This is a genomic window from Agrococcus casei LMG 22410, from assembly GCF_900163565.1.
GTDB lineage: Bacteria > Actinomycetota > Actinomycetes > Actinomycetales > Microbacteriaceae > Agrococcus > Agrococcus casei.
This window is the reverse complement of the sequence record NZ_FUHU01000044.1, coordinates 56,762-168,588: the sequence shown is the minus strand read 5'-3', so window position 1 is coordinate 168,588 and position 111,827 is coordinate 56,762. Positions and strand designations below refer to the sequence as shown.

At 65.7% G+C, this 111,827-nt stretch carries 112 protein-coding genes, 3 tRNA genes, 1 other RNA gene and 2 pseudogenes (2 of these 118 running past the window's edge); 76 read left to right on the top strand and 42 right to left on the bottom strand.

Annotation, left to right across the window (positions count from 1 at the left end; all coding sequences use genetic code 11):
• A protein-coding gene (locus CZ674_RS12015; RefSeq protein ID WP_086992763.1) for an NADP-dependent oxidoreductase crosses the window boundary here: on the bottom strand, positions 1 to 936 show its 5' portion. Its footprint begins 15 nt before the window's first position; 936 of the gene's 951 nt are visible here — the first part of the coding sequence; its start codon is at positions 934 to 936; its stop codon lies off the left edge, out of view.
• A 103-nt stretch (positions 937 to 1,039) separates the two neighbouring features.
• Between CZ674_RS12015 and CZ674_RS12010 the strand changes: the two genes are divergently transcribed.
• Complete coding sequence (locus CZ674_RS12010) at positions 1,040 to 1,765, top strand: DUF998 domain-containing protein (protein ID WP_159456985.1); 726 nt, start codon at positions 1,040 to 1,042, stop codon at positions 1,763 to 1,765.
• On the opposite strand, the gene CZ674_RS12005 is transcribed toward CZ674_RS12010, so the two are convergent.
• Together CZ674_RS12005 and CZ674_RS12000 are read right to left on the bottom strand one after the other, a co-directional pair.
• Positions 1,680 to 2,429: an alpha/beta hydrolase gene (locus CZ674_RS12005; protein ID WP_086992761.1), complete on the bottom strand. Its 750-nt coding sequence runs from the start codon at positions 2,427 to 2,429 to the stop codon at positions 1,680 to 1,682. The genes CZ674_RS12010 and CZ674_RS12005 overlap by 86 nt on opposite strands.
• Before the next feature lie 2 nt (positions 2,430 to 2,431).
• Positions 2,432 to 3,064: a YqaJ viral recombinase family protein gene (locus CZ674_RS12000; protein ID WP_200810103.1), complete on the bottom strand. Its 633-nt coding sequence runs from the start codon at positions 3,062 to 3,064 to the stop codon at positions 2,432 to 2,434.
• A gap of 94 nt (positions 3,065 to 3,158) precedes the next feature.
• Here CZ674_RS12000 and CZ674_RS11995 point away from each other — a divergent pair, with 94 nt between their 5' ends.
• The 5 genes from CZ674_RS11995 (at position 3,159) to rplL (ending at position 7,607) form a co-directional block, all read left to right on the top strand.
• Complete coding sequence (locus CZ674_RS11995; RefSeq protein ID WP_086992759.1) at positions 3,159 to 3,902, top strand: response regulator transcription factor; 744 nt, start codon at positions 3,159 to 3,161, stop codon at positions 3,900 to 3,902.
• A 26-nt stretch (positions 3,903 to 3,928) separates the two neighbouring features.
• Positions 3,929 to 5,383, top strand: a complete 1,455-nt coding sequence (locus CZ674_RS11990) for a sensor histidine kinase (protein WP_143244739.1) — start codon at positions 3,929 to 3,931, stop codon at positions 5,381 to 5,383.
• Between the two features lie 139 nt (positions 5,384 to 5,522).
• Positions 5,523 to 6,389, top strand: a complete 867-nt coding sequence (locus CZ674_RS11985; protein WP_086992757.1) for an LPXTG cell wall anchor domain-containing protein — start codon at positions 5,523 to 5,525, stop codon at positions 6,387 to 6,389.
• A 277-nt stretch (positions 6,390 to 6,666) separates the two neighbouring features.
• Positions 6,667 to 7,185 carry a 50S ribosomal protein L10 gene (gene rplJ / locus CZ674_RS11980; RefSeq protein WP_086992756.1) on the top strand — a complete coding sequence of 173 codons (519 nt, stop codon included), beginning with the start codon at positions 6,667 to 6,669 and terminating at the stop codon, positions 7,183 to 7,185.
• A 32-nt stretch (positions 7,186 to 7,217) separates the two neighbouring features.
• On the top strand, positions 7,218 to 7,607 hold the full coding sequence (rplL, locus tag CZ674_RS11975) for a 50S ribosomal protein L7/L12 (protein WP_086992755.1): 390 nt from the start codon (positions 7,218 to 7,220) through the stop codon (positions 7,605 to 7,607).
• 51 nt (positions 7,608 to 7,658) lie between these two features.
• Here the strand turns inward: rplL and CZ674_RS11970 are convergent, their stop codons facing one another.
• Complete coding sequence (locus CZ674_RS11970) at positions 7,659 to 8,093, bottom strand: hypothetical protein (RefSeq protein ID WP_086992754.1); 435 nt, start codon at positions 8,091 to 8,093, stop codon at positions 7,659 to 7,661.
• A gap of 63 nt (positions 8,094 to 8,156) precedes the next feature.
• Here CZ674_RS11970 and CZ674_RS11965 point away from each other — a divergent pair, with 63 nt between their 5' ends.
• On the top strand, positions 8,157 to 8,681 hold the full coding sequence (locus CZ674_RS11965) for a DinB family protein (RefSeq protein ID WP_086992753.1): 525 nt from the start codon (positions 8,157 to 8,159) through the stop codon (positions 8,679 to 8,681).
• Positions 8,681 to 9,403, top strand: a complete 723-nt coding sequence (locus CZ674_RS11960; RefSeq protein WP_086992752.1) for an MBL fold metallo-hydrolase — start codon at positions 8,681 to 8,683, stop codon at positions 9,401 to 9,403. The genes CZ674_RS11965 and CZ674_RS11960 overlap by 1 nt, the downstream gene beginning before the upstream one ends.
• Here CZ674_RS11960 and CZ674_RS11955 read toward each other — a convergent pair.
• Positions 9,400 to 9,822 carry a hypothetical protein gene (locus CZ674_RS11955; protein WP_086992751.1) on the bottom strand — a complete coding sequence of 141 codons (423 nt, stop codon included), beginning with the start codon at positions 9,820 to 9,822 and terminating at the stop codon, positions 9,400 to 9,402. The two genes, CZ674_RS11960 and CZ674_RS11955, sit on opposite strands and share 4 nt — an antisense overlap.
• A gap of 66 nt (positions 9,823 to 9,888) precedes the next feature.
• Between CZ674_RS11955 and CZ674_RS11950 the strand changes: the two genes are divergently transcribed.
• The 3 genes from CZ674_RS11950 (at position 9,889) to CZ674_RS14435 (ending at position 13,682) form a co-directional block, all read left to right on the top strand.
• A complete protein-coding gene (locus CZ674_RS11950; protein ID WP_086992750.1) occupies positions 9,889 to 10,986 on the top strand; it encodes an ABC transporter permease in 1,098 nt (365 codons plus the stop codon).
• 102 nt (positions 10,987 to 11,088) lie between these two features.
• Positions 11,089 to 12,945, top strand: coding sequence for an ABC transporter ATP-binding protein (locus tag CZ674_RS11945; protein WP_086992749.1), 1,857 nt, complete (start codon positions 11,089 to 11,091; stop codon positions 12,943 to 12,945).
• An 80-nt stretch (positions 12,946 to 13,025) separates the two neighbouring features.
• Positions 13,026 to 13,682 carry an aldose epimerase family protein gene (locus CZ674_RS14435; RefSeq protein WP_143244738.1) on the top strand — a complete coding sequence of 219 codons (657 nt, stop codon included), beginning with the start codon at positions 13,026 to 13,028 and terminating at the stop codon, positions 13,680 to 13,682.
• Here CZ674_RS14435 and CZ674_RS11935 read toward each other — a convergent pair.
• The gene (locus tag CZ674_RS11935; protein WP_200810102.1) at positions 13,679 to 14,623 is read right to left on the bottom strand and encodes an ROK family protein; all 945 of its coding nucleotides are present in this window, start codon (positions 14,621 to 14,623) and stop codon (positions 13,679 to 13,681) included. The two genes, CZ674_RS14435 and CZ674_RS11935, sit on opposite strands and share 4 nt — an antisense overlap.
• 74 nt (positions 14,624 to 14,697) lie before the next feature.
• On the opposite strand from CZ674_RS11935, the gene CZ674_RS11930 reads away from it, so the two are divergent.
• The 4 genes from CZ674_RS11930 (at position 14,698) to CZ674_RS11915 (ending at position 19,945) form a co-directional block, all read left to right on the top strand.
• On the top strand, positions 14,698 to 15,930 hold the full coding sequence (locus CZ674_RS11930) for an ROK family transcriptional regulator (protein WP_159456984.1): 1,233 nt from the start codon (positions 14,698 to 14,700) through the stop codon (positions 15,928 to 15,930).
• Between the two features lie 63 nt (positions 15,931 to 15,993).
• On the top strand, positions 15,994 to 17,511 hold the full coding sequence (gene mmsA / locus CZ674_RS11925; RefSeq protein WP_086992798.1) for a multiple monosaccharide ABC transporter ATP-binding protein: 1,518 nt from the start codon (positions 15,994 to 15,996) through the stop codon (positions 17,509 to 17,511).
• The gene (gene mmsB / locus CZ674_RS11920) at positions 17,508 to 18,818 is read left to right on the top strand and encodes a multiple monosaccharide ABC transporter permease (protein WP_086992747.1); all 1,311 of its coding nucleotides are present in this window, start codon (positions 17,508 to 17,510) and stop codon (positions 18,816 to 18,818) included. Before mmsA ends, mmsB begins: the two co-directional genes overlap by 4 nt.
• 17 nt (positions 18,819 to 18,835) lie before the next feature.
• Positions 18,836 to 19,945 (top strand): substrate-binding domain-containing protein, encoded by a 1,110-nt coding sequence (locus tag CZ674_RS11915; RefSeq protein WP_086992746.1) that lies wholly within the window; start codon positions 18,836 to 18,838, stop codon positions 19,943 to 19,945.
• Between the two features lie 41 nt (positions 19,946 to 19,986).
• On the opposite strand, the gene CZ674_RS11910 is transcribed toward CZ674_RS11915, so the two are convergent.
• The 3 genes from CZ674_RS11910 to CZ674_RS11900 all read right to left on the bottom strand — a co-directional run bounded on the left by CZ674_RS11910 (position 19,987) and on the right by CZ674_RS11900 (position 22,730).
• Positions 19,987 to 20,619 carry an endonuclease domain-containing protein gene (locus CZ674_RS11910; protein ID WP_159456983.1) on the bottom strand — a complete coding sequence of 211 codons (633 nt, stop codon included), beginning with the start codon at positions 20,617 to 20,619 and terminating at the stop codon, positions 19,987 to 19,989.
• A 379-nt stretch (positions 20,620 to 20,998) separates the two neighbouring features.
• A complete protein-coding gene (locus tag CZ674_RS11905) occupies positions 20,999 to 21,376 on the bottom strand; it encodes an MGMT family protein (protein WP_086992744.1) in 378 nt (125 codons plus the stop codon).
• The gene (locus CZ674_RS11900; protein ID WP_086992743.1) at positions 21,357 to 22,730 is read right to left on the bottom strand and encodes an MFS transporter; all 1,374 of its coding nucleotides are present in this window, start codon (positions 22,728 to 22,730) and stop codon (positions 21,357 to 21,359) included. Before CZ674_RS11900 ends, CZ674_RS11905 begins: the two co-directional genes overlap by 20 nt.
• 81 nt (positions 22,731 to 22,811) lie before the next feature.
• On the opposite strand from CZ674_RS11900, the gene CZ674_RS11895 reads away from it, so the two are divergent.
• From CZ674_RS11895 to CZ674_RS11880, 4 genes are all read left to right on the top strand, one after another.
• Positions 22,812 to 23,267, top strand: coding sequence for an SRPBCC family protein (locus tag CZ674_RS11895; RefSeq protein ID WP_086992742.1), 456 nt, complete (start codon positions 22,812 to 22,814; stop codon positions 23,265 to 23,267).
• An 81-nt stretch (positions 23,268 to 23,348) separates the two neighbouring features.
• Positions 23,349 to 24,548, top strand: coding sequence for an amidohydrolase (locus CZ674_RS11890; RefSeq protein ID WP_086992741.1), 1,200 nt, complete (start codon positions 23,349 to 23,351; stop codon positions 24,546 to 24,548).
• Positions 24,541 to 25,779 (top strand): multidrug effflux MFS transporter, encoded by a 1,239-nt coding sequence (locus tag CZ674_RS11885; RefSeq protein ID WP_234988571.1) that lies wholly within the window; start codon positions 24,541 to 24,543, stop codon positions 25,777 to 25,779. Before CZ674_RS11890 ends, CZ674_RS11885 begins: the two co-directional genes overlap by 8 nt.
• 17 nt (positions 25,780 to 25,796) lie before the next feature.
• Complete coding sequence (locus tag CZ674_RS11880; RefSeq protein WP_086992739.1) at positions 25,797 to 27,542, top strand: helicase HerA-like domain-containing protein; 1,746 nt, start codon at positions 25,797 to 25,799, stop codon at positions 27,540 to 27,542.
• On the opposite strand, the gene CZ674_RS11875 is transcribed toward CZ674_RS11880, so the two are convergent.
• The 3 genes from CZ674_RS11875 to CZ674_RS11865 form a co-directional block, all read right to left on the bottom strand.
• The gene (locus CZ674_RS11875; RefSeq protein ID WP_086992738.1) at positions 27,499 to 28,839 is read right to left on the bottom strand and encodes an acyltransferase family protein; all 1,341 of its coding nucleotides are present in this window, start codon (positions 28,837 to 28,839) and stop codon (positions 27,499 to 27,501) included. The two genes, CZ674_RS11880 and CZ674_RS11875, sit on opposite strands and share 44 nt — an antisense overlap.
• A gap of 465 nt (positions 28,840 to 29,304) precedes the next feature.
• Positions 29,305 to 30,378, bottom strand: coding sequence for a DUF222 domain-containing protein (locus CZ674_RS11870; protein ID WP_143244736.1), 1,074 nt, complete (start codon positions 30,376 to 30,378; stop codon positions 29,305 to 29,307).
• A 286-nt stretch (positions 30,379 to 30,664) separates the two neighbouring features.
• Entirely contained in the window at positions 30,665 to 31,351 is a 687-nt protein-coding gene (locus tag CZ674_RS11865) for a response regulator (RefSeq protein ID WP_086992736.1), read from the bottom strand.
• A gap of 234 nt (positions 31,352 to 31,585) precedes the next feature.
• On the opposite strand from CZ674_RS11865, the gene CZ674_RS11860 reads away from it, so the two are divergent.
• Both CZ674_RS11860 and CZ674_RS11855 read left to right on the top strand, forming a co-directional pair.
• Positions 31,586 to 33,550: a sensor histidine kinase gene (locus CZ674_RS11860; RefSeq protein ID WP_086992735.1), complete on the top strand. Its 1,965-nt coding sequence runs from the start codon at positions 31,586 to 31,588 to the stop codon at positions 33,548 to 33,550.
• 81 nt (positions 33,551 to 33,631) lie between these two features.
• The gene (locus CZ674_RS11855; protein WP_086992734.1) at positions 33,632 to 34,957 is read left to right on the top strand and encodes a heparan-alpha-glucosaminide N-acetyltransferase domain-containing protein; all 1,326 of its coding nucleotides are present in this window, start codon (positions 33,632 to 33,634) and stop codon (positions 34,955 to 34,957) included.
• A 13-nt stretch (positions 34,958 to 34,970) separates the two neighbouring features.
• On the opposite strand, the gene CZ674_RS11850 is transcribed toward CZ674_RS11855, so the two are convergent.
• Positions 34,971 to 35,327 (bottom strand): hypothetical protein, encoded by a 357-nt coding sequence (locus CZ674_RS11850; protein WP_086992733.1) that lies wholly within the window; start codon positions 35,325 to 35,327, stop codon positions 34,971 to 34,973.
• Between the two features lie 189 nt (positions 35,328 to 35,516).
• A tRNA-Ser gene (locus CZ674_RS11845) sits at positions 35,517 to 35,601 on the bottom strand.
• Positions 35,602 to 35,699: 98 nt separating this feature from the next.
• Between CZ674_RS11845 and pta the strand changes: the two genes are divergently transcribed.
• On the top strand, positions 35,700 to 37,784 hold the full coding sequence (gene pta, locus CZ674_RS11840; protein ID WP_086992732.1) for a phosphate acetyltransferase: 2,085 nt from the start codon (positions 35,700 to 35,702) through the stop codon (positions 37,782 to 37,784).
• Positions 37,781 to 38,983 (top strand): acetate/propionate family kinase, encoded by a 1,203-nt coding sequence (locus CZ674_RS11835; protein ID WP_086992731.1) that lies wholly within the window; start codon positions 37,781 to 37,783, stop codon positions 38,981 to 38,983. The genes pta and CZ674_RS11835 overlap by 4 nt, the downstream gene beginning before the upstream one ends.
• Here the strand turns inward: CZ674_RS11835 and CZ674_RS11830 are convergent.
• The 6 genes from CZ674_RS11830 to CZ674_RS14430 form a co-directional block, all read right to left on the bottom strand.
• The gene (locus CZ674_RS11830; RefSeq protein ID WP_086992730.1) at positions 38,980 to 39,393 is read right to left on the bottom strand and encodes a DUF3151 domain-containing protein; all 414 of its coding nucleotides are present in this window, start codon (positions 39,391 to 39,393) and stop codon (positions 38,980 to 38,982) included. The genes CZ674_RS11835 and CZ674_RS11830 overlap by 4 nt on opposite strands.
• A gap of 48 nt (positions 39,394 to 39,441) precedes the next feature.
• Positions 39,442 to 39,538: signal recognition particle sRNA small type (ffs, locus tag CZ674_RS11825), an RNA gene on the bottom strand.
• Between the two features lie 616 nt (positions 39,539 to 40,154).
• The gene (locus tag CZ674_RS11820; protein ID WP_086992729.1) at positions 40,155 to 40,787 is read right to left on the bottom strand and encodes an LPXTG cell wall anchor domain-containing protein; all 633 of its coding nucleotides are present in this window, start codon (positions 40,785 to 40,787) and stop codon (positions 40,155 to 40,157) included.
• Positions 40,784 to 41,332 (bottom strand): signal peptidase I, encoded by a 549-nt coding sequence (locus CZ674_RS11815; RefSeq protein ID WP_086992728.1) that lies wholly within the window; start codon positions 41,330 to 41,332, stop codon positions 40,784 to 40,786. Before CZ674_RS11815 ends, CZ674_RS11820 begins: the two co-directional genes overlap by 4 nt.
• Positions 41,333 to 41,361: 29 nt before the next feature.
• Positions 41,362 to 41,949 (bottom strand): SipW-dependent-type signal peptide-containing protein, encoded by a 588-nt coding sequence (locus tag CZ674_RS11810; protein WP_234988570.1) that lies wholly within the window; start codon positions 41,947 to 41,949, stop codon positions 41,362 to 41,364.
• Positions 41,950 to 42,357: 408 nt separating this feature from the next.
• Positions 42,358 to 42,606 (bottom strand): SipW-dependent-type signal peptide-containing protein, encoded by a 249-nt coding sequence (locus tag CZ674_RS14430; RefSeq protein WP_234988569.1) that lies wholly within the window; start codon positions 42,604 to 42,606, stop codon positions 42,358 to 42,360.
• A gap of 242 nt (positions 42,607 to 42,848) precedes the next feature.
• On the opposite strand from CZ674_RS14430, the gene CZ674_RS11800 reads away from it, so the two are divergent.
• The 6 genes and pseudogenes from CZ674_RS11800 (at position 42,849) to CZ674_RS11775 (ending at position 50,356) form a co-directional block, all read left to right on the top strand.
• Positions 42,849 to 45,023, top strand: a complete 2,175-nt coding sequence (locus CZ674_RS11800) for a DNA polymerase III subunit gamma and tau (RefSeq protein ID WP_086992726.1) — start codon at positions 42,849 to 42,851, stop codon at positions 45,021 to 45,023.
• Entirely contained in the window at positions 45,023 to 45,634 is a 612-nt protein-coding gene (gene recR, locus CZ674_RS11795) for a recombination mediator RecR (RefSeq protein WP_086992725.1), read from the top strand. The genes CZ674_RS11800 and recR overlap by 1 nt, the downstream gene beginning before the upstream one ends.
• 26 nt (positions 45,635 to 45,660) lie before the next feature.
• Positions 45,661 to 46,932 carry an aspartate kinase gene (locus CZ674_RS11790; protein WP_086992724.1) on the top strand — a complete coding sequence of 424 codons (1,272 nt, stop codon included), beginning with the start codon at positions 45,661 to 45,663 and terminating at the stop codon, positions 46,930 to 46,932.
• Positions 46,929 to 47,975: an aspartate-semialdehyde dehydrogenase gene (locus tag CZ674_RS11785; RefSeq protein ID WP_086992723.1), complete on the top strand. Its 1,047-nt coding sequence runs from the start codon at positions 46,929 to 46,931 to the stop codon at positions 47,973 to 47,975. Before CZ674_RS11790 ends, CZ674_RS11785 begins: the two co-directional genes overlap by 4 nt.
• A 21-nt stretch (positions 47,976 to 47,996) precedes the next feature.
• Positions 47,997 to 49,478, top strand: a pseudogene (locus tag CZ674_RS11780) (malate:quinone oxidoreductase); the annotation flags it as partial.
• A 260-nt stretch (positions 49,479 to 49,738) separates the two neighbouring features.
• Complete coding sequence (locus CZ674_RS11775; protein ID WP_086992721.1) at positions 49,739 to 50,356, top strand: thymidine kinase; 618 nt, start codon at positions 49,739 to 49,741, stop codon at positions 50,354 to 50,356.
• On the opposite strand, the gene CZ674_RS11770 is transcribed toward CZ674_RS11775, so the two are convergent.
• The 7 genes from CZ674_RS11770 to CZ674_RS11740 form a co-directional block, all read right to left on the bottom strand.
• The gene (locus tag CZ674_RS11770; protein ID WP_327078627.1) at positions 50,357 to 51,289 is read right to left on the bottom strand and encodes an EamA family transporter; all 933 of its coding nucleotides are present in this window, start codon (positions 51,287 to 51,289) and stop codon (positions 50,357 to 50,359) included.
• The gene (locus CZ674_RS11765) at positions 51,282 to 51,902 is read right to left on the bottom strand and encodes a helix-turn-helix domain-containing protein (RefSeq protein ID WP_086992719.1); all 621 of its coding nucleotides are present in this window, start codon (positions 51,900 to 51,902) and stop codon (positions 51,282 to 51,284) included. Before CZ674_RS11765 ends, CZ674_RS11770 begins: the two co-directional genes overlap by 8 nt.
• Positions 51,903 to 51,949: 47 nt before the next feature.
• Positions 51,950 to 52,026: transfer RNA gene (locus CZ674_RS11760), tRNA-Pro, on the bottom strand.
• Positions 52,027 to 52,135: 109 nt separating this feature from the next.
• Positions 52,136 to 52,849, bottom strand: a complete 714-nt coding sequence (locus tag CZ674_RS11755) for a type 1 glutamine amidotransferase (protein WP_086992718.1) — start codon at positions 52,847 to 52,849, stop codon at positions 52,136 to 52,138.
• Positions 52,846 to 54,111 (bottom strand): MurT ligase domain-containing protein, encoded by a 1,266-nt coding sequence (locus tag CZ674_RS11750; RefSeq protein ID WP_086992717.1) that lies wholly within the window; start codon positions 54,109 to 54,111, stop codon positions 52,846 to 52,848. The genes CZ674_RS11755 and CZ674_RS11750 overlap by 4 nt, the downstream gene beginning before the upstream one ends.
• Before the next feature lie 9 nt (positions 54,112 to 54,120).
• Positions 54,121 to 55,044, bottom strand: a complete 924-nt coding sequence (locus CZ674_RS11745; protein ID WP_086992716.1) for a metallophosphoesterase — start codon at positions 55,042 to 55,044, stop codon at positions 54,121 to 54,123.
• 3 nt (positions 55,045 to 55,047) lie between these two features.
• A complete protein-coding gene (locus CZ674_RS11740) occupies positions 55,048 to 57,597 on the bottom strand; it encodes a transglycosylase domain-containing protein (protein WP_086992715.1) in 2,550 nt (849 codons plus the stop codon).
• Between the two features lie 43 nt (positions 57,598 to 57,640).
• Between CZ674_RS11740 and CZ674_RS14280 the strand changes: the two genes are divergently transcribed.
• Both CZ674_RS14280 and CZ674_RS11735 read left to right on the top strand, forming a co-directional pair.
• Positions 57,641 to 57,793, top strand: coding sequence for a hypothetical protein (locus tag CZ674_RS14280; RefSeq protein ID WP_200810101.1), 153 nt, complete (start codon positions 57,641 to 57,643; stop codon positions 57,791 to 57,793).
• Positions 57,790 to 58,248, top strand: coding sequence for a RidA family protein (locus CZ674_RS11735; protein ID WP_086992714.1), 459 nt, complete (start codon positions 57,790 to 57,792; stop codon positions 58,246 to 58,248). Before CZ674_RS14280 ends, CZ674_RS11735 begins: the two co-directional genes overlap by 4 nt.
• A gap of 225 nt (positions 58,249 to 58,473) precedes the next feature.
• Here CZ674_RS11735 and acs read toward each other — a convergent pair whose 3' ends face one another.
• Positions 58,474 to 60,417 (bottom strand): acetate--CoA ligase, encoded by a 1,944-nt coding sequence (gene acs / locus CZ674_RS11730; protein WP_086992713.1) that lies wholly within the window; start codon positions 60,415 to 60,417, stop codon positions 58,474 to 58,476.
• A gap of 319 nt (positions 60,418 to 60,736) precedes the next feature.
• On the opposite strand from acs, the gene CZ674_RS11725 reads away from it, so the two are divergent.
• Positions 60,737 to 61,741, top strand: a complete 1,005-nt coding sequence (locus CZ674_RS11725; protein ID WP_234988568.1) for a TadA family conjugal transfer-associated ATPase — start codon at positions 60,737 to 60,739, stop codon at positions 61,739 to 61,741.
• Entirely contained in the window at positions 61,701 to 62,552 is an 852-nt protein-coding gene (locus CZ674_RS11720) for a hypothetical protein (RefSeq protein WP_086992711.1), read from the top strand. The genes CZ674_RS11725 and CZ674_RS11720 overlap by 41 nt, the downstream gene beginning before the upstream one ends.
• Here the strand turns inward: CZ674_RS11720 and CZ674_RS11715 are convergent.
• A complete protein-coding gene (locus CZ674_RS11715) occupies positions 62,520 to 63,845 on the bottom strand; it encodes a hypothetical protein (protein WP_086992710.1) in 1,326 nt (441 codons plus the stop codon). The genes CZ674_RS11720 and CZ674_RS11715 overlap by 33 nt on opposite strands.
• A 157-nt stretch (positions 63,846 to 64,002) precedes the next feature.
• Here CZ674_RS11715 and CZ674_RS11710 point away from each other — a divergent pair, with 157 nt between their 5' ends.
• The 8 genes from CZ674_RS11710 (at position 64,003) to CZ674_RS11675 (ending at position 71,245) form a co-directional block, all read left to right on the top strand.
• Positions 64,003 to 64,167, top strand: a complete 165-nt coding sequence (locus CZ674_RS11710; protein ID WP_086992709.1) for a DUF4244 domain-containing protein — start codon at positions 64,003 to 64,005, stop codon at positions 64,165 to 64,167.
• 1 nt (position 64,168) lies between these two features.
• Positions 64,169 to 64,468 (top strand): hypothetical protein, encoded by a 300-nt coding sequence (locus CZ674_RS11705; protein ID WP_086992708.1) that lies wholly within the window; start codon positions 64,169 to 64,171, stop codon positions 64,466 to 64,468.
• A gap of 4 nt (positions 64,469 to 64,472) precedes the next feature.
• On the top strand, positions 64,473 to 64,829 hold the full coding sequence (locus CZ674_RS11700) for an Rv3654c family TadE-like protein (RefSeq protein ID WP_159456982.1): 357 nt from the start codon (positions 64,473 to 64,475) through the stop codon (positions 64,827 to 64,829).
• A gap of 60 nt (positions 64,830 to 64,889) precedes the next feature.
• Positions 64,890 to 67,646 carry a type I DNA topoisomerase gene (gene topA / locus CZ674_RS11695; protein ID WP_086992706.1) on the top strand — a complete coding sequence of 919 codons (2,757 nt, stop codon included), beginning with the start codon at positions 64,890 to 64,892 and terminating at the stop codon, positions 67,644 to 67,646.
• 4 nt (positions 67,647 to 67,650) lie between these two features.
• On the top strand, positions 67,651 to 68,274 hold the full coding sequence (gene tmk / locus CZ674_RS11690; protein ID WP_086992705.1) for a dTMP kinase: 624 nt from the start codon (positions 67,651 to 67,653) through the stop codon (positions 68,272 to 68,274).
• Complete coding sequence (locus CZ674_RS11685) at positions 68,271 to 69,428, top strand: DNA polymerase III subunit delta' (RefSeq protein WP_086992704.1); 1,158 nt, start codon at positions 68,271 to 68,273, stop codon at positions 69,426 to 69,428. Before tmk ends, CZ674_RS11685 begins: the two co-directional genes overlap by 4 nt.
• A 70-nt stretch (positions 69,429 to 69,498) precedes the next feature.
• A complete protein-coding gene (locus CZ674_RS11680) occupies positions 69,499 to 71,109 on the top strand; it encodes an alpha/beta hydrolase (protein WP_143244735.1) in 1,611 nt (536 codons plus the stop codon).
• A gap of 63 nt (positions 71,110 to 71,172) precedes the next feature.
• Positions 71,173 to 71,245 (top strand) — tRNA-Thr (locus tag CZ674_RS11675).
• Positions 71,246 to 71,300: 55 nt separating this feature from the next.
• Here the strand turns inward: CZ674_RS11675 and CZ674_RS14425 are convergent.
• A pseudogene (locus tag CZ674_RS14425) lies at positions 71,301 to 71,498 on the bottom strand (helix-turn-helix transcriptional regulator); the annotation flags it as partial.
• Positions 71,499 to 71,587: 89 nt separating this feature from the next.
• Between CZ674_RS14425 and CZ674_RS11665 the strand changes: the two are divergent.
• From CZ674_RS11665 to CZ674_RS11560, 22 genes are all read left to right on the top strand, one after another.
• Positions 71,588 to 71,770 carry a helix-turn-helix domain-containing protein gene (locus CZ674_RS11665; RefSeq protein ID WP_086992702.1) on the top strand — a complete coding sequence of 61 codons (183 nt, stop codon included), beginning with the start codon at positions 71,588 to 71,590 and terminating at the stop codon, positions 71,768 to 71,770.
• Entirely contained in the window at positions 71,767 to 72,381 is a 615-nt protein-coding gene (locus CZ674_RS11660) for a helix-turn-helix domain-containing protein (RefSeq protein ID WP_086992701.1), read from the top strand. Before CZ674_RS11665 ends, CZ674_RS11660 begins: the two co-directional genes overlap by 4 nt.
• Positions 72,378 to 72,641, top strand: a complete 264-nt coding sequence (locus CZ674_RS11655) for a hypothetical protein (protein WP_086992700.1) — start codon at positions 72,378 to 72,380, stop codon at positions 72,639 to 72,641. Before CZ674_RS11660 ends, CZ674_RS11655 begins: the two co-directional genes overlap by 4 nt.
• A 113-nt stretch (positions 72,642 to 72,754) precedes the next feature.
• Positions 72,755 to 72,973: a hypothetical protein gene (locus CZ674_RS11650; protein WP_159456981.1), complete on the top strand. Its 219-nt coding sequence runs from the start codon at positions 72,755 to 72,757 to the stop codon at positions 72,971 to 72,973.
• Between the two features lie 103 nt (positions 72,974 to 73,076).
• Positions 73,077 to 73,274 (top strand): hypothetical protein, encoded by a 198-nt coding sequence (locus tag CZ674_RS11645; protein ID WP_086992698.1) that lies wholly within the window; start codon positions 73,077 to 73,079, stop codon positions 73,272 to 73,274.
• 5 nt (positions 73,275 to 73,279) lie between these two features.
• A complete protein-coding gene (locus CZ674_RS11640; RefSeq protein WP_086992697.1) occupies positions 73,280 to 73,648 on the top strand; it encodes an HNH endonuclease in 369 nt (122 codons plus the stop codon).
• Positions 73,645 to 73,923 (top strand): hypothetical protein, encoded by a 279-nt coding sequence (locus CZ674_RS11635; protein ID WP_143244733.1) that lies wholly within the window; start codon positions 73,645 to 73,647, stop codon positions 73,921 to 73,923. Before CZ674_RS11640 ends, CZ674_RS11635 begins: the two co-directional genes overlap by 4 nt.
• On the top strand, positions 73,913 to 75,385 hold the full coding sequence (locus CZ674_RS11630; protein ID WP_159456980.1) for a terminase large subunit domain-containing protein: 1,473 nt from the start codon (positions 73,913 to 73,915) through the stop codon (positions 75,383 to 75,385). Before CZ674_RS11635 ends, CZ674_RS11630 begins: the two co-directional genes overlap by 11 nt.
• Positions 75,386 to 75,410: 25 nt before the next feature.
• Entirely contained in the window at positions 75,411 to 76,592 is a 1,182-nt protein-coding gene (locus CZ674_RS11625; protein ID WP_086992694.1) for a phage portal protein, read from the top strand.
• Positions 76,593 to 76,594: 2 nt separating this feature from the next.
• On the top strand, positions 76,595 to 78,145 hold the full coding sequence (locus CZ674_RS11620; protein ID WP_086992693.1) for an HK97 family phage prohead protease: 1,551 nt from the start codon (positions 76,595 to 76,597) through the stop codon (positions 78,143 to 78,145).
• Between the two features lie 2 nt (positions 78,146 to 78,147).
• A complete protein-coding gene (locus CZ674_RS11615; protein ID WP_086992692.1) occupies positions 78,148 to 78,462 on the top strand; it encodes a hypothetical protein in 315 nt (104 codons plus the stop codon).
• Positions 78,459 to 78,833, top strand: coding sequence for a hypothetical protein (locus CZ674_RS11610; protein WP_086992691.1), 375 nt, complete (start codon positions 78,459 to 78,461; stop codon positions 78,831 to 78,833). Before CZ674_RS11615 ends, CZ674_RS11610 begins: the two co-directional genes overlap by 4 nt.
• 11 nt (positions 78,834 to 78,844) lie before the next feature.
• Positions 78,845 to 79,357, top strand: a complete 513-nt coding sequence (locus CZ674_RS11605; protein WP_086992690.1) for a hypothetical protein — start codon at positions 78,845 to 78,847, stop codon at positions 79,355 to 79,357.
• Positions 79,358 to 79,359: 2 nt separating this feature from the next.
• Positions 79,360 to 79,770 (top strand): HK97 gp10 family phage protein, encoded by a 411-nt coding sequence (locus CZ674_RS11600; RefSeq protein ID WP_086992689.1) that lies wholly within the window; start codon positions 79,360 to 79,362, stop codon positions 79,768 to 79,770.
• 12 nt (positions 79,771 to 79,782) lie between these two features.
• Complete coding sequence (locus CZ674_RS11595) at positions 79,783 to 80,082, top strand: hypothetical protein (protein ID WP_086992688.1); 300 nt, start codon at positions 79,783 to 79,785, stop codon at positions 80,080 to 80,082.
• Positions 80,083 to 80,215: 133 nt separating this feature from the next.
• The gene (locus CZ674_RS11590; RefSeq protein ID WP_086992687.1) at positions 80,216 to 82,654 is read left to right on the top strand and encodes a phage tail protein; all 2,439 of its coding nucleotides are present in this window, start codon (positions 80,216 to 80,218) and stop codon (positions 82,652 to 82,654) included.
• Entirely contained in the window at positions 82,651 to 84,294 is a 1,644-nt protein-coding gene (locus CZ674_RS11585; protein ID WP_086992686.1) for a hypothetical protein, read from the top strand. Before CZ674_RS11590 ends, CZ674_RS11585 begins: the two co-directional genes overlap by 4 nt.
• The gene (locus tag CZ674_RS11580; RefSeq protein WP_086992685.1) at positions 84,291 to 85,013 is read left to right on the top strand and encodes a pyocin knob domain-containing protein; all 723 of its coding nucleotides are present in this window, start codon (positions 84,291 to 84,293) and stop codon (positions 85,011 to 85,013) included. Before CZ674_RS11585 ends, CZ674_RS11580 begins: the two co-directional genes overlap by 4 nt.
• Before the next feature lie 12 nt (positions 85,014 to 85,025).
• The gene (locus CZ674_RS11575; RefSeq protein ID WP_086992684.1) at positions 85,026 to 85,208 is read left to right on the top strand and encodes a hypothetical protein; all 183 of its coding nucleotides are present in this window, start codon (positions 85,026 to 85,028) and stop codon (positions 85,206 to 85,208) included.
• A gap of 12 nt (positions 85,209 to 85,220) precedes the next feature.
• Entirely contained in the window at positions 85,221 to 86,240 is a 1,020-nt protein-coding gene (locus CZ674_RS11570; protein ID WP_086992683.1) for an N-acetylmuramoyl-L-alanine amidase, read from the top strand.
• Positions 86,241 to 86,308: 68 nt separating this feature from the next.
• The gene (locus CZ674_RS11565; RefSeq protein ID WP_086992682.1) at positions 86,309 to 86,659 is read left to right on the top strand and encodes a hypothetical protein; all 351 of its coding nucleotides are present in this window, start codon (positions 86,309 to 86,311) and stop codon (positions 86,657 to 86,659) included.
• 9 nt (positions 86,660 to 86,668) lie between these two features.
• Positions 86,669 to 87,271: a hypothetical protein gene (locus CZ674_RS11560; RefSeq protein WP_143244732.1), complete on the top strand. Its 603-nt coding sequence runs from the start codon at positions 86,669 to 86,671 to the stop codon at positions 87,269 to 87,271.
• On the opposite strand, the gene CZ674_RS11555 is transcribed toward CZ674_RS11560, so the two are convergent.
• Positions 87,268 to 88,077 (bottom strand): tyrosine-type recombinase/integrase, encoded by an 810-nt coding sequence (locus CZ674_RS11555; RefSeq protein ID WP_159456979.1) that lies wholly within the window; start codon positions 88,075 to 88,077, stop codon positions 87,268 to 87,270. The two genes, CZ674_RS11560 and CZ674_RS11555, sit on opposite strands and share 4 nt — an antisense overlap.
• A gap of 235 nt (positions 88,078 to 88,312) precedes the next feature.
• Here CZ674_RS11555 and CZ674_RS11550 point away from each other — a divergent pair, with 235 nt between their 5' ends.
• From CZ674_RS11550 to CZ674_RS11525, 6 genes are all read left to right on the top strand, one after another.
• Positions 88,313 to 88,882 (top strand): isochorismatase family protein, encoded by a 570-nt coding sequence (locus CZ674_RS11550; RefSeq protein WP_086992679.1) that lies wholly within the window; start codon positions 88,313 to 88,315, stop codon positions 88,880 to 88,882.
• Positions 88,883 to 88,963: 81 nt separating this feature from the next.
• The gene (locus CZ674_RS11545; protein WP_086992678.1) at positions 88,964 to 89,623 is read left to right on the top strand and encodes a GntR family transcriptional regulator; all 660 of its coding nucleotides are present in this window, start codon (positions 88,964 to 88,966) and stop codon (positions 89,621 to 89,623) included.
• Positions 89,620 to 90,531, top strand: a complete 912-nt coding sequence (locus CZ674_RS11540; protein ID WP_086992677.1) for an NAD(P)-dependent oxidoreductase — start codon at positions 89,620 to 89,622, stop codon at positions 90,529 to 90,531. The genes CZ674_RS11545 and CZ674_RS11540 overlap by 4 nt, the downstream gene beginning before the upstream one ends.
• Positions 90,528 to 90,956 carry a carboxymuconolactone decarboxylase family protein gene (locus CZ674_RS11535; protein ID WP_086992676.1) on the top strand — a complete coding sequence of 143 codons (429 nt, stop codon included), beginning with the start codon at positions 90,528 to 90,530 and terminating at the stop codon, positions 90,954 to 90,956. Before CZ674_RS11540 ends, CZ674_RS11535 begins: the two co-directional genes overlap by 4 nt.
• A 44-nt stretch (positions 90,957 to 91,000) precedes the next feature.
• Positions 91,001 to 91,795 (top strand): N-acyl homoserine lactonase family protein, encoded by a 795-nt coding sequence (locus tag CZ674_RS11530; RefSeq protein ID WP_159456978.1) that lies wholly within the window; start codon positions 91,001 to 91,003, stop codon positions 91,793 to 91,795.
• Entirely contained in the window at positions 91,792 to 93,018 is a 1,227-nt protein-coding gene (locus CZ674_RS11525; protein WP_086992674.1) for an alpha/beta fold hydrolase, read from the top strand. Before CZ674_RS11530 ends, CZ674_RS11525 begins: the two co-directional genes overlap by 4 nt.
• On the opposite strand, the gene CZ674_RS11520 is transcribed toward CZ674_RS11525, so the two are convergent.
• Entirely contained in the window at positions 92,986 to 93,903 is a 918-nt protein-coding gene (locus CZ674_RS11520) for an NADP-dependent oxidoreductase (RefSeq protein WP_086992673.1), read from the bottom strand. The genes CZ674_RS11525 and CZ674_RS11520 overlap by 33 nt on opposite strands.
• 125 nt (positions 93,904 to 94,028) lie before the next feature.
• On the opposite strand from CZ674_RS11520, the gene CZ674_RS11515 reads away from it, so the two are divergent.
• Positions 94,029 to 95,504, top strand: coding sequence for an NAD-dependent succinate-semialdehyde dehydrogenase (locus CZ674_RS11515; RefSeq protein WP_086992672.1), 1,476 nt, complete (start codon positions 94,029 to 94,031; stop codon positions 95,502 to 95,504).
• A 142-nt stretch (positions 95,505 to 95,646) separates the two neighbouring features.
• Here CZ674_RS11515 and nagA read toward each other — a convergent pair whose 3' ends face one another.
• The 3 genes from nagA to CZ674_RS11500 are packed head-to-tail and all read right to left on the bottom strand — an operon-like array spanning position 95,647 to position 98,720.
• The gene (gene nagA, locus CZ674_RS11510; RefSeq protein WP_200810100.1) at positions 95,647 to 96,810 is read right to left on the bottom strand and encodes an N-acetylglucosamine-6-phosphate deacetylase; all 1,164 of its coding nucleotides are present in this window, start codon (positions 96,808 to 96,810) and stop codon (positions 95,647 to 95,649) included.
• Position 96,811: 1 nt separating this feature from the next.
• A complete protein-coding gene (gene nagB / locus CZ674_RS11505; RefSeq protein ID WP_086992670.1) occupies positions 96,812 to 97,549 on the bottom strand; it encodes a glucosamine-6-phosphate deaminase in 738 nt (245 codons plus the stop codon).
• Positions 97,550 to 97,577: 28 nt separating this feature from the next.
• On the bottom strand, positions 97,578 to 98,720 hold the full coding sequence (locus CZ674_RS11500) for an ROK family transcriptional regulator (protein WP_159456977.1): 1,143 nt from the start codon (positions 98,718 to 98,720) through the stop codon (positions 97,578 to 97,580).
• A 153-nt stretch (positions 98,721 to 98,873) separates the two neighbouring features.
• On the opposite strand from CZ674_RS11500, the gene nagE reads away from it, so the two are divergent.
• Positions 98,874 to 100,778: an N-acetylglucosamine-specific PTS transporter subunit IIBC gene (nagE, locus tag CZ674_RS11495; protein WP_086992668.1), complete on the top strand. Its 1,905-nt coding sequence runs from the start codon at positions 98,874 to 98,876 to the stop codon at positions 100,776 to 100,778.
• Positions 100,779 to 100,837: 59 nt separating this feature from the next.
• Here nagE and CZ674_RS11490 read toward each other — a convergent pair whose 3' ends face one another.
• Positions 100,838 to 102,652 (bottom strand): ABC transporter ATP-binding protein, encoded by a 1,815-nt coding sequence (locus CZ674_RS11490; RefSeq protein WP_234988567.1) that lies wholly within the window; start codon positions 102,650 to 102,652, stop codon positions 100,838 to 100,840.
• Positions 102,653 to 102,766: 114 nt separating this feature from the next.
• Here CZ674_RS11490 and nhaA point away from each other — a divergent pair, with 114 nt between their 5' ends.
• Positions 102,767 to 104,092, top strand: coding sequence for a Na+/H+ antiporter NhaA (gene nhaA, locus CZ674_RS11485; RefSeq protein ID WP_086992666.1), 1,326 nt, complete (start codon positions 102,767 to 102,769; stop codon positions 104,090 to 104,092).
• Between the two features lie 20 nt (positions 104,093 to 104,112).
• Here the strand turns inward: nhaA and CZ674_RS14535 are convergent, their stop codons facing one another.
• The 3 genes from CZ674_RS14535 to CZ674_RS11475 all read right to left on the bottom strand — a co-directional run bounded on the left by CZ674_RS14535 (position 104,113) and on the right by CZ674_RS11475 (position 107,152).
• Entirely contained in the window at positions 104,113 to 104,235 is a 123-nt protein-coding gene (locus CZ674_RS14535; protein ID WP_268802404.1) for a hypothetical protein, read from the bottom strand.
• Positions 104,236 to 104,411: 176 nt separating this feature from the next.
• Positions 104,412 to 105,740, bottom strand: coding sequence for an MFS transporter (locus CZ674_RS11480; protein WP_086992665.1), 1,329 nt, complete (start codon positions 105,738 to 105,740; stop codon positions 104,412 to 104,414).
• 164 nt (positions 105,741 to 105,904) lie between these two features.
• Positions 105,905 to 107,152, bottom strand: coding sequence for an MFS transporter (locus CZ674_RS11475; protein ID WP_086992664.1), 1,248 nt, complete (start codon positions 107,150 to 107,152; stop codon positions 105,905 to 105,907).
• Positions 107,153 to 107,197: 45 nt separating this feature from the next.
• On the opposite strand from CZ674_RS11475, the gene CZ674_RS11470 reads away from it, so the two are divergent.
• The 4 genes from CZ674_RS11470 to CZ674_RS11455 are packed head-to-tail and all read left to right on the top strand — an operon-like array spanning position 107,198 to position 110,193.
• Positions 107,198 to 108,124 (top strand): ABC transporter ATP-binding protein, encoded by a 927-nt coding sequence (locus tag CZ674_RS11470; protein ID WP_086992663.1) that lies wholly within the window; start codon positions 107,198 to 107,200, stop codon positions 108,122 to 108,124.
• A 6-nt stretch (positions 108,125 to 108,130) separates the two neighbouring features.
• Entirely contained in the window at positions 108,131 to 108,937 is an 807-nt protein-coding gene (locus CZ674_RS11465; protein WP_086992662.1) for an ABC transporter permease, read from the top strand.
• Positions 108,934 to 109,740: an ABC transporter permease gene (locus CZ674_RS11460; protein WP_086992661.1), complete on the top strand. Its 807-nt coding sequence runs from the start codon at positions 108,934 to 108,936 to the stop codon at positions 109,738 to 109,740. Before CZ674_RS11465 ends, CZ674_RS11460 begins: the two co-directional genes overlap by 4 nt.
• 9 nt (positions 109,741 to 109,749) lie before the next feature.
• Positions 109,750 to 110,193, top strand: a complete 444-nt coding sequence (locus tag CZ674_RS11455; RefSeq protein ID WP_086992660.1) for a hypothetical protein — start codon at positions 109,750 to 109,752, stop codon at positions 110,191 to 110,193.
• A gap of 10 nt (positions 110,194 to 110,203) precedes the next feature.
• On the opposite strand, the gene CZ674_RS11450 is transcribed toward CZ674_RS11455, so the two are convergent.
• The 3 genes in view from CZ674_RS11450 to ribA are tightly spaced (at most 40 nt apart) and all read right to left on the bottom strand, a layout consistent with a single transcriptional unit that may run on beyond the window.
• Positions 110,204 to 110,944, bottom strand: a complete 741-nt coding sequence (locus tag CZ674_RS11450) for a hypothetical protein (RefSeq protein WP_086992659.1) — start codon at positions 110,942 to 110,944, stop codon at positions 110,204 to 110,206.
• Positions 110,945 to 110,984: 40 nt separating this feature from the next.
• Complete coding sequence (gene ribH, locus CZ674_RS11445; RefSeq protein WP_086992658.1) at positions 110,985 to 111,467, bottom strand: 6,7-dimethyl-8-ribityllumazine synthase; 483 nt, start codon at positions 111,465 to 111,467, stop codon at positions 110,985 to 110,987.
• A protein-coding gene (gene ribA, locus CZ674_RS11440) for a GTP cyclohydrolase II (protein ID WP_086992657.1) crosses the window boundary here: on the bottom strand, positions 111,467 to 111,827 show its 3' end. It continues 926 nt past the right edge of the window; the window shows 361 of its 1,287 coding nt (coding positions 927–1,287); its start codon lies off the right edge, out of view; the stop codon is at positions 111,467 to 111,469. The genes ribH and ribA overlap by 1 nt, the downstream gene beginning before the upstream one ends.

The following is a 111,827-nucleotide window of genomic DNA, read 5'->3' as shown; positions in this document are numbered from 1 at the left end:
CACGATCTTGCCGCGGGTGTGGCCCTCGGCCTGCTGCTGCAGCGCCTCGTTCACCTGGTCGAGCGGAAACACCGAGTCGAGATTGACCTTGACGTCGCCCGATTCGAGCAGGCGGGCGATGATCGCGAGGTTCTGGCCGTCGGGCTCGACCTTGATGTGCGAGTAGCGCACGCCAGCGGCCTCGGACGCCTCAGCGTATTCGGGCCACGAGCCTGTGGGGATGTTGAGGTACAGGCCGTCGCTCTTCAGCACGTTCAGTGAGCGCGAGCCGGTGTCGTCTTTGACATTGCCGATCAGATCGACGACGACGTCGACCTTGCCCAGCACCTCTTCGAAGCGCTGCTTGCGGTAGTCGACCACCTCGTCTGCACCGATCTCGCGCAGGTAGTCGAGACTGCTCTCAGAGCCCGTTGCGATGACGTGCGCGCCGAAGTAGCGGGCGAACTGCACCGCGAAGTGGCCGACGCCGCCGGCACCCGCGTGCACGAGGATGCGCTGGCCGGTGCGTGCGCGGGCAACGCGGACCACGGCGTCCCAGGCGGTGAGGCCGGCGCACGGAACCGCGGCCGCCTCGGCGAACGACAGCGATTCGGGCTTCTTGGCCATCTGCAGCGTCGACGCCGCGACCTTCTCGGCGTAGGAGCCCCACGCGAGCGCAGGTGACGCGAAGCCGAAGACCTCGTCGCCCGGCTGGAACTCGGACAGCTCGTACGGCGACTTGAGCACGGTGCCGGCGAAGTCGTTGCCCGGCACCCACGGGAATCGCTGGATGCCGGCGGCGACGCCCTTGCCCGCGATGGTCTTCCAGTCGATGGGGTTGATGCCCGCAGCATGCACCTGCACGAGCGCGTCGCTCATGAGCTGCAGCGGGTCACGCACCTCGGTCACCTGCGGTGTGGCATCGGGCCCGACGGATTCCAGTGTTACTGCACGCATGCCCTCCAATGTAGTCGCGACGGCCGACACGGGGGCGAGTATTGCAGATTGCGTCAGGATTTGCGCCGACAGCGGAAGCGCTCGGATTCGGTACTCTCGACAGGTGCAGATCAGCAGGATGGTGTTCGAGCGTGTGCTCGCCCTCACAGTCGCGCTCCTCGTCGTCATGGGCGCATCGATCATGGTCATGCAGCGCATCTACCACGACCGCTGGTACTACGTCTCGGAGTTCGGCGCCGCAGGGCTCGAGACAGAAGAGGACTTCAAGGTCGGGTTCACGATGCTCGCCTGCGGCATCCTGCTGGCCGCGTGGCCGCTGCGCACGGTGACTCGCACGAGCAGCGGGCGGCGGCTCTTCGTGATGCCCTGGATGACGGTCGGGCTCGCCGGGGTCTGCTTCTTCGTCGCGAGCCAGGTCAACTGCACCGAGTCATGCCCGAGCCTCGCCAACCCCGAGGCGACCACGCGCGACCTCGTGCACGTGTGGTTCGCGATCGCGGGCTTCGTCTTCGGCTGCCTCACGATGTTGCTCATGGCAGCCGCTCGCAAGGGGCGTCTGCGTCACGTGACGATCGTGGCCGCCATCGCCATCGGCGTGATCTCGGGCACGGGCGGCCTCCTGTCGCTGGCAGGCAGCACGAGCGAGCTCGGCGCCATTCTCGAGCACGTCGCAACGGGCATCGGTCTCGTGTGGCTGCTCTGGGCAGTGTTCAGCGAAGTCGGCCGCTCGCAGAGGAACTTCCTCAGCGAACTCCAACGAGATACTCGTCGAGCTGATGGCGAATCCACGCATCAGCCCCGTGAGGATCCCGCCCTCGATCAGGCGTGACGCGCTGGGCGGCTCCCAGCAGGTCGCTCCACTGGGCGGCGACACTGAGCGGATGCACGGGGTCGGTCGGGTCTGCGATCACCATCGATGGCAGGTCGAGGGTGTCGAACTCGTGCGCCTCGAACGCGGGATGCATCGGAATATCTGCGAGGCGCATCCGCCGATCTCGTGCTCCCGGCGCGGTGATCTGCCGCTCGACTTCGGTCGCGGCCGCTCGTGATGCAGACCTGATGTCGTTGTAGATGCCGGTCGTGACGAGCTTTGCCATCACCTGGTCGATGCCGGTGCCGTACGTCGTCGTGCCCAGCAGGTCGGCCAGCACCGGGTAGATCGTGAGGTGCTCCGGCAGCGTCTGGTGCGTGAACGACGGGCGGATGGCGACGAAGCGATCCATGCGGAAGACGCCCGACAGGGCGATGCGCAGGCCGACCGCGGCGCCGAGGCCGAGGCCGATGACGGTCAGCGGTGCCCCGGATGCATGCTGCGGCATTCCCTGGGCCACCTGCTGAGCGAGCCGGTAGACCGACAGGGCTTCGGCATCCGCCGGCACTGCGTTCATGCCGTGTGCGGGCAGATCGGGAGCCCACACGTCGGGCAGCTGCGGCAGCATCGATGCGAGCTGACTCGAGTCGCCGCCGAGGTCGTGCAGCACCAGCACGGTCATGATCAGTAGCCCGTCGAAGGCTGGCTCATGGCTTCGAGCAGGAGGTTGGCGCGCTTCACGAGCACGTCGATCTCGGCGTCGTTGCGGTCGATCCAGACGTACTGGGGCTCGCCCAGCGGCACGAAGTCGCGGTGCTGCTCCCAGACGAAGAGCGTGCGCTCGGCGCCGAGCACGTACTGCTGCCACCAGATCTGGCGCATGTAGTTGGCGGGAGGGCGACGGAAGGGCTTCGACGTGGTCTTGATCTCGCAGAGGATCGTGCCCTCGTCGTTGACGCCGTCGGGAGTCGCCAGGTGGCGGCGCTCCTGCTCGGCGTGGAAGAGGGCGTCGCTCGAAGTGACGCCGAATCGCTGGGCGACCCACGAGGCGATGAAGGGCTCGCGCTCGCGCCCGTGGTCGGTGTAGCGGTTGCCGCTGAATCCGCTGCCGCCGGTGCGCTTCTCCCAGGCGAGCGACTGCATCGCCTTGGGCGACGTCAGCCTGGCTGCGTCGGTGGCGGTGACGCCGGTCGCGCGCATCTTGAGCCAGGTGACGCGATCGGACGAGCGGGCGATGATGCGGGCGATGTGCGCCGCCTCGGCCGTCTCTGCAACCGTCTCGACATCCGAGAAGAGGTCGAGCTGGGGGTTGTGCATGGGCTCCATTCTGCCAGCAGCAGCGGCCGGAATGCCCCAGGCTCTCATGGATGTCGCATAGCAACTGCACAGCTATGGTTGGTTTCATAGCACCATGACCGAATCTGCACAGGATCACCTTCGCGCGCAGCCGCGGCTGACACGCCCCGACGGCTCGCCCATCCGCGTCGTCGTCGTCGACGATGAGCAGACGCTTGCCGACCTCATCTCGATGGGGCTCAAGTACGAGGGCTGGGATGTGCGCACGGCGGCCAACGGCCAGACGGCGCTGCAGGCGGTGCGCGAGTTCAGGCCCGATGCGGTCGTGCTCGACATCATGCTTCCCGACTTCGACGGCCTGCAGGTGCTGCAGCGTCTGCGGTCGGCCGGGTTCGACATGCCTGTGCTGTTCCTGACGGCCAAGGACTCGCTCGAAGACCGCGTCGCAGGCCTCACCGCAGGCGGCGACGACTACGTGACCAAGCCCTTCGGCATAGAAGAGGTCGTGGCGCGGCTTCGCGGCCTGATCCGCCGCAACGCAGCCACTGCCGAGGAGTCGAGCGTGCTGTGGGTCGGCGACCTCATGCTCGACGAAGACAGCTACGAAGTGCAGCGAGGAGGCACTTCCGTTGATCTGACGGCCACCGAGTTCGAGCTGCTGCGCTATCTGATGCGCAACCCCCGTCGAGTGCTGTCGAAGGCCCAGATCCTCGACCGTGTCTGGTCGTACGACTTCGGCGGGCGCGCATCCGTCGTCGAGCTCTACATCTCGTATCTGCGCAAGAAGATCGACACACTCGGCGAGCCGATGATCCACACCGTGCGCGGTGTCGGGTACCAGATCCGCCCAGCGTCATGAGTGTGGGGGCGGCTGCGAGGCGATCGGTGGCGACATCGCGCTTCGCCACGTGGTCGCTGCGAAAGCGGCTGCTGTTCGTGACGATCGCGCTCTTCACGCTGCTCACGCTCATCGTCTCGATCGCCAGCGTCGCTGTCATGCGACAGGTGATGCTGCAGCGGCTCGACGACTCGCTGGCCGACTTCGGCGCCCGCGTGCAGGGACAGGCGCTCGACGCCCTCTACACGCAGTCGCCCAACATCGCACCCGATCCGCGCGGCGGCCCTGGCGCCATCGCGGTGCTGCAGTACGAGGGGCAGACGCAGTTCGCCTACTACGTGACCGGCGACAACACCGCTGAAGAGCTCAGTGCGATGCAGGTCGCGCGCATCACCGGTGGAGCGGGTGCGCCGTGGCAGTCGCACACCGTCTCGATGGACCTGCGCGGCGACTACCGCGTGCTCGAAGTGCCGCTGGCCGACGAGATCCCAGAGATGCGGCTGTTCGTGGCGTTGCCGATGTCTGAGATGAACCAGACCATGCTGGCCATGACCATGGTCATCGTCACGAGTGCGATCGCGGGGGCAACGCTGCTGGTCGCGCTCGCCGACGTCACGATCCGAAGGGCGATGCGGCCGCTGACGAGCGTCGTGGCCGCGACCGAGCGCATCTCGCAGCTGCCACTCGATTCGGGCGACGTGCACCTGACCACGCGCGTCAGCATCAGTGATCCCGCAACCGAGGTGGGGCGAGTCGGCGAAAGCGTCAACCGCATGCTCAACCACCTCGAGACCTCGCTTGAAGCGCGTGCGGCGAGCGAGAACCGCATGCGGCAGTTCGTTGCGGATGCGTCGCACGAGCTGCGAACACCGCTTGCTGCGGTGCGCGGCTATGCCGAGATCACCCGGCTGCACGAGCGCGACATGAGCGACGACGCGCAGCTGTCGCTGCAGCGCATCGAGTCGGCGGCGAACCGCATGGCCGCTCTCGTCAATGACTTGCTGCTGCTGGCACGGCTCGATGAGGGCCGCGAGGTCACGCTCACCGAGGTCGACCTGTCGAAGCTCGTCGTCGAATCCGTTGCCGACGCCCAAGCGGCCGGCCCGACGCACCCCGTCTCGCTCGAGCTCTCTGACGCGCCCGTGACGGTGCATGGCGACCTGTCGCGCCTGCAGCAGGTGTTCGGCAACCTGCTCGCCAATGCGCGGGTGCACACCCCCGATGGCACACGGATCGAGGTCAGTGTCGAGACTGAAGGGGAGGATGCGGTGGTCGTCGTCGCCGACAACGGCCCGGGGATCGGCGAGGAGCTGCAGAATCGCCTCTTCGGCAGATTCGTTCGCGGCGACGCGTCGCGCTCGCGAGCTGCTGGCTCTTCTGGGCTCGGGCTTGCCATCGTGAAGGCCCTCGTCGAGGCGCACGGCGGCACGATCACTGCCGCGAACCGCGATGACGGCAGCGGAGCCAGGTTCACCGTTCGCCTGCCGATGACTGCCGAGTAGCGCTCTCCACAGCCACGCACTCTGCACAGCCGCGCATCCGCTCTGGAGTGCGACCCCTGCTGCCCGCGATGCTTGCCGCGTTCAACACAAAGCAAGACGCAGGCAGGGCCGCGTCGCGAATCAGGTGAGGAGATCGCCGATGCGATCGAAATTGGTGAAGAAGGCTGTGGCGGTCGCTGTCGCAGCGGTGGCTGCCGTCGCAGGTGTCGGTGCACTGACTGGGGGAGCGCCGTATGTCGAGCCGCCGAAGAGCGACGGCGACTACGTGCTCGCGCTCTGGAAGGGCGATGAGTCGCAGCGTCTGCCCATGTTTCCGCAGACGCTGATCGCGTCGATCAAGACCGACGATGCGTCGCTTGACCAGCTCGATGACGAGGCGATCGAGTGCGGCATCTACCAGCTCGACCTCTACAACAACAGCGCGAAGACGCGAGACCTGCTGGCCGGCACGGTCATGCACGGACCCGGTCGCCCGCATGCCGACTATGCCTCAGTCGACGAGCACAGTCGGGTGTTCACCGTGAAGGAGTGCCCAGAGCAGCTGGTCGAGACGGGGGATCCGGCGTTTCCGACCTTCGTCGACGACTGCGGCGTGACCGGTGATGCGATCGTGCTGCCTGAGGTCGAGCATGTTGAGTACACGGTGACGGATGCGCGGGTGCACGGCGTCGGGCAGGTTGCGGTCGAGGCTGCGGCGGCAGATGGCTATGTGCTGCCCGAGGGCGTCGAAGTGCGGTGGACGTTCTCGTTCACCGACCAGCCGTGCGAAACGGTGCCTGCTGTGGAGGAGCCTGTTGTTGAGGAGCCTGTTGTTGAGGAACCGGTCGTTGAGGAGCCTGCTGACTCTGCAGAGCCCGCTGAGCCGGTTGTCGAGGCGGCTGCCGAGCCCGAGACGCTGCCCGACACCGGGTTCGATGTTGCCGGCGTCGGTGTGATCGGCGGAGTCGTGATGCTGACGGGTCTGGCACTCGTGTTCGCACGCAGACGGATGGGCTGGGGCGCCTGACGGGTGCGGCTTGCGGTGCGGAGGGGTCCCGAGTGGGCTCCTCCGCATTTGCGTGTCAGCACGGCGAAAGCGGGCGCTTGCGCATCGGGTCGCGCATCCCCTAGAGTAGGCAGGTACCAAAGACCGCTGGTTGCGATCGTGCTTGCACGATTGTCGAAGGATCACGAAGTGTGACAGCCCGCGCAGGTGAGATTCAAGTCAGCTCTGGCGTGCATCCTCCTGCACGGGCCAGAGCTTTTTTCGTGAGCCGGGTTCCAGCACTGAAGCAAGGAGCACCATGGCGAACAAGCAAGAAGCAGTCGCCGAGCTCGCGGACCTGTTCGCGAACTCCAATGCAGTGCTGCTGACCGAGTACCGCGGACTCTCTGTAGGCGAGCTCAAGCAGCTGCGCCGTTCCATCAGCGAGCACGCGACGTACGCTGTGGTGAAGAACACGCTCTCCAAGATTGCGGCAAACCAGGCAGGCATCTCTGCCTTCGACGAAGACCTCGTCGGCCCGTCGGCAATCGCATTCGTGCACGGTGACCCTGTCGCCGTCGCGAAGGAGCTGCGCAACTTCGCCAAGGCGAACCCTCTCCTGGTCGTGAAGAACGGTTACTTTGACGGTAACCCGATCTCCGCAGAAGAGGTCAACAAGCTCGCCGAGCTCGAGTCCCGTGACGTCATGCTGGCAAAGCTGGCTGGCGCCTTCAAGGCCTCGCTGTTCGGAGCAGCATACCTGTTCAACGCACCCGTCGCTCAGGCAGCTCGCGCTGTCGACGCGCTGCGTGCAAAGAAGGAGTCCGAGGCCGCCTAGGCACTCGGCTAGTTACCCATTAGGAGATAAAGATGGCAAAGCTGTCGACCGAAGAGCTGCTTGCAGCATTCGAGGAACTCACCCTCATCGAGCTGAACGATTTCGTGAAGGCTTTCGAGGAGAAGTTCGAAGTTACCGCTGCTGCACCCGTCGCTGTTGCAGGTGCTGCACCCGCTGCTGGCGCTGAGGCTGAGGCTGCTGAAGAGCAGACCGAGTTCGACGTCATTCTCGAGTCGGCTGGCTCGGCGAAGATCCAGGTCATCAAGGCTGTTCGCGCGATTGACTCGTCGCTCGGCCTCGGCGACGCAAAGGCACTCGTCGACGCTGCTCCCAAGGCAGTGCTCGAGGGCGCCAACAAGGAAGACGCCGACAAGGCGAAGGAAGCACTTGAAGAGGCTGGCGCAACCGTCACCGTCAAGTAGTCACTTCTGCTTGTGAGAAAGGGAGTCGCTTCGGCGGCTCCCTTTCTGCATCTACACCTCTACTGTGATGGGCGCGTACTCTGGAATGTCGCCGCAGTCCTCACCCTCCTTGATGGGGTGATACGTGATGTCGGCCTCGAACGTTCCGAGGTCGATCTTCTCGCCATCAACGATCGCGACGAGCCTGAATTCTTCGGGCATCCAGCGAATGACCGAGAACGACCAGGTGCTCCCCTCGCCCTGTTTGAACGTATAGAGGTCACCGACCTCAGACGCGGCCGGGATCTCTTCGTCGGTCGAGCACGCGATCTCGTCGCAGATGCCGATCGCCTCGACGTGCTTGTCGGTCTCGACCGTGACAGCGACGATGACGTCAAAGTCGACGAGCGGGCACGTCGGTTCAGACGTGCCGGATGCACATCCGGTCAGTGCGACAAGGGTGGATGCGGTGGCGAGCGTCAAGAACGGAGCACGTCGGGAGAGCATGGTGCGAGCGTATCCATGACATCTGATCGATGGCCGCCAGCCGCCTGCATCTAGGCTGAATGCATGAGCGAAGCAGCCCAGGTGACCACGCCAGATTCCGCGGAGCATTTTGCCCAGGAGCCCGTGGGACAGCTGGTGACATTCATCGAACAGCACCGCGCGATGATCGCCTCGGCGCTCGACGGGCTCACTGAGGACGAGGCGCGCCTGAAGCTCGTTCCGTCGAAGACCACGCTGCTCGGGCTCGCGAAGCACGCTGTTTTCGTTGAGCGCGTCTGGTTCGAGGAGGCCTTTGATGGTCTTCCGCGCTCTGAATCAGGTCTCGTGGCCGGGCCCGATGAGTCGTTCGATCTGGCTCCCGAAGACTCCATCGACTCGATACGCGCGGAGTTCGAAGCTGCTGTTGCTCGGTCGAGAGCACGGTGCAGGGGGATGGGCGCGGACGACGTCGTGACGGGCAACCGGCGAGGACCGCTGCCGCTTCGCTGGATCCTCATGCATGTGCTTCGCGAGCATGCCCAGCACTGCGGTCACATCGATGTCCTGCGCGAGATCATCATCGCCAGACGCACGGCCGGAGCAGCCTGATGCTTGAGCGAGCAGCAGAAGGCGTCGACCGCTGGGTCATGCCCGAAGCGGCGATGAACGCGTACGTCATCGCGTCGGCAGGGGAGGCGCTGGTGGTCGACCCTGGCACGCTGCCGTCTCGCGCATCCGCGCTTCGTGAGGCGATCGAAGCTCGTGGTGACCGCGTCGTCGGCGTCGTGGTGACGCACGCGCACTGGGATCACTTCTTGGCGATGGAGACGTTCTCGGATGTTCCGTCGTTCGCGCATCCGGCTGCGATCGAGCACATTCACGCCCACCCCGACGAGCACAGGGCGGCTGCGGTGGCGAGTCTGCATGAGGGCACGGAGCAGGGCACGGAGGTTGAACTGTGGCGGATGCAGGTGCCGGCGCCCAGCGTGCCGATCGAGCGGGAGCACGCGCTGCTGGTCGGAGACCTGCGGGTGACCCTTGAGCCACTCGACGCCGCGCACACGGCAGGCGATCTGCTGGTGCACGTCGACCCCGTCGACGTCACGATCACCGGTGACGTTGTCGAAGTGGGCGCGGATCCACAGTGGGATGCGGAGTCCGATCTGCGCGGCTGGCTGTCAGTGCTCACGCACCTGCGAGTGCACGGTCGAACCACGCTGCTGCCCGGCCACGGCGACCCGGCTGACGGGGCACGGCTCGAACATCACCGGCGGCTGTTCGATGCGCAGCTTGCCAGCTCGGAGCTGCCGGAGGGTGACGCCGCCGACTAGAACTCCATCTCCACGGTCGCGGTTGCCGGGCCACCGCATCCGGGTGCGACTTCGTCGGTGACGCTCCAGTCGGGTTCGATCGGATACTCGTTGGCGACCGTGCCGTCGGATGCGAGGCCGCGAAGCAGCACGGCGGCCGGAGTCCACATGCCCATGTCGAACTGCCAGGTGCCGTTGCCGAGATCGGTCGCCTGCACGCCAGCCAGTGGGGAGTCGCCGAGATCCTCGTCGCTCATGCAGTGACCCCGGAAGCAGAGCTCGAGCGCAGTGATTCGGTCCTGCTTGTCGGTGAGTTCGACGGTGAGGGTGTCGTTCCAGCCGATGGCGGGGCAGTTCGCGCCTTGGCAGGCAGTCATGCCCAAGACTGCAACCAGTGCGAACGCGCCCGCGAATGCGGTTCTGCTCAGCCGTGACCTCATGTGGGCGATTCTATCGATGCCCTACAGTCGCGGAGCGAGCGTTGATGCTGTTGCATCGTAGACAGGGTGACTGCAGTGTGGGCTCTTGGGCGATCACTGCTGATCGATGCGTGGCGCAAACTGTGGCGGCCGGTTGTGCCGACACTTGTGCTCGCCGGTGTTGTCGCGGCCGCCGCGATCGCGATCTTTGCGACGACAGGGCTCGCGATGGCGAGCCAACAGCGCACGCTCGACCTCATGAACTCCCCAGAAGGGCGCCTCATCACGATTGTCGATTCGCAAGGCGGCGCCGACATGGATGCTCGCAGCGTCGAGCAGCTCGCAACCCTGACCGGGGTGGAATGGGTGCTGGCGGCCGGGCCCGCGAAAACCGTGCATGCTGGCGGATTCGACGGCGGCGAAGGCGTGACGGCACGTCACGTGTTCGGTGATGTCTCACAAGTCGCCGAGGGTCTCGACGGTCGGCTGTTGGCACCGGGTCAGGCTGTGGCCTCGGCCGACGTCATTGAGCGGCTGGGGCTAGTCGACGGTGTGGGCTTCGTCACCGGCGGACTGGATGCCGACATCGTAGAGAGCGTGCACGTCGCTGACCCGCTCGGATCGTGGAATGACGAAGTCCTGATCGCAGCCGACACAGGTCAGGTGCTGACGATCTTCGTCAGCGTCACCAGCTTGCAGCAGCTCGAACAGGTGCAGGCGGCGACACGAGGGCTGCTGATTGCCGAACGGCCGCACGAGGCGACGATCACGACCAACGAAGCGCTCGTCGGACTTTCCTCCGATGTGTCCGACGAGCTGGCCGCATCATCTCGGCAGACGGTGTCGGCGCTGCTGGCGATCGTTGCACTGCTGGTGGCGGCAGTGCAGTTCGGCAGGGTGTCCGCGACCGCGAAAGACATCGGCCGCCGGCGCGCGCTCGGCGCAACCAGATCGTTGATCGTCTCGAGCGTGCTGGTGTCGGCTGCCGCAGCTGCGGTCATCGGTGCTGTTGTCGGCACGCTCATCGGATGCGGCATCACCTTGGCCCTGACCGGCAGCGTGCCTCGGGCGGGGTTCATTCTGAGCATCCCGGTGCTCCTGATGATTGCCGCGTTGCGCGGCGGCGCATTGCCAGCCATCCGCGCATCCCGCCTCGATCCCGTCGCGATTCTGCGGGTCCCCTAAGCCCGATTTGGGGTCGAAAAAGTCTGGCAAAGTACTGTACTTTGCCAGACTTTTTCGACCTAAAAATTGGGGAGGGGCGGGGTCGACTAGTGTTGGGCACAGATGAGCATGGGGATGGGCGGTCGCGGCGGCAGGGTCGGCGCACGCGACGAAGCGGTACAGCGAGCCGCGAATCAGAGCGCCCCGAAAGTGGCGAACCTCGGCGGACGCATAGCCGAGCTGTTCAGGCCTCACCGCGGCAAGGTCATCGTCATCATCGTGCTGGTGCTGGCTGTCGCGACGATCCAGGTGTTTCCGCCGCTGCTGATCCAGCGAGTGTTCGACGAGGCGCTGTTCCCCGCATCCGGCGTCGTGAACATGCCGCTCTTGCTGCAACTGCTCGCCATCATGGTGACCCTGTGGGTGGTCTCGGCCGGCATCGGGGTTGCGCAGTCGCTGCTCACCGCCCGCGTCGGCAACTCGGTCATGGGCGAGCTTCGTACGAAGCTCTTTGACCACCTGCAGCGCATGGAGCTCGCGTTCTTCACCCGCACGAAAACGGGTGTGATTCAGTCGAGGCTGCAGAACGACGTCGGCGGTGTGGCGGGCGTGCTGCAGAACACGGTCTCGAGCGTAGTCGGCAACACCGTCACCGTGATCGCGAGCCTCATCACCATGATCGTGCTGTCGTGGCAGCTGACGCTCGTGGCGATTGTGCTGATGCCGATCCTGGTGATCGCGCAGCGCAGGGTCGGTCAGATCAGGGCACGCATTGCCACGCAGACGCAGGAATCGCTGAGCGACATGACCGCGATCACGCAGGAGGCGCTCAGCGTCTCGGGCATTCTGCTGGCCAAGGCCTTCGGGCGCCAGGGCGACGAGTCGAAGCGCTACGCCGACGAGAACGACCGCCAGGTCGGGCTGCAGGTGCGCCTCGCCATGAGCGGCCAGATCTTCTTCGCGATCGTCAACGTGATCATCTCGATCCTGCCCGCCATCATCTACCTGGTCGCCGGCTTCATCATCACGGGTGGCAACGCGATCGTCACTGCGGGAACCCTGGTGGCGTTCACCACGGTGCAGGCAAGACTGCTCATGCCGATGATGGGCCTGCTTCGTGTCGCGCTCGACCTGCAGACCTCGGGTGCGCTGTTCGCCCGCATCTTCGAGTACCTCGACCTCAAGCCGGCCATCGAGCCGCCGGCAGACCCCAAGCCTGTCGACGAGCGACGGATGGGCGAAGTCCGGTTCGACAGCGTCACCTTCCGTTACCCAGACGCGACACCAGATGAGCGATCGACGCTTGCCGGTGTCTCGTTCACCGTCTCACCGGGCACCTTCGCGGCATTCGTCGGGCCCTCGGGAGCCGGCAAGACGACGATCGGCTACCTCGTGCCGAGGCTCTACGACGTCACCGACGGAGCGGTGCGCTTCGCAGGCGTCGACGTGCGAGACGTCGACCCCGAGACGCTGACCGACAACATCGGCATCGTGAGCCAGGAGCCATACCTCTTCCACGCCTCTATCGCCGAGAACCTCCGCTACGCGAAGCCTGATGCGACCGAAGACGACCTCGTGCGGGCATGCCGCGATGCGAACATCCTCGAGACGATCGACCGGTTTCCCGACCGTTTCGAGACAGTCGTGGGGGAGCGCGGCTACCGCTTGTCGGGCGGAGACAAGCAGCGCATCGCGATCGCACGCGTGCTGCTGAAAGACCCCGCTGTGCTCGTGCTCGACGAGGCGACAAGCGCACTCGACACGGTCTCTGAACGGGTCGTGCAGCAGGCGCTGGACGCCGCATCCCGCGGACGCACCGTGATCGCAATCGCCCACAGGCTCTCGACGGTGCAGCATGCCGACGAGATCCACGTTGTCGATGCCGGCCGCATCGTCGAGAGCGGCACGCACGATGAGCTGCTTGCGGCCCAGGGCGCCTACTTCGAGCTGTCGCAGGCGCAGCGCCAGTTCGATCGCTGAAGAATCGATCACTGGCGAATCGATCACTGACGAACAGATTCGCATTGCCGAACGAACGGTATCGCGCATAGGGTTGCGGCATGGCCACGACAGATCTCGGACCTGACCGACGCGAGCGCATCGTGCAGGAAGTGCGCGATCGCGGCACCGTGCGCGTTCGAGACCTGGCAGACAAGCTCGAAGTCTCACTCATGACCGTGCGGCGCGATATCGAGCTGCTCGCGGGCGAGGGTGTGCTCGAGCGCATCCACGGCGGCGCACGACTCCGCGGCGGCCGTGTCGCCCTCGAACCCTCGCCGAAGGAGAAGGGGCTGCTCAACCCGGGCGAGAAGCGGGCGATCGCGAAGCTCGCGGCCGAGCGGGTCATGCTGGCCGACGGCGACCGGCTGCTGCCCGGTGACACGGTCGCCGTCGAACATGACCCAGCGCGGTTCGACTTTCGCGCCGGCAGGCCGATCGGCAGTGCCGAAATCGACCACGCGTTCGAGACAGCTGGAGCCGGCAGCGTGCTGCTGACAGACCCAGCCGGTGTCGGTGTTCGGATGGATTGGGATGCACGCTCAGCCTGGGTGCAGGTGCACACGGCAGACAGACCCGAGCCGGAGCTGCACAGGGCAGGCCTCGCGGTCGAGCCCATGACCTGCGCGCCCGATGCGTTCAACTCGGGCAGCGGGCTCGTGCGGCTCGAGCCAGGGGAGACGCACACCGCGTGGTGCGCGATCTCGGCTGTCGGCTAGAGGCTGAGCAGGTCGGCTCGCAGCACCTGGGCGGCGGCTCCGACGAGCGGTGCGTCCTTGCCGAGGCCAGCGCGCACGACGCGCAGCTCGCGGCCGTAGGCATTGACGCTGTGCTCTCGGGCGATGCGCTCGACCTGCGACGGGTAGTCGTCGGTCACGTACGAGAACCCTCCGCCCATGACGGCGAGCTCGGTGTTCAGCAGATTGGCGACGCTGGCCAGTCCGCGCCCCAGCGCAGAGGCTGAGCGTGCGACCGCTTCGAGCGCAAGGGCATCGCCCGCCCGCACTGCCGCGCTGAGCTCTTCGCCCGACGTGCCCGACCATCCGTGGGCCCGTGCCCACTCGACCGTGTACTTGCCGGATGCCTGCCCCTCGGCTGTCGCGCCGAAGACGTCGCCGTTCACAGGCGTGTCGACCACAAGCTGCCCCAGGTGCCCCGCATTGCCCGAGGCCCCGGCGATCACCCGGCCGTCGGCCACGATGCCGCCGCCGATGCCGGTCGAGACGACGAAGGCGATTGCGTTCTGCACGCCTGCCGCTGCCCCGAGCCAGAACTCGGCCAGGGCGATGCAGGTGCCGTCGAGCCTGAGCCGAACATCGTCGAGGCCGGTCGCCTGCTGCACGCGGCGCACGATCTCGAAGTCGCGCACGGCCGGCAGGTTGATGGGGCTGATGGTGCCCTCTGGCAGGTTGACGGGGCCGGCGGCGCCGATGCCGATGCTCGAGATGCCTGCCGCCAGCGGATGCTCGCGAACCTTGCGCACGGTCGTGAGCAGCGCGTCGGCGAACGCTTCAGCAGAGGCTGCGGCGGCTGCGCCGGTCGTCACGCGGATGCGCGTCTCGGCCAGCACTGCGCCGCCTGCGGTCACGACGGCGGCCTCGATCTTCGTGCCGCCGACGTCGACGGCGATGACGCTGGGCAGCGACGTTGCTGAGGTCATCTTGGCCTTCCTGAATGAGCCGGTCTTGCGTTCACGTCTTGACAGCAAGGACCGATACCGACAACTATAGCGACATGCAACGAGGCCACCGACGTCCGGGATCCACCGCAGCGCTGCGCGTCAGCAACGAGCGCGCGATTCTGCGCGACCTGCTGTCGAACGGACCGGCCACGCAGTCAGAGCTCGCACGGCGCACTCGGCTCTCGAACGGCAGCGTCTCGTCGATCGTCAAGGCCCTGCGCGGTCGCGGCATGCTCGAGACCAGCTCGACCGTCGCGTCGGGGCGCAGGGCGACGCTCGTGACCCCTCGCACGGCCAGTCGCACGGTGGCTGTCGGCATCGACCTCGGCCGCAGCCACATCGGCATCGCGGTGCTGAAGCCGGGGCGCGAGCTGCTGCTCGAGAAGCGCGTCGCGATGACGCCTGAGACTCCTGCGGAGCAGGCATTGGCGGATGTGCGGCAGCTGCTGCACGCGAGCCTCGGCGAGCTGGAGCGCACCACGGACGACATCGCCGGCATTGTGTTCGGCGTGCCAGGCCCCGTCGACCGGGAGCGAGGCGTCGTGGTCGACGGCACGATCCTGCCCGAGTGGGTCGGTCGGTCAGCAGATGACGTGTCGACGGCTCTCGGCATTCGGGTCGAGCTCGCGAACGACGCGGATGTCGGTGCGCTCGCCGAGCGCGCGTGGGGCTCTGGCAGCGAGATCGACGACTTCCTGTTCGTGAAGATCGGCACCGGAATCGGTGCCGGCATCGTCGCCGACGGCCACCTCTACACCGGCGGATTCGGCATCGCCGGCGAGATCGGCCACTCGACGGTCGACCCCACGGGTGCCCTGTGCCGGTGCGGAAACCGCGGCTGCCTCGAGACGGTTGCCGCGACTCCGGTCATTCTGCAATACCTGAGCGAGGCCTTCGGACGCTCGGTCTCGCGATCTGAACTGGGTGAGCTCGCGAGCACCAGGCACCGCGCCACCATGCGCGTCGTGCAGGATGCTGGCCAGGCGCTCGGGCAGTCGATCGCGTCTGCCGTGAACATCCTCGGATCGAAGCTCGTGATCATCGGCGGGCCGCTCAGCGAGACGGGCGACGTGCTGCTCGACCCGGTGCGTGAGGGCTTCGCGCGCTTCGCGATTCCCTCAGTGGCTGAACGCACTCGCGTCGAGCTCTCGCGGCTCGGCGAGGCCGGAAGCGCACGCGGAGCGGCCTCGCTCGCCTTCGACCGCGCGGACGAGTCTGCGTATCTGATCGACGACGCAGATAACATCTTGCTTTCAGATGTTGACAACAACTCTTCGGCATCGTAAGTTTCTACATCAACAGCTCACAAGGTGGTGAAAGTGGCACACGAAGACGCGAACCTGCTCGAAATGGTGAATATCACCAAGGAGTTCCCAGGTGTCAAAGCGCTCGACTCGGTCAACCTCGCGGTTCGACGCGGTGAGATCCATGCGATCTGCGGCGAGAACGGCGCGGGCAAGTCCACGCTGATGAAGGTGCTCTCGGGCGTCTATCCGGCGGGAACGTACACGGGCGACATCCGCTACGACGGAAGCGTGCGCCGGTTCAGCGGCATCAACGCCAGCGAAGAGGCCGGCATCGCGATCATCCACCAGGAGCTCGCGCTGATTCCCGAGCTCTCGATCACCGAGAACATCTTCCTCGGCAACGAGATCACGTCGATGGGCCGCATCGACTGGGACGAAGCACGTCGCCGCACCAATGAGCTGCTCCAGCGCGTGCAGCTGCGCGAAGACCCCGACACTCCGATCAAGTACCTCGGCGTCGGCAAGCAGCAGCTGGTCGAGATTGCCAAGGCCCTCGAGAAGGACGTCAAGCTGCTCATCCTCGATGAGCCGACGGCTGCGCTCAACGAGCACGACTCGCAGCAGCTGCTGCGCCTGATCACCGACCTCAAGGCCGAGGGCATGACGTCGATCATGATCTCGCACAAGCTCGCCGAGATCGAGCAGATCTCTGACAGCATCACGATCATCCGCGACGGCAAGTCGATCGAGACGCTCAGCGTCGACGGCACGGTCGACGAGGACCGCATCATTCGCGGCATGGTCGGCCGCACGCTCGGCAACAGATTCCCCGAGAAGTCGTCGAGGATCGGCGACGTCATGTTCGAGGTGCGCGACTGGACGGTGCAGCACCCGCTCGACACGACCAGGCTCGTTGCGAAGAACTCCAGCTTCAGGGTTCGCGCCGGTGAGGTCGTCGGTTTCGCGGGCCTCATGGGCGCCGGACGCACCGAGCTTGCGATGAGCATCTTCGGCCAGTCGTACGGCGTGAAGGTCTCGGGAGAGGCGTTCATGCACGGCGAGCCTGCGAAGATCCGCACGGTCAAGGATGCGATCAAGGCGGGCATCGCCTACGTGAGCGAAGACCGCAAGTCGCTGGGGCTCAACCTGCTCGACACGATCAAGCGATCGATCGTCGCTGCGAAGCTCGGACGCATCTCGAAGGGCAGCGTCGTCGACGACCTCGACGAGGCGCGCTACGCCGAGGAATACCGAAAAGACCTGCGCATCAAGTCGCCCACGGTCGAGGCCGGCGTCGACACGCTGTCTGGCGGCAACCAGCAGAAGGTCGTGCTCGCCAAGTGGATGTTCACGCAGCCTGAGCTGCTGATCCTCGACGAGCCCACGCGCGGCATCGATGTCGGCGCCAAGGCTGAGATCTACCAGATCATCCGCAGGCTGGCAGACGAGGGCAAGGCCATCGTGCTCATCTCGTCAGAGCTGCCCGAACTGATCGGCATGGCCGATCGCATCTACACGATTTTCGAAGGCGAGATCACCGGCGAGCTCGATGCCGCACGGGTTGATCAGGAGACCGTCATGCGCCACATGGCGCCGACACAGAAGGGACACGCGGCATGACCGCTGACAACACCAAAGAGCGCCGCGGGTTCCGTGCAAGCGACATCTGGCTGATCTTCGGCCGCCGGGGTTCCCTGAAGCAGCTGAGCATCCTCGGCGCGCTCGTGATCATCATCATGATCTTCCAGATCTGGACGAACGGCACCACGCTCTCCTCGGGCAACGTGATCAACCTCGTGCAGGCGTATTCGTTCATCCTGATCCTCTCGGTGGGCATGGTGATGGTGATCATCACCGGCCACATCGACCTCTCGGTGGGGTCGGTGGCCGCATTCGTCGGCATCGTAGTGGCCACTTCGATGCGCGACTGGGGCCTGCCGTGGTGGGCGGGCATCCTGCTCGGCATCGCGCTCGGCGCCGCAATCGGAGCCTTCCAAGGATTTTGGGTCGCCTACGTGGGGATTCCCGCATTCATCGTGACCCTTGCGGGCATGATGATCTGGCGCGGTGCTCAGCAGTGGGTCGGCCAGGCGCAGACCGTCGCTGTTCCCGACGGCTTCCGCCAGGCGCTCTACGGCTACCTGCCTGAAGTCGGCCCCGCGACTCCCTACAACAACCTCACGCTGCTGCTCGGCCTCATCGTCGTGCTCGCGATCATCTTCTTCCAGGTGCGCTCGCGTGCCAAGCGCAAGAGCTCGGGCGCCATGCTCGAGCCCGTCTGGGTAGTCGTCGCACGCACCGGCCTGCTCTCGGCAGTCGTCATCTACGCGACGCTGCTGTTCGCCAGCGGCCGTGTCGGCACCAGCTTCCCGTTCTCGGGCATCATTCTCGCGGTGCTGATCCTGTTCTACGCGTTCCTCACCAGCCGCACCAAGATCGGCCGCCACATCTACGCAGTCGGCGGCAACCGCAGGGCTGCTGAGCTCTCGGGCGTGAACTCCCGTCGCACCGACTTCTTCGTGATGATGAACATGTCGACGCTTGCCGGTGTCGCCGGCATGCTGTGGGCTGCCCGTGCTGGCGCCGCAGGCCCCGGTGACGGCACCATGTGGGAGCTCGACGCGATCGCCGGAGTCTTCATCGGAGGTGCGGCTGTCGCAGGCGGCATCGGCACCGTCTTCGGAGCGGTCATCGGTGGCCTCGTCATGGCAGTCCTGAACAACGGTCTGCAGCTGGTCGGTGTTCCGACCGACCGCATGCAGGTCATCAAGGGACTCGTGCTGCTCGTCGCAGTCGGCATCGACGTGCTCAACAAGCAGCAGGGCCGCTTCTCATTCATCGGAATCATGATGGCGAAGCTCAAGTCGGGTCGAACCGGCGGCCAGCTTGAGCAGCCACAACAGACATCCATTAGCGACAAGTCATAGAGAAAAGGAAGAAATCCATGAAGAAGAAACTGTTTGGAGCGATGGCGCTCGCAACGGTCGCGGGCCTCGTGCTCGCCGGCTGCGGCACCGGACGCGAAGACACCTCAGGCGACGGAGACGGCACCGACGGCGGAGCCGGCTTCGACGCAGACGCCCGCATTGGCGTTGCACTGCCCGACAAGACCAGTGAGAACTGGGTGCTTGCAGGCGACCTGTTCGTCAACGGCCTCGAAGAGGCTGGCTTCACCCCCGACGTGCAGTACGCCGGCTCGGCGAACGCCGTGCAGGACCAGCAGTCGCAGATCGAGGCCATGATCCAGAACGGCGCACAGGTGATCGTCATCGGTGCCGCTGACACCGGCCAGCTCGCAACGCAGCTGCAGGCTGCCAAGGATGCTGGCATCCTGGTGATCTCGTACGACCGCCTCATCCAGGGCACCGAGAACCTTGACTACTACATCGCGTTCGACAACTACCGCGTCGGCGAGCTGCAGGGCCAGGCTCTGCTCGATGGCATGGCAGACCGCTTCCCCGATGCAGACACCTACAACATCGAGCTGTTCTCGGGCTCGCCCGACGACTCGAACGCACCGGTGTTCTTCGAGGGTGCAATGAGCGTCCTGCAGCCGAAGATCGATGACGGCACCCTGAACGTCGTGTCGGGCCAGTCGGAGCTGGCCGCTACTGCTACACAAGGATGGCTCGCTGAGAACGCTCAGGAGCGCATGGACAACCTGATCACGGCCAACTACCGTGGCGGAACCGAGCTGCACGGTGTGCTCTCGCCGAACGACACGCTGGCTCGTGCGATCCTCGCATCGACGTCAGACGCTGGCCTCGACACCCCGGTCGTCACCGGCCAGGACTCCGAGGTCGAGTCGGTCAAGTCGATCATGGAGGGCGTGCAGTACTCCACGATCAGCAAGGACACCCGCATCCTCGTCGCTGACACGATCGACCTGATCTCGACGCTGCAGGCAGGCGAGACACCCGAGGGTGCTGAGGGCATGGACAACGGCTCTGCCGACATCCCCTCGATCCTCCTCGACCCGGTCATCGTGACGCAGGAGAACGCAGCTGAGGTCTACGCAGACGACCCCAAGCTGGGCCCGCTGACGGAGCAGTAAGCAGAGCGCACAGAGTTGGGCTGAGCGGTGGCCCGTGTGGATTATCCACGCGGAGCCCCGCTCAGCCCCACTTCTGTGCGCTGGCGCGGCCACACATGCCGCCGGTCGCGAATGATCTGCAGCAGGTCTCGTTCGATCAGTGGCCACTGGTCATGTATCTGGCGATAGCTCAGTCTGATGACCAGAAATCCCTTCGCGACCAGCATTCGGTCGCGAGCAAGGTCTCGCTCGCGGGCCTCCCATGAACCGTGCCAACGCTCGCTGTCGCATTCGATGACCAGCCGGTCGCCGATCAGCAAGTCGACGCGGCAGTCGGCTGCCAACCACACCTGCGTGCGCGCACGGACGCCCTTTGCGCGCAGCCGGAGTCGAGTCATCGTCTCGGTTCCTGCTTCGGCTTCAGCGGTCATGTCCACCAGGCGCTGTACTCGCAGCGGAGCCTGGCGCAGCCACGTTCGCAGCTGGTGCTCGGTCGCTCGCTTCAGATGCAGCAGCGAGTCGAGTACGACGACGAATTGCTCGTCGTTCAGACAACGTGCTGCGCTGCGTGTTGCAGTGTCGATGTCGTCCACTGCCGAAACCACAGGAGGATTGGCGCCGAACGGTCTGCACGACGAGTGCTTCACGGTGATGTGATCCGCTGCGCGCATGTGCAGCTTCGTCGTCTCGGGCACCCAGACGCCGTGATGCCTCAAGGCTGAGATGCAGCCGCAGCAGCCTCCTAGGGCAACTGCTCGAACCGCGTTGAGGTCGGCTTGTGGGGTGGCGAACCATCCGGGCCGTATTCGTCTGAGGCGGCCGCGGTTCACCGCGGTGCGAATCTGCGATGGATTGAAGCCTCGGGTGTGAAGCTGTTTGCGCGTGTGCACACCGTGGTCTTGCATCCGGTCATGATGCTTCTTGCGCACGCCGGGTGATAGCTCGGATGCGGTTCTGTTGAAAGCCAGCGCTGTGGAGAGTTGCTTCTATGGCGGCGCACAGGGCGCCCTCTGAGCGGGGCTCCGAGTGGATTATCCACGCGGAGCCCCGCTCAGCCCCACTTCTGTGCGCGGCTCAAAGCACAGGCAGATCACCGGCAGCGACGCGGTAGTCGGCGGCGAGCCGGCTCTCGTCGGCGCCGTAGTCGCTGTATCGGCAGCCGAGTCCGTTGGCCTTCACACGGATGCCCTCGACCTCCCAGTGCGCTCGAGCACGGCTGAGCAGCCCGCCCGAGAAGTCACCCGCATGGTTCGTGACACGCCACCATGGCGACTCGCGCGCGTAGTGGCGCATGATCGATCCCACCTGTCGCGGGCCGATGCCGACGATGCGTCCGATCACTCCGTAGGCGGCGACGCGGCCCGGCGGAATCGCCTCGACGCAGCGCAGCACGTGCTCGACGACGAGCTCGCGCCGGTCGCTGCCAGCCCGGTCACTGCTGGAGGGATGCACCCTTGAGCTCCGGCAGCAGGAACACCGCGCAGGCCGCGATCAGGAACGCGACACCGAAGATCGCGAACACCATGACGGGCCCGCCCGACACGATCACCAGCGGCACGATGAACGGCGAGATGATCGAGGCGATGCGCCCGAATCCGGCGGCGGCTCCAGTGCCGGTTCCGCGAATGTCGGTGGGGTAGAGCTCGGGGCCGATCGCATAGAGCGCGCCCCATGCGCCTAGGTTGAAGAACGACAGCATGCAGCCGGCGGTGATGATCATGGGCTCGGTCGTCGCGAGGCCGAAGAACACCGCTGACCCGGCAGAGCCGACCATGAAGGTCGCAAGGGTCGCGCGGCGGCCCCACGCTTCGATCAGCCAGGCAGACACTGCGTAGCCGGGCAGCTGAGCGAGCGTGATGATCAGTGTGAAGGTGAACGACTTCACGAGGTCGAATCCCTGTGCGACCAGCAGCGACGGAATCCAGATGAAGGCGCCGTAGTACGACAGGTTGATGCAGAACCAGATGATCCAGAGGCCAGAGGTGCGGCGACGCAGACCCTTGCTCCAGATTCCCGGGGCGTCGCCGTCGCTCGTGCGCGCATCCGTCTTCTTGTTCCTCGCCGGAACGACTTCGAGTGCCTGCGTCTCGGGTCCGGGGGTCGGATGCGCGATGCCGGCGGAGTTCTCGAAGTCGCGCACGATGTGCTCAGCCTCGTCGAGACGGCCCTTCGACTCGAGGAACCGCACTGACTCGGGGAGGCCGAAGCGGATGACGATCGCGTAGGCGGCGGGCACGAGGCCGATTGCGAAGCCCCAGCGCCAGCCGTTTTCGCTGAGGGGAATGACGAAGGTGCCGATGCAGGCGGCGGCGATCCAGCCGACTGCCCAGAAGGCTTCGAGCCAGACGACCACTCGGCCGCGAATCCGCTTGGGGGCGAACTCCGAGATGAGGGTCGAGGCGACCGGCAGCTCTGCGCCGAGTCCGAGGCCGACGATGAATCGCAGCACGATGAGCATGCCGACGCCGGTGGCGAGGGCGGATGCGCCGGTTGCGATGCCGTAGATCAGCAGGGTCACTGCGAAGACCTGGCGGCGACCGATCTTGTCGGCGAGCAGGCCGCCGAACGTGGCGCCGATGGCCATGCCGACGAAGCCGATCGAGCCGATGAATCCGAGGGTCGTCGTGTCGAGGTCCCAGTGCACTGCGAGCGCAGCCATGACGAATGAGATCAGACCGACATCCATGGCGTCGAGGGCCCAGCCCACGCCGCTGCCGAACAGCATCCTTCCGTGCTTCTTCGTGAATGGAAGGCGGTCGAGACGCTCATTTCTTGTGAGACGACGCGACGTTGCGGGTGTAGTCATGCGTTATGGACTCTTCTGGCGCTGGAAACTGGGGGTGAGTACACAATAGCCAGCCGTGCATGAGTGTGTCACCATGAACTCATGAACGCTGCCTTCACAGATGACGAGGAATTCATCGAAGAGGAACGACTTGAAGTGCGGTCGTTCGTTGCCGGTCGCATTGACGAGGTCTGGCAGCACTGGGTCGACCCCGAGCTGTTGGCCGAGTGGTGGTGGCCGATGTTCGACGACACCCGCTACGAAGTCGATGCGCAGATCGGCGGCATCTACCGCATGCACACCGTGTCGGGCGGCATGGCCGTCGCGGGCGAATTCACCGAGGTGATCGACGGCAGGCGCCTCGAGTACTCGTGGCACTGGTCGGGCGAGTCGGGCGAGAGCAGCGTGTCGGTCGACTTCGCAGAGGGCGATGGCGGAACCGTCGTCACCGTCGCCCAGACCGGCATCGCGTTCGACGACATCGACCCGCTGACCGAGGGCTGGGAAGACGTGATGACCCGCCTCGAAGAGCGTTTCGACGACATGGCCGACGACTGATTGTCGTATCTCAATCGAAAGGCGTAGCCTGGGCTCGGATGTCGCGTGCGCACTGTGCGCGACTGCGAAGAGGAGAGACGCTTGACCATCGCAATCACGAACGCACACGTCATCCCCGTCACGGGTGAGGCATTCGACGGCACTGTCGTCATCGAAGACGGTCGCATCGCGGCGCTCGGAGCAGACATCGCTGTTCCAGAAGGCGCCGAGGTCGTCGATGCCGGCGGCGCACACCTGACCCCCGGACTCGTCGATGCGCACGTGCACCTGGGCGTGCATCCGGAAGGCGACGGCGGCGCCGCGAGCGACACGAACGAGATGACCGGCGTCAACCAGGCCGGCGTGCGCACGATCGACGCGATCGACCCCCTCGAAGAGGGATGGGATGCGGCACTGGCTGGCGGCGTCACGACAGTGAACGTCAACCCAGGGTCCGGAAACCCGATCGGCGGTCAGGCGACGACGCTGCACACGTGGGGCCGGATCGTCGACGAGATGACGCTGCGCGTGCCGGCTGGCATGAAGTCGGCGCTCGGCGAGAACCCCAAGCGCGTCTACGGCGAGAAGCGCCAGACTCCGTCGACCAGGCTCGGCAACGCGAAGGTCATTCGCGAGGCGTTCTTCGAGGCTCAGAACTACATGGCGCAGCAGGCTCACGCTGCAGCCGAGGGCAAGCCGTTCGCACGCGACGTCACGAACGAGGCGCTCGCCCAGGTGCTGCGCGGCGAGATCCCGTGGCGTCAGCACTGCCACCGTGCAGATGACGTCGTCACTGCTGTGCGCCTGTCTGAGGAGTTCGGCTACAAGCTCGTCATCGATCACGGCACCGAAGCGCACCTCGTCGCCGATCTGCTCGCTGAGAAGGGCATCCCCGTGCTGATCGGGCCCCTCTTCACGACCAAGTCGAAGATGGAGTTGCGCGGTCGCTCGATTGCGAACCCCGCGAAGCTGGCGGCTGCGGGCGTCGAGGTGTCGCTGATCACGGACCACCCGGTGATTCCGATCTCGTTCCACGTGCACCAGGCGAGCCTGGCGATGCGCGAGGGGCTCGACCGCGACACTGCGCTGCGTGCCATCACGATCAACCCGGCGAAGGTGCTCGGCGTCGACGCTGAAGTCGGCTCTCTCGAAGTCGGCAAGCGTGCCGACCTCGTGCTGTGGAGCGGCGACTGGGCCGACACCATGGCGCGCCCCACGGGCGTGTGGGTCGACGGCAAGCGCGTCTTCGAGTTCGATGAGGAGACCCGCGAAGAGCGCGTGGCATCGCGCGAGCTTGTCTAGATCGAGGCAGATCGTCACACTCGTGACGCTCGGGCTGCTCACGGGGCTCGGGCCGTTCACGATTGACCTGTATCTGCCGGCGTTCCCGCAGCTGCGGGAGGACTTCGGCGTCGCCGACGGCCAGGTGCAGCTGACGCTTGCCGCGACGACCCTCGGGTTCGCGCTCGGCCAGCTGGTCGTCGGGCCGCTCAGCGACCGCATCGGCAGGCGCATTCCGCTGCTGGCTGCGAACTCGGTGCATGTGCTGGCTTCGCTCGGCGTTGCGATGGCACCCGACATCGAGGTGCTGTCGCTGCTGCGCATCCTGCAGGGCCTCGGCGCTGCGGGCGGTGCGGTCGTCGCGATGGCGATGGTGCGCGACCTGTTCTCGGGCGATCGGCTGATCGTCGCGCTCAGCCGCCTCATGCTGGTGCAGGGTGCGGCGCCCGTGGTCGCGCCGATCGTCGGCTCGCTGCTGCTGAGCGTGGTCGAGTGGCGCGGCATCTTCGTGGTGCTCGCCGGCTACGGGCTGCTCATGATCGTGCTGCAGGCGCTGATCCTGCGCGAGACGCATCCGCGCGGGCGCGGGTTCGGCACTGCCGAGCCGTTCTTCACGCGCTATCGGCGCGTGCTGAGCGACCGCGTCTACGTCGGCATCCTGCTGCTCGCGTTCGCGACGTGGGGTGGCCTGTTCTCGTACCTGGCGAGTGCGTCGCTGCTGCTGCAGGGCGTGTATGGGTTCACCGAGCTGCAGTTCGGTGCGGTGTTCGCGGTCTGTGCGATCGGTGTCGTCAGCGGTTCGCAGGTGTCGCCGCTCTTCTCGACGCGACACGGACCCCCTGTCACGCTCATGCTCGGCACTGCCTACCTGCTGCTGATGGGCATCCTCATGCTGTCTGTCGCGCTGCTGGATGCGCATGTCGTGGTGATCATCGTCGCGCTGTTCCTGTACGAGTTCGGGGTGGGGCTTGTGAACCCGGCGGTGCAGGCGATCGGGCTCGGCCGTCACGGTCGCGATGCCGGAACCGCCGCCAGCCTGATCGGTGCCACCGGCATGCTCGGTGCGGCGCTGGTGGGGCCGGTGATCGGGATGTTCCCGGTGACGAGCGCTGTTCCGATGGCCTCGGCGGTCGCGATCTCGGCGGTCGTCGGCGTGATCGTGCTGTGGTCGGTGGTGCGGCCGCGCAGCATCGCACCGCTGCCGACCGGCGACGCGCGAACCGACGAGCTGCCCGTGCAGGGGCGTGGATAGCCTCGTAGTATCTGACTATGAGCGACTCCCAGATCGAGCAGGCGAAGAAGGCACTCGAAGAAGCGCAGCGAGCGCTTGCCGAGGCAGAGGCGAAGGCGGCAGAGGCTGCGAATGCGGAGGAGGCGGCGGATGCGCCAGTCGACGAGCCAGCAGCAGCGCCGGCCGAGCCTGCGGCAGGGGGGCCGCTGAGCGAGCCGAGTGTCTCGGTCATCCGCGACGGATACAAGTCGGAGGCCTCTTCACTTGACATCGGTGCACTCGTGAACGGGGAGGCGCGTGCGGATGTGCAGGTGCGCATCCCGCTTCGCATGCTGAACCGCCACGGGCTCGTCGCAGGTGCGACCGGAACCGGCAAGACGAAGACGCTGCAGGTGCTGGCCGAGCAGCTGTCTGATGCGGGTGTCCCCGTGTTCGCGCCCGACATCAAGGGCGACCTCACGGGTGTGCTGACTGCTGGCGAGAGCGGCGAGAAGCTGCTGGCTCGCACCGAGGGCATCGGCCAGGCGTGGGAGGGCAAGGCGTTTCCGAGTGAGCTGTTCAGCCTCGGCGGCCGCGGCACGGGTGTGCCGATTCGGGCGACGGTGACCGACTTCGGTCCGCTGCTGCTGTCGAAGGTGCTCGGCCTCAACCAGACGCAGGAGTCGAGCCTGTCGCTCGTGTTCGCGTTTGCCGACCAGCAGGGTCTGCCGCTTGTCGATCTGAAGGATCTGCGCGAGGTGCTGCTCTACCTCACGGGCGATGAGGGCAAGGAGGAGCTCGGTCGCATCGGCGGCGTCTCGAAGGCGACGGTCGGTGTGATTCTGCGTGAGCTGACGGCGTTTGCGGCCGACGGAGCCGAGGTGTTCTTCGGCGAGCCCGAGTTCGAGATCGATGACCTGCTGCAGGTCACAGACGGTCGCGGTGTGATCAGCCTGCTGCAGATTCCGGAGGTGGCGTCGCAGCCGAGGCTGTTCTCGACGTTCCTCATGTGGCTGCTCGGAGAGCTGTTCGAGCTGCTGCCCGAGGTCGGCGACCCCGACAAGCCGAAGCTTGTGTTCTTCTTCGACGAGGCGCACCTGCTCTTCAATGATGCGTCGAAGGACTTCCTTGCGGCGATCACGCAGACTGTGCGGCTCATCCGGTCGAAGGGCGTCGGCGTCTTCTTCGTGACGCAGACCCCCAAGGATGTGCCTGGTGACGTGCTCGCTCAGCTGGGCTCGCGCATCCAGCATCAGCTTCGTGCGCACACTCCCGACTCTGCCAAGGCGCTGCGTCAGACCGTGCGCACTTACCCCAACAGCGACTACGACCTCGAGGAGGTGCTGACGCAGCTCGGCATCGGCGAGGCGATCGTGACGGTGATGAACGAGAAGGGTGCGCCGACTCCGGTTGCCTGGACGCGGGTGCGGGCGCCGCAGGGGTCGATGGATCCGTCGCCCCAGGCCACTCAGGATGCCGTGGTGCAGGCGTCGTCGCTCGATGCCAAGTATCGCGACGCTGTCGATCGCGAGTCTGCGTTCGAGATGCTGCAGGCGCGAATCGGAGCTGCTGAGGCGGCTGCCGAGGCCGAAGCGTTTGCGAAGGAAGAAGAGGAGCGTCGCGAGGCAGAGCTCAAGGAGGCTGCTCGCCTCGAGCGGGAGGCCGCGCGCGATGCCAAGGCCAAATCGAGCTCGAGGTCGAAGCGTGACAACGGCAACCCTGTGCTTGATGCGCTGACTTCGCGAACGGGGCAGCGGATCATCAAGCAGGTCTTCCGAGGGATTCTGGGCAACCGTCGTCGCTGACTGACCTGCCGGTGAAGCCGAGCGCGATGCTCACCAGCAGCATGCAAACGGATGCGGTGGCGGCGAGCGGGTTCGCGACGCCTGCCAGCAGCACCAGGGTGACGCCTGCGGCTGCATCGATCACCGACGCCAGGGCGGCGTGGGAAGCGACTGGCTTCGGTGCTGGCAGGGCTGTTGCGATGCGCTCGAAGCGCTGCAGCACGGCAGTTGCCGGGATCAGCACGAGTGCGATCGACACCAGCCACGGCACTCTCGTCGCCCACCATGCTGCTGAGTGGGGTTCGGGCATGGGGATCTCGGCAGCCCAGAGCACGCCGATGAGTGCCATGATCAGCGGCATGTGCCACAGGTAGACGGTCATTGCTCGCGGGTTTGCGATGCGCACCAGTCTTGAGACGGCGGGGTGGGCGAAGGCTCGGTCGAGGGTCGGCTTGGCGAGTCGCAGTGCGCAGAGGTGCACGACAGCCAGCAGCGCGAGCAGGATCGTCGGCGGGTTGAGGTTGGCGATCAGGTCGGTGCTCCAGAGCCCGGTTGCCATGAGGGTGACCATGGCGGTCAGAGCGGCGACGAGTGTCACAGCGGGTGTGCGGCGGGATGCTCTGTGCAAGTCGCTGCGCCAGCTGCGGGCGAAGAAGCCGAGCTGCTGGGCGAAGAGCCAGACGAACAGCAGGTTGGCGTAGCCGATGCCGTCGATGCCGGTGACGATTCGTGTCAGGTCGACTGCGACGATCGCAGCCGACAGGGCGGCGACGGTTCGCTTCGGAGCGAGTCGGTGCAGTCGTGCCATGGCGGGAACGAGAGCGGATGCGCCGATGTAGACAGCGAGGAACCACAGTGGCTGGGCGATGCGGTGTCCGGCTTCGGCTGCGAGTTCATCGCTGAGGCCGGCTGCTCTGGCTATTGCGATTCCGGTGGCCGAGATTGCGATCATTGCGACTGCAGGGATCACGAGTCGTCGCGTGCGGGCGACGACGTAGGTGGTCCAGTGTTCGCCGCGACTCTGCATCTGGCGCCACTGGCTCAGTGATGCGAAGCCGCCTGCGATGAAGAACAGCGGCATGACCTGCAGTGCCCAAGTGAGGGGAGCGAACCAGGGCTGGCCGTCCATGGCGACGGATGTCACGAGGGAGCCGTGTGAGTTCTCGATGCCGACCATGAGTGCGTGCAGCACGACGACCACCAGCAGGCATGCGGTGCGGATGGCGTCAATGGTGCCGTCGCGGCCTGGTGCTAGTGCTGGTGTTGGCGTGGCTGTGCGTTCTGCGGCTGCGCGGGCCGGGTGGTGTGCGATTGCCATGGTGTCTCCTCGTTCGGCTGAGGAGAACGTATGGTTCAGGCATGCCGGTGCGCGTCACTCTCTCGAGGGGTTCGGGCGCGACGAGAGGATGACGTTCTGAGATGTTCGGGCGTCAGTCGCTGGCGGGCCGGCCGGCATACACGCATCACCCGTGCACGCCCAAACGGGAGTACACGAGAAACCGCAATTCGCGCATCCGTGCACCAGAAGCCGCAGCTTCTGCGGTTTCTCGTGACATCGCGGTTTCTCGTGACGCGGGCGGGCATCGACAGTGGGAATCGGCTGTCGGGCATCATCTTCGGATTGCCCTGACGGCTTTCCATTTCTGAGTCTGGGGGTCTTTGGTCATCTTGAGGCGTTCGAGATGCACTTGATGGTGGTGGGGAAACGATCCTGACGGATCGTTTCCGTGGATTGTGCTGGATCGGAGGCTCGCGATCCCGGTCTTTCCACGAAAACGGCCTGTTAGCCGTTTTCCCACACTGACGGGATCGTGCATCCGTCTGTCGCACAAGTGGGGTAGGCGACGTTCAGCGCCTTGCGCTGGGCAGGGGAGAACAGTCGCTGTGACCGGCCGAGCTTCAACACATTGCCGGAATCGTCGGTGATGGCCGCCTGCACCGCGTCGTCGCAGATGATCCGGGAGACCTCAGCGACCGGCACGAACTCCTGTGTGCGGCTGACACGAGCGAGGGCTGGCGTGCCGTTGGCGTGCTTGTCGATCTCGGCCATGGGCACGGTGACGAGCAGCGTTGGTGCGGACCCACCTTGAGTGCTCGTGTGCTTGCTCTTCGCGGCGGTGGTGAAAGCCTGGACGAATGCGTCGGCCATCTTCTGCTCACGGGTGCGCATGTCGATCTCGGGGTCACCGTCTGGTGCTGAAAGGCGCGTGCGTGGCGATGCGTTCGCATCGAGGAACTGCATCACCGCCGCACCATCCGTTGCTGTCAGCAGTGTGATGACGGTGACCATGCCGTCTTCTTGTACCCACGCTTTGCACGACCTCCGCGAATGCTGCTGCTCGGTGCGCAGCTCGACCTGCTCGGGATCGTGCTGGGCGAACCAGCCGCGGATGCTGTCGCGGAGGTCTTCGGGGCTCCACGGCTGGCTGGAGTCGCTGCCCTCAGCAAATGCGACGGCACTGCGATCGGCCATGGCCAGGAACTCCGCATCAAAGCGATCACGCTGCCGATCAAACTCCCGCACGATGATGATCGCCTGTTGTGACGACACTGTGCCGGCCTCGATCGCTTCGGCAAGCACCGGGTACTCGCGGTGCTCCAACAGTTTGCCGAGTCGCACGTAGGCGTCGGCCTGGCCCTTTGCGAACCCGACTTCATGCTGCAAGAGGTTTGCAGTCGAGGAGTATTGGAGGTCTTTGGCGACGCTCGACAGGATTGAGCCGGAGTGCTCGAGCACCTGTGCAAACCTAGCCAGATGCGCCTGGTGCTGCAGAGCGAACTCGGTCATCGCGTTGAGTGTCGCGAACCGGTCGCCAGTGGAGCACGAGGTGAAGTCGTCGAAGGCGGCATCCAACACCTGGGCAGCCTCCGCGGTCAGTCACTGAATCGTCTCAGCGGTGCTGCTCGGCGTTGCAGTGGCTAGTGCGGTGCTCATGCTCACCTCCTTCGTTAGAACCAACGTAATGGCGACGTCTGACATGGGGAGGCGGCGTCGGATCGAGCGAGAATTGCGGTGCACGAGAGGCCGCAATTCGGGCATCCGTGCACGAGCAGCCGCAGGTTTTGCGGTTTCTGGTGACATTGCGGTTTCTCGTGGCGCAGCTGCCAGCGACGAAGCAGACGCAGGCGAAGCCGCAGCAGCCCTACCGCTCCGCGGTCACCAGCCCTGACTCGTAGGCAGTGACGACGATCTGCGTGCGGTCGCGCAGCCCGAGCTTCGACAGAATCCGAGAGACGTGCGTCTTCACGGTCTGCTCAGACACATACAGCTCAGCCGCAATCTCGGCATTCGACTTGCCCGTCGCGATCTCGCGCATGACGCCGAGCTCGCGCTCCGTCAGTTCGCTGAGCTTCTGGGCGTCACGCCTGGGCGCAGGCCGTGTCGCATAGTCGGCGATCAGCCTGCTCGTCACAGAGGGAGCAAGCAGCGACTCGCCCCCAGCCACGACGCGCACCGCACTGACGAGATCGTCGGCCGTCGCATCCTTGAGAATGAACCCGCTCGCACCCGCCCGCAGCGCATCGAACACATACTCGTCGGCATCGAACGTCGTCAGGATGATCACCCGCGGATGCGACAGCCCCGGCATCGCAAGCACCGCCTTGGTGGCGTCGATGCCGTTGAGCTTGGGCATGCGGATGTCCATGAGGATCACATCAGGACTCGTGCGCTTCACGAGCTCGGTCACCTCGAGGCCGTCGGCAGCCGTCGCGACTACCGTGACGTCGGGCTGCGCGTCGAGCAGCGCACCGAATCCCTGCCGCACCATCGCCTGGTCATCGACGATCATCACCCGGATCGGGGTCACGGAATCAGGCGCGTCGCTCATGCCAGGAACGTAGCACGCGCCAACGACAGAATCCGGCTCAGCACAGAACTATCACTCTCAGGGGTGCCATGCGATTCACTCTCGCGGGTGACGCAAGCGCGAAGCCGTGCCAGCACTGTGGTGCCTGTCAGCGAAACCGCAAGCAAGTCCGCAGGCAGAACCGCAGACAAGATCCGCAGGCAACACCGGCGAGACCCATCACCGCCGGCACACAGAGTAGGAGACAATCGACCAATGGCCACACACCAGCAGGAGGCGCACCCGTCGTGGCTGCGCCGCACGGCCTCGCAACTGGGTCGCGACTACGCATACGTCGTGCCCGGCATGTTCATCTCAGTGTTCGCCTTCGCGGTGCTGCTGACGCTCTTCACACTCGGAGTCGGCACCGTCATCATCTGGGTGGGCGCGATCATCCTGCCGTTCACCCTCGCGATCGCAGGCGCCTTCGCCGACCTGTCGCGTGTGAGACTGCGGATGCTCGGCATCGACTTCGCACCGGTGCAGTACCAGCCGCGTCAGCGGGGCGTGCTCGGCACCATGAAGACACTCGCAGACCCGCGCCGCTGGCTCGACCTGGTGTTCGAGGGGCTGATCGCGTTTCCGATGCGCCTGTTCACCTTCGTGTTCGCGGTCACGTGGTCTGCGATCGCACTCGGCGGGCTCACCTTCTGGATCTGGGGTGCGACACTGCCGCGCGGAACATCGCTGATCGAGCTGATTCTCGACGCCATGTTCGGTGGCGCGATTCCGGCGTCGATCACCGGCAGCTTCTGGGTCGACGCCGTGTTCAACCTGGTGCTCGGCATCATCGCGATCGTCACGCTTCCGTGGGTCATGCGCGGCCTCGCCCTGCTCGACGCCTCGGTCACGAAGGCGGCGCTGCTCGGCGGATCATCAGGCGTCTCGAATCGCCCCGGCCCTCCCCGCCAGGACGCTCCCGGCTCCGGCGCCGCAGCTCAGCCGCGCCCGCGCATCCGCACTGAGGGCACTGCCCGCGGGCAGTCATTGTCGGCAGACGGATGGGCGTGGATCGTCGCCGGCGCCGCTGCGGTCGCGCTGCTGGCAGTGACGTGGCCTGTTCTCGCAGCCGCGTACGAATGGAACGTCGTCGTCTCGATGGTGCTGGCCGTCGCGCAGAGCGCCGCGGTCGTGCTCGCAGTGCGCTGGGCGGTCGCCGCGATCCTGCTCGACGTGTTCACCATCACGGGGTCGATCCTCTACGTCGCAGCCGCTGGCCCGCTGGTCGACCTCCCGCTTCCGTGGCCGGTCACGCTGCTGATCGCCCACTCGCTCATCGTGCTGCTGGTCGCGCTGCGACGCCCGTGGCCGTGGAGCGTCATCGCCTGGTTCGGCGGCTTGGTGCCGTCGGGTCTCCTGCTCGCAATCCTCGATGGCACCGATCTGCCCGGGCACGTGATGGCCAACATCATCGTCGCCGCGTCGGTCTCGGGCGGAGTCGCCGTCATCGGTATCGTCATCCGGCAGCTGACGCAGAGCCGCGGCGCCCTCGACACCGAGCGCCGCGCAAGCGCCGAGCAGACCGCAAAGCGCCAGGAGCTCGAGGAGCGCAACCGCATCGCACAGGAGCTGCACGACGTCGTCGCACACTCGATGTCGGTCATCGCCGTGCAGTCGACGACCGCGAAGTACCGCATCGAAGGCCTCGACGATCGAGCCGTCGGCGAGTTCGCCTCGATCGCCGACTCGTCGCGCCGAGCGCTCACCGAGATGCGCGGCCTGCTGAGCCTGCTGCGCACCGACTCCGATGCACCGCTCGCTCCGCAGCCCGAACTGGCTGACCTCGAGGCGCTCATCGAGTCGACTCGCCAGTCAGGAGCCCGCATCGACTTCACCGCCCTCGACTCGCAAGGCGAGCCGGCGCAGCTCGCCGCAGTCGCCGCATCCGTGCCCTCTGCGACTGGGCTGACGGCCTACCGCATCGTGCAGGAGTCATTGAGCAATGCGGTGCGACACTCGCCGGGGGCCGACGTGCACGTCTCGGTGCGGCGCGAGACGGATGCGCTGAGCATCCGAGTCGAGAACGGTCTGGCGTCTGAGGCGCTCGCGGCTTCGCCTTCGCCAGGCTCCGGCATGGGGCTTGTGGGCCTACGCGGCCGCGCAGCTGCACTCGGCGGTCAGGTCACAGCTGGCCCGACTGCGACTGGATACCTGCTTACGGCACGTCTTCCTCTGCAGTGACCTCGGTGCAGATCATCCTGCAGGCGTATTCTTCGTCGGCAATGACCTGTCACGGGCCAGTCGTGCACGACAATTGCGATCATGACTTCGTCGCTCACGACCGCGCCTGCGCGCCCGCAATCACTCAGGCAGACACTGCGCGACTTCGGACGCCCGCCGCGCATCGTCGGTCTCGACATCGCTCGCGGCATCGCCGTCATCGGCATGATCGCAGCGCACACGCTCGAGACTTCAGCCATGTTCGTGTGGTCGGATCCAGAGACCTGGACTGCGCTGGCCAACGGTCGCCCGTCGATCCTGTTCGCGCTGCTCGCGGGCATCTCGATCGCCCTCATGACCGGGCGAACGCAAGTGCCCGAGCGCTCGCAGCTGGGCAGCATCCGACTGCGGCTGGTCGCGCGCGGCGTGATGATCTTCGCGATCGGGCTGGTGCTCGAGCTGCTCGGCACCAACATCGCCATCATCCTGACGTTCTACGGCATCGTCTACGTCGTCGCGATGCTGTTCGTCGGGCTGCGGGTGCGAACGCTCGTGATCTGGGCGGCTGCGCTCGCGGTCGCGGGGCCGGCGCTGCAGGCGGGGCTGGTCAGCGTCTCGCCATTCGGGTTCGGCGAGGGCACGACGCTCATGTTGCACGGCACCTACTCGATCTTCGTCTGGACGTCGCTGATGCTCGCGGGCCTCGCCCTCGGCAGGCTCGAGCTGACGCGGGCCAAGGTTGCTGCTGGGGCGCTGGCGATCGGCGTTGCGATGTCTTCCATCGGATACTCGGTCGGCGTGCTGTGGGGGCCAGGAGAAGAAGCCGGATGGTCGTCGTCGGTGTCGAGCGCGTCTTCGTCGGCGTCGTCGAGTGCCTATGCAGCGCCCGTGACTCCGGGCGACGAGGTCGATCTGTCTGGCCTGTTCTGCGAGGACTACGGCGACGGCTTCGTGTCGTGCTACCCGCCTGAGTTCTTCGATGAGATGCCCGAAGACGAGCCGATCGAGTCGCAGCAGCGGCTCGGCGGAAGCTGGGACGACTACATCGACATGGTGCAGGCCAACGCGCCGCTCGACATGATGTCGGATGCGCTCCTGGCGAGCTCGCCGCACTCGGGAGGCACGATGGAGCTGTTCGGATCCGGCGGTCTTGCTCTCGCGCTCGTCGGCCTGCTGCTGCTCGTCGGGAGGGGGCTGCGGCACGCGCTGCTGCCGATCGCGGCGGTCGGTTCGATGCCGCTCACGGCCTACACGACGCACGTCGTGGTGATCTGGATCGTCGGAGGCCCGGGCGGCTGGATCGACGACCCCGCGTTCTTCTGGTGGCTGACCGGCGCCGTGCTCGTCGGCTGCACTGCGTGGGCGCTGCTCGTGGGACGCGGGCCGCTCGAACGGCTGACCGCATACGTCAGCAGGCGGGTCGGCTAGGCGTGATGTCCAGCTAGGCAGCCGGCCTGAGCTCGTTCGGGTCGAGCGGGAAGCGCGCGCTGTACAGCTGCTTCTCGCCGCCGATCACGTTGAAGGCGCCGTCGTCGACGGTGAGGCCGATGGTCTCGGGCGTGACTTCGGTGACGCGAACGCGCAGCCACTCGCCTGATGCGAGCCGCAGCTCGTAGGCGTCCGCGAGGTAGCCGATGCCGAGCTCTTCGAGGGCCTCTTCGGCCTCGAGCCAGTCGACATTGCCGGTGACGTCGCGACCCAGCAGGTCGACTGCGACGAAGTCTTCGCCGGATGGGCGGATCCAGCCGACGAGTTCGCGGTCGGTTCCGCGGCGGTGCTCGATGTGCGTTTCGGTCATGCCCACGAGCGTATGCGACTTGGCCCGCCATAACTCACGTCATAGCGGGGTGCCGACTGCAATATGCAGCTGACCCGCCTCAGGAGCGTGAGTTGTGGCGGAGAACTGTCAAAGAATTGACGGAGGATAGGGGATTTGCAATTCGCACTGCGAATTGATTGAGGGGTGCATCGCCTATGCGACGCGAAGCGGAGGATAGGGGATTCGAACCCCTGAGGGCTTGCACCCAACACGCTTTCCAAGCGTGCGCCATAGGCCACTAGGCGAATCCTCCAGGTGACCGTTCAAGGTCAACTCCACAACTCTACCCAATATTTGCTCGGGCTTCGACGCGAGCGGCATTCGCGCATCCGCCGGACTAGTGTTGGTGCCGTGACTCGCATCGTCATCGCTTCTCCAGAAGGCCATACCGGCAAGTCGATCATTGCGCTCGGACTCGTCGACGCACTGAGCAGAAGGGTCGAGCGCGTGGGCGTGTTCAGGCCCGTCGCGCGCTCGAGCGAAGACTTCGTTCTCGACGCGCTGCTCGAGCATGAGGCGGTCGTCACCGACGCCGCCATCGCGACCGGAACCACGTACGACGCAGTGCACGACAGCCCGGATGCGGCACTCGCCACGATCGTCGAGCGGTTCCATGTCGTAGAAGACGGCTGTGATGCGGTGGTCGTGCTCGGGTCTGACTACACCGACGTCGGCAGCCCCGCCGAGCTCGAGTACAACGCGCGGGTCGCCGCGAACCTGGGCGCATCGGTCGTGCTGGTGCTCGGCGGGTTCAACCCCGACACCCGCCAGCCGCGCTCTGCAGAAGAGCTGCGTCAGCTTGCGCTCGTCTCGATCGGCGAGCTGCACCAGGCCCACGCGACCCTGGGTGCCGTCATCGTGAACCGCGTCGTCGGCGACCGCGACGAGATCCGCGGAGTCGTGTCGACCGTCGTCGAAGAAGCGCCTGTTTGGACGATCGGCGATGATCCCGAACTCTCGGCCCCGACCGTTGCCGAGCTCTTCGCGTCGACGGATGCGCAGCTCGTCTCGGGCGACGCAGCACTCGTCGATCGCGCCGCACTGGGCACCGTTGTCGCCGGGATGTCGATGGAGAACGTGCTCGATCGCCTGATCGAGGGCGGCGTGCTGGTGGTTCCGGGCGACCGAGCCGACGTGGTGGTCGGCGTGCTGCTGGCCCAACAGTCGGAGACGTTCCCGAACATCTCGGGCATCATCCTGAACGGCGGGTTCGACCTGCCGCCATCGGTGCAGCGGCTGCTCGACGGGCTGCGGCTCTCGATGCCCATCGCGAAGAGCCCGCTCGGCACCTACGACTCGGCGCGCGCGATCGCGCACACCCGCGGCTCCTTTCTGCGCGGAACCGTGAGTCGGCGCGAGCTCGCGCTCGCGACCTTCGAGCAGAGCGTCGACGTTCCACACCTGCTCGACCATCTCTCGGTGCAGAGCGCTGAAGTCGTCACGCCGCTGATCTTCGAGCACGGGCTGATCGAGCAGGCCCGGCAGAAGCGGATGCGCATTGTGCTTCCCGAGGGCGACGACGACCGCATTCTCGAAGCGGCGGCAATCGCGATGCAGCGACAGATCGCCGACGTCGTGCTGCTGGGTGACGAGTCTCAGATCCGCGCCCGCGCATCCGAACTCGGGCTGCAGCTTGAAGACGTGCGCATTCTGCCGACCGACGCCGGCGGCGACCTCGAGAAGTATGCGGGCGAGTACGCGAAGCTGCGCGCACACAAGGGCGTCACTCTTGAAGAGGCTCGCGAACGAGTGCAGGATGGCAGCTACTTCGGCACCATGATGGTGAAGCTCGGCGACGCCGACGGCATGGTCTCGGGCGCCGCCAACACCACAGCACACACGATTCGGCCGTCGTTCGAGGTCATCAAGACCAAGCCGGGGGTCAACGTCGTCTCGAGCGTGTTCCTGATGGCGCTGGCCGATCGGGTGCTCGTCTACGGAGACTGTGCGGTGATTCCGGATCCGACCGCAGACCAGCTCGCCGACATCGCTGTGTCTTCAGCCGACACGGCCGCGCAGTTCGGCATCCGCCCCCGCATTGCGATGCTGTCGTACTCGACCGGCGAATCCGGAACCGGCGCCGAAGTCGACAAAGTGCGCGAGGCGACCGCATTCGTGCGCGAGCGTGCGCCGCACCTGCCCGTGGCCGGACCGATTCAGTACGACGCGGCCGCCGACCCGACCGTTGCCGAGAAGAAGATGCCCGGCAGCGATGTCGCGGGCCAGGCCACGGTGTTCATCTTTCCCGACCTCAACACCGGCAACAACACGTACAAAGCCGTGCAGCGGTCGGCCGGTGCGGTTGCCATGGGGCCGGTGCTGCAGGGGCTGAACGCGCCCGTCAACGACCTGTCGCGCGGCGCCACGGTGCCCGACATCGTGAACACGATCGCGATCACCGCGATCCAGGCGCAGTCCGCGCAGGAGCAAGCATGAGCACCGTCTTTGTCGTCAACGCCGGCTCTTCGAGCTTGAAGTATCAGCTGGTCGAGCTTGCAAGCGGCGCGTCGCTGGCTTCGGGACTCATCGAGCGAATCGGGCAGGTGCGCTCGAGTGCCAAGCACAAGAATGCCGCCGGCGGTGAGGCTCAAGAAGAGCTACACATTCAAGACCACGCCCAGGCATTCGGATGGGTTCTGCGCCAGTTCGACGCAGTCGGCCCCAGCCTCGATGATGCCGACATGATCGGCGTGGGGCACCGGGTGGTGCAGGGCGGTTCGCGGTTTGACCGCGCGACGATCATTGACGGCCGCGTGCAAGATCAGATCGAGGCCTTGAGTCCACTGGCACCGCTGCATAATCCCGCAAATGTGGTGGGCATCCGTGCCGCTCGAGCAGCGTTCGCGAACCTGCCCCACGTGGCCGTGTTCGACACCGCCTTCCACCTCACGTTGCCGCCCGCTGCATACACGTACGCTCTGGATCGCTCGGTTGCCGAAGAGCACCGAGTGCGCAAATACGGCTTCCACGGCACGAGCCACCAGTTTGTGTCGCGCAGGCTCGCGGAGCTTGTCGGTAAACCCCTTGGCGAGACGAACTCGATCGTGTTGCACCTGGGCAATGGCTCATCCGCGTGTGCTGTTCGGGGCGGCGAATCGGTCGAAACGAGCATGGGCATGACGCCGCTTGCGGGGCTCGTCATGGGCACGCGCACCGGCGATATTGATGCGAGCGTGCTGCTGCACCTTGCTCGCAACGGTGGGTACTCGATCGACGATCTCGACACCCTGTTGAACAAGCGGTCTGGCCTGCTCGGCATGGCCGGCTCGAATGACATGCGCGACGTGCGGGCCAGCGCTGGCGCGGGTGTTGAGGCTGCGCGCGTTGCTCTTGAAACCTACACGTATCGGATTCGCGGTGTCGTCGGGCAGTACATGGCGCAGTTGGGCCGCACGGATGCGCTCGCATTTACCGCAGGCGTCGGCGAGAACAGTGCCGAAACTCGTGCCGAGTCGCTGGCCGGCCTCGAGTCGTTCGGCATCGTGATCGACGCCGACCGCAACGCTGGAACCGGGCCCGATGGTGACGCGAAAGAGCGCCGCATCTCGGCCGACGAGTCCGCTATTGCGGTGTGGGTTGTGCCCACGAACGAAGAGCTCGAGATCGCGCAGCAGGTCGCGGCGGTTGTCGCCTAGCGGTTTTCGAGCTCGCTGATTGCCGAGGGGTCTGCGTCGTTCAGGAAGTCGGTCAGTCGCGTGACTTCTGCGTCTTCACTGATGAGCGCTGCGGCTTCGCGCAGTGCAAAGAGGCAGCGCAGTACGCCGCGGTTACCTTCGTGACTCCAGGGAATGGGGCCTGCGCCCTTCCAGCCAGCCTTCCGCAACGAGTCCAGCCCGCGGTGGTAGCCGACGCGAGCGTAGGCGTACGCCTCGACGTCGCGGCCCTCGGCGCGGGTCCTGTCGGCGAGTTCCGCCCAAGCGAGGGGAGACTCCGGATGCGCACGCACGACATCCGCCGGCGCAGTGCCGTGAGCGAGTGCTTGCGAGACCGCAGTGTTTTCGGGCAGGAGTGTGGGCTCTGGTCCGAGCAGGTTCTCACCGATCATGCGGGCAGTCTACGCGGGCGGCAAATGGCTGATCTGCGGAACGGAAAGAATAAAGACTCCCCGCGCACCCGCCAGAGCCCGGTTACCCTTGCTACGTTTCCGTCCTGGGGGAGTTGGCCTGGATGGCGCCACGCGAGGAGCCGACAACCATCGTATCAGCGCTTCATTGCTGGATGCTCACGAGCCGTTTGTCACTGTGCATGTTCCATTGCCAACGATCGCGGGCAACGCGGCTTGGATCGAGGTTGGATTGTTCGAAATCCATGTCTGACCGCCGGCCATCATCTTCGTGGTCCTCCCTTCAAAGATGAGAGTTGTCCCGAAGAGGCTCCCAACGTTGTCAAGGAGACCAGAACTGAAAGTTGAGCGATACCACCCATTGCCCAGGTCTTGGTGGCTGGGCGTGATGGAGGTCCAGCTACTCGAAGAGCTGGACCGGACGCGCCAAGTGGTGTTTGAACTAGGGACGAGGCCGGCATGGATTTCAGTTTCCGATAGCCGCCAGGTGATCTGGAGCACAGTCCCTGCAATGAATGGGTTGCGACAAGTATCAACGGGACTGTTCACCTGCGGGGGTGAAAGACGTGCAGCAGTCAACCCAGCCGCAGTGTACTCCCGGTCAGTCCAATAAGCCTCAGTCTGCTCGGCCGAAGGCAAGGCGACCAGGCTGAGTGAGAGTCCGACGAGGGCGACTGCAACGAGTATCCGCCGCCGAAATGCTATGCGCCGCTGGTGCTTGGACATACGGTTGCGTGACTGGCTCATGACGCATCCGCTTGGCGTCGTGACAGCAGGCTTGCACCGGCGATGCCTGCAACGATCGCGCCGAGTGCCATCAGCAGCACTCCGCCGATACGCAGGCCCGTTTCGGGCAGTTGGCCTTCACCCGGTGGGGTGGCCTCGACCTCGTCGCCAAATCCGTTGGCGAGCACGCGAAGTTCGGTCTCGCCGCTAGGTGCGTCGGACGATTCGGCCAGCGAGACATCAAGCCTGAGGTGTTGGGCTGTCTCGGCGTCGAAGCGCAACAGGTGCTCGCTATGCCCGTCAAGGGCGACAGTTGCACGTTCACGAAGCAGAGTGGCACCAGAGGTGCACAGTCCGTCATCCCATTCGACGTCGCATGCGCGCACGACGACTGACAGCGGCAGTTCGCCAGTGCCCGAGAGGGCCACGTCGACGACTCCCGGTTCTGGAGCATCTGCAGAGACCGACACAGTCCACACCACTTCGTCGCCAGGCAGCATGTTTGCCATGACCGCAGTGTCTGCGGTCGACACCAGCTCGAGGTACTGTCCCGTGATCACCTGTGACGTCGAGGCTGCGGATGCTGGGGCAGCGCTCGCGGCAGCCAGGACTGCGGCAAGCGCCATGGTTGCGAGGACGCGCGCCTTCATTGTTCAGCCCCCGCTAGAGCGGCAGGTCTGGAGCGTTCCTGTTTGGGCCAGAACGCCCATCCGACCAGGAGTGCCATGGCGATGGTGAGACCGCCGAGCACCAGTGGGTCGCCGAACCAGACGATGACATTCGCCAGCCCCGGAATCGAGAACAGCACCGTGCGCACTGTCTCGACGGGGTAGGGCTGGGGGTCGTCCTGCTCGTTGGCGTCGCCGCGCATCGTGATGATGCGCTGGTCGTCGACGGCCCCCGGTTCGACCGACGTGACGCGGTGCGTGACCGGCAGCAGATCGCCGCGGTCGACGGTGACGACATCGCCGACCTCGATCTCGCTGGCTGGGCCCTCCTGCACGATTGCGACCGACCCAGCCGGAATCGTCGGCGACATGGAGCCCGTCGAGAACATCATCAGCGTGATGCCCATCGTGTGCGCCAGGATGACGAGCAGAATGCAGACCGCACCCGCGACCGCGAGCACCCAGAGCAGGGCGTCAACGACCCACGAGCTGGCCTGGCGGCCAGCGTGTCTGGGTGTGTGGGTCATCTTCGGGCTTTCGGATGCGGTGATGCGGTTTACGGGGCGGTGGAAGTCGCGACGAACTCCCAGGATGCGGTGGTGGTCAGGCCCTGCGCCGAGTTCGGTGCAGTCGTCGGCAGTGTGACGGCGAAGCAGTAGTTGACACGGTTGCCTGAATTTGCCTGTACGGTTTGTGTCACTCCCTGGGTCGAGCTCGCGGTCATCGGCTGACCGGGGGCCACGACGTTTGCAGCCGAACCTGCCCCGTTGAACGTGGCCGCATTGCAAGTCACCCCGCTGACGGTCCGGACCCCGTATGTGAGATGGGCACCGAGTCCGCTGTTGTTCGTGCCTGTTGCGTGCAGTGCGACGGTTCCCGCGACTGACGGGTTGATCGTGCTGACGCTGTACAAGGCGTAGGTGGTTGTGCCTGGAGCCATCGCTGTCGGTGCGACCTGGAAGTTCAGGGTCGCGGCAGAGCCAGCAGTAGCGTGCTCGGTGAACGTGGTGCCGTTAGTCGACCCCACGATGCCGAAGTGTCCGGCCGTAAAGGTTGCCTGGCTGTGCTCTGAATCAGTCCAGGCTGCGAGCGTCACGCTCGCGCCGACGCCGAGCACCAGGCCGCTCGCAAGGAGGGCCCGCACTCGGCGCCTGCGCAGGCGTGATGCATCGGAGCTATGGCGACCCACGGTGGGCTAGTTGGATTCGGCGGTGAACTGCCAGGTGGCTGTCGCGGTCGCGCCCTCCGCCAGGGCAGCGTCAGCGGTCACCACGAAGCACAGCTGTGCAGGTGCTCCTGCGTCTGCGCCAGCGCCTTCGGTGAGCGCAACACTGGATCCAGGCGTGAATGCTGTCAGATCAGCACCTGATGCGACAGTGTCAGCACCAGCGATTGCGTCGGCGCCGCAAGTGGCTGCGGCATCAATCGTGTAGACCTCATAGGCGAGGTTTGCAGCATTCGGTCCGTCTGCAGTGACAGCGGTTGCGTTCAGCGTTGCCGGGCTGGTCGTGGCTGCGTCGAGGCGGAGCCAGAAAGGTGCGTAGACAGTGTCTTAGGGAGCCATGTTGCTGGCATCGACAGTGAAATCGATCGCCGCTGCTGCGCCGGCAGACTCGTGCTCTTCATAGGTGCCCGCTGCGCCGTCGACCGCGCCCTCGAGGTTGAATGATCCCGCTGTGAAATCGCTCGACGCGAACTCCGAGTCGTTCCACGCTGCGAGCGTGACTGCCGTGCCGACGCCGAGGACGAGGCCGCCCGCGAGGATCGCCAAGACCTTGCGACGCTTTGTGTTCTCTGTCATGTGATTCTCCGATGCTGATGGCTCATGCCATAGGTGAAGCCGGGGCCAATGACTGCCTCCGACATGAAGGATTGTGTACCAATTATCTCGGCAATAGCAGTAAGAGGCAATGGTGATTGTGACGATCTGCAAATGTTTAAGATTTGAACCAGACTTTCTTTGGACAAATGTCCAAAGCTGCTGATTGCTCCGCCTGTGGAGACCGCGCTGCGATGTCAGTGGCAGTCGCTAGGCTGGAGTCCATGGTGTCGGCTCTGTATCGCAGGTATCGGCCGGAGGCATTCGCTGAGCTCGTGGGCCAGCAGCATGTCACCGAGCCGCTCATGACCGCGCTTCGCACCGATCGTGTGAATCACGCGTATCTCTTCAGCGGCCCGAGAGGCTGCGGCAAGACGACCAGCGCGCGCATCCTCGCTCGGTGCCTCAACTGTGCAGAGGGGCCGACCGACAGCCCCTGCAACGTGTGCCCCTCGTGTGTCGAGCTCGGCCGCGACGGCGGCGGCTCGATCGACGTCATCGAGATCGACGCAGCCAGCCACGGTGGCGTCGACGACGCCCGCGATCTGCGCGAGCGAGCCACCATCTCACCGGCTCGCGACCGCTACAAGGTCTACATCATCGACGAGGCCCACATGGTCTCGAAAGACGGCTTCAACGCACTCCTGAAGATCGTCGAAGAGCCGCCTGAGCACGTCAAGTTCATCTTCGCGACCACCGAGCCCGACAAGGTCATCGGCACGATCCGCTCGCGAACGCACCACTATCCCTTCAGGCTGATCGCGCCGAGCGTGCTGCTCGACTACGTCACCAAGATCGTCAACGAAGAGGGCGTCTCGGTCGACCCCGGTGTGCTGCCGCTCGTCATCCGCGCAGGCGGCGGCTCCGCCCGCGACACACTCAGCCTGCTCGACCAGCTGATCGCCGGTTCAGAGGGGCCTGTCAGCTACGAGCTCGCAGTGTCGCTGCTCGGCTTCACACACGCCGAGCTGCTCGACGAGGTGACCAAGGCGCTTGCCGCTGGCGACGCATCCGCCGCATTCGCGTCGGTAGAGCGCGTCGTCGAGACCGGGCAAGACCCGCGCCGCTTCGTCGAGGACCTGCTCGAGTACCTGCGCGACCTCATCATCGCCGCCGTGAGCGACAACGCCGAGGCACTGCTGCACGGCGCGCAAGAAGAGCAGGTCGAGCGGATGCGCGATCGAGCACACGAGTTCGGCCCCGGTCCGCTGTCGCGTGCGGCAGACATCGTGGCGAAGTCGCTCACCGGAATGACGGGAGCGACAAGCCCGAAGCTGCACCTCGAGCTCATGCTCGCCCGCCTGTTAGTCGGGGGCCAGCCTGCCCCGGTGAGCACCGCACCCGCTGGTCCGTCGCGCCAGCCAGCTTCGTCGCAGCCAGTCGGGCAGCGACCCGCACCGGCTTCGACGCCTGAGCCGCAGAAGCAGGAGTCGGCGCCGCAGCAGACTCGGCCCACACCCGAGCCCACGCCTGAAGAGCCAGCTCGGCCCAATGTGCAGGCGGCAACGAACTCGTTCCGGGTTGCCAGCGCGGCCGCTCCGCCCGAGCGACCTGAGCCGACCCCCGACCCAGCTCACGAGCCTGAGGCCGCCGAGTCAAAGCCCGCCGAGCCCGCGCCAACTGAGCCCGAGCCGACCGAGCCCGAGCCCACTGTGCCCGAGCCCGAGCCGACAGAGCCTGAACCCAACGAGCCCGAACCGACCGAACCCGAGCCGCAGCAGTCGTCGCTCACCTTCAAGCAGATTGAAGATGCCTGGCCAGAGGTGCTCTCGGTCATCGAGTCCAAGAGTCGTCGGGCCTGGATGGTGGCCAGCGCGATCAAGCCGGTCGACTTCGACGGCGACGCCGTGGGCCTCGCATTCCGTTCGCAGCCCGACATGGAGGAATTCCGTCAGGGCAAAGACGGCGAAGTGATGATCTGGCACATCATTCGCGGTGCCCTGCAGGAGCGCTTCCGGCGTGCGTTCAAGTTCGCGCCTCGCGACACAGGCTATGCGAGCGACATGAAGCCATCAGTCGCACCTGCGCCTGAGCCCGCAGCAGACGAGACGACGCGGGCTCAACCAGAGCCGACGCCCGAACCAGGACAGCCGATCGCTGAAGAGCGGCCCACATCTGTTCCGGCGGCAGGTGGATGGGCGGTCGCCGAGATCCCGAGCGCCGACGAGGTGCAGGTCGAGTCGCCGTACTCGACGGCAGACCCGTGGGCGGAGCCGGATCCGCCGATGCAGGGCGCTGAGCCTCCTCAGCAGCAGCCTGCCAACCAGGCCGCGCAGCAGCACGAGCCCCAGGAGCGCGAACTCACGCGCGACGAAGAGAATCGCTATGGCGAAGCGGTCATCCGTGAAGAGCTCGGCGCCGAGTTCATAGAAGAGATCACGAACGAAGGGGGCCGCTGATGTATGACGGAGTCGTCCAGGAGCTCATCGACGAGCTCGGCCGCCTGCCCGGTGTCGGGCCGAAGTCAGCGCAGCGCATCGCTTTTCACATCATCCAGACCGAGTCGTTCGACGTAAGCCGCCTGGCCCATGTGCTGCAGACCGTGCGCGACCGCGTGAGGTTCTGTGACATCTGCGGCAACGTCGGTGAGCAGGAGGTCTGCCAGATCTGCTCAGACCCTCGTCGTTCGCAGGCAGTCATCTGTGTCGTCGAAGAGCCGAAAGACGTCGTCGCCATCGAGCGCACTCGCGAGTTCAAGGGGCTCTATCACGTGCTCGGCGGCGCCCTGAACCCCATGAACGGCGTCGGCCCTGACCAGCTGCGCATCAAGGGGCTGCTCTCGCGTCTGCAAGACGCATCAGTCGAAGAGATCATCATCGCCACCGACCCGAACGTCGAAGGCGAGGCCACGGCGACCTATCTGATCCGCACGCTGCAGCCGCTCGGCATTCACGTGTCGCGTCTCGCGAGCGGGCTTCCGGTCGGCGGAGACCTCGAGTTCGCCGACGAGATGACCCTCGGTCGCGCATTCGAGGGGCGTCGTCGCATCGACTCAGGGCGCGTAGACTGATCTCACCGCATCATTGAAGGAGTTCAGTGGCTCTCATCGTGCAGAAATTCGGCGGTTCCAGTGTGCAGGACGCCGAAGGAATCAAGCGTGTCGCAAAACGGATAGTCGACACACGTCGCGCAGGCAACGACGTCGTCGTTGTCGTTTCAGCGATGGGCGACACCACTGACGAGCTGCTCGACCTGGCCCACGAAGTCGTCCCGACCCTGCCGACCGGCGGTCGCGAGCTCGACATGCTGCTGACAGCGGGCGAGCGCATCTCGATGGCGCTGCTCGCGATGGCGATCAAGTCGCTCGGCGCAGAGGCGCTCTCATTCACGGGCAGCCAGGCCGGCATGCTCACCGACGCCCAGCACGGCCAGGCCAAGATCGTCAGCGTCACACCCGGTCGCGTCAAGGACGCAGTCGACCAGGGCGCGATCGCGATCGTCGCGGGCTTCGCAGGCTTCAACAAGGTCAGCGGCGACATCACGACGCTCGGCCGCGGCGGCTCTGACACGACAGCGGTTGCACTCGCTGCGGCGCTGCACGCCGAGGTGTGCGAGATCTACACCGACGTCGACGGTGTGTTCACCGCTGATCCGCGTATGGTGCCGCGAGCCCAGAAGCTCGACCTCGTGACCAGCGAAGAGATGCTCGAGCTGGCAGCCGGCGGCGCGAAGGTGCTGCACATCCGCAGCGTCGAATACGCCCGCCGTCACGGCGTCAGGCTGCATGTGCGATCGTCGTTCGCCAGCAAGCCGGGCACCATCATCGCCGAAACCAGAGAAGGGGAAGCCGTGGAAGACGCAATCATCACGGGCGTTGCCGCAGACCTCAGCGAGGCCAAGGTCACTGTCGCAGGCGTGCCCGATGTTCCGGGCAAGGCCGCATCGATCTTCAAGGTCGTCGCGCAGGCCAAGGGCAACGTCGACATGATCGTGCAGAACGTCTCGACGATTGAGACAGGTCGCACCGACATCTCCTTCACGCTCCCCAAGGAAGACGCGGCGGTCGTGATCCAGGCGCTGCAGGACGCTCGCGACGAGCTTGAGTTCGAAGCGATTCACCACGACGACCAGATCGGCAAGATCGCGCTGGTCGGAGGCGGGATGCGCACCAACGTGGGTGTATCCGCAACCTTCTTCGAGGCGCTCTCCGACAACGGCATCAACCTCGAGATGATCTCCACGAGCGAGATCCGCATCTCGGTCGTGACGCGTGCCGACCAGGTCGCAGATGCTGTGCGCGTCATCCACTCAGCTTTCGGGCTCGATGCCGACGACGAAGCCGTCATCTACGCAGGAACAGGCCGATGAGCGGCATGCGCGTCGGCATCGTAGGTGCAACCGGACAGGTCGGACAGGTCGTGCTCCAGCTGCTGGCACAGCGCGATTACCCGCTCGCACAGCTTCGCCTGTTCGCTTCGGCACGCTCCGCTGGTCAGCAGATCGAGTTCAAGGGCCAGCAGATCGTGATCGAAGACGCTTCGACAGCCGACCCTGCAGGTCTCGACATCGCGATCTTCTCGGCAGGCGGCAGCACATCCCGAGAACTCGCTCCCAAGTTCGCAGCCGCTGGCGTCACGGTCATCGACAACTCGTCGGCCTTCCGGCTCGACCCCGAGGTGCCGCTCGTCGTCAGTGAGGTCAACCCGCACGCCATCGAGAGCACGCCCAAGGGCATCATCGCGAACCCCAACTGCACGACGATGGCGGCAATGCCGGTGCTCGGCCCCCTCACGGCAGAGGCAGGGCTCACCCGACTCAAGGTCGCGACTTACCAGGCGGTCTCCGGCTCCGGCGTCAAGGGCGTCGAAGAGCTCGCTTCGCAGACTGAGCGTGTCGTCTCACAAGACGCACGCTCCCTCGCACTCGATGGCGCATCCGTGCAGTTCCCGGAACCGGGTGTCTACTCCGCGCCGATCGCCTTCAACGTGCTCGCACTCGCTGGCTCGATCGTCGACGACGATGAAGGCGAGACCGACGAAGAGAAGAAGCTGCGCAACGAGTCGCGTCGTATTCTCGGACTGCCCGACCTGCTGGTCGCCGGCACTTGTGTGCGGGTGCCGGTGTTCAGCGGCCACTCCCTTGTGATCCACGCAGAATTCGACCGCGAGATCACCCCAGACAGAGCTCGCGAAGTTCTTGCTGACGCGCCCGGCGTCGAGCTGATGGATGTGCCCACACCCCTGCATGCCGCAGGCCGCGACGCGAGCTTCGTAGGGCGCATTCGAGCAGACCAGTCCGCCCCGGAGGGCCGCGGACTGGTGCTGTTCGTCTCAAACGACAACCTGCGCAAGGGAGCTGCACTCAACACAGTGCAGATCGCCGAGCTGCTGGCAGAGCGCTCTGCCGCATAGAAACGACTGGAGAACACGTACGTGAGCAAGACGATTGACGTAGCGCTGATCGGCGGAGGCATCATGAGTGCCACGCTCGGCACCCTGCTGCAGCGACTCGACCCCGACCTCTCGATCGAGGTTTACGAGCGCCTCGGCGAAGTCGCTGTCGAATCATCGAACCCCTGGAACAACGCCGGCACAGGGCACGCTGCGCTCTGCGAGCTGAACTACACGCCTGAGGCCAAGGACGGCACGGTCACGGCCGCCAAGGCTGTCGGCATCAACGAGCAGTTCCAGCAGTCCAGGCAGTTCTGGTCGGCACTCGTCGAAGAGGGCTTCCTGCCTGAGCCCGAGCAGTTCATTGTTCCGACGCCGCACATGAGCTTCGTGTGGGGCGACGACAACGTCGACTACCTGCGCCGCCGCTATGAGGCGCTCAAAGACGAGCCGCTGTTTCTCGGTATGCGCTTCTCGACCGACCCCAAGCAGATCGCCGAATGGGCACCTGCGCTCATGGTCGGCCGCGACAAGGATCAGAGGGTCGCGGCGACGTATTCGTCGGCCGGAACCGACGTCAACTTCGGTGCGCTCACGAAGCTGCTGCTGCAGGGCATCAACCAGCGCGGCGCGCAGGTCTACCTCGACACTTCGGTTCGCTCGCTGAAGCGCGGCAAAGACGGCATCTGGACGATCAAGCTGCGCAACGAGATCGGAAACGCGACTCGCGAGGTGCGTGCGAAGTTCGTCTTCGTGGGCGCTGGCGGCGGTGCGCTGTCGCTGCTGCAGAAGTCGGGCATCAAAGAGGCACACGGCTTCGGAGGATTCCCGATCACCGGTCAGTTCCTGCGCTGCGACAACCCCGAGGTCGTCGCACGCCACGACGCCAAGGTCTACGGCAAGGCATCGGTCGGAGCGCCTCCGATGTCGGTTCCGCACCTCGACACGCGCGTCGTCGAGGGCAAGCCCGCGCTGCTGTTCGGCCCGTTCGCGGGCTGGAACTCGAAGTTCCTGAAGACCGGAAGCTACTTCGACCTCTTCGCGTCGCTGCGACTGCACAACCTCTACCCGATGATTCGGGCTGGCCTGGCGAACTTCGACCTCGTCGGCTACCTGCTGGGCGAGATCTTCTCGACCCGCGAGAAGCAGCTCGATGCGCTGCGCCAGTTCTACCCCGACCTCGATCCCGATGACTGGTACCTGATCGACGCCGGCCAGCGTGTTCAGGTGATGAAGAAGGACGACGAGAAGGGCGGAGTGCTGCAGTTCGGCACCGAGCTCGTCACGGGTGCCGATGGCTCGATTGCGGGCCTGCTCGGAGCATCTCCCGGAGCCTCGACCGCAGTGCCGATCATGCTGCAGCTGCTCGAGAAGTGCTTCGACGACCGTGTCGACGGCTGGCGCGACGAGCTGTCGAAGCTTGTGCCCAGCTGGGGCACGTCGCTCAACGACGACTTCGACGCGGCTGTCGCCTCGATGACGCACACGGCCGACGTGCTTGATCTTGCTCCGGTCGACCCGGATGCAAAGCCCGACGACGTCTCGGTTGCTGACTCGGCGGATGCCGACGGCGAGTTCGAAGTCGAGGTCTCAGAGGCCACTGCCGGCAGCAGCTTCTTCGGCTCTGACAGCGAAGAGAAGGCTGACGACGTCGAAGAGGGTGCCGATGACATGGAGACCCCGGCGGCTGACGCAGACATCGCCACGGATGAGGCGACCGATGCAGAGGCTGAGCAGGAGGCTGCCGAGTCGGCCGACGCCGACGAGCGCAAGCAGTAGGAAGCGTGGCCAAGCTCTACTTTCGATACGGAGCGATGAACTCCGGCAAATCGACCGGACTGCTGCAGGCGGCGTTCAACTACGAAGAGCGTGGGCAGCGAGTGCTGCTCGCGAAGCCCGCGACCGACACCAAAGGCGACACCCAGATCGTGTCGCGCCTCGGGGTCTCTCGCGAAGTCGACTTCGTGATCACTCCCGACGAGCGCATCCGTGAAGCCTTCGACCGCGCATCCGAACGAACGTCCGCAGGCGAGCACGGCCCTGTCGCCTGCCTCCTGATCGACGAAGCGCAGTTTCTGCTGCCCGACCAGGTTGAGCAGCTGCTCGAACTGGCGGTCGACGGGGGAGTGCCGGTGCTGGCCTACGGCATTCGCACCGACTTCCAGACCAGAGCGTTCCCGGGTTCTGCAAGGCTGCTCGAGCTTGCGCATTCGCTCGAAGAGCTCAAGACGATCTGTCGTTGCGGGCGCAAAGCGATGTTCAACGGGCGCAAAGTCGACGACCGCTTCGTGTTCGACGGCGACCAGGTCGCGATTGACGGTGAAGACGTCACCTATGAGTCGCTCTGCGCCTCGTGCTACTTCGACGAGAAGCGAAAGTCAGAGCTGCCATCGCTGTGGTAGTCACTGCAAGCGGATGGGGCCCGTGAGGGGCTCGTCGATGTCTGAAGACGGAAGTGCGCTGCTGGTGCCTTCAACGGGCATCCGCTTGCCCTTCAGCTGAGCTCCGGCACCGGCGACGACCACGATGCAGACGCCGATGGCCTGCACCCAAGACGGCATCTGATGCAGCACGATCAGCCCCAGCAGCACGCCGAATGCTGGCTCAAGGGCCATGAGTGTGCCGAAGGCTGTCTGAGTCATGCGACGCAGCGCCAGCATCTCGAGGATGAACGGCAGGGTCGGAGCGAGCACGGCAAGCCCGGCGATGCCGAGCAGCACCATCGGGGTGAGGCCGTTCATGGCTTGCGGCAGGCCGAAAGGCGTGACGACAACTGCCGCGATGGGAATCGTGAGCACGAGCCCCGAGATGCCGCCGAAACGGTCGCCAACCTTCTGCGTCAGCAGCACGTAGGCGCCCCATCCCGCGCCCGCACAGGCCGCGTAGAGAATCCCCAGCGGATCAGTGGCCCCTACCCACGGTTCCGTCAGCAGCACCACGCCACCGAGAGCCAGAATCGGCCAGACGAGCAGTCTGCCTCCGCCGCTGCGAACGGCGGCAACGGTGAGCGGGCCCAGAAACTCAATGGCGACAGCGGTGCCGAGCGGAATCCTCTCGATGGCCCCCATGAAGCCGACCATCATGACCGCCGTCGCTATTCCCAGCCCGAGCACGGGCAGCACGTCGCCGCGCCTGATGGAGCGCAGCCAGCGCAGGGTAGGGCGCGCGATCAGCAGAAACAGCATCGAGCTTATGACGAGTCTCAGCCACGCCAGGCCCGCCGGACCGACGATCTCGATGATTCCGACCGACAACGACAAGCTCAGCTGGATCGAGAGCATGCTGCCGACGCCGAGACTCCATGGCGGCAGGCCGCCGAAGATGCGGTTAGCCAAGTGAGGCCTCCGAGCTGTCGACACTCCCACGACCGGCGTTCGCACGCTCAGGGTCGAAGACAGTCATGGAGAATGTTGCGGATGCGGTGCCGCGGTTCGCGTAGACGTGCGAGACATCGCCGTTGAAGGTGATGGCGTCGCCAGCGTGCAACACGGTCGATTGTTCGTCGAGCACAATAGTGAGCTCTCCGCTGAGCACCATCAGCAGCTCGCGAGTGCATGCAATGTGGGCATCGCTCTCGTGCTGGTCGCCCGGTTCGAGAGTCCACTCCCAGAGCTCGAGCGCATCGGGAGTGGTGGTGTTTGCGACGAGTCGCGCCGTGCCGCCGTGTTCTCCGCGCCAGAGGAGCGTGCCGTCGCCAGCGCGTGTCACGGTCACGTCGCCTGTGCGAGGTGGCTCAACGAGCTCAGCGAGCGCGACCCCGAGCGATTCGCTGAGGCGCAACAGGGTGCCGATGCTGGGATTCGTGGCGCCCTGCTCGATGTTGACGACCATCCGTCTGCTGACTTCTGCCGCCGCTGCCAGCTGGTCGAGTGTCCAGCCGCGATCGGTTCTTGCGGCTTTGACGCGGTGGCCGATCTCGACGGCCAGCGCTACGGGATCTACGCTCATAAGTGCACCATAGTGCACTTCACGGTGCACCGCAATGCACGACCTATTGGTCGGGGTGACAGGATTTGAACCTGCGACCTCGTCGTCCCGAACGACGCGCGCTACCAAGCTGCGCCACACCCCGTGGCATCCGTGAGGATGCAACCTGTCTATCCTACAGCATTCCCGACCTCGCCAGATGTTGCGAATAACGCACCGGTTTGACGGTCAAACAGGTGCGTTATTAGCAACAACTAGGTGCGGGGGCGCTTGGCCGCAACAGCTGCTGCCTGCAGCTCGAGCGCGTCGTCGAGAGGTTCGAGCACCTGACCTGCGCGGCGCTCGAAGGCACGGCGCAGCAGCTCGTCCGCGAACACCGGGCTCTTCGCCAGCAGCGGCCCGTGCAGGTACGTGCCGAACACGTTGTCGCGCACCGCGCCCTCGGTGCTGTCTTCACCGTTGTTGCCGCGGCCGGATGCGGTGGTTGCGAGTGCGCGCACGCCGTCGCCGAGACGCGTGAGACCGCTGTGGTTCTCGTAGCCCACCAGCTGACCCCACTCAGAGTCGACAGCATGGTTGCCGATCAGTCGGGTCGCAGAACCCTGCGTCTCGATGTCGAGCACGCCGGCGCCGCGGATGACACGTCCGGTCTGCGTGCGAAACTCACGACCGAGCAGCTGGTACGCCCCGCAGATCGCAAGCATCACGACACCATCGTCAGCCATGGAGCGAAGGTCAGCCGAACGGGTGACGAAGTCTTCGCCGATGTCGCCCTGAGCTGCATCCTGCCCGCCGCCGCCGAGCACGATGTCGACGTCTGCGGGCAGCGTGTCGCCCACCCCCACTGCAACCGCCTCAGCGGTGAGCCCACGCCATTCGAGACGCTTCAGGAGCACGACGAGGTTGCCAGTGTCGCCGTAGATGTTCATCTCGCGCGGATACAGATGCGCGATTCTGAGCGTGGTCACAGTGCCCCCTCATGCTGTGCGTCGAGGTGGCGGTAGAGGCCCCACATCGCTGTGTAGCTGGCGAACACGGTCAGCCTGCCGCCGGCAGGAGTCGCCTGCACCGCCGCATCGACGACACTCTCGAGCTCGCTCACGGCGCTGCCGACGTCGACCCCGGAGTACTTCAGGCGCACCGCCATGTCAGCCGCGCGCACCCCTCCTGTCGTGACGGGGATGCCCGCCTCCCGCAGAGCGTCGAACTGCACATCCCACAGCCACGACATGTCGCGGCCGTCGGCATCCGCGTCGTTGATGATGATGCAGGCCCGGTCGGGACTCTCAGCGAGTCCCGCCTGCAGCGACTGTCTGAATCCGGCAGGGTTCTTCACGAGGTGCATCGTCACGTCGCGACCGGCAATGCGATACGACTGACCACGGCCGAACGCGGGCTCGACCTCTTCGAGGCCGGCGCAGACCTCGTCGACGCTCAGCCCGACGCGCATCGTTGCCACAGCGGCCGCCGTCGCGTTCTGGGCGTTGTGAGCGCCGGTGGTGCGCAGCGTCAGCTGACGCACATCGCCCGCGAAGTCGATGACCGTGTGCCCCGACGCCGCGTCGTACTGCTGCAGCACTGCATCCGCCCCCTCGCGAACCGGCTGGGTCTCGACCTCGTCGTAGAGCTCTTCGTCGGTCGGAAACAGCTGCTGCATCGGCTCGCTCAGCGCGAACCAGTGCACGGGCACCTGCAGTTCGCCGGCGAGCGCTGCGAGTCGCTCGTCATCGGAGTTCAGAGTGACGGATGCGGTGGCCGCCTTCGCAACCTTGGCCAGCAGCGATGCGGTGTAGTCGATCTCGCCGAAGCGGTCGAGCTGGTCACGCGAGACGTTGAGCAGCAGCACGTGCTGCGGCGCATACTTCTCGACGAACTTCACGGCGTGCGCCTCGTCGAGTTCGAACACAGCGACGTCGCCGTCGAGCCTGCCGCCCCATGACGACTGCTGCACGAGGGCTCCGATGGCTCCGCGCACGAAGTTCGAGCCCGTGTCATTGGTGACGACGCGATGCTTCTTGGCGAGCATCGTGGCGATCATCTTCGTGGTGGTGGTCTTGCCGTTCGTGCCGCTGACGACGATCACGCCGTGGGGGAGACGGCTCAGCGCCTTCGCGAAGTAGCGCGGAAACACACGCTCGACGATGAGGCCGGGCAGGGCGTTGCCGCTGCGGCCCATGATGCGAAGGGCGCCGAACGCGAGTTTTCCGGTGATGACGGGCAGCGCGGGCATAGGACGATGCTACCGGCGCGCGGTCAGCGTGAGGAGCACCGCCTCGGGCGGCGTGCCGAGCCTGAACGGCGCCAGCATCGACGTGCCGATGCCTGCCGAGACCTGCAGCGGCACATCGCGGCCGCCGGCTCGCCAGGTGGTGAGTCCGTCGGAGTGCTCGACCGGCAGGTCGGAGTTGGTCGTGAGGGCGGGACCACCGGGGATGCGCACCTGCCCGCCGTGTGTGTGTCCGGCGATCAGGGCATCCGCGCCGAGTGCTGCCAGGCCGTCGAGTACATGGGTGTAAGGAGCATGCGTCACACCGAGCGTGACATCGGCAGCGGGGAGCGCCTGCAGGGCCCGCTCAGCGGACTCGATGTCGTCAAGGTCGATGTGGGCGTCGCCGGTTCCGACCAGCGACAGCTCGGTGCCGCGCACGGTGAAGCTCGCTGCCGAGTTGTTGAGGTCGACCCAGCCGAACGCGCTGTAGATGCGCTCGAGCGACTCGATGTCGAGCTCGGGCTTGGGACGCTCCTGCACGAGCTGCGGAAAGCCGATGTAGCGCAGCGGGTTCTTGAGCGTGGGGCCGTAGTAGTCGTTCGAGCCGTGCACGAAGACGCCGGGGATGCCCGCAAAGGGTGCGAGCGCCTCAGCCAGCGGCCGCAGCGAGTCGCGGTGGCCGAGGCTGTCGCCCGTGTTGATGATGAAGTCAGGCTCGAGGTCGCGCAGGCCCTGCAGCCAGTCGACGGTGCGACGCTGCCACGGTGCCAAGTGGATGTCGGCAAGGTGCAGGATCGCGATGGGCCGTGACCCCTCGGGCAGGATCGGGAGCTCTTCGAAGCGGATCCGGTAGGCCTTGCGCTCGATCGCGATCGAATAGAACGCGGTCGCGATCGCGACGCCTCCCAGGGCTCCGAGGAGTGCTCCTCCTGCGCGTGCTGCTGGTGTGCTCATGCGTCAGCAGCTGGCAGCAGTGCCGTCGGAGTTGCCTCCGAGCACCACCGAGATCGGGTCGCCTGGGCTAGCGCTGCTGCCGGCGGCCGGGTTCTGGGCCAGCACCTGACAGCGTTGACCCTCGTTGCCCGGATACCAGGTGATCTGAATGTTCGCCCTGCTGAATCCGGCCCCGTCGATGGCGCTCTGCGCCTCGGAGTACTGCATGCCGACGATGTCGGGCCACACAGACCCGTCGCTCTCGGCCTCATCGTCATCCTCGTCGGTCTTCGAACCGTCAGAGGGGTAGATGGTGATCGGGGTCTGCTTCGAGACCGGGGTTCCCTGACCGGGGGCCGTGTACTCGACGGTGCCCTTCGGGTTCGAGCCCTCGACCTCGTCGCCGATCGAGACGTTCTCGTAGCCGGCGTCTTCGAGCTCCTTCTTGGCGTCGTTGACCTTCATGCCGGTCACGTCCTCAAGCGGCGATGCGTCGCCCATGAGGGTCTCGGCGTCGGCTTCCTTGAACTCGCCACCGGGGTAGAGGCTCACGGCTGCCTGCATCGCGGGTCGGAACACGCGCTGCGGGTTGTTCCAGAGGTCGATCAGCACCTGGTTGCCCTGGATGTTTCCGGTCCAGACTGCAGTGGCGACCTTGGGGCTTGCCCCGATGATCCAAAGCTGCTCGGAGTTCTCAGCGGTACCGGTCTTCGAGATGATCGGCTCGGCGACGTTGGGGTTGTTCTCGCTGTTTCCGGCCGTGACCTGCTGCAGCACGTGCTGCATGGCGGTTGCGGTCTTCGACTCGATGGCGCGCTCGCAGTTCTGCGGCGGCACCGGGATCTCATTGCCTTCGCGGTCCTTGATCTTGTCGATTGCCATCGGGTCGCAGTGCACACCGTCGTTCGCGACGGTCTGGATGGCCTCGGCCATCGACAGCGGCGCGATGCCCTGGCTTCCGCCGATGAGGGCGGAGGGCACGAGCTCGAGATCGCCGCCTGGGTCGGCGGCCGGCTTGATGCCCATGGCGCTCGCTGTTGCCTGGATGTCGACGAGGTCGAGTCGGGATGCCATCTCGATGGTGCCGGTGTTGAGCGACTTCACCATGATCTGTGTGGCGGTCTGGTTGCCGTAGTTCATGTCGCGGTTGTAGTTCAGCACGTCGTACGATTCGCCGTACGGCTGCCCGTTGACCGTGATCATTCGTGGCTTATTGCTTGCGTCGACTGACTCGTTCACGCTGTGGCCGGAGGCGATCCACTCGGCGAGCGTGAAGATCTTGTAGGTCGAGCCCGGCTGGAATCCGGTCGACCCTCCGTACGGATATGTCGTGTTGAAGTTGATGCCTGTTCCGGTGTTCGGGGCATCTTCTCGGTTGTCATACTCCTTGTTCTGAGCCATCGCGAGGATGCGCCCAGTGCCGACTTCGAGCATGCTCACGGCGCCACCCGACTGCCATCGGGTCTCGTCCTGCGGAACGACTTCGCGCAGGTCTTCTGTGACCTGGTCGTTCAGCTCGAGGTCGATCGAGGTGTAGATCTTGTAGCCGCCCTGATCGAGCGCCTGGAGGTTGGCCTCTGAGCTCGTGCCGAAGATGTGCTGACCGTAGACCTGGTCCTGCTTCAGCACGTGCTGCACGTAGTCGCAGAAGTAGCGAGCCGACTCGTAGCCGGCGATGCAGCCGCTTGGCGACGGGGAGTAGTTGACGTACTCGTCGTCGACGGGAATGGCGGAGTACTCGTCGTACTCGTCTTGGGTGATGTAGTCCTCGGCGAGCATCTGCGACAGGATCCAGTTGCGTCTGTCTTCGTTCGCCTCGAAGTTATCGGGGTTCAGCAGCGAGATGGTGCTCGGCTCTTTCACGGTGGCCATGAGCGATGCCGCCTGCGCCGGGTTCAGATCCTTCGCCGGGATGCCGAAGATCTCCTGCGACGCAGCCTGGATGCCGTACACCGTGCCGCCGAAGTTGGCGATGTTGAGGTAGGCGAGCAGGATCTCGTTCTTCGTGTACTCGCGCTCGAGGCCGATGGCCAGCTTGATCTCGCGAAGCTTGCGGTTGTAGTCCTCTGACTGCTGTTCGTCGATGGTCTCTTGGTCGCCGCGCAGGAAGGCGTCCATGATGACCTGCTGGCGCACCAGCTGCATCGTCAGGGTCGAGCCGCCCGAGTCGCCTCCGAGGCCCAGCTGCGACAGCACAGCGCGTGCGAGGGACTGCGTGTCGACGCCCGAGTGCGTGTAGTAGCGACGGTCTTCTGCTGCGATCGCGGCGTTCTGTGCGTGCTCTGAGACCTGCTTCAGCTCGACAGCCTGGCGGTTCTGGTTGAAGAAGCGGGCGATCTCGACGTTCTTGCCGTCTTTCTTGCCGTAGATGACGTTTCGCTCGACCTGCTGGTTGATCGTTGCGTAGGCTGGCAGAGCACTGAAGAGATCGAGGCCACTGGTCGTCGCAGCAGCAGTCACAGCGAGTCCCGGTGTGATGGTGGCAGCGACGAGCAGGCCCGCGGCAACACTGAAGCCGATGAGGCCCAGGAAGTTGCTGATCAGGCTGCCTGGCTTGAATTTACGCGCAGTCATGGGTGCAAGACTACGCGATCAACCTATGAAAAGGGGATGGGCAATGACGCTATGGGAGTACGTGACAACACCGCTGCTGTTGCACAAAGAGGCTGCGATCCTGAACAACTGGGGCGCTGAAGGCTGGGAGCTCGTGCACATCGGTGCCGGGCCAGAAGGCGGCATGGTCGCATTCATGAAGCGGCCGAAGCAGTGAGCGCGGTCGAGAAGCTCGCCGAACTCGGCTTCGAGCTGCCCAAGGTCGCGGCGCCGGTTGCCGCCTATGTTCCGGCCGTCGTGACGGGCAACCTGGTGTTCCTGTCGGGCCAGCTGCCCTTCGTCGACGGCGAGCTGCCGCGCACCGGCTACGTCGGCGGCGATGTGACGCCCGACGAGGCCAAGGATCTGGCGCGCATCTGCATCCTCAACGGCCTGGCTGCGATCGACGACGCGATCGGGTCGCTCGACCGCGTCACCCGCATCGTGAAGGTCGGCGGCTTCGTCGCCAGCGCGTCGGGCTTCACAGGCCAGCCCGGTGTCATCAACGGAGCATCCGAGCTGCTCGGCGAAGTGTTCGGCGATGCCGGGCTGCACGCTCGCGCCGCCGTCGGCGTTGCTGAGCTGCCGCTGCAGTCGCCCGTCGAGGTCGACCTGATCGTCGAGTTCGCCTGAGGGATTCCCTGGCTTTCTGCACTCCAAAGGGAGTGCAGATTGCCGGGCCGCCGCATCCGTGTTCTCCGAAGGGAGTGCAGATTCTGGTGGGGTTCTCCAAAGGGAGACGGATGCGCGACAAACGCCGAAAGGGAGCTGTTTGGGCTCCCTTTCGGCGTTTTGTCTCCTTTTGGAGTGAGGCTGGCGAAACTGATCTCCAAAGGGAGTTCAGCATCGCATGAGCCGCTACCGCATCTGCTCCTGAATGGCCTTGACCACTGAAGCGTCGGCAAGCGTCGTCGTGTCGCCGATTTCGCGGCCCTCGGCGAGGTCGCGCAGCAGCCGTCGCATGATCTTGCCCGATCGGGTCTTCGGCAGGTCAGGCACAATGAACACCTGACGCGGCCGGGCGATCGCACCGATGTCGGAAGCCACGTGCTTGCGCAGCAGCGCCTCGCCCTCTTCGACGCTGAACGACTCGGCGAAGCGCTCCTTGAGAATCACGAATGCAACCACTGCCTGGCCGGTCGCCTCATCGGCAGCGCCGACCACAGCGGCCTCAGCGGTCGACTCGTGCCCGACAAGGCTCGACTCGATCTCGGCCGTCGAGAGACGGTGCCCCGAGACGTTCATCACGTCGTCGACACGACCGAGCAGCCAGATGTCGCCCTCGGGATCGATGCGCGCGCCGTCGCCCGCGAAGTACTTGTCGCCGAACTTGTCCCAGTAGGTCTCCTGGTAGCGCTTATCGTCGCCCCAGATCGTGCGCAGCATGGCCGGCCACGGGCTCGAGATCGTGAGCAGACCGCCCTGCCCCTCGGGAACAGGCTCGCCCTTCTCGTTCAGGATCTCGATGTCGATGCCAGGCAGGGCCCGCTCGGCGCTTCCCGGGGTCAGTTCGGTGATGCCAGGCAGCGGTGAGATCATGATCGCGCCGGTCTCGGTCTGCCACCAGGTGTCGACGATCGGCGCGGTGCCAGCGCCGATGACCTCGCGGTACCACATCCATGCCTCGGGGTTGATGGGCTCGCCTACCGTGCCCAGCACGCGGATGCTCGAGAGGTCGCTGCCCTGCGGGTACTCGCGGCCGATCTTCATGAACGAACGGATGGCCGTGGGCGCCGTGTAGAAGACGGTGACGCCGTAGCGCTCGATCATCTGCCACGGGCGGTGCGGCGTGGGGGTATCGAAGGTGCCCTCGTTCATCACCTGGGTCGTGCCGTTGGCCATCGGGCCGTAGACGACGTAGCTGTGGCCGGTGACCCAGCCGATGTCTGCCGTGCACCAGAAGACGTCGGTCTCTGGGTGGATGTCGAACACGGCCTTGTGCGTGTACGCAGCCTGCGTCAGGTAGCCGCCGGAGGTGTGCAGGATGCCCTTCGGGTTTCCGGTGGTGCCTGAGGTGTAGAGGATGAACAGCGGGTGCTCGGCCTCCATGCCCTCGGCCACGTGCTCGGGCTCGGCGTCTGCCATCGCGTCGTGGTACCAGACGTCGAGGTCGTCGTTCCAGTCGATCTCGTTCTCGCCGCGGCGCACGACCAGCACGTTCTCGACATTGTGGCCGGGCTTCTCGAGCGCCGTGTCGACCGTGGGCTTGAGCGCGAAGACCTTGCCCTTGCGGTTGAAGCCGTCGCAAGTGATGACCACCTTGGCGTCGGCGTCGTCGATGCGCATGCGCAGGTTCTGGGGGCTGAAGCCGCCGAAGACCGTCGTGTGGGTTGCGCCGATGCGAGCGCAGGCCAGCATCGAGGCGACCGCCTCGGGAATCATCGGCAGGTAGATGGCGACGCGGTCGCCCTTCTTGACGCCCATCGAGAGCAGCACGTTCGCGAGGCGCTTGACCTCGGCGGTCATGTCGGCGTAGGTGATGGTGCGCTTGTCGCCGGGCTCGCCCTCCCAGTAGAAGGCGACGCGGTCGCCGTTGCCGGCTTCGACATGCCGGTCGAGGCAGTTGTAGGCGACGTTGATCTTGCCGTCCTGGAACCACTTGGCGTGCGGGGGCTGCCAGTCGAGCACTTCGGTGAAGTCCTCGTGCCAGTGCAGCTCGCGGGCGCGCTTCGCCCAGAACTCGAGTCGGTCGTCGGCAGCCTCGGCATAGTGCGACTCGTCGACGAGTGCGTTGCGCGCGAATTCCTCGGTCGGCGCGAACCTGCGCTTCTCGTTCATCAGGCTGTCGATGGACTCGTTCATCACTGCTCCCTTGCTAGTGGTCTACCCAACGGAGCCTACCTGCCAGAACGTTTCGGCAACAGTCGACGCGGGCGGAATCAGTGTGGCACTTCGCCAGGCTGGATACCATTGAGGCCGGCGACCAGTTCGCCGATGCTGACGCAAGCATGGATTCCCCCAATCCCAATGCGTCTGGCGGCGCCCGATCCCCCAATTCCGGGCGCCGCCACCCATCAGCACTGCGGCGGCACACGGATGGGGTGCTCTCCACAAGCGGGCACTCTCCACACCCAGCCGCTCGGCAGGCGGTCGTGTCGCGCATCCGTGCATGATCCATGGCATGGGCCGAGACCAGCAGATTCCGTTTGTTCCGGGAGGAGCACTCGACGACGCACCGTTCGGCGGCGCTGGCCGGCGAGGCCTGCCGCTCGAGTTTGCCGAGCTGCTGCCGCTCGTCGCAGACCCCGCCGTCACCGACGTGTTCGCTTCGTCTGAGGGCGTCTGGGCTGACGACGGGTCGGCCCTTCGCAAGCACGCACTGAAGCTCGGCGAACGACGGGTTCGCGAGCTCGCGGTCGAGCTGGTCGGCGCGGGCGGCCGGCACATCGACGAGGCGTCGCCGTGCGTGGATGTGCGGCTCGGCGAAGGCGTGCGCGTGCACGCGGTGCTGTCGCCGGTGGCAGTGGGCGGCACGCAGCTGTCGATTCGGCTGCCGTCGGGAATGAGGCCGAGCCTTGCCGAGCTGGAGCGCCTGGGTGCGTTTCGCGCTGTGCCGCTGCAGCGCATCCGCTCGCTGGTCGAGCGCCGTGTCAACACGCTGATCGTCGGTGCAGGAGGCAGCGGCAAGACGACGCTGCTCGCGGCGATGCTCGGCGAAGTGCCGCCTGACGAGCGCATCGTGACGATCGAAGACGTGGCAGAGCTTCGCATCGAGCATCCCCATGTCGTAGCGCTCGAGTCGCGACAGGCGAACGTCGAGGGAGCCGGCGAGATCTCGCTCTCGCGGCTCGTGCGCGAGTCGCTGCGCATGCGTCCAGACCGGCTGGTGCTGGGGGAGTGCCGCGGGCCCGAGGTGCGCGACCTGCTGATGGCGCTCAACACCGGGCACGACGGCGGCGCCGGAACCCTGCACGCTAACTCGCTCGCCGACGTCGCGTCGAGGCTCGAGGCCCTCGGCGCTCTGGCCGGACTCTCACAGGAGGCGATGGGGCGCCAGGTCGCGAGCGCGATCGGCGCCGTCGTGCACGTCGAGCGCGTCGCAGGTCGACGCGGAGTCGCCGCTATAGGAGAGGTGGTGATGCGGGGTGGCCACCTCGAGATCGTCGAAGCAGCCGAGCACGCTTGATGACGCAGCCGCGGCCGTCGAGCGGCTGGCTGCGCTCGTGCAGGGCGGCATCGGCGTCGACCGGGCCCGCACCTACCTCGACGACGATCCGCTGGCACCCGGCCGGTCTGGTCCGGAGGCGGCGTTTCCGCGGGCGGCGCTCGCGGTCGCGAAGGAGTCAGGAGCCGGGATGGCCGGGGCGCTGCAGGCCATCGGCGACGGTCTCCGAGAGCGCGCCAAGCAGGCCCGTGACCTCGACACTGCGCTGGCCGGGCCGAAGGCGACGGCAAAGCTCGTCGTGGCGCTGCCGATGCTGGGACCGGTGCTCGCGTTTGCGCTCGGACTGAATCCGATCGCCGCGATGACCGGGTCGCCGATCGGCGTGATCGCGGCGCTCGCGGGCACGGGGCTGCTCGTGCTGGCATGGTGGTGGAGCAGGCGCATCGTGACGGCCGCGTCGAAGCAGGAGCGAGCGGCCGGGCTCCAGCTCGAGCTGCTCTCGATCGCGCTTCGCGGCGGCATGTCGATGCGCGGTGCTCAGGCCCTGGTCGAGCGCGCCCTCAGAGACGAAGACATTGAGCTCGTCGACACCGAGGCCGTTGCGTCGGTGGCCGATCTCGCGAGCAGAGCGGGCATCCCCGTGCGCGGTCTGCTGGAGGCGGAGGCGCGGGCTGCGCGGCGCGCGACAGTGCAGCAGGGCGAACAGCAGGCGGCGAAGGCAGCCGTCATGCTCACCGTGCCGCTGGGAGTCTGCGTGCTGCCGTCGTTCGTGCTGCTCGGAGTCATCCCGTTCGTGCTGTCAATCGTCTCGGGGCTCTCGCTGCCCGTCTGACGACCGCTCTCGCTCCAGCTGCTCGCGCATCTGCACGGCACTCGCTGAGCGCGCTCCGACGAAGTCGATCTTCTCGAACGGAACGACGATCCCGGGCAGCTCGCGCTGCCAGCGGGTGATGCGCCTCCAGAGCCGGGTCGTCGACGCAGCTTCGCACAGCCACGCGGCGACGAAGAGCGCGACGCCGACCGGCAGAAGCTGCGTGAGCGGTGCGAGAGGCGCGAGGTCACCGGGCTCTGAGTGCACCGGAAACTCGCCAGGCACCGTCCACAGCGGGGTGAGGCCAATGCCGATGGCCGCGGTGCCGGCGATCACCAGCAGCGTCGCCGCCACCTGCAGCGGTCGTCGCCGCGCGATCTCGGCCTCGATGACCGTGCGCTGCTCTTCCGCAGAGATGGCGTCGCGCAGCAGCGACAGGCTCTCGCGGCTCGCGGCGGCCGAGTGCGCGGCTCCCGCGATCTGCACGATCAGCAGTCGCACCGCGAAGCCCACGACGACAGCGGCGAACATCACGAGCAGCACGAATGCGAAGACAGAGAAGTCGTTGTCGACGAACTGGCCGCGCTGCAGCGTCTCGTTTCCGGCGACGAGGAGGCCACGCGCCGGCCACGCGAGCAGCATCAGGACGGCTGCGGCATTGATCGCGCCCCTGAACCGGCTGGGCCGTGCGCCGTCGGCGTTCTGCCTGCGCTTCTTCGCGGCGCTTTTCTTCTTGGCCGGAACGCGGGCAATGAGCTCGGGACGCACGAACGCGAGCTGCTCGAGCTGCCTGTTCCATGCACGCGAGGCGACGCGGGCGAGCAGCAGCATGATCGCCGAGAACGCGACGAGACTCCACGAGGCGACTGCGATGACGGCGAAGGTCTCGTCGCTGCCCCGTGCCTCGAGGGTGCTGACCCACGCGACCACTATGAGGAGGACCATGCCTATCCAGCCCGACAGCGTCACCGCAGTCGTGCTGAGCTGCGGCACAGGAGGGAGGCCCCTCGGCTCTGTGCCTGACTGGGCCATGCCGGTCGCGAGTCGCAGGCGCCGCAGCGTGGGCGGCCATTCGAGCGCAGTGGCCATGAGCCCCGCCCAGCCCGCGACGAACAGCAGCACGACCCCGACGATCCCCACGTTGAGCGGAACGATCGACATCCAGGCGATGCCTGCGATGCCCGAGTACGGGGTGCCCACGATGAAGACGAGGGCTGTGAGCCCGATGGCAATGCCAGCGCCTGCGATCTGCACGAGCACGCGCCACAGCGACGACGAGAAGGCCCACCACAGTGACGTCGGCAACGGCTGCATGCTCTGCTCCTTCGAGAGTCTGCGCCAAGCCTATGCTGACCGCCCGCACACTCCACAGGCCGCGCCTCTGCACAGGCTGCGCGCATCCGCCCCGTTCTGCTCCCCCAGCCCCGACACTGGTGCCGCGACACGGTGTCGCAGATATGAGGAGGAAGACATGTGGCAGAAGCTAGCTGACGATGAGGGCGCGGCGACGGCCGAGTACGTCATCGCGACGATGGCAGCGGTCGGATTCGCCGGCCTGCTGGTCGTGATCCTGCGCAGCGACGAGGTGCGCGAGGTGCTCACCGACATGGTGCGGAATGCGCTCTCTATTCCATAGGATGCGCGGCGAGCTCGGCACGGTCACTGCCGAGCTCGCCACTGCCGCGCCGGCGGTGCTCGCGGTCGTCGCTGTGGCGATCGCGGGCGTCATGGCCGGCGCCCAGCAGGTCGCCCTCGAAGCGGCCGCCGGTGACGCTGCGCGTGCTGCGGCTCGCGGCGACGACCCGGCAGCGTACGCGGGGTCGGCAGCCGTGCACGTCGAAGGGGGTGTCATCGTCTGCGTCGTGCTCGAAGAGACAGCGCTGCACGGGGCACTCGTGCTGCGGGCGAGGAGCTGCGCGGATGCACGGGGCTGGTAGGCGAGTGGCTGCGGCAGCAGCGGGCGAGAGGGGCTCTGGCGGCGTGCTCGCACTCGTCGTCGTGATGGCTGCGGTGACGGTCGCGCTGCTGGTGCTGACCGGCACCGTGCTGCAGGCGGCGCGCGCCAAAGCCGCGAGCGCTGCCGACTCCGCGGCCCTCGCCGGCGCGACTGCGACAGCAGGATTCACGACCGACGAGCCGTGTGCCGCCGCGGCAGCTGTCGCCGACGCCAGCGGGGGAGCGGTTGTCGAATGCCATGTGACGGGTACTACAGTTACGGTAGTTTGCGAGGTGCGTCTCGGTGGCGTGCCCGTGCTCGCTGAGAGCGCGGCCGGTCAGCCGACAGAGGATCCACCGTGAAATGTGCATCGACGGATGCACCCGCCGCACGAAGCGGCTTGTTAGGAGCGATGAGACGACGTGGCAAAGGCAACGACTGAGAAGACGGGCACGACGCTCGTCATCGTGGAGTCCCCCGCCAAGGGCAAGACGATCGAGAAGTACTTGGGCGAGGGCTACAAGGTGCTGGCGTCTGTAGGCCACATCCGTGACCTCGTGAGCCCCAAGGAGCTTCCGGCCGACCTGAAGAAGGGGCCCTTCGGCAAGTTCGCCGTCGACATCGAGAACGGCTTCGAGCCCTACTACGTCGTGGGCGCTGAGAAGAAGAAGACGGTCACCGAGCTCAAGCGCGCGCTCAAGGATGCCGACGAGCTCATCCTCGCAACTGATGAGGACCGCGAGGGCGAGGCCATCGCGTGGCACCTGCTCGAGGTTCTGAAGCCCAAGGTTCCCGTCAGCCGCATGGTCTTCAACGAGATCACCAAGGACGCCATCCAGCACGCTCGCGAGAACACCCGCGAGATCAACATGCCGCTGGTCGACGCTCAGGAGACCCGCCGCATCCTCGACCGCCTCTACGGTTACGAGGTGTCGCCGGTGCTGTGGCGCAAGGTGCGTGCAGGCCTGAGCGCGGGCCGCGTGCAGTCGCCGACCGCTCGGCTCATCGTCGACCGCGAGCGCGAGCGCATGGCGTTCGTGTCGGCCGACTACTGGTCGCTGAAGGCTGAGTTCGAAGCCGAGTCGCAGGTGTTCCCGGCCAGGCTCGCGAAGCTCGACGGCGTCAAGATCGCCCAGGGCAGCGACTTCAACGACGCCGGTGAGATCCAGGGCGTTCGCGAGCGACTCTCCGCTGAGGGCATCGAGAAGCTGGCGGCCGAGCTGAAGGATGCCGCCTACCGCGTCGCAGGCGTCGACTCCAAGCCCTACCGCCGCCGCCCATCCGCTCCGTTCATGACCTCGACGCTCCAGCAGGAGGCCGGTCGAAAGCTCAAGTTCACGGCCAAGCAGACGATGTCGCTGGCGCAGGGGCTGTATGAGAACGGTTACATCACCTATATGCGAACCGACTCGCCGAACCTGTCGTCGCAGGCGATCTCGGCGGCTCGCAAGCAGGCGACCGAGCTCTACGGTGCCGGCTCGGTTCCCGACAAGCCCCGCCTCTACTCGGGTCGCTCGAAGAACGCGCAGGAGGCGCACGAAGCCATTCGCCCCGCCGGTGACACCTTCCAGTCGCCGAAGCAGCTGGCCGGCAAGGTCAGCTCGGGCGAGCTGAAGCTGTACGAGCTGATTTGGAAGCGCACCGTCGCCAGCCAGATGATCGACGCGACGGGTCAGACCGCGACCATCACGATCGACTCGTCGGCGACCAGCAGCGGCGTCGCGCAGTTCAGCGCGAGCGGCACGGTCATCACCGAGCCCGGATTCCTGCAGGCGTACGAGGAGTCGTCTGAGAAGTCGCGCTACGACGACCAGGATCAGGGCAACACGAAGCTGCCCGACGTGCGCGAGAACGACTCGCTCGGGCTCGAGAGCATCGAGACGAAGTCGCACTCGACGACGCCTCCTCCCCGCTACACGGAGGCCAGCCTCGTGAAGGCGCTCGAAGAGCTCGAGATCGGTCGCCCGTCGACGTATGCGTCGATCATCGACACGATCCTCAGACGCGGATTCGTCACCCTTCGCGGCGGCGCCCTCGTGCCGAACTGGATTGCGTTCTCGACGATCAAGCTGCTCGAAGACAACCTCGGCGAGCTCGTCGACTACGACTTCACGGCATCGATGATGAACGACCTCGACGAGATCGCCGACGGCTCGGCCGACCGCGTCGACTGGCTGACCGGGTTCTACTTCGGCAACGAGACGCACAAGGGCCTGCGCGACACGGTTGCGGGCATCGGCGATGTCGACGCCCGCGAGGTCAACTCGATTCCGGTTGCCGAGGGCATCACGCTGCGCGTGGGCCAGTACGGCCCGTACCTCGAGGGAACCGACGAGAAGGGCGAGCTGAAGCGAGCGAATGTTCCTGAAGAGCTTGCTCCCGACGAGCTGACGCCCGAGAAGGCGACCGAGCTGTTCAACGCGCCGAAGCAGGAAGACCGGGTGCTCGGCCAGCACCCCGAGACCGGACTCGACATCGCGGTGAAGAACGGTCGATTCGGCCCCTACATCGAAGAGGTCGTGCCCGACAAGGTCGATCCCGAGACCGGCGAGGTCAAGGCGAAGCCGAAGAACGCGCCCAAGCCGCGCCGAGCATCGCTGTTCAAGCGCATGGAGCCTGAGACCGTCGACTTCGAGACCGCCCTGCAGCTGCTGTCGCTGCCGCGCACGGTCGGCACCGACCCCGACACCGGCGAGGAGATCCAGGCGCGCCCCGGCCGCTACGGGCCGTTCCTGACTCGCGGCGCAGACACGCGCTCGCTCGACAACGAGGACCAGCTGCTGACCGTGACGGTCGAAGAGGCCGTCGAGCGGTTCAAGCAGCCGAAGTACGCAGGGCGCAAGGCTGCCAGCGCGCTCAAGGAGTTCGACAACGACCCGGTCTCCGGCAAGCCGATCAAGGTGAAGGACGGCCGATTCGGCCCGTACGTCACTGACGGCACCACGAACGCCACGATCCCGCGCGGCGACAGCGTCGACGAGATGACGTTCGAGCGTGCGGTCGAGCTGCTGCAGATCAAGCGCGACAAGGGGCCGGCCAAGAAGCCTGCTGCGAAGAAGGCACCCGCCAAGAAGGCACCTGCGAAGAAGCCGGCAGCGAAGAAGCCGGCGGCGAAGAAGGCTCCCGCCAAGAAGCCCGCTGCCAAGACGGCAGCCGCAAAGAAGACGACGAGCGAGTAGCGCGGTGAGCGGCCTCTTCATCACCTTCGAGGGCGGCGACGGCTCGGGCAAGTCGACGCAGTCGAGGCTGCTCGCAGACTGGCTCGCGCAGAGCCGCGAGGTCGTGTTCACGAGAGAGCCGGGCGGCACCGAGCTCGGCGCCGAGATCCGCAGCCTTCTGCTGCACACGGGCGGTCACATCACCGACCGCGCAGAGGCGCTCCTCTACGCCGCCGACAGGTCGCACCACATCGCCACAGTCGTTCGGCCGGCCCTCGAGCGAGGCGCCGTCGTGCTGCAGGATCGCTACTTCGACTCGTCGGTCGCGTATCAGGGCGAAGGGCGCGAGCTCGAGCCGAACGACATCCGCGACCTCTCGCTCTGGGGCACCGAGGGGCTCATCCCCGACGTCACCGTGCTGATCGACCTGCCCCCGGCAGTCGGACGCGAGCGGCTCGCAGCCCGCGACGAGACGCCGGATCGCCTGGAGGCTGCAGGCGACGACTTCCACGAGCGCGTGCGACGCGCCTACCTGCGGCTGGCAGAGGCCGAGCCAGACCGATTCCTGGTGCTCGACGGAACCGAGCCGATCGACTCGCTGCAGCAGCGCATCCGCGACCGTGTCTCAGCTGTGCTGGAGCAGGCGTGAACCTCTGGGACGACATCGTCGGCCAGACGCGTGCGGTGTCGACGCTGCACTCGGCGGCGAGCGGTGCAGACGGATCGTCGAGCACCCTCACGCACGCGTGGCTGGTGACGGGACCTCCGGGCTCGGGCCGCTCGAACCTGGCGTTCGCTTTCGCCGCCGACCTGCTGAGCCCGACAGCCGGCGAACATGACGAGGGCGCGCACCGGCAGGTCGCAGCCCGCACCCACGCCGACCTCATCGTGCTCGGCACTGAAGGCGTCATCATCCCCGTGACGGCTGCCCGCGAGGCTGCCCGGCGCGCGAGCTTCGGCCCGTCGTCGTCACGGCACCGCGTCGTCATCGTCGAAGACGCCGACCGCATGAGCGAGTCGGCCGCGAACTCGCTGCTCAAAGCGATCGAAGAGCCCCCCGAGCAGACGATCTGGATTCTCTGCGCCCCCAGCGAGGCTGACGTGCTGCCGACCATCCGCTCGCGCTGTCGCTCGGTGATGCTGCGTGTGCCGTCAGCAGACGATGTGGCACGGCTGCTGAGCGAGCGAAACGGCGTCGACCCCGCCCTGGCGCTCACGGCGGCGCGCGAGGCGCAGAGTCACATCGGCATGGCCCGCAGGCTTGCAACAGACGCGGATGCGCGGTCTCGGCGAGCAGAGACGATCGACACGGCCCTGCGCATCCGCAGTGTCGGCACAGCTGTGCTCGCTGCCGAGGCGTTCATGGCGATCGCGACAGCGGATGCGAGCTCGCTCGACGAGGAGCAGCTGGCATCGGAGGAGGCGAAGTTCCTGCGTCAGCTGGGCATCGAGCCGGGCGGAACTGTGCCGCGTCAGGTGCGCGGCTCGCTGACGCAGTTTCGCAAGGACCAGAAGAACCGCGAGAAGCGCGGGGTCCGCGATGGCGTCGACCGCATTCTCGTCGATCTCATGAGCCTGTTTCGCGACGCCCTACTGGTCGCGATCGGCGTCGACGAGCAGCTGGTCAACGAGTCGGCACGCGAGGGCATCGCCGTCTTCGCGCGCGAAGCCGGGGCCGAAGGTGCGCTTGCCGTGCTCGAAGACCTGTCGATCGCACGCGACCGCGTCGGCTCGAACGTGCCCGCGCTGCTGGCCATGGAAGCGGCGCTCGTGACCGTCTCGACGGCCCGAGCCGAGCGCTGAGAGCAGCCCGCCGTTGGGGAAATCCACAGCGGTGTAGACCAGGATGGCCTGAGACGAAAGGACTCCACTCGTGCATTCCAGAACCTTCGCCAGGAGGGCATTCTCTGCAGTCGCCATGGTGAGCGCTGCGGCCGTCGCCCTGACGGGCTGCGTGTTCGTGCCGGCGCTGCTGAACCCGCCGACCGGCCCGGTTGATCCGACCGACCCGACGAGCACCGAGGGCTTCGATCCGACTCAGGGTGTCGATGAGGCGCTCGTGCCGTTCTACGAGCAGGAGGTCGAGTGGAGCAGCTGCGAGGGCGGCACCCAGTGTGCGGTCATCGAAGCTCCCATGGACTGGTTCAATCCCGACCCCGACAAGACCGTCGAGGTGCACTTCAACGTGCAGGAGGCCACCGGCGAAGCGCAGGGGCACCTGCTGTACAACCCGGGCGGCCCCGGCGCATCGGGCTTCGACTACGTCGCGCAGTTCGCCGACTATCTCGTGCCGCCTGAGATCCGCGAGTCGTATAACCTCGTCGGCTTCGACCCCCGCGGTGTCGCGCGGTCGACGCCCATCACCTGCTACGACGACCCCGAGACGCTCTACAACTGGATGTTCTCGACGCACGACGGCGACGAAGCGCCCAAGTACGACGACACCGACTGGCTCAGCGACGAGGCTCTCGACCAGTCGCGCGAAGGCGCCAAGGAGTTCGCCGAGGCGTGCGAAGAGCACACGGGCGAGGCCATCGGCTACTTCGGCACCGAGCAGGCCGCGAGCGACATGGACCTGATCCGCGCGCTGCTCGGCGAGGAGCAGCTCGACTACTACGGCGTCTCGTACGGCACGCTGCTGGGTGCGACCTACGCTGGACTGTTCCCCGAGAACGTGGGCCGGTTCGTGCTCGACGCAGCGGTGTCGCCCGAGTCGACAGACGCTGACGGCACGCTCTTCCAGGCGAAGGGCTTCGAGCTTGCGCTCGGCAACTTCCTCGAGGACTGCATCGCCGGGTCAGACTGCCCGATCGACGCATCGAGCAGGCAGGGCGCGCTCGACGAGATGACCGAGCTGTTCGACGAGCTCGACAAGAAGCCGCTCAAGGGCTCGAACGACCGACTGCTCGGCGGCAGCAACTTCTTCACGTCGATTGCCGCGAACCTCTACGCCGAGTTCCAGTGGCCGGTGCTGCGCGAGATCATCGGCGACGTCATGGACGGCGACGCCACCAGCGCATTCACCGCCGTCGACGAGTACTACGGAGTCAACCCCGACGGCACGTTCGTCGACAACTCGTTCGAAGCGCTCGTCGGCATCAACTGTCTCGACTACGCGCCCGAAAGCGACTACGACGTGATCCGCGACAACGCCGAGATCGTGCAGGAGGAGGCCCCGACAGTCGGCCGATACTTCTCAGGGCTGTCGTCGTGCCTCGACTGGCCGAACGCGGGCTCGCGCGACCAGTCGAAGATCGAGGCGCCCGGCGCCAACCCCATCATCGTGATCGGCGGCATCAACGACCCGGCCACGCCGTACGAGCAGTCGGTCTCGCTGGCTGACCAGCTCGAGTCGGGCGTGCTCATCACGGTCAGCGCCGAGGGCCACGGCCAGTACGGACAGGGCAATGCGTGCGTCGACGGCCCGGTGTCGAACTACCTGCTGACAGGAGATGCGCCGACGGCAGACATCGACAACTGCTAGCGTCTGGGCGCGGCATCGTGGGCGGATTTTTTCCGCTATGATTGGTAGCCGTGCCCAGCGCACGCCGCCTTAGCTCAGTCGGCAGAGCGATTCACTCGTAATGAATAGGTCGGCAGTTCGATTCTGCCAGGCGGCACAGTGGCCCCGTCATCATCAGGTGACGGGGCCTCGCCCGTCTTGATCCACTGCAACGGCACACCGCTTCGCAGCGCCCACGCCCGCAGCGTTATCTCACGCGGCCGCGTCGCGCCGCGCTCGGCACTTGAGACGCTATTGCGCGACACGCCCAACGACTCAGCGAACTCAGCTTGCTCGAGACCAGTTATCTCGCGAGCTCGCTGTAGCCGGTGCCGCAGCTCCCAGCCCGGCACGATCCCGACATCTTGCATGTTTGTCATACGACAAATCATAGCAGTGTGCTACGACACGACCTAGAGAAGTTACTGTGCGTACGCACAATTTAGGCTAAGTTGTGCGTATGACAAACAACGATCTCACGACCAGCCAGGTCGCCGAGCGCCTCGGTGTCACGCGGCAGCTCGTGCTCTGGATGGTCAGGCAAGGACGCCTGGCGCCTACTCAGAAGCTCCCAGCATCGAACGGTACTTACCTCTTCGCCGAGGCTGACGTTGCAACCCTCGAGCAGGAGCGGTCGGCATGAGCATCGAGACGATGGTGATCGCGATGCACCACTCAAAGTCGACGGGGGCCGCGCGCATGGTGCTCGTCGGCATCGCGAACCATGACGGCGACGGCGGCGCATGGCCCGCTATGGCGACGTTGGCGAAGTACGCGAACGTCGACCTGCGCACGGCACGCAAGGCCGTGAGGAGGCTCACAGACCTCGGAGAGATTGAGGTCATGTTGCAGCGTGGCGGCAACGGCAACATCGAGGACTACCAACGCCCGAACCTCTACAAGTTCACGCTGACGTGCCCTCCCGACTGCGACCGGACGAAGAATCACAAGACCCGAGACAGCATCTCAGTGGAGCCTCTGACGAGTTATCCACAGCCCCCGGGGGAATTGCCAGGGGAGGGCAATTTATACCCCCGGGGGGGTACACAAAGGCCCCCCAAAACGTCCCCTAACCCCGTAACTAAAGATCTAAAGAACAACTCACCTAGTAACCGTGCGCGCGAAGCGTGGACGAAGTGCGAGACGAACTACCCCGACCCCCATCGCATCAACCGACGCCTAGGGCTCTGCGCCGACTGCCTCGAACCACTCGCGACCATCACATCGCCCAACCGAAAGGAGGGCGACGCATGAGCGCCCACGACCCTAAGATCGCAGTCCTCGACGACTTCGAACAAGTACACGAAGCAGCACTCCGCATCAGCGGCGTACGCCTCACCGACCGCGACTACCTCACCGTCATTGACATCGCGAACACCGTCGACCGAGTCATCGCCAAGATCGCGCCCATGCAACTCACACCAGCCGGCCTCCGCTTCTACGCCCGATGCGCCGAAGCCTACGGCCGAGTCCTGCGACGCATCGACCCAGCACGACAGGAGCAGGGAGCATGAGCGCTTGCATAAGCCGGGAAGGAGAGTACAGCGACCACGCGCCCAACGGTCGGTTCGAATGCGTCAGATGCGGCGACTTCGACGTCCCAGGTATGCTCGCCGCTCTTCGCGCAATGACAGCCGAACGGGCAGCGCTCAAGGCTTCAAGTCCCGCCAAGATCGCTCTCGAAGTGGACGCCGATCTCGTCCACGAAGTCATCGCGGCGGCCGAGTATGGCCTCGAGGCGCGCGGCCGCGCGTGGCCGGCTGGCTGGCCCCCCAGCATGTGCCGGCAGCAAGCAGCCGCCCGCGAGCTCGCAGAACTCCTCGAAGAAGCAGAACTCGCCCAATGATGCCCCTCGAACACTTCGAACAGTGGTACGCCCTCGCCCTCTGCGCCGCCGGCACCGCAGCCCTCGGCATCGCCTACGCCACCCGCAACCGAAAGAAGAAGCCATGACCCTCACCGAAGAACTCCAGCCCACGTTGCACGAGCGCAGCACAGCCGAACTCGAGCAGCTCGTCGAGGTCACGCACATCGCGATCACCGACGCCCAAGACCTCCTCGAGATCGTCCGGGACGAGCTCACCGCGCGCGGCCGCGCTTACACCGCCGAGGAAGTCTCAGCTATAATCCGAGGCCAGGAGGTCTAGACGACATGGCAAAGCACTCAGCGAGAGGCTCATCATGGGATGCGCAGCGTAAGCGCGTCCTCGATCGCGACGGCTGGACATGCCAGCGATGCGCGAAGCCTCTCGCTGGTGCTGACGCCACGGTCGACCACATCGAGCCCATCGTCCTCGACCCCGGCCGCGAGTACCGTGACGACGAGCTGCAAGCCCTCTGCCGCCGCTGCAACGGTGTCAAGTCCGACCGAACCGCCGAGCGCACGCCCTGGCTCAACCCCGCCTGGATCGCCGGCGTCGTCGCCCAGGTCGCCGCGCCTTTTCTGGGAGGCCCCAGGGCACCCCGCCCCCAACTCGCATTTTCACAAACGGGACAAAATATTTCTGAGGTGACCGCGTGAACGAGCTAGTTGGGCTCGAGATCGAGCGAATATCGGGGAGGTTCTCACAGGCAGTGGAGAAGTTCTTGGGGAATGCCCCCTACCTCTCCGACGAGCACCTCCCGAGCATTGTGTCGCTGCAAGCGATCGCCGAGGAGCTCGACAGCGGCAAGGTGACGCCGGCAATGCTGGCTCAGTTCGGCCTCACGCATCGAGCGCTGCTCAAGGCGAACCCCGAAGCCGCAGCGCACGACGACGAGGTCGACCAGATCATCGAGCGCGCGCGTGCCAGCTAAGCAACTTTGCGAGAAGTGCCGTTCGAGCGGCTGGCCTCCCACTCGGCACAGCCCCCCACTGTCTGAGGAGTTCCCCTCGCATGGCGACTGGCTCCTCAAGCTCATCGACCTCGTCTGGCGCACGCCCGACGGCACCCGCCTGAACCTCGACGAGTACCAGCGCCACCTCATCCGGCACGTTCTCGAGGTGTATCCCGCCGACCACGCCCGAGCCGGCCGCCTCCGCTATCGGCAAGTCGTCATCAGCCTCGCGCGGCAGAACGGCAAGAGCGTCATCGGCAGCATCTTCGCCCTCTATGGTCTCCTCCGCGAGGCCGGCGCGCTCGTCATCGGCATCGCCTCCAGCAGCGAGCAAGCACGCATCATCTACAAACGCCTCATGGCCGCGATCGACGGAGACAAGCGCCTCCGACGCAGATTCGCCAGACTCACCGACACTCGAGGCATCAGCAGCCACGACGGCGGCGTCTACGAGATCAAGCCGTCGAAGTCGGCAGCAGTCCAGGGCCTCGACGTATCCGTCGGACTCGCCGACGAGCTCCACATCCTGCCGGCCGCGCTCTGGACTGACATGGTCAACGGATCACGCGCACGCCGCAACGGCATCGTTATCGGCTACACCACCGCCGGCAACGACGAGTCCGAGCTACTCCTCCGCCTCTACGAAGACACCGAAGACCCCAACATCGGCGAGCGATTCGGCTATTTCATCTGGGAAGCCCCCGAGGTTCGCGTCCCCGACGATCGGCACACGCGAAGGCACTACATCCTCGAGGCGAACCCCGCAGCCGCAGACGGCCGCCTCGACGCCGAAGACATCCTCGACGACATCGAGACCATGCCCGAGCATGAGATCGTCCGATATGTTTTCAACCGATTCGGCGCATCCTCCTCGACGTTCATTACCGCCGCCGTCTGGCAGCGCGTTCGCCGGCCAGCCGGCTCGAAGTTCCCCCGGCACTTGCCGGCCTGGATATCGATCGACCGTACTCCCGAGTGGTCATGGGCCTCGATCGTTGCATCCGTCCAAGACGACGACGGCATCATCTGGACAGAAGTGGTTGCATCCCTCGAGCGTCCGGACGTAGACATGCTCGAGCGCGTCGCCCACGACCTAGGAACGAACTACGGCCCCGCCGGCTTCATCATGGACGCCCTCAGCCTCGGCGAGCTCGCCGACCGCCTCAAGGGCAAGGGATACAACGTCATCAAGGGCACCCTCGGCCACGCCACGAACGCCGCCACGCGCTTCTACGCCCGAATCGCAACCCGCACACTCCAGCACGCCGGAGACGCGCTCCTCGACGTGCAGATACCCCGAGCAGTTCGCAAAGACGTGGGAGAGTCCTTCCGCATCAGCCGCAAGGACTCCAGCGTCGAAGTCGACACCACGATCGCGACCGCATACGGCGTGCTCGCAGCCGAAACCAGCACCCGACACGCCGAAGTGCAAGTGTTCTGAGAAAACCTCGTCTATAGTCCCTGGTATGGGACTCCGAGAATGGCTCACAGGGCAACCGTCGCTCGCTGTACCGACCGCAGCGAAGCGAGCCGAGTCGCTCGAGCCCGGCCCCAACAAGCCCCACCTCGCCGCCGCGCGCGTGCAGCCGCCGCCCCGCGAGAAGACCGACCGCAGCGTCTCGATGGGTAAGGCCCTCAGCCTCTCGATGGTCTACCGCGCAGTCTCGATCCACATCATCAGCGCCAAGCAGCTCGGCATCGACGTATCTCGCACCGACGCTGAGACCGGCGAAGAGACCACGATCCCGACCCCGACGATCATTCGCCGCCCCAACCCGTTCGCGTCCCGCTCGCAGTTCATCGAGCAGACCGTCGGATCACTCGCCGGCAACGGCAACGCCTACTGGCGACTCCAGCGCGACGACGCCGGCAACCTCCGCAACGTCGAGGTGCTCAACCCGCTCGACATCGTCATCCGTGCCGACCGCAACGGCCACGTCGACCGCTACGACTACCGAGGCCGAACCTATAAGCCCTCCGAGATCGAGCACCTCACGCTCCTCCGAGTACCAGGCAGCGCCTACGGTCTCGGCCCGATCCAGGCAGCACAATCCGAGCTCGCCGGCGCGCTCGATCTCCGCGACCACGCGCACAACTTCTTCCTCGGCCCTGGAGGCCAGCCCACCGGCATCCTCAAGACCGACTCGGCCCTCACGACCGAAACCGCCAACAGCATCAAAGAGCGCTGGGATCAAACCCAAGGCGGCACTCGAGGTATCGCAGTCCTCGGACACGGCGTAACCTACAGCCCCGTATTCGTGAGCCCGCGTGACGCGCAGTTCATCGAGTCACAAGAGTTCACGACGACGCAGATAGCGCGACTCTTCGGCGTCCCCGCGTCGCTCATGCTCGCCGCCGTCGAGGGCAACTCGCAGACCTACTCCAACGTCGAACAGGACTGGATCGGGTACGTCCGATTCAGTCTCATGCAGTACCTCATCGAGATCGAGGACGCGCTCACGAACCTCCTGCCGCGAGGTCAGCGCGTGCGCTTCAACATCGACGCGCTCCTCCGCTCCGACACCAAGACACGGTACGAGGCGCACGAGATCGCGATCCGGGCCGGCTTCCTCACCGTCCCCGAGGTTCGCGACCTCGAGAAATACCCCCCGCTCCGACCTCAGCCCGTCAATGAAAGCGCAGCCTAATTATGACTGACCACATCCGCACCGGCCTCGTCGAGATCGTCGGCACCGACGACGAGACCCGCACAATCACCGGCATCGGCGTTCCCTGGGAGCAGACAGTCGAAATCAACGACTGGTTCGGCTCCTACAACGAGCGCTTCCAGCGCGGCAGCGTCGAAGTCGACGGCAAGGTCATGTTCTTCTACCGCCACCGCGAACCGATCGGCCCCGTCATCGACTTCGAGGACACCGACGACGGTTGGAAGTTCCGGGCTCGGTTCTCCGACACCCAGGCCGGCAACGACGCCTACGCCCTCGCCCGCGACGGCGTCATCGACACGTTCTCCATCCGGTTCGACCCGATCGAGCACCTCACCGACGACGAGACCGGCGACATCATCCGCACGCGCGTTCGAGTCTCTGAGGTGTCGCTCGAGCCGTTCCCCGCCTACTCCGACGCCCGACTCGAAACTGTCCGAACCAAGACCGAAAGGCCCACCATGACCACCAACGACACTGTCGACACTGTCGACACCGAGGCTCGCAGCCAGCTCGACGAGCTCGAACGCAAGTTCATCTCTTTCATGGATCGCGACCTCAACGCCGCACCCCGCGAGGAGGCCCGCAGCGCAGCAGCCATGCTCCGCGCGATCGCCAGCGGCGATGAGGCAGCGATCAACCGCTACAACGAAATGCAGCAGGAGGCCCGAGAGTTCGCCGGCGGCACCACCGCTGACGCGCCCGTCAAAGACGCCTGGGTCGGCGACCTCACCCGCATTTTCGACAACACCAGCGGCGCGCTGTCCAACTTCTTCGGCTCGAAGGCCCTGCCCTCAACCGGCATGAACATCGAGTACGCCGAGCTCGAATCGGTCACCGTCGAAGTCTCCGAGCAGCTCGAAGAAGGCGACGACCTGCCGCTCGGCAACGTCAAGCTCCGCACCAAGACCGCGCCGGTTCACACCTACGGCGGCGCGTCGCTCCTCTCGCGCCAGGCGATCGAGCGCTCCAGCCTCCCCGTGCTCCAGCGCACCCTCGACGCCCTCGCAGTCGCGGCAGGTAAGACGAAGAAGCTGAACGTCGCCAACGCCTTCGAAGCAGCTCTCACGGCCCGCGCCTCCGACGCCGTACTCCTCGAGGCCGACACCTGGCAAGCATGGACTGACCTCGTCATCGACGGCGGCGTCTACTTCGACGACCTCGGCTACGGCATGGAGGCCCTCATCGTCTCCACTGACGTATTCAAGACCATCAAGAACGCAGTCGCAGCCGACGGCCGCCCGCTCCTCACGCTGTCCAACAGCGGCGCAAACACGGTCGGAAAGCTGAACGTCGCCGGCCTCTCCGGCGACCTCGTCGGCCTCAACGTATTCGCAGTGCCGAGCCTGGCAGCCTCCACGGCCGCATTCGCGAACCCGGCAGCGCTCACCGCCTACGACTCGCCCCTGGTGCAGCTCCAGGACGAGAACGTCCTCAACCTCACCAAGGCATACAGCGTATACCGCTACGGCGCAGTCGCGAACGAGGTTCCGGCAGCGATCCTCCCGATCGACGTGACCACGGCCGGCGCATAGTCATGGCCGAGGATCGCACGCTCGCTGACCGCCTCGCGGTCTACGTCAACGCCGAAGCCACCGACGCATTCATCCCCGAGTGCGCCGAGACGGCCGAGGTGCTCATCGACGGCTACGTCGGCAGCGCCGAGGTGCCGGACAAGGTGCGCGAGCGTGCGATCCTCGAGGTCGGCAGCGAGCTCTACAACCGACGCAACGCCCCCAACGGAATCGCGCAGTTCGCGACCCCGGACGCCGCACCGATCCGAGTGGCCCGAGACCCGCTCGTCGGCGCGTACCCCATTCTGCGCCACTACGTCGGCATCGGTGCAGCATGAGTAGCCTCAAGACGATCCGCGAGCTCGCCGAGACAACACTCAAGGATGCCGGCCTCAACGCCTACGCCTATGTTCCCGGCAGGATCGCGCCGCCGTGCGCAGTCATCCAGGCCGGCGACCCCTACATCGAACAGGCCGAGACGTTCATCGAGCACGTCATCCGCCTCGAGATCGTCATCGTCCTCCGCGCTGGCGACAACCGGCGAACGGCGACCGACCTCGACGAGTACCTCGAGACGCACATCGACGCGCTCGACGAGGCCGGCTTCCTGGTGCAGAACGTAACCCAACCCACCCCGATCACCTGGAACAGCACCGACTACCCCGGCGTCATCGTCACCGTGACGCATGACTTCACCCTCAATAACTAGGAGCACCCAAAATGGCAAAGAGCCCAGTAATCCGAGGCAAAGACCTCGGCATCACGATCGACGGTGTCGACCACTACTGTGACATTCGCTCAGCGATTATGTCGTCGGAAGATGGAGACACGGACGCTGTCACATTCTGTGACCCCAGCGGCAGCCGGCAGCACTTCTTTACCCTCAGCGCGAACCAGTCGACCGCTGACGGCTCATTCTGGCGAACGGTATGGGAGCACACCGGCGAGGAAGTGCCGTTCGTGTACGCCCCGCACGGCAACGTCGAGGCCAGCGCAGACGAGCCGCACTTCACCGGAATGTTGACGATCGGCCCCAAGCCCGACCTCGGCGGCCAGGCTGGCCGAACGAACGTCTACAGCTTCGAGACCCGATTCGACATCACAGGAGAGCCCGAGCTCGTCGCCACCGGCTCCACACTGCCGGCGCGGGCCGACGCAGCACGCGCCATGTCGACAACGTCGACGACCGCGTCGAAGTCGACCACGAGCAAGACCACGAGCAAGGCAGCCTAGTCATGGTCGAGGCGGCCGATCACACCTACACCGGCGGCCCCGTAAAGGTCACCGTCAAGGGTCTCGGCCGCCTCAACCGCGCGCTCGCTCGCGCCGGCGTCGACGCGCAGAACATGCGCGATCTCATGCACGAGATCGGCATGATCGCCGTGCGCGACGCTCAAGGCCGCGTACCAGTCGACTCCGGCCGGCTCCGAGAATCAATCCGATCCGGCCGAGGCAAGACCAAAGCCGTCGTTCGCGCCGGCGGCGCACGCATCCCCTACGCCGGCGTCATCCACTACGGCACCCCAGATAACGCCTACCAGCCGAGCCCGTTCCTTCTCACGGCGATCCAGGCGCAGCGCGGCGCGATCCTCAACCGCTTCAACCAAGGCGTCGGCGACATCCTCGCCGGCGCAGAACTCAAGTAAAGGACAACCAGCATGGACAAGCTCACCATTGACTCGCCGCTCACCCTCGGCGAAATCGAGTTCGTCGAGGACACCTCCGGCCTCGCGATCGAAACGATGGGCGACCCCGAGCGGCCCAAGATGAAGTTCGTGATCGCCCTCGTGACCGTCCTCAAGCGCCGCGAAGACGGTGACTGGACGATCAAGAACACCCGCGAACTCGCGTTCACCGACCTCCAGAAGCTCATTGACCTCGGCGACGATTCGACGCTCCTGGCCCTCGGCATCGCTGAAGAAGTCGAGGTCGCCGACGAGGCCACCAAAAGCGACTAGTTTTCGCGACCGCATGGCGCAATTCGCCGTTCATCTCCACTACACCCCGGCCGAGTTCTACGCGCTGACCTGGCCCGAATACGTCGCGATCAACCGAGCACTCTACGAAATGCACTCGAGATAGGAGCCCAGCATGGCGAAGCAGACAGTCATCGTCAGCGTCCTCGCAGACACGGCACCATTCACTCGAGGCATGAAGAACGTCTCCAGCGGCATCGGCGGCGCGATCTCCGGCATCGGAAAACTCGCCCTCGGTGTCGCTGGAGCAGCCGCCGGCATCACCGCAGCGATCGGCGCAATCGCGATCAAAGGCGGCCTCAGCCGAGCACTGAACATCGAGGACGCCCAAGCCAAACTCAAGGGCCTCGGCTACGACACCGTCGCTATCGGTAAAGTTATGGACGCCGCTCTCGGCTCGGTCAAGGGCACCGCGTTCGGCCTCGACTCGGCCGTCACCGCAGCAGCCGGCGCAATGGCAGCCGGCGTCAAAGAAGGCGCAGAGCTCGAGAAGTACCTCACCGCGATCGCCGACGCCTCCGCGATCGCCGGTATCAGCATGGACGACATGGGCGCGATCTTCAACAAGATCCAAGCCAATGGCAAGCTCACCACGCAAGAGCTCAACCAGCTCGCCGACCGAGGCATCCCCGTACTGTCCTGGCTGTCCGAGGAGTTCGGCGTCACCGCAGAAGAAATGCGAAAGATGGTCACCTCCGGGGCCGTCGACGCCGAGGCATTCCGCAACGTCATCGAGGAGAACATCGGCGGCGCAGCGTTAGCGTCGGCCGAGACCACTAGGGGAGCGTTCGCGAACATGGGCGCGGCACTCTCTCGGTTCGGTGAGGTGCTCGCCGGCGGCGTCCTCCCCATCGCCCGCGAATCGTTCTCGGCAATCACCGTCGCCCTCGACGCCGTTGCCGGCAAAGTCAAACCATTCGCCGACGCATTCTGGGAATCAGCGCAAGGCACGATCATTCCCGCGCTGCAAGCCGCAGCCGACTCGGTTGCCGGCTTCCTCGACGGCTTCGGAGGCTTCGGCGGCCTCATGGCAACAGTGCAGCCGATCATCGACCTCGTCTCGCAACTCTCACCGCTCCGCATCATCATGGACGCCCTCGCACCCGTCAGCGAGCAGCTAGGAGAGACGTTCTCGCAACTGGCCGGCATCGCCTCCGACGCGGCAGCACAGATCGGCCCGCTCCTGGCGCCCGTCCTCGAACAGCTCGGCGACCTAATCGGCAGCCTCGTCGCAACCGTTCTGCCACCCCTCATCGACATATTCGGCAGCATCGCCGGCGTCGTCATGCAGCTCGCCCCGGTGCTCCTCGAGGTCGCCACCGTCGTCCTCGCAGCACTCACCCCGGCACTGGACTCCCTCGGCCCACTCCTCGCCCTGGTTGCAACCGTCGTCGGCGATCTCCTCACCGCCCTCGCCCCGCTCCTGGAGTCCCTAATCGGTGCTCTCGCCCCGATCCTCGGCTCGGTGCTCGAGCTCCTCGCGCCACTCCTGGAGCTCTTCACCGCACTAATGACCCCGATTCTGGAACTCGTCGCACCCCTAGTCGAGCTCCTCGTGCCGGCCCTGCAATTCCTCGTCGACGTGATCGTCCTCGTCGTCGACGCGATCGTCGGCCTTATTGGCTGGTTCGTCGACCTGCAAATCAACGCCCTCGAGAACGCCGACGGGATGCAATCCGCATGGGCTCCCGTCGCTGAATTCTTTACCGCACTCTGGGACGGCATCAGCAGCGTCTTTGCCGACGCATGGGACGCGATCACCACCGTCGTCTCGAACGCTTGGAACGTCATCAAGACGATCTTCGAGACCGTCGGACAGATCATCCAGCAGGTCGTCGCCGGCGCAATCTTATTCATCGTCAACATCTTCAAGGGCGACTTCGCTGGTGCAGCGAACATCGTTCGAACAGTCTGGGACAACATCCAGAATCTCTTTAGCGGCGCGATCGGAAAAATCCGTGGCTTCGTGTCAAACATGGTCGGGGCCGTCGTCAACTTCTTCTCCGGCATGATGAACCGAGCCCGCTCGACAGTCTCCAGCGGCATGGGCAACGTCGTCGGCATCTTCCGAGACCTGCCCGGAAAGATCCTCGGTTTCGTTCGATCGCTTCCCGGCCGATTCGCGCAGATCGGCAGCGACATCATCCGAGGACTCATCAACGGCATTCACAATATGGCCGGCTGGCTTAGGGACGCCGTCAGTAACGTTGTCGGCGGCGTCGTCGGTTGGGCAAAGAGTATGCTCGGCATCTCCTCACCATCGAAGGTGTTTCGCGACCTCGGCCGCTTCACCGTGCAAGGGCTCGAACAGGGTCTCTCCGGCCCCAATCGCCTCCGCAGCCTCATGGGAGGCCTCGCAACGAGCATGGAAAGCGCCTTCGACCCCTCGCTGTCTGTCGAGCCGTTCCGAGCCTCTCAAGCCCGCACAGCGGGCCGTAGTGGAGGCATCACGGTCAACATCACCGCCGGCGTCGGCGACCCGGTCGAGATCGGCCGTGAAGTTATGCGAACCATCAAGGCGTACCAGCGAAGCGGCGGGATGGTGACGATATGAGCGCCGTAGACTACATCGCCCTCGAGCTATTCATGCAGCCCCTCGAGGACTTCATCCTCGGCCACTCACGTCTAGCGCTGGCACGCCTGGGAATCGACCCAGACCAGGACGCGCCGCGCTGGATCGACGTGAAATGCGACCTCTCGAGTATCACCGCCCGCTCCGGCGGAAACCCCGTCGACGCGACCACCGCCATCGACGCCGGCTACCTCAGCTTCATCGCGCACAACGCCCTCAACCCCGTCCTCGGCTATGACGTCTATCCCGGCACGCTTGTGCGCCTCCGCGACACCAGTAGCAACGAAACGCTCTGGACTGGCGCGCTCGACGACATCGATGTCGCCTACGAGAAGCAAAGCGACGACTACACCGTCACTATCAACGCCTCCGACGCGATCCGCGAACTCAAGGCCACAATGGTTCGCGGCGCACCCGGCGACATCGACGCGACCAATCCTCCCGTGCATCGCATCGACGACCGTGTCGAGCAGCTCGCCGCAGCCGCGAACGTCACCACTGACCTAGACAGCCCCGCCCACGGATGGGTCACTCAAAGCGCGAGCCTCGGCGCATGGGAACGATTCGGCACCCGCCCCACCGGCTACAACTACGGCCCAGTCGACGCCGAAAACCGCCTCTTCATCAACGACACCATCGACGCCGTCCGTGAAAGCATCAGCATGACCTCCGGCCAGTTCGGAATGCAGCGCCTCGCCACCGGCCTCACCATCGGCACGATCTACCGCTTCTACGCCCTCATCGGTGTCGGCAGCGGCTCAGGCAGCGTATGGAACTTCGACGAGAGCCTCGCCACGTTCGCCGTCGGCACAGACTCCGGCGAGCGCTCCATCGGCGTGCAGGTCGCCCACAATGGCCGCAAACGCTACGCGGTCGCAGAAGTCATCTTCAAAGCGACAAGCACCACACGCCGCCTTCGCGTATTCCGCGACTACACAGGTGAACTACCGCACACCGACGTCACCTACAACATCGGCTACGGCCTTCTGGAGCAGTGGCAGCCGGGATCGCCACTCCTGCCACTCCAGCCGGTCGCTTACCAGTCCAACGCCTACAACCACCTCGTCATGGCCGCTGACTCCGCCGGCCAGCCCTGGCACATCGACCGACTCGGCCGCCTCGCCACGAAACCAGCAGCAGCACCCCGAGCCGACCTCAGCGACCAGCACAGCAGCGCATCGACGCACCTTTGCTACGTCGACGTCGACGCCGGCTACTCAACCTCTGACACGGTCAACACGCTCGACATCGACAACCGAGGCCGGCAACCCTCACACGAGCAAGCCGACGCCTGGATCGTCCACGAAGAACCCCACACACTCACGAGCCCCGCGTCCGTCGCCCGCTACCGGCCACGGCCCATGAACCTCGCGACGCAACTACCCGACGCGCTCCTACCAGGCCGAGCTAACGCGATCTTCACGACGCACGACACCCCGCACGAGACGATCCGCTCTATCACCGTCGAGGCCGACAAGCAACCCCTCGCCCGCTCCCTCGAGCTCGGCGACCGCATCACCGCCCGATTCCGAGACATCAGCAGCACCTACCGGATCGCCGGCATCGCCCACCACATCACCCCCCGCCGTCACCGCATCACATACGAGACGAGGACATCATGACCTTCCACAACTTCACTGACGGAGACGTCCTCTACGCCACACAACTCAACGCCCTACGGGCTCACCTCGAGGCCTACGCTGACGGCTCATTCTGGCGCGGCACGATCCCCACGACCGGCAGCCTCGACACCGCCCTCGAGCCTGGACTGTACGGATACTGGAGCGGCAGCGCAAACGCACCCGATGCTGTTAGCGGAGTGCTGTTAGTCGGCAAGATCGGCAACACCACACAGCAGAAGGCGTGGGCTTACGGCAGCAATCCTCGAGAGTTCCACCGCTACTCAACCATCGACAGCCCGTTCTCCGAATGGATCCGAGTCGATGGCGGCGACCGCCTTACCGCCTTGGAACAAGACACCGGCTGGCGCGATATCACCGGCCTAATCAATGCCGAGTCGATCGACGCCAGCAACCTCGGGACGCTGCGCCTCCGCAGGATCGGCCACCTAGTGACTGTGACAATGCAAAATGTTGTGCTTACGCAGTCGTCATACGCCGTTTTCGTCACCCTGGGGAGCGGATACAGGCCGGGGACATCCTTGATGTTTTCGATTGATGTTGCCGTCAGTTCGAGTGTGCCCATTGAGAACTACCAGGCTGGTATGAACTCAGCTGGTGCGATCTACGTCACAGGCTATCCCGGCCGACGGCACCAGTTCACGCTGACTTACATCACCGACGAAGCGTTCCCGACGTCGTTGCCAGGACTTCCCGCATAAGGAGCTATACCAATGGATCTACGAACAAAGTCTGACGAAGAGCTGCACCAGCTACGCATCGACGTGCTGACCGAGCAGGAGCGTAGGCACCGCCTGGCCGACATTCCCGACCAGATCGCGCAGCTCGCGCACGCATACGAAGCCGACGGCGGCGATCTCGCCGACCTGTCGGCTGCACTGAATAAAACAGAGTAACAGGAGAACAACATGGTTACAATGCGCCAACAGCTCGTCTCAGATACGGGCATGAAGTTCGCTGGCACGAACCCGAAACGCTATCTCACGATCCACGAAACTGGCAACACCTCCCCTGGGGCGAACGCGGCAGCTCACGCCAATCTCCAGTCACGCAGGTGGGAGTGGGCCACATGGCACTGGACGGTCGATGCGCGCGAGGCGGTGCAGAGCTACTCGCACAACCTCCGGCTCTGGCACGCAGGTGACGGTCAAGGCCACGGCAATATGTCGTCTATCGCCGTTGAAATCTGCGTGAATTCGGACATGAGTCGAGCCGCAGCTCGTCAGAACGCCGCCGAACTGTGCGCGCATATCCTCACGACCGAGGGCATACCGCTCGCCAACATGGTTCAGCACAACCACTGGAGCGGCAAGAACTGCCCCACGTTCATCCGTGGAGAGAGCCGCTGGGACGAGTTTGTCAACCTCGTGCGCGTCGCTATGGGAGGCAAGCCCGACCCGAAGCCCGACCCGAAGCCCGACCCGAAGCCCGGCAAGCAGACCACGGCGCAGGTTGCGGAAGCAGTCTACGCGGGACACTACGGCAACGAGCCGCAGCGCTCCGCCCGACTCCGCGACGCAGGCTACGACCCCGCAGTCATCCAGGCCGAGGTCAATCGCCGCTACTACGGCGGAGATGGCTCAGCCCCCGCACCGGCACCCGCGCCCTCGGGAGGCTCACTCGCGCACATGGCGCTTCGGACGTACCGGGGAGACTTCGGCAATGAGCCGGGCCGCTCAGCTAAGATTCGCGCGGCAGGCTTCGACCCGGCAGCCGTACAAGCCGAGGTGAACCGCATCTACTACGGCGGCGGCGGTGCAGCTCCGGCAGCTTCCTCGAAAAAGTCCAACGCCCAGATCGCCCGCGAGATCGTCCACGGAGTCAACGGTCGGAACCCCTGGGGCAACGACCCTCAGCGCTCTCAGAAGCTGCGGGCTGCGGGCTACGACCCCAAGGCAGTCCAGCGCGAAGTCAACAAGCTGCTCTGACCAACGAACCGCCCGAGGTCGTCGAAGCCGACGAGCTCGACATCCCCTAACCCCGAAGGATGCACCCCATGAACAAAAACCTCATGTACCTAACGATCGGCGCGATCGTATTGGTCGGACTCATCGGCTCGATCATCCTCCAGATCGTGCGCCCTGAATCGCTCGGAACGTTCGTGCAGCAGGTCGTCATCATCGTCGGCCTCCTCATCAGCGCCGCCGGTACGATCTACGGCCTCGGCCAGGTCAACGACAAGATCGACAAGGTCGACAAGCAGACCAACGGCCGGCTCGAACAGCTCCAAGGCGATCGCGACAGGGCAGCCACCGAGCTCGCCAAGACTCGCGAAATTCTGGCAGCGAAGACCGGCACGATCCCCGTCCAGCACAGCGAAGAGGAGGACGCCTCGAGGAACGCCTAGAATGGCCGTATGACTGTCTCGAACCCGCTGGCGAACGGCCCTCAGCGACCACCCAAGCCCTCTACGCCTTGGTACAAGCGCTGGTGGGTATGGGTGCTTGCTGGCTTCATCGTTCTCTTTGTCCTTCCCCTAGTGGTCATCGGCTCGATCGGTGCAGCACTGGAAGACTCGGCGGCCCCGGCGTCACCCAGCGCCACCGAGCCGGCCGAGGAGACGGACGCGGCCGAGACCGAGACGCCCGACGAGCCAGCCGTCGACGAGGTCACGGAAGAACCGACCGAGACCGAGACCGAGACGCCGACCGCCGACCCCAGCGATCTAGCAGCAGACGTTGAGGCGGCTGTACTCGCCAGTAACGGCGTCTCGGCCTTCTCCGAGCTTGGCACCTCGAGCCCCGGCTACGCGATCACAGGGATCGAGGAGATCACCTCATCCACCATCCGCGTGCAAGTGCAACAGCAGCTCACAGACGCCGAGCGAGACGACACCGCCCGCTGGGTATTCAATATGTCCTGTGACGCCGTACCCGCGCTCGGCACGGTCGTCATCACCGACATATCCGGCATCGACCATAACTGGTACGCGGATCGCAACGTCACTATGTGCAGCTAGGCGGCTCGAGGTAGTGCAGCTATGCCGGCGACCATCTGGCGCAGCGAAACGCGCGTGTAGAGCTCGGTCGTGGCGATGGACTCGTGCCGCATGAGATCGCGCACGATGCGCACGTCGACGCCATGCTCGAGTAGCTCGGTCGCGTAGTAGTGGCGCAGTTGGTGAGGCTGGCCGGCGAAGCCAGCTCGTCGCATCGCTCGTCGGATCGCGTCGGATACGGCGTGAGGCGTGACGTGCTCGGCACCGGCGTATGCAGGGAACCAATGGTCAAACAGTGGGAACTCTTCGGCGTACTCGAGCACCACTTCATGCGCAGGGATCATGGCGGTCTTGCCACCCTTGCCGGTCACGGTGATGGTCTGCCCGATGCGGTCGAGGTCTTCGCCCTTGAACTTCGCTATCTCGTGGACACGCAGCCCGGCATAGGTTGCGAGCACGACCATCATTCCCGTTCGGCGGCGATTCACGACGCGCAAGAGAGCGCTGACGTGTTGCGTCTGGATGGGCCGAGGGAGCGACTTCGGGCGCTTCGGCCTTGGTGTCTGCTCGGTCGGGTCTTGGGCGATCCTGCCAGTGCGCAGCGCCCAAGCGTAGAACGCTCTGATCGTCGCATGGTAGGAGGCGCGTGACGAGGCAGCCAGGCCGGGCCGCGAGCAGTATGCGATGACATGGGCCGGCGTGACACTCAGCAGCTCGACGCCGGCCTCGTGCTCGAGGTGCCGCATCGTGGCTGATCGCTCGGTGATCGTTCGGTGTGACAGCCCTTGTGCTTGCTGCCAGCTCTTCCAGTCGTCGAGAATCGACATCGTTTCTCCGTTCGTGCAGGGGAACGGCGAAACTATCGAGGCACGATTACGAGTCATGACGCGAGGCGAAGCGGGATGACCTCGGCGAAGTGGTCGCCTTGTAATGAATAGGTCGGCAGTTCGATTCTGCCAGGCGGCACCAGCAAGGCCCTTCGCCCAGACGCAAGTCTGGTCGGAGGGTCTTCTTGCGTCTGCTCCGGTCGCCCGTGTCACCGGGCCCGGGTAGATTGGCGGCATGACCGCGAAGCGAGCAATCCTGATCGTCGACGTGCAGAATGACTTCACCGAGGGCGGCGCTCTCGGCTGCGACGGCGGGGCGGCAGTCGCCGCAGCCGTCTCTGAACACGTGCGCGCATCCGCTTATGACCTCGTCGTCGCAAGCCGCGACTGGCACGACGCCGCGGGCGACAACGGCGGGCACTTCGCGACCGGCGAGCCCGACTTCGTCGACACCTGGCCCGTGCACTGCGTCGCAGACACGCACGGCGCCGAGTATCACGACGCGCTCGACACGACGCTGATCGGCGTGCACGTCAAGAAGGGGCAGGGCGAGCCTGCCTACTCGGCGTTCGAGGGCACAGCAGGCGGCAGCTCGCTCGAGCAGGTGCTGAGCGATGCCGGCATCGCCGAGCTTGACGTCGTCGGAATCGCGACCGACTACTGTGTGCGCGCATCCGCTCTCGACGCCCTGCGTGCGGGGCTGCGGGTTCGGGTGCTCGTCGGCATGACGGCCTTCGTGGCTGAAGAGTCGGCTGCTGCGGCGATTGCCGAGATGGCTGAGGCGGGCGCCGAGATCGTTCGCTAGTCGTCGAGAGCTCGCCACTCTCAGGCAGTCTTGGTTATTTCGTAATACGGTATTACGATAAGAGCAGACGAAGGAGTGGCAATGCTGCAGAGACAAGCGGCCCCGCTGCGAGAGCAGGCGGTCATCGAGTTGCGATCGCAGATCGTGTCCGGCGCGCTTGCGCCCGGCATCCGGCTGAAAGAGAAGGACCTCGGCGACCTCCTCGGCGTCAGCCGCACCGTCGTGCGCGAAGCGCTGCGCCAGCTCGAATCTGAGCGACTCGTCAGGCTGCAGCCGGGCAGCGGCCCCATCGTCGCCGAGCTCACCCGCGATGAGGCCAGGCAGCTCTACGAAGTGCGCGCGGCGCTTGAGGGCGCTGCGGCACGCCTGTCGGCGAGGAACGCGACGGATGCGCAGATCGACCGACTGCGCGAGGCCCTGGAGGCAGTCGCCGGGCGTGCGTCGAGCGACCTCGTGCCGATGCTCGAGCTGAAGAACCGCTTCTACGACGCACTCATCGCGGCCAGCGGCAACGCCATCATCGGCGAGCAGCTCGACGGCGTGCAGGCCCGCATCAGCCAGCTCCGCGCGGTCACCCTCTCGCACCCCAACCGCGAAGGCACGATGCTCCATGAGCTGACGGCTGTGATCGATGCGATCGCGTCGCGTGACGCCGATGAGGCCTATCGACTCTCGGTCGCCCACGTCATGGCGGCCTCGGCCATCGCCCTCGACCACCTGCAGCAGGAAGGCAACGCATGAACGCCACGATCTTCATCGGCCTCGGCCACATGGGCGCGCCCATGGCCAGGCTCCACTCAGCCGCGCATCCGACATTCGTCTTCGACGTCGTGCCGGCTGCCTCAGAGGGTCTCGCGGCCGACTCCGAGGCCACAGCGATCGCGTCGCTCGAGGCGATTCCGGCAGACGTCGACACCGTTATCCTGATGCTGCCGACGAGCCGCCATGTCGAGCAGCTGCTCGTCGACGACGGCCTGTTCGAGCGGCTGCCGAAGGGCGCGGTGGTGATCGACATGGGCTCGAGCGAGCCGCAGAGCACGCAGCAGCTGGCGAAGACCGCCGGCGAGCACGGCCTCGGCTACGTCGACGCACCGGTTTCGGGCGGCGTCGCGAAGGCCGAGACCGGCGAGCTCGCCATCATAGTCGGCGGTGCCGCTGACCACGTGGCGCACGCCATGCCGCACCTCGAGGTGCTCGGCGGCGACATCAGCCACGTCGGCGACGCCGGTGCCGGTCACGCGGTGAAGGCCCTCAACAACCTGCTGAGCGCGACCAACATCGCGGCAGCGAGCGAGGCCGCGACGATCGGGGCGAAATTCGGCGTCGCGCCCGACGTGTTCATCGACGTCATCAACACCGCGACCGGCATGAGCCAGGCGTCGCAGGTGAAGTTTCCGAAGCACATTCTGCCGGGCACCTTCGCATCGGGGTTTGCCTACGACCTGATGCTGAAAGACATGAAGATCGCCATGGGGCTGGCTGAGCAGGTCGGCTTCTCGCCGGTCACGACAGCCGCATTCGAGACGCTCAGCGAAGGCCGTGAGGCACTCGGCGAGCGGCCAGACCACACCGAAGTCGCGCGCGTCTACGAGCAGCGCACCGGAATCGAGCTCAGGGCATCTGAGCATGGAGGAGAGGAAGCACGATGACCAGCGAACCCAAGGCAGTCGACCCCCAGGAGTACATCGACGACATGGCCCGCAAGCGCGGCTATGTGCTCGATTATCACAAGGTGATGGCCAAGCAGGACTTCGAGGTGCTGCAGGCGACCAACGGCCTCGTCTCGGCCGCGTACCTCAACCAGCGCACGCTCGACCGCAAGACGAAGGAGCTCATCTTCATCGTCTCGCTCACCGTGATGCGCGCGTCGAAGGGCCACATCCAGTCGCACATCCGCGTGGCGCTCGACCTGGGCCTGACGCCGCAGGAGATTCTCGAGGCCATCGAGATCGCGCTTCCTGAGGCCGGCATCGTCGCATTCCAGACCGGCTTCGAGGCCTGGCGCGAGGTGGTCGACGTCGACGGCATCGAGCCGAGCGTCGAAGTGCACGAGGGCGGAGCCGGCTCGAACTAGAGCCGCATCACGCCATGACGGAGCACCCGGAGGGGAGTCAGCCAGTGAGTCAGCAGCCGTGGCAAGTCGTGATCATCCGACACGGCACCCGAACCGCCCGCAAGAGCGAGGCGTTCATGAACTATGCCTTCTACGGCGAGGCAGACGGCGACTACACGACTGACTACTACCTCTGGGTGCTTCGCCGCGGCGACGAGACGATCCTGGTCGACACCGGGTACTCGGCAGCCGGCGCTGAGAAGCGCGGCCGCACGGTGCTGATCGATCCGGTCGAGGCCCTCGCGCGCATCGGGGTGACGCCCGAGCAGGCGCCCCCGATCGTGGTGACGCACGCACACTATGACCACATCGGCAACATCAGCAGGTTCGCTGGGTCCGAGCTGCACATCGCCTCGAGCGAGTACGAGTTCTGGACGGGCGAGATCGCGAAGAAGCCCCTGTTCTCGCACTTCGGCGACCCCCACGAGGTCGATGACCTGAGCGCAGCCGATCGCGAGGGCCGCCTCGTGCGGTTCAGCGGCGAGCATGAGCTGCGCGACGGCATCCGGCTGGTCGAGGTCGGCGGGCACACTCCTGGCCAGGTGATGGTCGAAGTCGACACCAGCGAGGGGCTCGTGCTGCTCGCCAGCGACGCCTGCCACTTCGTCGAAGAGCTCGAGCGCGACTGGCTGTTCGCCTCGATGGCCGACATTCCTGAGTCATACAGGGCGCTCGAGACGATCCGCGAGCACCCGGCTGACCATCTTGTGACGGGGCACGACCCGGCGAGCATGACCGACTTCGAAGCGTACGGTGAGCCGCTCGACGGCATCGCCACCGTGATCGGCAGACGGCCGTGACCATTCCGGAGGATGCCATTCGGCGTCTCGAAGCGGATGCGCGGCTCGCCTCGATCGCACGGGGTGCGGCGGTCGCGTTCACACTGGCTGGTGACGGCGCTTCCAGCAGCGAATCAGCGCGTGTGACGGCGGCGTTCACCGACGGGGCCGTATCTGCCGCAGACGAACCTGACTTCTCGCTCACCGCATCCGACGATGTCTGGGCTCGGCTGTTGTCGGCGACTCCGGAGGCCGGCTGGCAGCACGTGCTGCCGCTGGTGCGCGACGGCCGCATCCGGCTGGAAGGCGACGAGCGCGCGTTCTGGCGGCACTTGCACGTCGTGCGAGGCGCTGTCGAGGCACTGCGACCGGCCACCGAGACCGAGGTGCCTGCGGTGCGTCGGCCGCTGGCGATGCGCGGCGAGTACGTGCGGGTCGACGGCCCGCTCGGGGTCAGCGACGTGTTCGTCGAGCGCGCCGGCGAGGGGCCCCAGCTGCTCTGCCTGCCGACTGCCGGCTCTGACACGACGCAGTTTCACGGCCTCGTCACCGACACCCCGATCACCGAGCACTTCGAGGTCATTGCGTTCGATCTTCCGTGGCACGGCAAGTCGACTCCGGCAGCTGGCGTCGAGTATCGGCTGACGCCGGAGGAGTACACGCAGCACATCGTCGGCGTCGCCGATGCCCTGGGGCTTGCGAGGCCCATGCTGCTTGGGCCGTCGATGGCTGGCGCCGCCGTCGTGCGCGCGATCGCCGTGCATCCGCACCGATTCGCCGGCGCCGTCTCATGCCAGGCTGCAGAAGACGTGCGCGGCAGATCGAGCGACCTGCTGTCGGCAGCCGACATCGACCAGTCGCGCCTCGTGCCCGAGTGGACGGTGGGGCTCATGAATCCGGCCTCGCCCGCCGAGCACCGCGACCGCGTGCACTGGGGCTACTCGTCGGGCGCCTCGGGCGTCTATGCCGCCGACATCGACGGCTATCAGCAGTGGAGCTTCGACGACATCGCGAGCCTGCTCACCGCCGGCAGCCCGCACATCGCCGTGCTGAGCGGCGCCTATGACACGAGTGTTCCGCCCGAGCGATCGCGGCAGATGGCAGACCGGATTCCGAACTCGTCATTCGCGCTCATGCCCGAACTCGGGCACTTTCCGCACGCCGAGCATCCGTCTGCCTTCTGGCAGCATCTCGAACCGGCCCTCGAGCGGCTACAGCTGCACGATCAGCTTGCCGGCGACTGACCCCGTCATCTGCTCGTGATAGGCCTCGGCGGCGTCGTTCAGCGAGTAGCGGCCCAGGATGCGCGTGCGCAGTTCGCCGCGCACGGCAAGGGCGGCGAGCTCGTCGAGGGCTCCGTGTGTCTCGAGGTCTGTCGCGACGCCTCGGGCGCCGCCCGTGCCCTTCGCGCCGACCGTGATGCAGCGCTCGATGTCGACGCCGTTGGCCGTCGCTGCCAGCACGCCGCTGCCGTCGGCCGCGTCGAAAGCGGCGTGCAGGGGAGCGAGCTGCGCAAGCTTCGCGGCCAGGTCGCCGCGGTAGTCGACGGGCTCGGCTCCGAGCTCGCGCAGCAGGTCGTGGTTGTGCGGGCTGGCGGTGCCGATCACCCGCACGCCCTTGCGAACGGCGAGCTGCACGGCATACTGGCCCACGCCTCCGGCTGCTCCGTGCACCAGCAGCGTCTCGCCGGCAGTGACGCCGAGCGACTCGACGCCGTCCCATGCGGTGCGGCCGGCGACGACGAGGCATGCGGCCTCTGGGTCGTCGAGGCCGTCGGGGATGCGCGCGAGCTTCACCGCCGGAACGTCGAGCACCGTGAAGTCCTGCAGGGCCTTGACGCGAGCCGAGCCGAAGACGCGGTCGCCGACCGTGAACCCTGTGACGCCAGCGCCGACCTGGTCGATCGTGCCGGCGATGTCGTTGCCGACGCCCATCGGCGGAGCGAAGCTCGTGCCGACAGACGCTGCCCCGCCGCCGAAGATCTTCCAGTCGACCGGGTTCAGCGACGCGGCCCGCACCCGCACGCGCACCTGGCCGGGGCCCGCCTGCGGTGCCGCCGTCTCGCGCATCCGCAGCGCCTCGGTGCCGCCGAACTCGTCGATCCAGATCTGTCGCATCATGTCAGCCATGCATCCATTGTGCCCCGGCCTGTCGGCAAGTGGTGGTGCTCGGTCACGGGTGACTGTAGTGTTGAGGCAGACATGATGCCGAAACGATCCGGCAAGTGAGATTCACCAGAACGAAGGAGCCTCGTATGGCCAACGCAGCCCAGGAGCAAGCGCTCCTCTCGAAGATCCCCAGCGGCAAGCTCTACATTGCTGGCGAATGGGTCGACGGAGAAGACGGCACGATCGATGTGAGCGACCCGGCAACGGGCGAGAAGATCCACGAGATCGCCAACGGCTCGGTCGCCGACGGCAAGCGTGCCCTCGACGCCGCGTGCGCTGTGCAGGACGAGTGGGCGCGCACCTCTGCTCGTGAGCGCTCCGACATCCTGCGTCGCGCGTTCGACATCATCACCGAGCGCAAGGACGAGTTCGCCCTGCTCATGACGATGGAGATGGGCAAGCCCCTCTCTGAGGCGTATGGCGAAGTCAAGTACGGATCCGAGTTCCTGCGCTGGTTCTCTGAAGAGGCAGTCCGCGTTTACGGCCGCTACAACGACAACCCCGAGGGAACCGGCCGCATGCTGGTCGCACACCGACCCGTCGGGCCCTGCTACCTCGTCACCCCCTGGAACTTCCCGCTGGCTATGGCCACGCGCAAGATCGGCCCCGCAATCGCAGCCGGCTGCACCATGGTCGTCAAGCCCGCGACGCTGACCCCGCTGTCGACTCTGTTGTTCGTGCAGGTGCTCGAAGAAGCCGGTCTGCCCAAGGGTGTCGTCAACGTCATCACGACCCGCTCGACCGGTGCTGTCACCGACGAGATCATGAGCGATGACCGCCTGCGCAAGATCTCGTTCACGGGTTCGACTCCGGTCGGCATCAGCCTCATGAAGAAGGCTGCCGACAAGGTGCTGCGCTCGTCGATGGAGCTCGGCGGCAACGCCCCGTTCGTCGTCTTTGAAGACGCTGACCTCGACAAGGCTGTAGATGGTGCGATGGCTGCGAAGTTCCGCAACATCGGCGAAGCGTGCACGGCAGGCAACCGCTTCATCGTGCATAACTCGATCGCTGACGAGTTCGTACAGCGCGTCACCGAGCGTGTCAAGGAGCTCAAGATCGGTCGCGGCACGGAAGACGGCGTTACGATCGGCCCCCTCGTCGAAGAGAAGGCTGTCACCAACGTCAAGCGTCTGGTCGATGAGGCAGTCAGTGCCGGAGCAACGCTCAAGCACGGCGGCAACCGCGTCGAGGGTCCCGGCTCGTTCTTCGAGCCGACGGTGCTCGACGGTGTCAACGACGAGATGAGCATCTCGATCGAGGAGATCTTCGGGCCGGTGCTTGCAGTGCAGCGCTTCGAGACCGAAGAAGAGGCTGTCGCGCTTGCAAACCGCACCGAGTACGGCCTGATGAGCTACGTCTTCACCGAAGACTCGCAGCGTCAGCACCGCATGGTCGACCTGATCGACAGCGGCATGATGGGCATCAACATCGGTGTGCTCGCCAACGCTGCGGCACCGTTCGGTGGCGTCAAGCAGTCGGGCATCGGCACCGAGGGCGGTGCTGAGGGCATCCACGAGTACCTGTCGAAGAAGTACTCGCTGATCCCGAACCCGCACGCATAGCGGCGACGCACTTCAGCGTTTCGGAACGCGCAGCAGGCTTCGGCTTGCTGCGCGTTCTGGCGTCTGGGGCGGCGGGTCGACCGCGTGGCAAAGCTGAACTCCCTTTGGAGAGGACCTTGCAGAGCTGACCTCCCTTTGGAGTTCAGAGGGCGACGGCCTCCCCGGCACTCCACACAGCCCGCACCTGGAGATCACTGGTCAGCAGCACCGCATCTGCAGCGCGACCAGCAGACAGGATGCCCAGATCGACCCCCAGCACGCGTGCGGGAGTCGTCGTCACGGCGGCGATCGCATCGCTCACCGGCACGCCGGCCGCGACCGCCTGCCGCACCGCCGCATCCTGTGTCAGTGTCGATCCCGCGATGGCGCCGCCCTCGCGAAGCCGCGCCACACCGTCGGTCACGACGACGTCGAGCGACCCGAGCACGTAGTCGCCGTCGGCGGCTCCGGCCGCCACCATCGCATCGGTGACGAGCGCGACTCGGCCCGGGGCCGCAGCAAACACCATGCGCAGCAGGTCAGGGTGCACGTGCACGCCGTCGGCGATCAGCTCGATCACGACACGGTCGTCAGACAGCGCCGCGCCGACAGGTCCGGGGGAGCGGTGCAGCAGCGGCGCCATGGCGTTGAACGCATGGGTCAGGAGGGTTGCTCCGGCGTCGAATGCCCGCGCGGTCAGATCGCGGTCGGCCTCTGTGTGTCCGATTGCGCACACCGCACCCGCATCGACGATCGCGCGCACGGCGTCGAGACCGCCGTCGAGCTCAGGCGCAAGCGTCACCTGCCGAACGGTTCCGGAACCCGCTTCGAGCAGCCGCTGCAGCACCGCATCCGGCGCTCGCAGCTGCGAGGCATCGTGCGCGCCGCGACGCGCATCTGACAGAAACGGCCCCTCAAGGTGCGACCCGAGAATGCCCAGTTCGCCACCGCCCAGCTCGCCGGCCAGCCCGGCGATCTCGGCGACCCGCTCGGCGAGCAGATCAGCAGAGTCGGTCACGAGCGACACAACCGCGCTCGTGGTGCCGTGTCTGCGGTGGAATTCGCGGGCTGAGCGGATGGCATCGGCACCTTCTTCGTGGGCGAACCCGCCACCGCCGTGGGTGTGCAGGTCGATGAAGCCGGGAGCCAGCAGCGCGCCCTCGCCCGCGACCGCAGCACCGTCGACAACCGCAGCGTCGACGCCGTCCAAGCCCGTGATCGAACGCCACGAGTCACCCTTGCCCGTCTCGCGAACGCGGCCGTCGTCGATCAGCAGCCAGTCGGCATCCGACCCGTGCACCTGCACCGAGTGAATCAGGGTGCGCATGTCAGCGATTCCGCAGCAGGCTTGCCGCTGCCTCGTCGATCACGATCGTCGCGCGCGGATGCAGCTGCAGGGCCGATGCCGGCAGCGCTTCTGTCACGGGTCCTTCGACCGCTCGGGCGACGGCCTGTGCCTTGTTCTCGCCGAACGCCAGCAGCACCAGCTGCCGGGCTTCGAGGATCGTGCCGATGCCCTGTGTTGCAGCGTGCGTCGGCACGTCGTCGATCGAGTCGAAGAAGCGCGCATTGTCGCGCCTGGTCGACTCGGCCAGCTCGGTCACGCGAGTGCGCGAGTCGAAGGCGCTGCCGGGCTCGTTGAAGCCGATGTGCCCAGTGGATCCGATCCCGAGCAGCTGCAGGTCGACGCCGCCCGCCTCGCGAATCGCGGCCTCGTAGTCGGCGCACGACGCTTCGTCTGCCTCGGCGCTTCCGTCTGGCACGCGCACGAGCTGCGGGTCGAGGCCGAGCGGCCTCACGACCTCGCGGGCGACCACGCTGGCGTAGCCCTCGGGGTGGCCGGCCGGCAGTCCGACGTACTCATCGAGGGCGAACGCGCGCACGGCATCGACCGCAATCGACTCGGTGCGAATCAGGTCAGCCAGCGCGCGATAGGTCGTCAAGGGGGTCGAGCCGGTCGCAACGCCCAGCACGAAGCTCGGCGAGGCCGCGATCTGGTCGGCGATGCGCCGCGCGACGACTGCTCCGGCCTCGTCGGCCGTCTTCGCGATGATCACTTCTGACATGTTCTGCCTCCTTCTCGCACCGAACTGCTCACGCGATGCCGAGTTCATTCGACAGTACGATGGCGAACACACCGCGCAGCCTCGCCGATTCGTCGCCTTCTGCGATTCGCACCCGCAGCCTCGCCGCGACCACGTCGAGCAGGCTCTCTGACAGCTGATCACGACAGGCTGCCAGCAGCGGCCCCTCGATCAGGTCGCGCGGCCCCGTTACAGCAATGTCGGTGAGTCCGAGCACAGCCACGGCGGGAGCCAGCGCGATGCCGAGCATGCGTCCGGCCTCGGCGAGCACGGTGTCGTGTTCAGACGCGGATGCGCGCGCAAGCCTGTCGCGCAGCTGCGGGGTGGCGAGGGTGGCTTCGAGGCATCCGCGGCGTCCGCACTGGCACAGGCGATCAGACGAGGGGTCGACGACGACGTGCCCGAACTCGCCCGCGGCTCCGTGCAGCCCGTGCACGACGCTGCCGTTGACGATGGTGGCGGCGCCGACGCCGTTGCCGATGCGCACCATCAGCAGATCGTGGCTCGTGTCGCCCTCGCTCACTTCGGCGATGCCGATTGCGGTCACGCCGCCGACGACGGCAACGGGCAGGCGCATCCGCTGCTCGAGGTGTGCGCGAAGAGGCAGATCGCTCCAAGCGAGATGCGACGACGAGCGCACGACGCCCTCTGCGTCGATGATGCCGGTGGCGCTGACGCCGATGCCGAGAACGGGGGCCTCGGCCTGCTGGAGCACCGTCTCGATCACGCCTTCGAGCAGCGCGAGGGCGTCGGGGCCGACAGCACCCGCGCGCGAGACGGTCGTGTGGAACAGCTGGGTTCCGGTCAGGTCGAAGAGCGTGCCCTCGATCTCGTCGGCGCTCGAGATCGCGACGGCGGCGACCGTTCGGGCGGCGCTGATGAGGTGCAGCGCGCGAGCGGGGGCTCCCGGGCGCTTCGAGGGGCGTACGCCCTGCTCGGCCACGATGCCCTCGGTGATCAGCTCGGCGACGACACCGGAGATCGCCACCTGCGAGAGGCCCGTCGAACGAGCCAGCTGGGCGCGAGACGAACCGGGGGAGCGCTGCAGCAGGCTCAGCACCAGGGCGCGGTGATGGCGACGGGCGTCCTGCGGGCGCAGGCTGCGCCGAGCGACCGACCCGGTCACGGGGAATCCGCCACGCTGGTCATTCATGGGATGCGCCATCGCCTCTCAGTCAGGTAGTCTCCCATATTAACTTAATGAAGTTAACGATCAAACGCATCTCTCAAGAGTCGGTGCACGGGGCGAAGGCGCCCGCAGCGGTCAGGCTCAGCGGAGGGCGCACAACTGGTACCGGGAGCCCTCATGAAATTCTTCCAACGACTCGGCCGATCGATCATGCTGCCGGTGGCAGTGCTGCCGGTCGCCGCAATCCTCCTCGGCGTCGGCTACTGGATCACGAACCTCGCCGGCGACAACATCGCCTCGGTGTTCCTGACCGCAGCCGGCGGCGCGCTCATCGACAACATGGCGCTGCTGTTCGCGATCGGCATCTCGATCGGCATGGCCGACAAATCTGATGGCACGTCTGCGCTCGCCGGCCTCGTCTCATGGCTCACAGTCACAACCCTACTGAAGCCCGAGACCGTGCAGCTGCTCACCGGCGCTGAGGCGCTCGAAGCCGTCGACCCGGCCTTCGGCAAGATCCAGAACGTGTTCGTGGGCATCATCTGCGGTCTGATCGGCGCCTGGAGCTACAACCGGTTCAAAGACACGAAGCTGCCCGACTACCTCTCGTTCTTCTCGGGCAAGCGCTCCGTCGCCATCATCACCGCCGGCATCTCGCTGGTCGTGGCGGTCGCGCTGTTCTTCATCTGGCCCTTCGTCTACAACGGCCTGGTCATCTTCGGCGAGTGGATGCTCACGCTCGGCCCGGTCGGCGCCGGCATCTACGGATTCCTGAACCGCCTGCTGATTCCGCTCGGCCTGCACCACGCGCTCAACTCGGTGTTCTGGTTCGACGTCGCAGGCATCAACGACCTCAACAACTTCCTCGCTGGCACCGGCACATTCGGTGTCACCGGCCAGTACATGGCCGGATTCTTCCCGATCATGATGTTCGGCCTGCCCGGTGCAGCGCTCGCGATGTACGTCACCGCAAAGACCAAGCGCCGCAAGGCAACCGCGGGCATCATGATCTCGGCCGCGTTTGCCTCGTTCCTGACCGGAGTCACCGAGCCGCTCGAGTTCGCCTTCATGTTCCTCGCGCCTGTGCTCTACGTCGTGCACGCGGCATTCACCGGCATCTCGATGTTCATCGCCGCGCTGCTGCCGACCCGCATGGGCTTCGGCTTCTCTGCGGGCTTCATCGACATGGTGCTCGGATGGGCGAACCCGATGGCGCAGAATCCGTGGATGCTGCTCGTGATGGGCGTGTTCTGGTTCGGCGTCTACTTCATCGTGTTCCGCTTCGTGATCCTCAAGCTCAAGCTTCCGACGCCCGGCCGCGAGCCAGAAGACGAGGCTGTGACCGGCAGCACAGGCACGCTGGCGACTGCAGGTGGCGGCAAGTACGCGACTGCGGCATCCGGTTTCCTGCACGGACTCGGCGGCAAGCGCAACATCACGAGCCTCGACAACTGCACCACCAGGCTGCGTCTCGAAGTCGCCGACCCGTCGCTCGTCGACGACCAGGCGCTGAAGCAGGCCGGTGCGATCGCGACCGTCAAGCCCGGTGGCAAGTCGGTGCAGGTCATCTACGGTCTCAACGTGCAGTTCGTGCGCGACGCGATGGACGACATCATCGCCGGCCGGGTTCCTGAAGAGGGGCCGGATCAGACAGCGGATGCGGCGGCTGCGGTCGCCGAGTCGGCTGTCGTGAGGTTGCGCCAGCCGGTGCAGGGTCAGGTGATCACGCTGCAGGAGGTGCCCGACGAGGTGTTCGCGGCCGGAACCCTGGGCCCCGGCCTGGCAGTGCAGCCCGTCGATGGCATGGTCGTCGCGCCGGCGGCCGGCCGCGTGGTGTCGGTTGCGCCGCACGCGGTCGGCCTTGCGCTCAGCGATGGCATCGAGGTGCTCGTGCATGCGGGCATCGACACCGTGAAGCTCAATGGAGCCGGGCTCGAGGCGCTCGTTGCTGAGGGCGACGAGGTTGCTGCCGGCACGCCCCTGCTGCGTCTCGACCTCGATGCGATCAAGGCAGCCGGGTACTCGGCGGTGACGCCGGTGGTGGTGCTGAACCGTCCGGGTGCGCGCGTCGAGTTCGTTTGAGTCAGTGTCGAGTAACGCTGGTGTTTGACGGTCAAACACCAGCGTTACTCGACACTAGATCAGTTGGTGAGCAGCTGATGTGAGGCGATCGAGCGGTACAGGGCCGATGTCTCGAGCAGTTCGTCGTGCGAGCCGACCGCGCACACCTGCCCCTCATCGAGCACGATGATCGCGTCGGAGTCGACCACGGTCGAGAGCCGGTGGGCGATCACCAGCATCGTGCGGCCCACGGCAACCGCGTCGATCGCCTCCTTCATGCGCATCTCGTTCAGCGAGTCGAGGCTCGACGTCGACTCATCGAGCAGCAGGATGGGCGGGGCAGCAAGCAGGGCGCGTGCGATCGCGAGGCGCTGACGCTGTCCGCCAGACAGCTTGACGCCGCCTTCGCCGACCTGGGTGTCGAGCCCGTCGTCTGCGCGGTCGACGATCTCAGCGAGGTTGACCCGCTCGAGCACATCGAGCATGTCGCCCTCGGTGGCACCTCGCCTGCCGATGCGCAGGTTGTCGCGGATCGTGCCCGCCAGCACCCGCGCATCCTGCTCGACATAGCCGATGCGCGAGCGCAGCTCCTCGTGGCTGAGTGAGCGAACGTCTCCGCCGTCGACATGAATCGAACCCGTGTCAGGCTCGTAGAACCGCTCGATGAGAGCGAACGAGGTCGACTTGCCCGCACCTGACGGACCGACGAGCGCAATCTTCGACCCGCGCGGAACCCGGAACGACACATTCCGAAGCACCGATTTCGGCGACACGGCGCCCTCAGCAGCAGCCTCGTCAGACGTCGTCGACTTCGCGTGCACGACCTGCTCGGGGTAGGCGAACGAGACGTCGACGAACTCAATTGCCGCATCCGTCTGTCTGCTCGGCTGAGCGGCAGCCGCAGGCACCTCAGCCTCGCTCGGCAATCGCACGATCTCCTGGATGCGGCCGAGCGCGCCAAGCGCCTGCGAGACCGCCGACATCGCACCGAATAGCTGGCCGAGGGGCATGATCATCAAGAACAGGAACATCAGGAATGCCACCAGCTGGGCGATAGCGAGGTCGCCTGAAGCGACGCGCAGGCCGCCGAGTCCGAGCACGGCGAGAAAGGCCAGCTGCATGGCAAGGCCTGCGACCGGCACAACGAACGCCGAGATCTGCGCGACCTTGATCCCTGCCCGATATGCATCGTCGGTGCGGCTGTGAATCTCAGAGATCTCCTGCTCGGATGCGCCGGCAGCGCGGATCGTGCGGATTCCGCTGATGCCGCGCTCAAGGGCGCTGGTGAGGTGGCCGACCTGTTCCTGTGCGCGCCTTGTGGCACGCGAGAGCAGCGGCATGACGACGACCATCGCTACGATCGCGATGGCGACGACGCCGACGGTCACGCCGAGCAGCATGGGGTCGATGATGGCCATCGCAATGACGGCGCCGACCAGCGTCAGCGTGCCGCCGATGGCTTCGACGAGCCCCTGCGTCAGCACCGCGCGAAGCAGCGTCGTGTCACTGCCGACGCGAGAGACGAGGTCGCCGGTTCGGCGTGCGTCGAACTCGATGATGGGCAGGTGCAGCATGCGGCTGACGAGCCTGCGCCTGCTGCCGCGCACGACGTTCTCGCCGATCACCTGCAGCAGGAAGTGCTCGAAGCCCGACACCAGCGCATCGGCGAGCACGAACACGACCAGCAGGAGGGGCAGCCAGGCAAGTGGTGACTGCTGCTCGACGCGAGCGATGATCTCTTGCACGAACAGCGGCTGGATAAGCGACGTGACCGCTCCGATCAGCGAGAGCACGATTGCTCCGGCAAACAGACCGCGCCGCACGAACAGATACGGCAGCAGCTCTTTCAGGCTCGCACGCGGGCCTTCATCCTTCTGGCGACGACCAAACGCCATATGCGCAACTCTCCTCATATTTCGGCCGAGACAGACATCTCGGTTAGCATTGTCGACGGTGCGTCGGGAAGTCTGGTCGACAGGTTCAATCATCGCACCCTGGAACGGAATCCCATGACATCCGAAGCATCGAAGCCCCAGCCCGGTCAGTTTCCTGACTACGGCAGCCACTCAGAAGCGACGCGAATCGGAACGATTCTGCGCAAAGAGACCGTGGGCGGCGGGCTGCTCGTCGCGTTCGCCGCGATCGCCATCGTCTGGGCGAACACCCCGTGGGCAGATGCATACTTCGCAATGCGCGACTTCGAGGTCGGCTTCGAAGCCATCGGCCTGAAGCTGTCGCTCGGCACCTGGGCTGCCGACGGGCTGCTCGCGATCTTCTTCTTCCTGGTCGGCCTTGAGCTGAAGAAGGAGTTCGTCATCGGCGACCTCCGCAAGTTCAAGACCGCCGTCGTGCCCATCGCCGCGGCATTCGGCGGCGTCGCCGTGCCGGCCCTGGTGTACCTCGCGATCGCGGGTCGTCACGAAGGGCTCTCGCAGGGCTGGGCCATTCCGACCGCAACCGACATCGCATTCGCGGTCGCGGTGCTGGCCATCATTGGCTCGCACCTGCCCTCGCCCCTGCGCATCTTCCTGCTCACGCTCGCGGTCGTCGACGATCTCCTCGCCATCTCGATCATCGCCATCTTCTACACCGATGAGATCCAGTTCATGCCGCTGGGCACCTCGATCGCGATCATCATCGTCTACGGCCTGCTCGCGCACCTCTGCCGCAAGTTCTTCGCCACGCGCATGTGGGCAGCCTGGCTCATCCTGCTGCCGCTCGGCATCCTCGCCTGGGTGTTCATGCACGAGTCTGGAATCCACGCGACCATCGCCGGTGTGCTGCTCGGCTTCGCTGTTCCGGTCTTCGCGAAGGGCAAGACGGATGCGCCGGGACTGGCAGAGGAGTTCGAGCACCGTTTCCGCCCCCTGTCGGCAGGTGTTGCGGTGCCGATCTTCGCGTTCTTCGCAGCGGGGGTCTCTGTCGGGGGAGTCGACGGCTTCATCGCCGGGTTCACCGAGCCGGTGACGATCGCGATCATGGCCGCGCTGATCCTCGGCAAGCCCATCGGCATCTCGCTCGTGACCTTCATCGCGAACAAGGCGATGGGTCGCAGCCTCGACCCGTCGTACAAGTGGATCGATCTGCTCGGCGTCGGCCTCCTCGCCGGAATCGGGTTCACTGTGTCGCTGCTGGTGACCGAGCTGAGCTTCGACTCGGGCGACCCCGTGCACGATCTCGCGAAGGCAGGGGTGCTGAAAGCGTCGGTGCTTGCGGCGATTCTCGCTGCCATCCTGCTTTCGGTGCGCAACCGCCACTACAAGAAGATCGCCGTGCGCGACGCGATCGACGCTGACGACGACGGAACTCCCGACGTCTACCAGCGCCAGGACTGACTTCGTCACTTCAGCGCCGACTACCGGTACGAGCTGCTGCGGCCGACGCACCTGATCGTCATCGCGGTACTGGTCATCAGCGCGATTGCCGCATCCGTGCTCTTGCGCGACCAGATGTGGGTGTTCTGGACGATCTTCGGCATCCAGATGGTCTACTTTCTGCTTGTCGTGCCCATCAGCGGGCGCCGTCGAGTCGATCGCATGCGGCGCGATCGTTCGTGACCTGCGCGGCGCAACCGACTTGGCTTGCGCATCCGTCAGCAAAGCAGATCGCCGGGCGTCACTGACGCCCGGCGATCTGCTTGTGTGAGGCCCTCTGCTACTCGAGGTTCTCGGTGTACTCGAGGTCCTTCGTGTCGTGCGTCAGGCGCAGTGCGACGAACGTGACGACGGCTGCTGCAGCGAGGTAGATGCCGACCCAGAACGTGCTGCCGCCCCCGAGCGTCCAGAGGGCGACCGCGATGAACGGGGCCACAGCGGCACCGATGATGCTCGAGACGTTGTAGGCGATCGCACTGCCGGTGTAGCGCACGTTCGCAGGGAACAGCTCAGGCAGGTAGGCGGCCATGGGGCCGAACGTGAGACCCATGAGCGTGAAGCCGAGCGACAGCATGAACATCGTGCCGACGAAGCCGCCGGCGAGCAGCGGCACCCACAGCAGTCCGAACACTGCGATCGAGATCGTGACCCACGTGAGCATCTTGCGACGGCCCTGCTTCTCGGCCAGGGGGCCGGAGACGAGGGTGAAGATGCCGAAGAACACCACGCCGAAGACGAGCATCCACAGGAAGTCAGTGCGCTCGTAGCCGAGGCCCGCGACGTCTGCATCGGTGTCGGCGGTGCCGTAGGTCAGTGTGAAGGTCGTCATCAGATAGAACAGCACGTAGGTGGCGAACATGATGAACGTGCCCTGGATGAGCGGCTTCCATGCGGTCTTGAACACGCGAGCCACCGGCACTGCGGCAACGGCCTGCTTCTCGACCATCTTTGTGAATGACGGAGTCTCCATGAGCGAGATGCGCACCCAGAGACCGACGATGACCAGGATTGCGCTTGCGAGGAATGGCACGCGCCAGCCCCACGCGAGGAACTCGGCTTCGGTGAGGCCATAGCTGAGAGCGATGAAGACGGTGTTGGCCAGGATGAAGCCGATGGGGGCGCCGAGCTGCGGGAAGGTGCCGAAGATGGCGCGCTTTCCGGGAGGGGCGTTCTCGGTCGCGAGCAGTGCCGCGCCTGACCATTCGCCTCCAAGCCCCAGGCCCTGTCCGAAGCGCATGATCACAAGCAGTGTGGGCGCCAGGATCTCCCAGCCGGGGGTCTGCGCCGTCGGGAGGAGGCCGATGAGCGTCGTCGCGATGCCCATGGTGAGCAGTGATGCGACGAGGGTCTTCTTACGGCCGACCTTGTCGCCGAAATGGCCGAACAGAATCGAGCCGAGGGGGCGGGCGATGAACGCGACGCCGAACACGGCGAACGACGCCAGCAGTGACGTGGTCTCGTCGTCAGATGCGAAGAACAGCGTCGGGAACACGAGCACGGCTGCTGTCGCGTACGCGTAGAAGTCGTAGAACTCGATGGACGTGCCGATGAGGCTGGCCAGGATCACCTTGCGCGGTGAGTTCGCCTTCTTGGCTTCGGTTGTGGTCATTGGGGATAGCTTCCTAGTGGGCAGGGCCCGAACATGTTGCAATTGTCGTTCTGCACAGGCGAATCGGCGGTAACCGTGGCGCCGCGTGCAAGGCGGATGATTGTGTCATCGAGAAAAGCCAAGCGCCAGTGTACGCCGACCTGACGTGCCCTCGGCAGCATGGGTCATCGCTCGACGCGAGCTCCGCGCAGCGGTGAGAGCAGAGCGACCAGCGCGGCCGCGGCGAAGATTCCAACGACGATCAGCAGCGTCGGACGGTAGTCGAGCACGCCAGCCATCACGCCGCCAGACAGCGCCCCGATGACCGCGACAGTGCGATTGGCCGACCGCATCGTCGAGCCGACGCGCCCCAGCATTGCTCGTGGGGTCACCGTCTGGCGGTAGGCCATCTCGCTCGGATCCTCGAGGCCCAGAGAGAAGCCATAGAGCAGCTGCACAGCACACAGCGCGGCGACGGTAGTCCATGTGGCATCGAAATCAGGGGTCAGCGCCGTGCCCGCCCAGGTGAGCGCGCAGAGACCGCGAGAGGCGATGATCGTGTTGCCTTCGCCCATCCGTGCCGCCGCTGCATTGGCTGCGAGAGCACCCACCAGCCCGCCGACGCCAGCCGCCGTCAGTACGAGGCCGTACGCGACGGGGGAGAGGCCGAGCCCCCGCAGCGCGAACAGCGCGAGCACGGTCATCGCGATGCTGTTGGCGAAGAACCACACGTGCGTCGAGGCGGCCAGCGGCGCCAGGGTGCGGTGTCGGTAGACGAATCCGACGCCCTCTGCGATGCCGCGCAGCATGCGGGTCTTCGTCGGATGCGGCGGAGGCTCGGGTCGTCTGATGCGCGCGATCATCAGTGCTGTGCCGATGCGGGCTGCGCTTGTGGCCACCAGTGCCAGCGGTGCGCTGAGAGCTGTCAGCAGCAGGCCGCCGGCAGCAGGGCCCGAAGTCTGTGCGATCGTCATCGACTGGCCGAGACGGGCGTTGGCGAGCACGAGCGAGCGCCGAGGCACGAGGTCGGGCAGGTATGCCTGCTCGGCGGCCGCGATGAAGACGCCGCAGCAGCCGGCCGCGAACAGCATGGCTGCTGTCAGCCAGACACTGAGCGACCCGAGCATGAACAGCAGCGGGATGACGAGCACGAGCGCCGCCTGGACGAGATTGCCGACGATCAGCGTCCGCTGTCGCCGCCAGCGATCGACGAGCGCGCCTGCGACGAGTCCGATGAGCAGGTATGGCAGAAACTGCGCAGCTCGCACGAAGCCGACCTGGGCCTCGGTCGCACCGAGCACCTCGATGACGAGCACGTCGACAGCGATCGTCGACACTGAGAGCCCGGCGAAGCCGATCGTGCTGGCGACCCAGTATGTGCGAAATCCGCGCAGGGCGAGCGGCTCGCGTGCCTTTCGGGCGTCGGTGCTCACGCTTCAAGCGTAGACGTGTCACTGGCCTCGGCTAGGTTGGTCGTCATGCCTGAATCACACATCATCGCCGAGGGGCTCACGAAGCGCTACGGCGACTTCGCAGCTGTCGACGGCATCGACTTCGACATCAAGGCAGGCGAGTCCTTCGGCTTCCTCGGCCCCAACGGCGCCGGCAAGTCGACGACGATGCGCATGATCGCGGCAACGAGCCTGCGCACCGAGGGCCGCCTCGAAGTGCTGGGGCTCGACGCGAACGAGAATGGTCCTGAGATCCGGTCGATGCTCGGCATCGTGCCGCAGGCCGACAACCTCGACGAAGAGCTGCGGGTGCGGGAGAACCTTTATGTCTACGGCCGCTATTTCGGTCTGCCTCGCGCTGTCGTCAACGAGCGGGCGGATGCGCTGCTCGAGTTCGCGCAGCTGGTCGAGAAGAAGAAGGCGCGCGTCGATGCGCTCTCCGGCGGCATGAAGCGACGCCTCACGATCGCCAGGGCGCTCATGAACGAGCCCAAGGTGATGCTGCTCGACGAGCCGACCACCGGCCTCGACCCGCAGGCACGGCACGTGCTCTGGGATCGCCTGTTCCGGCTCAAGGAGCGCGGCACGACGCTCGTGCTGACGACGCACTACATGGACGAGGCCGAGCAGCTCTGCGACCGACTCGTCGTGGTCGACCACGGCAGGATCGTCGCGGAGGGCAGTCCCGCGAGCCTCATCCGCTCGTACTCGACTCGTGAGGTGCTCGAGGTGCGCTTCGGAACCGACAAGAACGAGCAGGCTGCCAAGACGATCGAGGGCATCGGCGACCGCGTCGAGGTGCTGCCCGATCGTGTGCTCGTGTACGCAGACAACGGCGAGCAGGCGCTCAGCGCTGTGACCGACCGCGGCCTGCAGCCCGTGACGAGCCTCGTGCGCCGCTCGAGCCTCGAAGACGTCTTCCTGCGCCTCACCGGGCGCTCGCTGATCGACTGAGGCCGCATGACGACACCGTTCGCACGCACTCGCCGCATGGGCTGGTGGTATGTCGCCGAGCACCGCATCCGCGCGATGCGCAACTACATCGGCTCGTTCTTCATCATCGGCCTCGGTTCGCCCGTGCTCTACTTGCTGGGGCTCGGCGCCGGGCTCGGCGTGCTCGTCAACGAGCGCCAAGGAGCCGAGGCGATCGACGGCGTCAGCTACATCGAGTTCCTCGCGCCGGCGCTGCTGCTGGCCGGCGTCATCGTCTCGGCTGCCCAGGAGTCGACATTCGGCGTGTTCGGCGGCTTCAAGTGGACGCCGATCTTCTTGGGCATGCGCGACACGTCACTCACGCCGCGGCAGATCGTCACCGGGTTCACCGTGGGCACGATGGCCCGCTACCTGCCTGCTTCGGCGATGTACCTGCTGGTCATGTACAACTTCGACATCGTGAACGGCTGGCGTCCGCTCCTGCTGCTGCCGATCGCAGCACTGCTCGGGCTCGCGGTGTCGCTCTGCGTCATGGCGTGGGTCGCGACGCAGAAAGACGACCGCGGGCAGCTCTCGTTCATCGAGCGGTTCGTGATCACTCCGCTCACGCTGTTCAGCGGAACATACTTTCCGCTCGAGACCCTGCACCCCGGCCTGCACTGGATCGGCTGGATCTCGCCGCTCTGGCACTCGGTCGAGCTCGGCAGGCTCGTCTCCTACGGCTCTGAGCAGCACGGCTGGCTCACGCTCGTGCACATCGCCTATCCGCTGGCGCTGATCGTGCTCGGCTGGGTGCTGTCGGTGCGACACTTCACGAAGAGGCTGCAGTCATGAGCGAACAGACACAGAGCCGCCGGATCATGCAGGGCATCTACTCGCGCAACACGCGCAGCGTCGTGTCGCGCGGGATGCGCGTCATCGCCCGCAACAACTGGATGATCGTGCTCACCGGGTTCTTCGAGCCCGTCTTCTACCTGCTGTCGATGGGCGTCGGGCTCGGCGCGCTGATCGGCAGCGTGCAGTTCATGGGCGTCGACGTGGCGTACGCCGCGTACATCGCACCGGCGCTCATGGCAGTCAGCGCGATGAACGGCGCGGTCTACGACTCCACGATGAACGTGTTCTTCAAGATGCACTACGCGAAGCTCTACCAGGGCATGCTCTCGACCTCGCTCGGACCCTTCGACATCGCGTTGGGCGAAATCATCCTGGCGCTGTTCCGCGGGCTGCTCTATGCGACCGGATTCATGCTGGTGACGACCCTCATGGGCCTCAACCTCGCCTGGACGGCACTGCTGGCGATTCCGGCGGCCCTCATCGTCGCATTCGGGTTCGCCGCCTTCGGCATGGCGATCACGAGCTACATGAAGACGTTCCAGCACCTCGACTTCGTGTTCTTCCTGATGATGCCGATGTTCCTGCTCTCAGCCACGTTCTTTCCGATCGAGGTGTACCCCGAGCAGATCCAGTGGGTGATCATGGCGCTTCCGCTGTGGCACGGGGTCGACATGATTCGCATGCTCACGACCGGAATCATCGACTTCTCGATCATCTGGCACGTGCTCTACTTCGCGGTCATGATCGTCGTCGGAATGTTCTTCGCAACTCACAGGTTGAAGTCACTCTTCCTCAGATAGTGTTCAGCAATGATCATCTGGCGCGGCTGGGGCATCCTGGCATTCATCTACACACTCGTGGGCCTCGCGATCGGGGCCGCCATCGGCAACGCCGCGTCGACTGACAACGGCTCAACGCTCATGTTCATGGGTCTCGGAGGCATCCTCGGTGCGGCGGGCGGGTTCGCCCACGGCTGGTACCTCAACGTCATCTCGCCCCGAAAGAAAGCCGAAGCGTGGGAGGCCGCAGAGCGTCCGCGCCTGCAGCAGGTCGCGCAGTCGGGCCAGCTCGTCTACCGCAACACGCAGCCGACCTCGGCTGCTGAAGCCGACCAGATGATCGAGTCGATCATCGCCGACGGTCGCGGTCAGTTCAAGCGCGCCGGCTACCACTCGGTCTTCTGGGTGCCCATGCAGTGGATCTCGATCGTGTTCGCGCTGATCTGCGTGGGCATTCTCTTCCTCGGCTTCTGATTCGAGCGGTTCAGCTCCAGTCGGCCACGATTCCTCGGGCGACTGCGCTGAATGATGCGGTCTCGAGCGCTGCCGGGTCGAGGTGCAGCGTGATCTCGTCGCCGCCGGCGAGCGTGACGGTCACGTCGTAGACCGCGGTGCCGAGCGTCGGCATGATCTCAGGCAGTGGGCTCGAGTAGTCGCTGAAGATGCCGTGGTCGCGCATCGCGGATGCGAGCTCGTCGAGTTGCGCGGCATCCGACACGCGGATCTCGGCAGGGTCGACGCTTGAGGTGACAATGGCTTCGACGATCTCGTCCTCGACGTAGAGCTCGGGCAGCTGCTGGTGCCAGCCCTCGAGCAGCTCGACGATGGCCTTCTGCGTGTCGCCCTCGTAGTTGCGCACCTTGAGATCGCCCGTCGCGCCATCGGCCTGTGTGAACTTGACATCGGCGGTCGTCCCGCCAGTCATGTCGGCATCCTCGAAGGGCTCGCCGTGCTCGCTGTGGTCGAGCAGCGCGGCTTCGAACTGTGAGATCGCAGCGGTGTCCTGCACGATGTAGGTGCTGTCGTCATAGCCCTGCACCGGCTTGTTGAGCGAGAATTCGACCGACGTGACCGGATTCGACTCGAGCTCGTCGGCACCGATCTCGATGATGCCGTCTTCAGGGCTCGTCGGGTTCTGCGAACCGGCGAAGACGCATCCGCTCAGTCCGACGCTGGCGATGAGGCCGAGAGCAAGGGCAGTGAAGGGGCGGCGCAGTGTGTTCACTCCACCAGAATCGCCCACGACACTGCCCTCGGGCTCCGTGTCAGCTGGACGGCTGCTGAATGTCTCGAAGCGCGAGCGCCGCCAGCAGCGCTGCCTCTGAGGCCTCGCGGCCCTTGTCTTCCTTCGAGTCGGCGAAGCCGGCACGGTCGATGCCCTGCTGCTCGTCGTCGAGGGTCAGCACGCCGAATCCGACGGGCTTGCCGGTGCGCAGCGCAACGTCGGTGAGACCCTGCGTTGCGGCTGCCGAGACGTACTCGAAGTGCGGCGTTCCACCGCGGATGATGACGCCCAGGGCGACCACTGCATCCGCCCCTGCCTCCAGCACCGCCTGCGAGACGACCGGCAGCTCGAAGGCTCCCGGAACAGGGTGCTCGGTGACCGTCGCGCCGGCAGCCGCCAGTGTGCGGCGGGCGCTCTCGAGCATGCCGCCTGCGATGCGGTCGTGCCACTGGCCGTGCACGATGCCGACGGTGATGCCGGCCGCTGCGACGTCTGCGAGCTGGGGTGCTCCTTCGCCTGCCATCAGTTCTCCTCTGCCTGGTGAATCTCGGACTGCTTCGGCGCCTCAGGAAGCAGGTTCGCCGGCAGGGTGTGACCCATGCGGTCGCGCTTGACCGCGAGGTAGTGCTCGTTGATCTCGCCGACGCCCACGACGAGGGGCTCGGTCGCAGAAACGCGGATGCCGTGCTCTTCGAGCTGCGTGCGCTTCAGAGGATTGTTGGTCAGCAGGCGGATGCTCTCGGCACCGAGGTCGTCGATGATTGCAGCGGCTGCCGCGTAGTCGCGGGCGTCACCGGGCAAGCCGAGCGCGACATTCGCCTCGAGCGTGTCGAGGCCGCCCTCCTGCAGACGGTATGCGCGCAGCTTGTTGATGAGACCGATG

Bases quoted from the DNA above. Each gene is read 5' to 3' on its own strand.
- CZ674_RS11545 (WP_086992678.1), top strand. From the start codon at position 88,964: ATGCTGCAGAGACAAGCGGCCCCGCTGCGAGAGCAGGCGGTCATCGAG.
- CZ674_RS11655 (WP_086992700.1), top strand. From the start codon at position 72,378: ATGAGCGCCCACGACCCTAAGATCGCAGTCCTCGACGACTTCGAACAA.
- CZ674_RS11725 (WP_234988568.1), top strand. From the start codon at position 60,737: ATGGGCCGAGACCAGCAGATTCCGTTTGTTCCGGGAGGAGCACTCGAC.
- CZ674_RS11665 (WP_086992702.1), top strand. From the start codon at position 71,588: ATGACAAACAACGATCTCACGACCAGCCAGGTCGCCGAGCGCCTCGGT.
- CZ674_RS11560 (WP_143244732.1), top strand. From the start codon at position 86,669: ATGACTGTCTCGAACCCGCTGGCGAACGGCCCTCAGCGACCACCCAAG.
- CZ674_RS11855 (WP_086992734.1), top strand. From the start codon at position 33,632: ATGACTTCGTCGCTCACGACCGCGCCTGCGCGCCCGCAATCACTCAGG.
- CZ674_RS11960 (WP_086992752.1), top strand. From the start codon at position 8,681: ATGCTTGAGCGAGCAGCAGAAGGCGTCGACCGCTGGGTCATGCCCGAA.
- nagE (WP_086992668.1), top strand. From the start codon at position 98,874: ATGAAATTCTTCCAACGACTCGGCCGATCGATCATGCTGCCGGTGGCA.
- CZ674_RS11930 (WP_159456984.1), top strand. From the start codon at position 14,698: ATGCAACGAGGCCACCGACGTCCGGGATCCACCGCAGCGCTGCGCGTC.
- rplJ (WP_086992756.1), top strand. From the start codon at position 6,667: ATGGCGAACAAGCAAGAAGCAGTCGCCGAGCTCGCGGACCTGTTCGCG.
- CZ674_RS11970 (WP_086992754.1), bottom strand. From the start codon at position 8,093: ATGCTCTCCCGACGTGCTCCGTTCTTGACGCTCGCCACCGCATCCACC.
- CZ674_RS11750 (WP_086992717.1), bottom strand. From the start codon at position 54,111: ATGCCCGCGCTGCCCGTCATCACCGGAAAACTCGCGTTCGGCGCCCTT.
- CZ674_RS11740 (WP_086992715.1), bottom strand. From the start codon at position 57,597: ATGACTGCGCGTAAATTCAAGCCAGGCAGCCTGATCAGCAACTTCCTG.
- CZ674_RS11785 (WP_086992723.1), top strand. From the start codon at position 46,929: ATGAGCGGCATGCGCGTCGGCATCGTAGGTGCAACCGGACAGGTCGGA.
- CZ674_RS11580 (WP_086992685.1), top strand. From the start codon at position 84,291: ATGACCTTCCACAACTTCACTGACGGAGACGTCCTCTACGCCACACAA.
- CZ674_RS11570 (WP_086992683.1), top strand. From the start codon at position 85,221: ATGGTTACAATGCGCCAACAGCTCGTCTCAGATACGGGCATGAAGTTC.
- nagA (WP_200810100.1), bottom strand. From the start codon at position 96,810: ATGCGCACCCTGATTCACTCGGTGCAGGTGCACGGGTCGGATGCCGAC.
- CZ674_RS11465 (WP_086992662.1), top strand. From the start codon at position 108,131: ATGACGACACCGTTCGCACGCACTCGCCGCATGGGCTGGTGGTATGTC.
- ribH (WP_086992658.1), bottom strand. From the start codon at position 111,467: ATGGCAGGCGAAGGAGCACCCCAGCTCGCAGACGTCGCAGCGGCCGGC.
- CZ674_RS11860 (WP_086992735.1), top strand. From the start codon at position 31,586: ATGGCCACACACCAGCAGGAGGCGCACCCGTCGTGGCTGCGCCGCACG.
- CZ674_RS11850 (WP_086992733.1), bottom strand. From the start codon at position 35,327: ATGACCGAAACGCACATCGAGCACCGCCGCGGAACCGACCGCGAACTC.
- CZ674_RS12005 (WP_086992761.1), bottom strand. From the start codon at position 2,429: ATGACCGTGCTGGTGCTGCACGACCTCGGCGGCGACTCGAGTCAGCTC.
- CZ674_RS14435 (WP_143244738.1), top strand. From the start codon at position 13,026: ATGGCCACGACAGATCTCGGACCTGACCGACGCGAGCGCATCGTGCAG.
- CZ674_RS11820 (WP_086992729.1), bottom strand. From the start codon at position 40,787: ATGAAGGCGCGCGTCCTCGCAACCATGGCGCTTGCCGCAGTCCTGGCT.
- CZ674_RS11715 (WP_086992710.1), bottom strand. From the start codon at position 63,845: ATGCAGCCGTTGCCGACGTCACTGTGGTGGGCCTTCTCGTCGTCGCTG.
- CZ674_RS11605 (WP_086992690.1), top strand. From the start codon at position 78,845: ATGGCAAAGAGCCCAGTAATCCGAGGCAAAGACCTCGGCATCACGATC.
- CZ674_RS11575 (WP_086992684.1), top strand. From the start codon at position 85,026: ATGGATCTACGAACAAAGTCTGACGAAGAGCTGCACCAGCTACGCATC.
- nhaA (WP_086992666.1), top strand. From the start codon at position 102,767: ATGACATCCGAAGCATCGAAGCCCCAGCCCGGTCAGTTTCCTGACTAC.
- CZ674_RS11620 (WP_086992693.1), top strand. From the start codon at position 76,595: ATGACTGACCACATCCGCACCGGCCTCGTCGAGATCGTCGGCACCGAC.
- CZ674_RS11995 (WP_086992759.1), top strand. From the start codon at position 3,159: ATGACCGAATCTGCACAGGATCACCTTCGCGCGCAGCCGCGGCTGACA.
- CZ674_RS11520 (WP_086992673.1), bottom strand. From the start codon at position 93,903: ATGGCTGACATGATGCGACAGATCTGGATCGACGAGTTCGGCGGCACC.
- CZ674_RS11865 (WP_086992736.1), bottom strand. From the start codon at position 31,351: ATGAGCGACGCGCCTGATTCCGTGACCCCGATCCGGGTGATGATCGTC.
- CZ674_RS11640 (WP_086992697.1), top strand. From the start codon at position 73,280: ATGGCAAAGCACTCAGCGAGAGGCTCATCATGGGATGCGCAGCGTAAG.
- CZ674_RS11535 (WP_086992676.1), top strand. From the start codon at position 90,528: ATGACCAGCGAACCCAAGGCAGTCGACCCCCAGGAGTACATCGACGAC.
- CZ674_RS11895 (WP_086992742.1), top strand. From the start codon at position 22,812: ATGAACGCTGCCTTCACAGATGACGAGGAATTCATCGAAGAGGAACGA.
- CZ674_RS11590 (WP_086992687.1), top strand. From the start codon at position 80,216: ATGGCGAAGCAGACAGTCATCGTCAGCGTCCTCGCAGACACGGCACCA.
- CZ674_RS11625 (WP_086992694.1), top strand. From the start codon at position 75,411: ATGGGACTCCGAGAATGGCTCACAGGGCAACCGTCGCTCGCTGTACCG.
- CZ674_RS11935 (WP_200810102.1), bottom strand. From the start codon at position 14,623: ATGACCTCAGCAACGTCGCTGCCCAGCGTCATCGCCGTCGACGTCGGC.
- rplL (WP_086992755.1), top strand. From the start codon at position 7,218: ATGGCAAAGCTGTCGACCGAAGAGCTGCTTGCAGCATTCGAGGAACTC.
- CZ674_RS11600 (WP_086992689.1), top strand. From the start codon at position 79,360: ATGGTCGAGGCGGCCGATCACACCTACACCGGCGGCCCCGTAAAGGTC.
- CZ674_RS11875 (WP_086992738.1), bottom strand. From the start codon at position 28,839: ATGGCAATCGCACACCACCCGGCCCGCGCAGCCGCAGAACGCACAGCC.
- CZ674_RS11830 (WP_086992730.1), bottom strand. From the start codon at position 39,393: ATGATCGGTGAGAACCTGCTCGGACCAGAGCCCACACTCCTGCCCGAA.
- nagB (WP_086992670.1), bottom strand. From the start codon at position 97,549: ATGTCAGAAGTGATCATCGCGAAGACGGCCGACGAGGCCGGAGCAGTC.
- CZ674_RS11480 (WP_086992665.1), bottom strand. From the start codon at position 105,740: ATGACCACAACCGAAGCCAAGAAGGCGAACTCACCGCGCAAGGTGATC.
- recR (WP_086992725.1), top strand. From the start codon at position 45,023: ATGTATGACGGAGTCGTCCAGGAGCTCATCGACGAGCTCGGCCGCCTG.
- CZ674_RS14535 (WP_268802404.1), bottom strand. From the start codon at position 104,235: ATGCCGAAGATCGTCCAGAACACCCACATCTGGTCGCGCAAGAGCACG.
- CZ674_RS11660 (WP_086992701.1), top strand. From the start codon at position 71,767: ATGAGCATCGAGACGATGGTGATCGCGATGCACCACTCAAAGTCGACG.
- CZ674_RS11650 (WP_159456981.1), top strand. From the start codon at position 72,755: ATGACAGCCGAACGGGCAGCGCTCAAGGCTTCAAGTCCCGCCAAGATC.
- CZ674_RS11955 (WP_086992751.1), bottom strand. From the start codon at position 9,822: ATGAGGTCACGGCTGAGCAGAACCGCATTCGCGGGCGCGTTCGCACTG.
- CZ674_RS11945 (WP_086992749.1), top strand. From the start codon at position 11,089: ATGAGCATGGGGATGGGCGGTCGCGGCGGCAGGGTCGGCGCACGCGAC.
- CZ674_RS11455 (WP_086992660.1), top strand. From the start codon at position 109,750: ATGATCATCTGGCGCGGCTGGGGCATCCTGGCATTCATCTACACACTC.
- CZ674_RS11645 (WP_086992698.1), top strand. From the start codon at position 73,077: ATGACCCTCACCGAAGAACTCCAGCCCACGTTGCACGAGCGCAGCACA.
- CZ674_RS11595 (WP_086992688.1), top strand. From the start codon at position 79,783: ATGGACAAGCTCACCATTGACTCGCCGCTCACCCTCGGCGAAATCGAG.
- CZ674_RS11550 (WP_086992679.1), top strand. From the start codon at position 88,313: ATGACCGCGAAGCGAGCAATCCTGATCGTCGACGTGCAGAATGACTTC.
- CZ674_RS11490 (WP_234988567.1), bottom strand. From the start codon at position 102,652: ATGGCGTTTGGTCGTCGCCAGAAGGATGAAGGCCCGCGTGCGAGCCTG.
- CZ674_RS11800 (WP_086992726.1), top strand. From the start codon at position 42,849: ATGGTGTCGGCTCTGTATCGCAGGTATCGGCCGGAGGCATTCGCTGAG.
- CZ674_RS11615 (WP_086992692.1), top strand. From the start codon at position 78,148: ATGGCCGAGGATCGCACGCTCGCTGACCGCCTCGCGGTCTACGTCAAC.
- CZ674_RS11815 (WP_086992728.1), bottom strand. From the start codon at position 41,332: ATGACCCACACACCCAGACACGCTGGCCGCCAGGCCAGCTCGTGGGTC.
- CZ674_RS11880 (WP_086992739.1), top strand. From the start codon at position 25,797: ATGAGCGACTCCCAGATCGAGCAGGCGAAGAAGGCACTCGAAGAAGCG.
- CZ674_RS11745 (WP_086992716.1), bottom strand. From the start codon at position 55,044: ATGAGCACACCAGCAGCACGCGCAGGAGGAGCACTCCTCGGAGCCCTG.
- CZ674_RS11915 (WP_086992746.1), top strand. From the start codon at position 18,836: ATGAAGAAGAAACTGTTTGGAGCGATGGCGCTCGCAACGGTCGCGGGC.
- CZ674_RS11460 (WP_086992661.1), top strand. From the start codon at position 108,934: ATGAGCGAACAGACACAGAGCCGCCGGATCATGCAGGGCATCTACTCG.
- CZ674_RS11470 (WP_086992663.1), top strand. From the start codon at position 107,198: ATGCCTGAATCACACATCATCGCCGAGGGGCTCACGAAGCGCTACGGC.
- CZ674_RS11835 (WP_086992731.1), top strand. From the start codon at position 37,781: ATGAGCACCGTCTTTGTCGTCAACGCCGGCTCTTCGAGCTTGAAGTAT.
- CZ674_RS14280 (WP_200810101.1), top strand. From the start codon at position 57,641: ATGACGCTATGGGAGTACGTGACAACACCGCTGCTGTTGCACAAAGAG.
- CZ674_RS11540 (WP_086992677.1), top strand. From the start codon at position 89,620: ATGAACGCCACGATCTTCATCGGCCTCGGCCACATGGGCGCGCCCATG.
- CZ674_RS11500 (WP_159456977.1), bottom strand. From the start codon at position 98,720: ATGAATGACCAGCGTGGCGGATTCCCCGTGACCGGGTCGGTCGCTCGG.
- acs (WP_086992713.1), bottom strand. From the start codon at position 60,417: ATGAACGAGTCCATCGACAGCCTGATGAACGAGAAGCGCAGGTTCGCG.
- CZ674_RS11985 (WP_086992757.1), top strand. From the start codon at position 5,523: ATGCGATCGAAATTGGTGAAGAAGGCTGTGGCGGTCGCTGTCGCAGCG.
- CZ674_RS11515 (WP_086992672.1), top strand. From the start codon at position 94,029: ATGGCCAACGCAGCCCAGGAGCAAGCGCTCCTCTCGAAGATCCCCAGC.
- CZ674_RS11765 (WP_086992719.1), bottom strand. From the start codon at position 51,902: ATGAGCGTAGATCCCGTAGCGCTGGCCGTCGAGATCGGCCACCGCGTC.
- CZ674_RS11900 (WP_086992743.1), bottom strand. From the start codon at position 22,730: ATGACTACACCCGCAACGTCGCGTCGTCTCACAAGAAATGAGCGTCTC.
- mmsB (WP_086992747.1), top strand. From the start codon at position 17,508: ATGACCGCTGACAACACCAAAGAGCGCCGCGGGTTCCGTGCAAGCGAC.
- CZ674_RS11610 (WP_086992691.1), top strand. From the start codon at position 78,459: ATGAGTAGCCTCAAGACGATCCGCGAGCTCGCCGAGACAACACTCAAG.
- CZ674_RS11705 (WP_086992708.1), top strand. From the start codon at position 64,169: ATGCGCGGCGAGCTCGGCACGGTCACTGCCGAGCTCGCCACTGCCGCG.
- CZ674_RS11565 (WP_086992682.1), top strand. From the start codon at position 86,309: ATGAACAAAAACCTCATGTACCTAACGATCGGCGCGATCGTATTGGTC.
- CZ674_RS14430 (WP_234988569.1), bottom strand. From the start codon at position 42,606: ATGACAGAGAACACAAAGCGTCGCAAGGTCTTGGCGATCCTCGCGGGC.
- CZ674_RS11710 (WP_086992709.1), top strand. From the start codon at position 64,003: ATGTGGCAGAAGCTAGCTGACGATGAGGGCGCGGCGACGGCCGAGTAC.
- CZ674_RS11965 (WP_086992753.1), top strand. From the start codon at position 8,157: ATGAGCGAAGCAGCCCAGGTGACCACGCCAGATTCCGCGGAGCATTTT.
- CZ674_RS11555 (WP_159456979.1), bottom strand. From the start codon at position 88,077: ATGTCGATTCTCGACGACTGGAAGAGCTGGCAGCAAGCACAAGGGCTG.
- CZ674_RS11585 (WP_086992686.1), top strand. From the start codon at position 82,651: ATGAGCGCCGTAGACTACATCGCCCTCGAGCTATTCATGCAGCCCCTC.
- CZ674_RS12000 (WP_200810103.1), bottom strand. From the start codon at position 3,064: ATGCACAACCCCCAGCTCGACCTCTTCTCGGATGTCGAGACGGTTGCA.
- mmsA (WP_086992798.1), top strand. From the start codon at position 15,994: ATGGTGAATATCACCAAGGAGTTCCCAGGTGTCAAAGCGCTCGACTCG.